This is a genomic window from Hymenobacter guriensis (assembly GCF_015773195.1).
GTDB classification, from domain to species: domain Bacteria; phylum Bacteroidota; class Bacteroidia; order Cytophagales; family Hymenobacteraceae; genus Hymenobacter; species Hymenobacter guriensis.
The window spans coordinates 1-114,067 of record NZ_JADWYK010000008.1; the positions used below are offsets into that span (position 1 = coordinate 1).

103 protein-coding genes, 1 tRNA gene and 3 pseudogenes (1 of these 107 cut by a window edge) are annotated in these 114,067 nt (G+C 59.7%); 66 read left to right on the forward strand and 41 right to left on the reverse strand.

Features of this window, described 5'->3' with window-relative positions; all coding sequences use genetic code 11:
• Nucleotides 1–484: 484 nt before the first annotated feature.
• The 4 genes from I5L79_RS13730 to I5L79_RS13745 form a co-directional block, all read right to left on the reverse strand.
• The gene (locus tag I5L79_RS13730) at nucleotides 485–1,597 is read right to left on the reverse strand and encodes a WD40/YVTN/BNR-like repeat-containing protein (protein ID WP_196955638.1); all 1,113 of its coding nucleotides are present in this window, start codon (nucleotides 1,595–1,597) and stop codon (nucleotides 485–487) included.
• A gap of 41 nt (nucleotides 1,598–1,638) precedes the next feature.
• Nucleotides 1,639–2,499: a carboxypeptidase-like regulatory domain-containing protein gene (locus I5L79_RS13735; RefSeq protein ID WP_196955639.1), complete on the reverse strand. Its 861-nt coding sequence runs from the start codon at nucleotides 2,497–2,499 to the stop codon at nucleotides 1,639–1,641.
• Nucleotides 2,500–2,662: 163 nt separating this feature from the next.
• Nucleotides 2,663–3,019, reverse strand: a complete 357-nt coding sequence (locus tag I5L79_RS13740) for a hypothetical protein (RefSeq protein ID WP_196955640.1) — start codon at nucleotides 3,017–3,019, stop codon at nucleotides 2,663–2,665.
• A 123-nt stretch (nucleotides 3,020–3,142) separates the two neighbouring features.
• On the reverse strand, nucleotides 3,143–3,991 hold the full coding sequence (locus tag I5L79_RS13745) for a hypothetical protein (RefSeq protein ID WP_196955641.1): 849 nt from the start codon (nucleotides 3,989–3,991) through the stop codon (nucleotides 3,143–3,145).
• Between the two features lie 132 nt (nucleotides 3,992–4,123).
• Here I5L79_RS13745 and lepA point away from each other — a divergent pair, with 132 nt between their 5' ends.
• The 8 genes from lepA (at nucleotide 4,124) to I5L79_RS13785 (ending at nucleotide 11,622) form a co-directional block, all read left to right on the forward strand.
• Nucleotides 4,124–5,911 (forward strand): translation elongation factor 4, encoded by a 1,788-nt coding sequence (gene lepA, locus I5L79_RS13750; RefSeq protein WP_196955642.1) that lies wholly within the window; start codon nucleotides 4,124–4,126, stop codon nucleotides 5,909–5,911.
• Between the two features lie 223 nt (nucleotides 5,912–6,134).
• A complete protein-coding gene (locus I5L79_RS13755) occupies nucleotides 6,135–6,383 on the forward strand; it encodes a hypothetical protein (protein WP_196955643.1) in 249 nt (82 codons plus the stop codon).
• 93 nt (nucleotides 6,384–6,476) lie between these two features.
• A complete protein-coding gene (locus I5L79_RS13760) occupies nucleotides 6,477–6,668 on the forward strand; it encodes a hypothetical protein (RefSeq protein ID WP_196955644.1) in 192 nt (63 codons plus the stop codon).
• A gap of 10 nt (nucleotides 6,669–6,678) precedes the next feature.
• Nucleotides 6,679–7,590: a bifunctional 5,10-methylenetetrahydrofolate dehydrogenase/5,10-methenyltetrahydrofolate cyclohydrolase gene (locus I5L79_RS13765; protein WP_196955645.1), complete on the forward strand. Its 912-nt coding sequence runs from the start codon at nucleotides 6,679–6,681 to the stop codon at nucleotides 7,588–7,590.
• A gap of 211 nt (nucleotides 7,591–7,801) precedes the next feature.
• On the forward strand, nucleotides 7,802–8,383 hold the full coding sequence (locus I5L79_RS13770) for a 7-carboxy-7-deazaguanine synthase QueE (protein WP_196955809.1): 582 nt from the start codon (nucleotides 7,802–7,804) through the stop codon (nucleotides 8,381–8,383).
• Nucleotides 8,384–8,399: 16 nt separating this feature from the next.
• Entirely contained in the window at nucleotides 8,400–10,334 is a 1,935-nt protein-coding gene (locus tag I5L79_RS13775; RefSeq protein ID WP_196955646.1) for an OmpA family protein, read from the forward strand.
• A 310-nt stretch (nucleotides 10,335–10,644) separates the two neighbouring features.
• Complete coding sequence (locus tag I5L79_RS13780) at nucleotides 10,645–11,028, forward strand: hypothetical protein (protein ID WP_196955647.1); 384 nt, start codon at nucleotides 10,645–10,647, stop codon at nucleotides 11,026–11,028.
• Between the two features lie 213 nt (nucleotides 11,029–11,241).
• Nucleotides 11,242–11,622, forward strand: coding sequence for a hypothetical protein (locus I5L79_RS13785; RefSeq protein WP_196955648.1), 381 nt, complete (start codon nucleotides 11,242–11,244; stop codon nucleotides 11,620–11,622).
• A 72-nt stretch (nucleotides 11,623–11,694) separates the two neighbouring features.
• On the opposite strand, the gene I5L79_RS13790 is transcribed toward I5L79_RS13785, so the two are convergent.
• The 5 genes from I5L79_RS13790 to I5L79_RS13810 all read right to left on the reverse strand — a co-directional run bounded on the left by I5L79_RS13790 (nucleotide 11,695) and on the right by I5L79_RS13810 (nucleotide 17,716).
• Nucleotides 11,695–12,981, reverse strand: coding sequence for a citrate synthase (locus I5L79_RS13790; RefSeq protein ID WP_196955649.1), 1,287 nt, complete (start codon nucleotides 12,979–12,981; stop codon nucleotides 11,695–11,697).
• A 203-nt stretch (nucleotides 12,982–13,184) separates the two neighbouring features.
• On the reverse strand, nucleotides 13,185–14,564 hold the full coding sequence (mnmE, locus tag I5L79_RS13795; protein WP_394368809.1) for a tRNA uridine-5-carboxymethylaminomethyl(34) synthesis GTPase MnmE: 1,380 nt from the start codon (nucleotides 14,562–14,564) through the stop codon (nucleotides 13,185–13,187).
• Nucleotides 14,565–14,679: 115 nt separating this feature from the next.
• Nucleotides 14,680–15,339, reverse strand: coding sequence for a metal-dependent transcriptional regulator (locus I5L79_RS13800; protein WP_196955650.1), 660 nt, complete (start codon nucleotides 15,337–15,339; stop codon nucleotides 14,680–14,682).
• 122 nt (nucleotides 15,340–15,461) lie between these two features.
• Nucleotides 15,462–16,472: a 3-oxoacyl-ACP synthase III family protein gene (locus I5L79_RS13805; protein WP_196955651.1), complete on the reverse strand. Its 1,011-nt coding sequence runs from the start codon at nucleotides 16,470–16,472 to the stop codon at nucleotides 15,462–15,464.
• Between the two features lie 98 nt (nucleotides 16,473–16,570).
• Nucleotides 16,571–17,716 carry a glycosyltransferase gene (locus I5L79_RS13810; RefSeq protein ID WP_196955652.1) on the reverse strand — a complete coding sequence of 382 codons (1,146 nt, stop codon included), beginning with the start codon at nucleotides 17,714–17,716 and terminating at the stop codon, nucleotides 16,571–16,573.
• A 241-nt stretch (nucleotides 17,717–17,957) separates the two neighbouring features.
• On the opposite strand from I5L79_RS13810, the gene I5L79_RS13815 reads away from it, so the two are divergent.
• Both I5L79_RS13815 and I5L79_RS13820 read left to right on the forward strand, forming a co-directional pair.
• A complete protein-coding gene (locus I5L79_RS13815; RefSeq protein ID WP_196955653.1) occupies nucleotides 17,958–18,773 on the forward strand; it encodes a 2,3,4,5-tetrahydropyridine-2,6-dicarboxylate N-succinyltransferase in 816 nt (271 codons plus the stop codon).
• An 11-nt stretch (nucleotides 18,774–18,784) separates the two neighbouring features.
• Nucleotides 18,785–19,327, forward strand: coding sequence for a hypothetical protein (locus tag I5L79_RS13820; protein WP_196955654.1), 543 nt, complete (start codon nucleotides 18,785–18,787; stop codon nucleotides 19,325–19,327).
• 37 nt (nucleotides 19,328–19,364) lie between these two features.
• Here the strand turns inward: I5L79_RS13820 and msrA are convergent, their stop codons facing one another.
• Both msrA and I5L79_RS13830 read right to left on the reverse strand, forming a co-directional pair.
• On the reverse strand, nucleotides 19,365–19,901 hold the full coding sequence (gene msrA / locus I5L79_RS13825; protein WP_196955655.1) for a peptide-methionine (S)-S-oxide reductase MsrA: 537 nt from the start codon (nucleotides 19,899–19,901) through the stop codon (nucleotides 19,365–19,367).
• Nucleotides 19,902–20,146: 245 nt separating this feature from the next.
• A complete protein-coding gene (locus I5L79_RS13830; RefSeq protein ID WP_196955656.1) occupies nucleotides 20,147–21,037 on the reverse strand; it encodes a 3-hydroxyacyl-CoA dehydrogenase family protein in 891 nt (296 codons plus the stop codon).
• Nucleotides 21,038–21,378: 341 nt separating this feature from the next.
• Between I5L79_RS13830 and I5L79_RS13835 the strand changes: the two genes are divergently transcribed.
• Nucleotides 21,379–21,546 carry a lmo0937 family membrane protein gene (locus I5L79_RS13835; RefSeq protein ID WP_196955657.1) on the forward strand — a complete coding sequence of 56 codons (168 nt, stop codon included), beginning with the start codon at nucleotides 21,379–21,381 and terminating at the stop codon, nucleotides 21,544–21,546.
• A gap of 75 nt (nucleotides 21,547–21,621) precedes the next feature.
• Here I5L79_RS13835 and I5L79_RS13840 read toward each other — a convergent pair whose 3' ends face one another.
• Together I5L79_RS13840 and I5L79_RS13845 are read right to left on the reverse strand one after the other, a co-directional pair.
• On the reverse strand, nucleotides 21,622–22,371 hold the full coding sequence (locus I5L79_RS13840; protein WP_196955658.1) for a hypothetical protein: 750 nt from the start codon (nucleotides 22,369–22,371) through the stop codon (nucleotides 21,622–21,624).
• An 18-nt stretch (nucleotides 22,372–22,389) separates the two neighbouring features.
• Nucleotides 22,390–24,012: an ABC-F family ATP-binding cassette domain-containing protein gene (locus I5L79_RS13845; protein WP_196955659.1), complete on the reverse strand. Its 1,623-nt coding sequence runs from the start codon at nucleotides 24,010–24,012 to the stop codon at nucleotides 22,390–22,392.
• Between the two features lie 276 nt (nucleotides 24,013–24,288).
• Between I5L79_RS13845 and I5L79_RS13850 the strand changes: the two genes are divergently transcribed.
• Nucleotides 24,289–24,759 carry a DUF4199 domain-containing protein gene (locus I5L79_RS13850; protein WP_196955660.1) on the forward strand — a complete coding sequence of 157 codons (471 nt, stop codon included), beginning with the start codon at nucleotides 24,289–24,291 and terminating at the stop codon, nucleotides 24,757–24,759.
• Between the two features lie 281 nt (nucleotides 24,760–25,040).
• Nucleotides 25,041–25,421 (forward strand): hypothetical protein, encoded by a 381-nt coding sequence (locus tag I5L79_RS13855; RefSeq protein WP_196955661.1) that lies wholly within the window; start codon nucleotides 25,041–25,043, stop codon nucleotides 25,419–25,421.
• 12 nt (nucleotides 25,422–25,433) lie between these two features.
• Here the strand turns inward: I5L79_RS13855 and I5L79_RS13860 are convergent, their stop codons facing one another.
• Entirely contained in the window at nucleotides 25,434–25,820 is a 387-nt protein-coding gene (locus I5L79_RS13860) for a hypothetical protein (protein WP_196955662.1), read from the reverse strand.
• 108 nt (nucleotides 25,821–25,928) lie between these two features.
• Here I5L79_RS13860 and I5L79_RS13865 point away from each other — a divergent pair, with 108 nt between their 5' ends.
• A complete protein-coding gene (locus tag I5L79_RS13865) occupies nucleotides 25,929–26,741 on the forward strand; it encodes a murein L,D-transpeptidase catalytic domain family protein (RefSeq protein ID WP_231403103.1) in 813 nt (270 codons plus the stop codon).
• A 124-nt stretch (nucleotides 26,742–26,865) separates the two neighbouring features.
• Here the strand turns inward: I5L79_RS13865 and I5L79_RS13870 are convergent, their stop codons facing one another.
• Nucleotides 26,866–27,060: a hypothetical protein gene (locus I5L79_RS13870; RefSeq protein ID WP_196955664.1), complete on the reverse strand. Its 195-nt coding sequence runs from the start codon at nucleotides 27,058–27,060 to the stop codon at nucleotides 26,866–26,868.
• Between the two features lie 213 nt (nucleotides 27,061–27,273).
• On the opposite strand from I5L79_RS13870, the gene I5L79_RS13875 reads away from it, so the two are divergent.
• Entirely contained in the window at nucleotides 27,274–28,086 is an 813-nt protein-coding gene (locus I5L79_RS13875; RefSeq protein ID WP_196955665.1) for a M48 family metallopeptidase, read from the forward strand.
• Nucleotides 28,087–28,177: 91 nt separating this feature from the next.
• Entirely contained in the window at nucleotides 28,178–29,098 is a 921-nt protein-coding gene (locus I5L79_RS13880; RefSeq protein WP_196955666.1) for a diacylglycerol/lipid kinase family protein, read from the forward strand.
• Here I5L79_RS13880 and I5L79_RS13885 read toward each other — a convergent pair.
• Complete coding sequence (locus tag I5L79_RS13885; RefSeq protein WP_317191384.1) at nucleotides 29,025–30,263, reverse strand: metallophosphoesterase; 1,239 nt, start codon at nucleotides 30,261–30,263, stop codon at nucleotides 29,025–29,027. The genes I5L79_RS13880 and I5L79_RS13885 overlap by 74 nt on opposite strands.
• Before the next feature lie 255 nt (nucleotides 30,264–30,518).
• On the opposite strand from I5L79_RS13885, the gene I5L79_RS13890 reads away from it, so the two are divergent.
• Complete coding sequence (locus tag I5L79_RS13890) at nucleotides 30,519–30,797, forward strand: helix-turn-helix domain-containing protein (RefSeq protein WP_231403105.1); 279 nt, start codon at nucleotides 30,519–30,521, stop codon at nucleotides 30,795–30,797.
• Nucleotides 30,798–30,897: 100 nt separating this feature from the next.
• On the opposite strand, the gene I5L79_RS13895 is transcribed toward I5L79_RS13890, so the two are convergent.
• Nucleotides 30,898–31,059: a hypothetical protein gene (locus tag I5L79_RS13895; RefSeq protein WP_196955667.1), complete on the reverse strand. Its 162-nt coding sequence runs from the start codon at nucleotides 31,057–31,059 to the stop codon at nucleotides 30,898–30,900.
• Here I5L79_RS13895 and I5L79_RS23795 point away from each other — a divergent pair.
• A complete protein-coding gene (locus I5L79_RS23795; protein WP_394368810.1) occupies nucleotides 31,033–31,194 on the forward strand; it encodes a hypothetical protein in 162 nt (53 codons plus the stop codon). The genes I5L79_RS13895 and I5L79_RS23795 overlap by 27 nt on opposite strands.
• Before the next feature lie 183 nt (nucleotides 31,195–31,377).
• Here the strand turns inward: I5L79_RS23795 and I5L79_RS13900 are convergent, their stop codons facing one another.
• Nucleotides 31,378–32,133: an IS5 family transposase gene (locus I5L79_RS13900; protein ID WP_196955668.1), complete on the reverse strand. Its 756-nt coding sequence runs from the start codon at nucleotides 32,131–32,133 to the stop codon at nucleotides 31,378–31,380.
• Between the two features lie 108 nt (nucleotides 32,134–32,241).
• Nucleotides 32,242–33,351: an acyltransferase family protein gene (locus I5L79_RS13905; protein WP_196955669.1), complete on the reverse strand. Its 1,110-nt coding sequence runs from the start codon at nucleotides 33,349–33,351 to the stop codon at nucleotides 32,242–32,244.
• 700 nt (nucleotides 33,352–34,051) lie between these two features.
• On the opposite strand from I5L79_RS13905, the pseudogene I5L79_RS13910 reads away from it, so the two are divergent.
• Nucleotides 34,052–34,792: pseudogene (locus I5L79_RS13910) on the forward strand (transposase).
• 53 nt (nucleotides 34,793–34,845) lie between these two features.
• Here I5L79_RS13910 and I5L79_RS13915 read toward each other — a convergent pair.
• The 3 genes from I5L79_RS13915 to I5L79_RS13925 form a co-directional block, all read right to left on the reverse strand.
• Nucleotides 34,846–35,154 carry a hypothetical protein gene (locus I5L79_RS13915; protein ID WP_231403106.1) on the reverse strand — a complete coding sequence of 103 codons (309 nt, stop codon included), beginning with the start codon at nucleotides 35,152–35,154 and terminating at the stop codon, nucleotides 34,846–34,848.
• A 111-nt stretch (nucleotides 35,155–35,265) separates the two neighbouring features.
• Nucleotides 35,266–35,691: a VOC family protein gene (locus I5L79_RS13920; RefSeq protein ID WP_196955671.1), complete on the reverse strand. Its 426-nt coding sequence runs from the start codon at nucleotides 35,689–35,691 to the stop codon at nucleotides 35,266–35,268.
• 47 nt (nucleotides 35,692–35,738) lie between these two features.
• Entirely contained in the window at nucleotides 35,739–36,371 is a 633-nt protein-coding gene (locus tag I5L79_RS13925; RefSeq protein ID WP_196955672.1) for an LON peptidase substrate-binding domain-containing protein, read from the reverse strand.
• A gap of 241 nt (nucleotides 36,372–36,612) precedes the next feature.
• Here I5L79_RS13925 and mtgA point away from each other — a divergent pair, with 241 nt between their 5' ends.
• Together mtgA and I5L79_RS13935 are read left to right on the forward strand one after the other, a co-directional pair.
• Nucleotides 36,613–37,353: a monofunctional biosynthetic peptidoglycan transglycosylase gene (gene mtgA / locus I5L79_RS13930; RefSeq protein WP_196955673.1), complete on the forward strand. Its 741-nt coding sequence runs from the start codon at nucleotides 36,613–36,615 to the stop codon at nucleotides 37,351–37,353.
• Between the two features lie 268 nt (nucleotides 37,354–37,621).
• Entirely contained in the window at nucleotides 37,622–38,059 is a 438-nt protein-coding gene (locus I5L79_RS13935) for a YybH family protein (protein WP_196955674.1), read from the forward strand.
• Here I5L79_RS13935 and I5L79_RS13940 read toward each other — a convergent pair.
• Complete coding sequence (locus I5L79_RS13940; protein ID WP_196955675.1) at nucleotides 38,019–39,251, reverse strand: App1 family protein; 1,233 nt, start codon at nucleotides 39,249–39,251, stop codon at nucleotides 38,019–38,021. The genes I5L79_RS13935 and I5L79_RS13940 overlap by 41 nt on opposite strands.
• A 136-nt stretch (nucleotides 39,252–39,387) precedes the next feature.
• Entirely contained in the window at nucleotides 39,388–40,203 is an 816-nt protein-coding gene (locus I5L79_RS13945; protein ID WP_196955676.1) for a M48 family metalloprotease, read from the reverse strand.
• A 282-nt stretch (nucleotides 40,204–40,485) separates the two neighbouring features.
• Between I5L79_RS13945 and I5L79_RS13950 the strand changes: the two genes are divergently transcribed.
• Nucleotides 40,486–41,604, forward strand: a complete 1,119-nt coding sequence (locus tag I5L79_RS13950; RefSeq protein ID WP_196955677.1) for a DNA topoisomerase IB — start codon at nucleotides 40,486–40,488, stop codon at nucleotides 41,602–41,604.
• Between the two features lie 236 nt (nucleotides 41,605–41,840).
• On the opposite strand, the gene I5L79_RS13955 is transcribed toward I5L79_RS13950, so the two are convergent.
• The gene (locus I5L79_RS13955; protein WP_196955678.1) at nucleotides 41,841–43,385 is read right to left on the reverse strand and encodes a hypothetical protein; all 1,545 of its coding nucleotides are present in this window, start codon (nucleotides 43,383–43,385) and stop codon (nucleotides 41,841–41,843) included.
• Nucleotides 43,386–43,612: 227 nt separating this feature from the next.
• Between I5L79_RS13955 and I5L79_RS13960 the strand changes: the two genes are divergently transcribed.
• A complete protein-coding gene (locus I5L79_RS13960; RefSeq protein WP_196955679.1) occupies nucleotides 43,613–45,172 on the forward strand; it encodes a hypothetical protein in 1,560 nt (519 codons plus the stop codon).
• A 244-nt stretch (nucleotides 45,173–45,416) separates the two neighbouring features.
• Here the strand turns inward: I5L79_RS13960 and I5L79_RS13965 are convergent, their stop codons facing one another.
• From I5L79_RS13965 to I5L79_RS13975, 3 genes are all read right to left on the reverse strand, one after another.
• Nucleotides 45,417–46,952: an exonuclease domain-containing protein gene (locus I5L79_RS13965; protein WP_317191383.1), complete on the reverse strand. Its 1,536-nt coding sequence runs from the start codon at nucleotides 46,950–46,952 to the stop codon at nucleotides 45,417–45,419.
• A gap of 101 nt (nucleotides 46,953–47,053) precedes the next feature.
• Nucleotides 47,054–47,530: a ferritin-like domain-containing protein gene (locus tag I5L79_RS13970; protein ID WP_196955680.1), complete on the reverse strand. Its 477-nt coding sequence runs from the start codon at nucleotides 47,528–47,530 to the stop codon at nucleotides 47,054–47,056.
• Between the two features lie 100 nt (nucleotides 47,531–47,630).
• Nucleotides 47,631–48,818 carry an AI-2E family transporter gene (locus tag I5L79_RS13975; protein ID WP_196955681.1) on the reverse strand — a complete coding sequence of 396 codons (1,188 nt, stop codon included), beginning with the start codon at nucleotides 48,816–48,818 and terminating at the stop codon, nucleotides 47,631–47,633.
• A gap of 193 nt (nucleotides 48,819–49,011) precedes the next feature.
• Here I5L79_RS13975 and I5L79_RS13980 point away from each other — a divergent pair, with 193 nt between their 5' ends.
• The 3 genes from I5L79_RS13980 (at nucleotide 49,012) to I5L79_RS13990 (ending at nucleotide 53,501) form a co-directional block, all read left to right on the forward strand.
• Complete coding sequence (locus tag I5L79_RS13980; protein ID WP_196955682.1) at nucleotides 49,012–50,931, forward strand: DNA topoisomerase IV subunit B; 1,920 nt, start codon at nucleotides 49,012–49,014, stop codon at nucleotides 50,929–50,931.
• Between the two features lie 158 nt (nucleotides 50,932–51,089).
• Nucleotides 51,090–51,548 carry a BLUF domain-containing protein gene (locus tag I5L79_RS13985; protein ID WP_196955683.1) on the forward strand — a complete coding sequence of 153 codons (459 nt, stop codon included), beginning with the start codon at nucleotides 51,090–51,092 and terminating at the stop codon, nucleotides 51,546–51,548.
• Between the two features lie 102 nt (nucleotides 51,549–51,650).
• A complete protein-coding gene (locus I5L79_RS13990) occupies nucleotides 51,651–53,501 on the forward strand; it encodes a PAS domain-containing sensor histidine kinase (RefSeq protein WP_196955684.1) in 1,851 nt (616 codons plus the stop codon).
• Nucleotides 53,502–53,589: 88 nt separating this feature from the next.
• On the opposite strand, the gene I5L79_RS13995 is transcribed toward I5L79_RS13990, so the two are convergent.
• Nucleotides 53,590–54,279: a hypothetical protein gene (locus tag I5L79_RS13995; RefSeq protein WP_196955685.1), complete on the reverse strand. Its 690-nt coding sequence runs from the start codon at nucleotides 54,277–54,279 to the stop codon at nucleotides 53,590–53,592.
• A 409-nt stretch (nucleotides 54,280–54,688) separates the two neighbouring features.
• Between I5L79_RS13995 and I5L79_RS14000 the strand changes: the two genes are divergently transcribed.
• Nucleotides 54,689–55,882, forward strand: coding sequence for an AAA family ATPase (locus I5L79_RS14000; RefSeq protein ID WP_196955686.1), 1,194 nt, complete (start codon nucleotides 54,689–54,691; stop codon nucleotides 55,880–55,882).
• Complete coding sequence (locus tag I5L79_RS14005) at nucleotides 55,875–56,426, forward strand: hypothetical protein (RefSeq protein WP_196955687.1); 552 nt, start codon at nucleotides 55,875–55,877, stop codon at nucleotides 56,424–56,426. Before I5L79_RS14000 ends, I5L79_RS14005 begins: the two co-directional genes overlap by 8 nt.
• 11 nt (nucleotides 56,427–56,437) lie before the next feature.
• Here I5L79_RS14005 and I5L79_RS14010 read toward each other — a convergent pair whose 3' ends face one another.
• The gene (locus I5L79_RS14010) at nucleotides 56,438–57,562 is read right to left on the reverse strand and encodes a hypothetical protein (protein WP_196955688.1); all 1,125 of its coding nucleotides are present in this window, start codon (nucleotides 57,560–57,562) and stop codon (nucleotides 56,438–56,440) included.
• 144 nt (nucleotides 57,563–57,706) lie between these two features.
• On the opposite strand from I5L79_RS14010, the gene I5L79_RS14015 reads away from it, so the two are divergent.
• The 13 genes and pseudogenes from I5L79_RS14015 to rplT all read left to right on the forward strand — a co-directional run bounded on the left by I5L79_RS14015 (nucleotide 57,707) and on the right by rplT (nucleotide 74,288).
• A complete protein-coding gene (locus I5L79_RS14015; RefSeq protein WP_196955689.1) occupies nucleotides 57,707–60,250 on the forward strand; it encodes a PAS domain-containing sensor histidine kinase in 2,544 nt (847 codons plus the stop codon).
• A gap of 61 nt (nucleotides 60,251–60,311) precedes the next feature.
• A complete protein-coding gene (locus I5L79_RS14020; protein ID WP_196955690.1) occupies nucleotides 60,312–60,719 on the forward strand; it encodes a response regulator in 408 nt (135 codons plus the stop codon).
• A 236-nt stretch (nucleotides 60,720–60,955) separates the two neighbouring features.
• Nucleotides 60,956–62,689 carry a circadian clock protein KaiC gene (gene kaiC, locus I5L79_RS14025; RefSeq protein WP_196955691.1) on the forward strand — a complete coding sequence of 578 codons (1,734 nt, stop codon included), beginning with the start codon at nucleotides 60,956–60,958 and terminating at the stop codon, nucleotides 62,687–62,689.
• Nucleotides 62,690–62,698: 9 nt separating this feature from the next.
• A complete protein-coding gene (locus I5L79_RS14030) occupies nucleotides 62,699–63,022 on the forward strand; it encodes a circadian clock KaiB family protein (RefSeq protein ID WP_231403107.1) in 324 nt (107 codons plus the stop codon).
• A 9-nt stretch (nucleotides 63,023–63,031) separates the two neighbouring features.
• Nucleotides 63,032–63,361 carry a circadian clock KaiB family protein gene (locus I5L79_RS14035; RefSeq protein WP_196955692.1) on the forward strand — a complete coding sequence of 110 codons (330 nt, stop codon included), beginning with the start codon at nucleotides 63,032–63,034 and terminating at the stop codon, nucleotides 63,359–63,361.
• Nucleotides 63,354–65,069, forward strand: a complete 1,716-nt coding sequence (locus I5L79_RS14040; protein WP_196955693.1) for an ATP-binding protein — start codon at nucleotides 63,354–63,356, stop codon at nucleotides 65,067–65,069. The genes I5L79_RS14035 and I5L79_RS14040 overlap by 8 nt, the downstream gene beginning before the upstream one ends.
• 617 nt (nucleotides 65,070–65,686) lie before the next feature.
• Complete coding sequence (locus I5L79_RS14045) at nucleotides 65,687–68,338, forward strand: DNA gyrase/topoisomerase IV subunit A (RefSeq protein WP_231403118.1); 2,652 nt, start codon at nucleotides 65,687–65,689, stop codon at nucleotides 68,336–68,338.
• A gap of 354 nt (nucleotides 68,339–68,692) precedes the next feature.
• A complete protein-coding gene (locus I5L79_RS14050) occupies nucleotides 68,693–69,421 on the forward strand; it encodes a tetratricopeptide repeat protein (RefSeq protein ID WP_196955694.1) in 729 nt (242 codons plus the stop codon).
• 39 nt (nucleotides 69,422–69,460) lie between these two features.
• The gene (locus tag I5L79_RS14055) at nucleotides 69,461–70,603 is read left to right on the forward strand and encodes a tetratricopeptide repeat protein (RefSeq protein ID WP_196955695.1); all 1,143 of its coding nucleotides are present in this window, start codon (nucleotides 69,461–69,463) and stop codon (nucleotides 70,601–70,603) included.
• Between the two features lie 160 nt (nucleotides 70,604–70,763).
• Nucleotides 70,764–72,707: a threonine--tRNA ligase gene (thrS, locus tag I5L79_RS14060; protein WP_196955696.1), complete on the forward strand. Its 1,944-nt coding sequence runs from the start codon at nucleotides 70,764–70,766 to the stop codon at nucleotides 72,705–72,707.
• 155 nt (nucleotides 72,708–72,862) lie between these two features.
• Nucleotides 72,863–73,420: pseudogene (infC, locus tag I5L79_RS14065) on the forward strand (translation initiation factor IF-3); the annotation flags it as partial.
• A 177-nt stretch (nucleotides 73,421–73,597) separates the two neighbouring features.
• On the forward strand, nucleotides 73,598–73,792 hold the full coding sequence (rpmI, locus tag I5L79_RS14070) for a 50S ribosomal protein L35 (RefSeq protein WP_196955697.1): 195 nt from the start codon (nucleotides 73,598–73,600) through the stop codon (nucleotides 73,790–73,792).
• Nucleotides 73,793–73,943: 151 nt separating this feature from the next.
• A complete protein-coding gene (gene rplT / locus I5L79_RS14075) occupies nucleotides 73,944–74,288 on the forward strand; it encodes a 50S ribosomal protein L20 (RefSeq protein ID WP_196955698.1) in 345 nt (114 codons plus the stop codon).
• Between the two features lie 99 nt (nucleotides 74,289–74,387).
• Here the strand turns inward: rplT and I5L79_RS14080 are convergent, their stop codons facing one another.
• Together I5L79_RS14080 and I5L79_RS14085 are read right to left on the reverse strand one after the other, a co-directional pair.
• Nucleotides 74,388–74,804 carry a hypothetical protein gene (locus I5L79_RS14080; RefSeq protein WP_196955699.1) on the reverse strand — a complete coding sequence of 139 codons (417 nt, stop codon included), beginning with the start codon at nucleotides 74,802–74,804 and terminating at the stop codon, nucleotides 74,388–74,390.
• A gap of 87 nt (nucleotides 74,805–74,891) precedes the next feature.
• A tRNA-Met gene (locus tag I5L79_RS14085) sits at nucleotides 74,892–74,965 on the reverse strand.
• Nucleotides 74,966–75,102: 137 nt separating this feature from the next.
• Between I5L79_RS14085 and I5L79_RS14090 the strand changes: the two genes are divergently transcribed.
• The 8 genes from I5L79_RS14090 (at nucleotide 75,103) to bshB1 (ending at nucleotide 84,107) form a co-directional block, all read left to right on the forward strand.
• Nucleotides 75,103–75,516 carry an START-like domain-containing protein gene (locus I5L79_RS14090; RefSeq protein ID WP_196955700.1) on the forward strand — a complete coding sequence of 138 codons (414 nt, stop codon included), beginning with the start codon at nucleotides 75,103–75,105 and terminating at the stop codon, nucleotides 75,514–75,516.
• Nucleotides 75,517–75,626: 110 nt separating this feature from the next.
• Entirely contained in the window at nucleotides 75,627–77,057 is a 1,431-nt protein-coding gene (locus tag I5L79_RS14095; RefSeq protein ID WP_196955701.1) for an LptF/LptG family permease, read from the forward strand.
• 179 nt (nucleotides 77,058–77,236) lie between these two features.
• Entirely contained in the window at nucleotides 77,237–77,512 is a 276-nt protein-coding gene (gene rpsO / locus I5L79_RS14100; RefSeq protein WP_149072523.1) for a 30S ribosomal protein S15, read from the forward strand.
• Nucleotides 77,513–77,703: 191 nt separating this feature from the next.
• A complete protein-coding gene (pnp, locus tag I5L79_RS14105) occupies nucleotides 77,704–79,863 on the forward strand; it encodes a polyribonucleotide nucleotidyltransferase (protein WP_196955702.1) in 2,160 nt (719 codons plus the stop codon).
• Between the two features lie 135 nt (nucleotides 79,864–79,998).
• Entirely contained in the window at nucleotides 79,999–80,862 is an 864-nt protein-coding gene (locus tag I5L79_RS14110) for a sigma-70 family RNA polymerase sigma factor (protein ID WP_044513580.1), read from the forward strand.
• Between the two features lie 164 nt (nucleotides 80,863–81,026).
• Entirely contained in the window at nucleotides 81,027–81,974 is a 948-nt protein-coding gene (gene trxB, locus I5L79_RS14115; RefSeq protein WP_196955703.1) for a thioredoxin-disulfide reductase, read from the forward strand.
• Between the two features lie 154 nt (nucleotides 81,975–82,128).
• Complete coding sequence (locus tag I5L79_RS14120; protein WP_231403108.1) at nucleotides 82,129–83,238, forward strand: peptidoglycan DD-metalloendopeptidase family protein; 1,110 nt, start codon at nucleotides 82,129–82,131, stop codon at nucleotides 83,236–83,238.
• Nucleotides 83,239–83,387: 149 nt separating this feature from the next.
• Nucleotides 83,388–84,107, forward strand: a complete 720-nt coding sequence (bshB1, locus tag I5L79_RS14125) for a bacillithiol biosynthesis deacetylase BshB1 (RefSeq protein WP_196955704.1) — start codon at nucleotides 83,388–83,390, stop codon at nucleotides 84,105–84,107.
• 203 nt (nucleotides 84,108–84,310) lie between these two features.
• On the opposite strand, the gene I5L79_RS14130 is transcribed toward bshB1, so the two are convergent.
• Nucleotides 84,311–84,715, reverse strand: coding sequence for a helix-turn-helix domain-containing protein (locus I5L79_RS14130; RefSeq protein ID WP_196955705.1), 405 nt, complete (start codon nucleotides 84,713–84,715; stop codon nucleotides 84,311–84,313).
• Between the two features lie 291 nt (nucleotides 84,716–85,006).
• On the opposite strand from I5L79_RS14130, the gene I5L79_RS14135 reads away from it, so the two are divergent.
• Nucleotides 85,007–85,432: a hypothetical protein gene (locus I5L79_RS14135; protein ID WP_196955706.1), complete on the forward strand. Its 426-nt coding sequence runs from the start codon at nucleotides 85,007–85,009 to the stop codon at nucleotides 85,430–85,432.
• Nucleotides 85,433–85,785: 353 nt separating this feature from the next.
• Nucleotides 85,786–86,226 (forward strand): hypothetical protein, encoded by a 441-nt coding sequence (locus I5L79_RS14140; protein ID WP_196955707.1) that lies wholly within the window; start codon nucleotides 85,786–85,788, stop codon nucleotides 86,224–86,226.
• A 147-nt stretch (nucleotides 86,227–86,373) separates the two neighbouring features.
• Here I5L79_RS14140 and accC read toward each other — a convergent pair whose 3' ends face one another.
• On the reverse strand, nucleotides 86,374–87,885 hold the full coding sequence (gene accC / locus I5L79_RS14145; protein ID WP_196955708.1) for an acetyl-CoA carboxylase biotin carboxylase subunit: 1,512 nt from the start codon (nucleotides 87,883–87,885) through the stop codon (nucleotides 86,374–86,376).
• 380 nt (nucleotides 87,886–88,265) lie between these two features.
• Here accC and I5L79_RS14150 point away from each other — a divergent pair, with 380 nt between their 5' ends.
• Together I5L79_RS14150 and I5L79_RS23665 are read left to right on the forward strand one after the other, a co-directional pair.
• Nucleotides 88,266–89,516 carry an aminotransferase class I/II-fold pyridoxal phosphate-dependent enzyme gene (locus I5L79_RS14150; RefSeq protein ID WP_196955709.1) on the forward strand — a complete coding sequence of 417 codons (1,251 nt, stop codon included), beginning with the start codon at nucleotides 88,266–88,268 and terminating at the stop codon, nucleotides 89,514–89,516.
• A gap of 240 nt (nucleotides 89,517–89,756) precedes the next feature.
• Nucleotides 89,757–89,927 (forward strand): annotated as a pseudogene (locus tag I5L79_RS23665) (histone H1); the annotation flags it as partial.
• Nucleotides 89,928–90,226: 299 nt separating this feature from the next.
• Here I5L79_RS23665 and tyrS read toward each other — a convergent pair.
• Entirely contained in the window at nucleotides 90,227–91,525 is a 1,299-nt protein-coding gene (gene tyrS, locus I5L79_RS14160; protein WP_196955711.1) for a tyrosine--tRNA ligase, read from the reverse strand.
• Nucleotides 91,526–91,748: 223 nt separating this feature from the next.
• On the opposite strand from tyrS, the gene holA reads away from it, so the two are divergent.
• Both holA and I5L79_RS14170 read left to right on the forward strand, forming a co-directional pair.
• Nucleotides 91,749–92,825 (forward strand): DNA polymerase III subunit delta, encoded by a 1,077-nt coding sequence (gene holA / locus I5L79_RS14165; protein WP_196955712.1) that lies wholly within the window; start codon nucleotides 91,749–91,751, stop codon nucleotides 92,823–92,825.
• Nucleotides 92,826–92,854: 29 nt separating this feature from the next.
• Nucleotides 92,855–93,364: a GyrI-like domain-containing protein gene (locus I5L79_RS14170; RefSeq protein WP_196955713.1), complete on the forward strand. Its 510-nt coding sequence runs from the start codon at nucleotides 92,855–92,857 to the stop codon at nucleotides 93,362–93,364.
• A gap of 190 nt (nucleotides 93,365–93,554) precedes the next feature.
• Here the strand turns inward: I5L79_RS14170 and I5L79_RS14175 are convergent, their stop codons facing one another.
• The 4 genes from I5L79_RS14175 to I5L79_RS14190 all read right to left on the reverse strand — a co-directional run bounded on the left by I5L79_RS14175 (nucleotide 93,555) and on the right by I5L79_RS14190 (nucleotide 98,990).
• Nucleotides 93,555–95,060, reverse strand: a complete 1,506-nt coding sequence (locus tag I5L79_RS14175; protein ID WP_196955714.1) for a TolC family protein — start codon at nucleotides 95,058–95,060, stop codon at nucleotides 93,555–93,557.
• Entirely contained in the window at nucleotides 95,057–96,457 is a 1,401-nt protein-coding gene (locus tag I5L79_RS14180) for an HlyD family secretion protein (protein WP_196955715.1), read from the reverse strand. Before I5L79_RS14180 ends, I5L79_RS14175 begins: the two co-directional genes overlap by 4 nt.
• Before the next feature lie 51 nt (nucleotides 96,458–96,508).
• On the reverse strand, nucleotides 96,509–98,239 hold the full coding sequence (locus I5L79_RS14185; RefSeq protein ID WP_196955716.1) for a peptidase domain-containing ABC transporter: 1,731 nt from the start codon (nucleotides 98,237–98,239) through the stop codon (nucleotides 96,509–96,511).
• An 85-nt stretch (nucleotides 98,240–98,324) separates the two neighbouring features.
• Nucleotides 98,325–98,990: a TetR/AcrR family transcriptional regulator gene (locus tag I5L79_RS14190; protein ID WP_196955717.1), complete on the reverse strand. Its 666-nt coding sequence runs from the start codon at nucleotides 98,988–98,990 to the stop codon at nucleotides 98,325–98,327.
• Between the two features lie 414 nt (nucleotides 98,991–99,404).
• Here I5L79_RS14190 and parS point away from each other — a divergent pair, with 414 nt between their 5' ends.
• The 3 genes from parS (at nucleotide 99,405) to I5L79_RS14205 (ending at nucleotide 100,978) form a co-directional block, all read left to right on the forward strand.
• Nucleotides 99,405–99,866 (forward strand): type II RES/Xre toxin-antitoxin system antitoxin, encoded by a 462-nt coding sequence (gene parS / locus I5L79_RS14195; RefSeq protein ID WP_231403109.1) that lies wholly within the window; start codon nucleotides 99,405–99,407, stop codon nucleotides 99,864–99,866.
• 3 nt (nucleotides 99,867–99,869) lie between these two features.
• Nucleotides 99,870–100,328, forward strand: coding sequence for an RES family NAD+ phosphorylase (locus I5L79_RS14200; RefSeq protein WP_196955718.1), 459 nt, complete (start codon nucleotides 99,870–99,872; stop codon nucleotides 100,326–100,328).
• A gap of 386 nt (nucleotides 100,329–100,714) precedes the next feature.
• Entirely contained in the window at nucleotides 100,715–100,978 is a 264-nt protein-coding gene (locus I5L79_RS14205) for a hypothetical protein (RefSeq protein WP_196955719.1), read from the forward strand.
• 12 nt (nucleotides 100,979–100,990) lie between these two features.
• On the opposite strand, the gene I5L79_RS14210 is transcribed toward I5L79_RS14205, so the two are convergent.
• A complete protein-coding gene (locus I5L79_RS14210) occupies nucleotides 100,991–102,694 on the reverse strand; it encodes an alpha/beta fold hydrolase (RefSeq protein WP_196955720.1) in 1,704 nt (567 codons plus the stop codon).
• A 214-nt stretch (nucleotides 102,695–102,908) separates the two neighbouring features.
• A complete protein-coding gene (locus I5L79_RS14215; RefSeq protein WP_196955721.1) occupies nucleotides 102,909–103,736 on the reverse strand; it encodes a hypothetical protein in 828 nt (275 codons plus the stop codon).
• 184 nt (nucleotides 103,737–103,920) lie between these two features.
• Here I5L79_RS14215 and I5L79_RS14220 point away from each other — a divergent pair, with 184 nt between their 5' ends.
• The 8 genes from I5L79_RS14220 to trmB form a co-directional block, all read left to right on the forward strand.
• Entirely contained in the window at nucleotides 103,921–107,136 is a 3,216-nt protein-coding gene (locus I5L79_RS14220; RefSeq protein WP_196955722.1) for a tetratricopeptide repeat protein, read from the forward strand.
• Between the two features lie 101 nt (nucleotides 107,137–107,237).
• Nucleotides 107,238–108,947 (forward strand): TonB-dependent receptor, encoded by a 1,710-nt coding sequence (locus I5L79_RS14225; protein ID WP_196955723.1) that lies wholly within the window; start codon nucleotides 107,238–107,240, stop codon nucleotides 108,945–108,947.
• 34 nt (nucleotides 108,948–108,981) lie between these two features.
• Nucleotides 108,982–110,094: an HU domain-containing protein gene (locus tag I5L79_RS14230; RefSeq protein WP_196955724.1), complete on the forward strand. Its 1,113-nt coding sequence runs from the start codon at nucleotides 108,982–108,984 to the stop codon at nucleotides 110,092–110,094.
• A 1-nt stretch (nucleotide 110,095) separates the two neighbouring features.
• Nucleotides 110,096–110,803 (forward strand): MotA/TolQ/ExbB proton channel family protein, encoded by a 708-nt coding sequence (locus I5L79_RS14235; RefSeq protein ID WP_196955725.1) that lies wholly within the window; start codon nucleotides 110,096–110,098, stop codon nucleotides 110,801–110,803.
• Between the two features lie 107 nt (nucleotides 110,804–110,910).
• On the forward strand, nucleotides 110,911–111,312 hold the full coding sequence (locus I5L79_RS14240; RefSeq protein ID WP_196955726.1) for an ExbD/TolR family protein: 402 nt from the start codon (nucleotides 110,911–110,913) through the stop codon (nucleotides 111,310–111,312).
• A gap of 106 nt (nucleotides 111,313–111,418) precedes the next feature.
• A complete protein-coding gene (locus I5L79_RS14245; protein ID WP_196955727.1) occupies nucleotides 111,419–112,294 on the forward strand; it encodes a hypothetical protein in 876 nt (291 codons plus the stop codon).
• A gap of 65 nt (nucleotides 112,295–112,359) precedes the next feature.
• Nucleotides 112,360–113,661, forward strand: a complete 1,302-nt coding sequence (locus I5L79_RS14250) for a bifunctional folylpolyglutamate synthase/dihydrofolate synthase (protein ID WP_196955728.1) — start codon at nucleotides 112,360–112,362, stop codon at nucleotides 113,659–113,661.
• A gap of 122 nt (nucleotides 113,662–113,783) precedes the next feature.
• Nucleotides 113,784–114,067: the 5' end (the start) of a tRNA (guanosine(46)-N7)-methyltransferase TrmB gene (trmB, locus tag I5L79_RS14255; RefSeq protein ID WP_196955729.1), read on the forward strand. It continues 379 nt past the right edge of the window; 284 of the gene's 663 nt are visible here — the first part of the coding sequence; it begins with the start codon at nucleotides 113,784–113,786; its stop codon lies off the right edge, out of view.

Sequence of the window (114,067 nt, forward strand, 5' to 3'; positions counted from 1 at the left end):
TTGGATGCGCATTTTCTGGCCTTCGTTCATATTGCCGCAACTATACTCTGGTTGCGCGACTGTTAACACTTCCTAGTGAGCATATTACAGACAATGTCAGCCGTGCGGCGAGTTCTGTCAGTTGCGCAATGGGCATTGTCAGACCCGCAGAAGACATTGTCAATGGCGCGGAAGCCTTTGTCACTCGCGCGGAAGGCATTGACCAGCGCGCAATAACCAATGTCAGTCGCGCATTAGACGTTGTTAGGGGCGCGGAAGGCTTTGTCAGACCCGCAACAGCCAATGGCAGAGGTGCGGGAGGACTTTGTCAGCGGCGCAGAAGGCAATGTTAGGCATGCAGGCCGTGACTCAACGGCGGAACGAGGAAGCCTAGGCTGCGGGAGTGTCACGAACTGCTACTGAGGCAGCAAGGGTGTTAACTCAAGGAAGTAGATACTCAGTCTGGGGCATTAGGCATTCAACTCTGCGGATTCCCTTTTTCTGCCTACTTCCTGGCGGGGAAGCACACTTGAAACGTATTGCCGCCGGCAAATAGCCAGGCCTTTTCCGGGCCGGTAAAGGCAGCAGGGGAGACTTTAGAGGCTATGGGTAGTTCTTCTTCCTGCCAACTGCGTCCGGTATCCGTGCTGTGGTAGGCATGGTAGGTATTCAGGGCTACCGTGGTATCGGAGTAGGAAGCCAGCAAGGTGATGCTGCAACCGGAAACGTGGAGGGCTTCTGCTAACAACGGCTGGCCCTGGGAGAGGCCGAAGCTATGGATGCGGCTATAGCGTCCGGTGTGCTGGTCGCGGCGCAGGAGCTGAATGGTTCCGGCAGGGTCGTCGCTGGCCAGCCAGAGGTTGCCGGCCGAGTCGGAAGCCACCGCTTTGTCGACGCGCCCTTGCGGAATAACTTCTACCGTGGCGGCGGATGTTGCCCAATTGATTTTGGCTAGATGCGTGCTGTAGTAGGGCGAGCCAGGGGAAGTGAGCAGCAGCCAAGAAGTGCCATCCGGCGTGTGTAGGCCCCAGGAAGCTCTGTCCGACAAGGGTAGTGCTGCCCGCTGCCATTGCCGCCCGCCGTCCGTCGTATGGTATATGAGTCGAAGGCCGTGCTCATAATGATTGGTAAGGGCAAAGCCCTGGGTTGAGTCGGCGAAGGAAAGGCTGGTAATCTGGTGAGGGAGTACGCCTATCGGTTGCCAGCTCCGGCCCTGGTCCACAGAGCGCAGGAGCCGGGAAGAATCCCGCTGAGCGTCGGACTCCTGGAGCTGAACCGCGAATACTACGGGCCCGGCCTTGGTAGTCAGCACAAACCGGCTCCCGGAGTCGCCGGTGGTTTTCTGCCAGTTGCGCCCTCCGTTAGTGGTCCGAAACAAGGTGGCAACCTGACCAGCACGGAAATCTGAACCCAAGCCACCCGCATCAGGAAGGATACTGCCCAGTACCAAGCCAGTGGAGTCGTTTATGAACAGCGTGGCCTCTGCATGAAAGCCAGTAAGTGGCAGGCCTTCTCCAGTTACCAGCTGCCAGGAAGAAGAATTGGAGGAGCAAGCCGCCGCGCCAACAAACGTCAGGCAATATAACAGGAGGCGGTAACAAGGATGGTTGCGGTTCATGAGCAGCAAGGTAACAACGCCTGCTTATCATTCGGGTACCGCTACTTCTCCTCCGTCAGCACGGTGAAGTAGAAGCTGGGGAGCAGGTTATGGACAGTCCAGACGGCTTGGCCGTTTTCGCGCTCTACCATGCCGGGCTGCTTCTGGCGCACCACGGGAATGGAAAAATACTTGTTTTCGGGGGCTTGCTTTTCGCTTTGCAGCCACTGCAGGGTGGCGGCCACGGGCTGACCGTTGAGCACGAGGTGGTAAGGCCGCAAATCCAACTTCAGCCAGCCGGTGCGGGAAGGTGGGCAGAGGAGCTGCACATCCTGGGTGCTGATCAGCTGGTCGGGGTGGTTGCCGCGCACCGTGTACAGGTTGAGACGAAAACGCAACCGCTCGTACTTGTTGTCGGTGAAATAGACGTAGAGCTCTTCGAGGTAGGAGCGCCGCCCAGGAGTAAGCAACGTTCCCAGCTCCCAGCCCCATTCATCATCGACGGTGGTTTTGCCCGAGCTGCCGGCCATCCAGCGTACATCAGCCTTTTCGGCGGTGCGGCCCAGCTTAGCCGGCTGCACCTTGCGGCTTTGAATGGTAACGCCTTCGAGCACTTGGTGCAGGGGCTGGAGCTGAAACACCCGCTGCCCGGCCTGCCATTGAGTTGGCGCCACCACATAGGGCATAAAGCCCACGCAGGAAACGAGCAGGGTGTCGTGTACATCGGGTGGGAGGCGCAATACGTAACGGCCCTGCTCATCGGCAGCGGTACCAATAGCTTTGCCCGGCACGCCCAGAATGGCAAACGGCACCGGCTCCTTGGTTTGGGCATTGAGCACCTGGCCAGTGGCTGTTACCATTTGGGCCTGGCTGGTAAAACTAGCCAAGCTCACCAGCAGGAACAGGCAAAGCTTATCAACCATAACAAAGCGAATACGGAAAGTTAATAGCTGGTTACAGACAATGTAAAGAAAGAAACAAAGTAAAGGGGCATTTCCGAAGGAGGGAGGCAGTCGGTAAGCCACCAAAAAACGCCAGCCTGCCCGTAGGCCCGCTGGCGTTTTTATAACCCCGGCAATGGTTGGTTTATGAGTGAGCGGCCTTCTTTTCCAGGGCCTGCAACAGCTCATCGGCCGCCTTTTCAATGTCTTGGTAGCCTTGCTGAGCCGCCCGCTCCTTGGCCGCAATCAGCCCGTCGCGGTGCACAGTTTTGAAGTCGCCGTAGGGGAAGTGGTAGCGGCCCTTGGTGTCTTCGCCCTTGGTTTCGTCGAGGCCCAGGTGCCACTGGCCGTATTCGGCTATTTCGTGCTTTTCCAGAAACTTGTTTTCCTGGGTCGTGTCGGGGTTGTGCTGGCCCCAGTGGCCTTGGTCGTTTTTGAGTTTGCCGTCCGCAATTAGCTGTTTGGCAAACTTCACGGCGGCAGTATTCAGGTGCAGGCTCATAGGAAGGGAGGTTGAGTTAGAGAACGGCCAGTCACCGGTGGTTGGCCTTGCCAGCGTGTACGCAGGAGTTGGCAGGCCGTTGGTGCCCGGCAGGCTCCTGGCAACTGACAACGGAGCCATAGATTAAAGCCAATTGATGCCGGTACTGAGTGCCAGCCGCCAGAGCAGAGCCAGCAGCAGCGTAAGCAACACGAAGCCCGAGGCAACAACTGTCTTCTGCGGGTACGGCACGGTTTCCTCAAAAAGCTCGTTGCGGCTGGCTACGCTGAGCGGCAACACGAGCAGACCCATCGTGAGAAACAATAGGCCCTCGTGACGCGTCAGGTCGGGTAACTTCAGCAAAGCCAGAAAGGCGCTGCCCCCCAGCCAGGGCACCAGCAGCCCGCTGAAAATCAGCTGCCCCCGGTTCTTGTAAAGCATCATCGTGCGCGAGTCGTGACTCTGCAGAAAGGCCACCGCCGACAGGTAGCCGACCGCCACCGCTACCAGGCCACCTACTACTGCCAGCACGATGGGCAGCGTCTGGCCCCCCGAAATAAACAGCCAGCGCGGCACGTACCAGAAGCCTTTGTGGGTAAAGCAGCCGGCAATGAGCCCGCCTACCACCAGGTTGAAGAAGTGCAGGGCCAGCCAGAAGTAGAGCAGCTTGAGCCGGCCCTTGCGGCCCCGGCCGCGAAACCAGAACAGTGCCCCAAACGTCAGGGCCAGCAGTAGGCACAGCAGTGGCCCCGCCCCGTACACTGCAACGACGGCAATGCGCCACCACTGCTGGTTGGAAATCAGAAACTGAATGTGGCTCACGTGCACCGTGAGCGGTATGCCCAGCCGGTGAGCCATGGCCGCCGTAGCCAGCTGGTGTACCCCGTAGGCCAGCAGGTAGGCCAGCACGTAGAGAGCGGTGGAGTTGAGGGCCGTAATAGTGGCTTTGCTGGACTCCAGGCGGGAAACAGGACGGGTAAGCTCGACATTCATAGCAGGAAAAAAGCAGTTCGCAGCCCAAGATACTGAATGCCCCGCAGGCGGCCATATGCACCGGCCAACTCGGGTAAACTAGCTTTTCCGGGCCGTTTTGCCTACCTTCGCAGCTAGAAAAAACTGTCTCTAGTGAAGAACATCCGCAATTTCTGCATCATCGCCCACATCGACCACGGCAAAAGTACGCTGGCCGACCGCCTGCTGGAATTTACCAGCACCGTGGCCAAGCGCGATATGCAAGCCCAGCTGCTCGACAACATGGACTTGGAGCGGGAGCGGGGCATCACCATCAAGAGCCACGCCATCCAGATGCAGTATCAGTACAAGGGCGAGCAGTACACGCTCAACCTGATTGATACGCCCGGCCACGTCGATTTCAGCTACGAAGTTTCCCGCTCCATTGCCGCATGCGAAGGCGCTCTGCTGATTGTGGATTCCTCGCAGGGGATTGAGGCCCAGACGATTTCCAACCTGTACTTGGCTATTGGTTCCGACCTGACCATCATCCCGGTGCTCAACAAAATCGACCTGCCCCACTCCATGCCGGAGGAGGTATCAGATGAAATTGTGGACCTGATCGGCTGCGACCGGGACGAAATCATCCATGCCTCGGGCAAGGCCGGTATTGGTATCGAAAATATCCTTAACGCCATCTGTGAGCGGATTCCCGCGCCCCAGGGCGACCCGGAGGCCCCGCTACAGGCCCTCATCTTCGACTCGGTTTTCAACTCTTACCGGGGTATCGAAGTCCTGTTTCGTATCAAGAACGGCACCATGCGCAAGGGCGACAAGCTCCGCTTCATGGCTACCGGCAAGGAATACGGCGCCGACGAAATCGGCATTCTGGGCCTCAACCAGGAGCCACGCCAGGAAGTGGCGGCCGGCAACGTAGGCTACCTCATTTCCGGCATCAAGGAAGCGCGCGAAGTAAAAGTAGGCGACACCATCACCCACGTAGCGCGCCCCACGGCCGAGGCTATTCAGGGCTTTGAGGACGTGAAACCCATGGTATTCGCCGGCATTTACCCTGTGGATACCACCGAGTACGAAGAACTCCGCTCCTGCATGGAAAAGCTGCAGCTCAACGACGCCTCCCTCGTGTGGGAGCCTGAAACCTCGGTGGCCCTGGGCTTCGGCTTCCGCTGCGGCTTCCTGGGCATGCTCCACATGGAGATTGTGCAGGAGCGTCTGGAGCGCGAGTTCAACATGACGGTGATTACCACCGTGCCCTCGGTGCAGTTTCACGCCACCGGCACCAAAGACCAGCGGCTGACCATCAATGCCCCGAGCGAAATGCCCGAGCCGAACATGATCAAGCTGATTGAGGAGCCCTACATCAAGGCCCAGATTATTACGGCGGCCGATTACGTGGGTTCCATCATCACGCTGTGCATGGAGAAGCGCGGCATCATCAAGGGCCAGAGCTACCTGACGAGTGAGCGGGTGGAAATGACGTTTGAGCTGCCCCTGTCGGAAATCGTGTTCGACTTCTTCGACAAGCTCAAAACCATTTCGCGCGGCTACGCTTCCCTCGACTACGAGCTGATCGGCTTCCGCGAGTCGGATATGGTAAAGCTGGACGTGATGCTGAACGGGGAGAAGGTGGATGCCTTGTCGGCCATTGTGCACCGCAGCAAGAGCTACGACTGGGGCCGCCGCCTCTGCGAAAAGCTGCGCGAGCTGCTGCCCCGCCAGCAGTTCGAAATTGCCATTCAGGCCAGCATCGGCCAGAAAATTATTGCCCGCGAAACCGTAAAGGCCCTGCGCAAAAACGTAATTGCCAAATGCTACGGCGGCGACATCAGCCGCAAGCGCAAGCTGCTCGAAAAGCAGAAGGAAGGCAAGAAGCGGATGCGCCAGGTAGGGTCCGTTGAGATTCCGCAGGAGGCCTTCCTGGCCGTATTGAAAATTGACTAATGCTGAAACGCGGCTCCGAAAGGGCCGCGTTTCTTTTATGTTGCGAAAGGTAAAGATGGGACGCAGAATTCTACTGATGCTAGCGTTTGGAATTGCCTTCGGGCTCGGCTACCTGCTTCGGGGACTCCAGCCACCTGCAATTGACAAAGCATATGAAGTAGTTATGCAATCCGGGCATTATATACAGGGTCGAAACGCTCTGCTGCCTCCTTACCCTAGTGAATTGAACAACGCCATAATATTCCAACGGGCTGCCCAAAAAGCCAACTGGCAGTTACCGGGCCTCACTTATTCAAGTGGAGTAAACAATGATGCCATGCGAAACTGTATCCGCGTTGTCAGGCAGGACGGTAAGCGGTTTGAAGCGCTATCAGTACCTAAGGAAATATTGGGCGGTACGTATTACCTGATAAGCAATGATTTACTTTATGAGCTGTTGCCGATACCCATAAAAATTACGCACGAGAAATAGGATATACCCTCACCAGCCAAATTTCAAGACAACTCTTTCTTTCACCTCATACACTTCCCCTGACACGGCGAGGTATGATTACCACCTCACCCCATGTCGAATACCCTTCTCAAGAACTGCACGAGCCCGGAACAGCTAGAAAAAATCATCAAAGGCCAGGAGCGTAAGTTCCGCTGGCGCGACGACTGGCCCGCTATGGAAGCCGCTTTGCAGGCTGCCGGCGCCGCCGCCATTGCCGCCCACGCCAGCAAGCCCAAGCCCGAACAACCACAGGACATAGCCTAACTCTCGCATCATGACCACAGCCCCCGACGCCCCCACCTACCGCCTTATCGACGGCAAGCAGACCGCCGAGGCCATTAAAGAAGAAATTGCCGCCGAAGTAGCCCAGCGCCGCGCCGCCGGTCAGAAAGTGCCCCACCTGGCCGCCGTGCTGGTAGGCCACGATGGCGGCTCCGAAACCTACGTGCGCAACAAAGTGCTGGCCTGCGAGCGGGTAGGATTCGAAAGCACCCTGCTCCGCTACGAAGACACCATGACGGAAGCCGAGCTGCTGGCCAAAGTAGCGGAGCTGAACGAAGACGACAACATTGACGGCTTCATCGTGCAGCTGCCCTTGCCGCGTCACATTTCCTCCGAAAAGGTGATTGAGGCCATCCGCCCCGAAAAGGACGTGGACGGTTTCCACCCCATGAACATCGGCCGGATGGTGGCCGGGCTGCCCGCCCTGTTGCCCGCTACGCCCTCGGGCATTGTGGAACTGCTGCGCCGCTATAAGCTGCCTACCGATGGCAAGCACTGCGTGGTTATCGGCCGAAGCAACATCGTGGGCACGCCGGTTAGCATCCTGCTGGCGAAGAACTTGGAGCCTGGCAACTGCACGGTTACTTTATGCCACTCGCGTACTCAGAACCTGGCCGAAATTACTCGCACCGCCGATATCCTGGTGGCTGCCCTGGGTCGCCCGGAGTTCGTGACGGCCGATATGGTGAAGCCTGGTGCTGTGGTTATCGACGTAGGCACTACCCGGGTGGAAGATGCTAGCCGGAAAGCCGGCTGGGCGCTGAAGGGCGACGTGAAGTTCGATGAAGTAGCTCCGTTCACTTCCTACATCACGCCCGTGCCCGGTGGCGTAGGGCCCATGACCATTGCCATGCTACTGCTTAATACCCTGCGGGCAGCGAAAGGCGAGGTGTACGCCCGGTAGAATCCTATTTTTCCGGTATCTTTGGCTTTCATTTGCCGCCGGATTCTGTTACTTTTCAGGTCGGACGTCTGGGGCGGAACTATGCTGCGAGGTAGCTGGTTCCGCCCCGGAAACCGGCCTTTTTGATTTTGCTTGCGCTTTGACTGACTTACTTACTTCTCTGCCCGTCCTTTCCTCCCTCATACCGGATACTACGGCGGCTCTGCCGCTGATGGAACAGTTTTATACTATTCAGGGTGAGGGGTATAACGCCGGGCGCGCGGCCTACTTCCTGCGCCTGGGCGGCTGCGACGTAGGCTGCGTGTGGTGCGACGTGAAGGAATCCTGGGATGCCGGGCAGCACCCGCGCGTGGCTCTGGCCGATATGGTGCAGGCCGCCACCGCACACCCCGGCCGCAACGTGGTCATCACCGGGGGCGAGCCGCTGATGTACAATCTTACGGACCTCACCAAGGCTCTGAAAGAAGCCGGTTGCCAGACCTGGCTGGAAACCTCGGGCGCGTATCCACTTACCGGCACCTGGGACTGGGTGTGCGTGTCGCCCAAGAAGTTCAAGGCGCCGCGGCCCGACGTGGTGGCACAGGCGCACGAACTCAAGGTAGTGGTGTTCAACAAGAGCGACTTTGCCTGGGCCGAGCAGCATGCCGCCCTGGCCGGACCCCACACGCGCCTTTACCTGCAGCCGGAGTGGAGCAAAGCCGCCGCCATTACGCCCCTGCTCATCGACTACGTGAAGGAGCACCCGCAGTGGCAGGTGTCCCTGCAAACGCATAAGTACCTCGATATTCCCTAAGCTCCCACCACCGTGTATGCGTCGTTTCTTCGTTGTTGCCTTGTTCGCGCTGGCCTTGCTGGCCGGGCCGCCGCTATACGCACAGCAAAAGCTGTCGACTACCAATACCAAAGCACGCAACCTGTTTGAGAAGGCCCAAAGCCAGGCCAAAAACCGGGAGTTCGACAAGGCCATTGAAACGCTGCAGGTGCTGAACGCGAAGTTTCCTTCGCTGGGCGAGCCATATCTGGTGAAAGGCTCCTTGCTGAAAGCCACCGGCAACACCCGCGCGGCTTACGAGGCCTATGAGCAGGGACTGAAGCTGCTGCCTTTCGACCCGGCCCGGTTTCTGGATTATTTTACGCTGGGCGAACTGGCCATGAGCTTCGGGGAGTACCCAGTGGCGGGGGAAAGCTACAGCCGCTTCCTGAAATCGGCTCCGAAAGGCCACCGTAGCATTCCCAAGGCGCATCAGCAATTACTAAACTGTGAGTTTGCGGTGAAAGCCGTAGCCGCGCCTACCGGCCCGGCACCCCAGCGCGTGGCCGAGCCGCTCAATACGTTCCGCTACCAGTACTTTCCTTCCATCACCGCCGATAACCGCTTTCTGCTGTATACGGCCCGGCCTACGGCCCAGAGCGACGAAGACCTGTACCTAAGTCGTCAAAACAAGGATGGCACTCTGGGCACGCCGCAACCCATTTCGGCCGCTATTAACACGCAGTTGAATGAAGGCGCCGGCTCGATTTCCGGCGACGGCAAGACCCTGGTGTTTGCCTCCTGCGACCGGCCCGGCTCGGTGGGCAACTGCGACCTGTACATTTCGCGGCGCACCGGCAACAACTGGAGCAAGCCCCGCAACCTGGGCAAGCTGGTCAACTCCGTGGCCTGGGACTCCCAGCCTTCGTTGTCGGCCGATGGACGTACGCTGTACTTCACCTCCGACCGGCGCGGCGGGCAGGGCCTGGAAGATATCTACGTGACGACGCTGCAGGAAGACGGAACCTGGAGCCCTGCTCGCAACCTGGGCACGCCCGTCAATACCGCGGGCAAGGATATGGCGCCCTTCATCCATGCCAGCGGCACCACGCTGTACTACGTCACGGATGGGCTGGTAGGTATGGGCGGGCTCGACGTGTATAAGTGTAATCTGACCGGAACTGCCTGGTCGCAGCCTGAAAACCTAGGCTACCCGCTCAACACCCACGAAAACGAAGCTTCGCTCTTTATTGCCTCCGATAACAGCCGGGGGTACTGCTCACGTACCCGCCCCAACGAACCCGGCGTTATGGAACGGGACCGGCCGGTGGAGCTGTTTTCGTTCGACGTTCCCAAAGCTGTTCGTTCGCGCGAAACCAGTACCTACACCCAGGGCCGCGTGTTCGACGCCACTACCAAGAAGCCCCTCAAAGCCGATGTGCAGCTCTACGATCTGCAAACCAACGAACTGGTCCAGTACGTGACGTCAGACCCCTTGGATGGCGACTATACCGTGGTGCTGAACGAAGGGCGGCAGTATGCTATGTATGCCTCGGCCGATGGCTATCTGCTCAAAAGCATGAGCTTCGACTACACCGACAAACACGCCTTCGACCCGCTCACGCTGGACTTGTACCTGGACCCGTTGCGCGCCGGCCGCACGATGGTGCTCAACAACCTGTTTTTCGAAACCAACGAGTTCAAGCTCAAGCCTACCTCCCGCACGGAGCTTAACCGGCTGATTGCTTTTATGCGCCAGTACAAGGACGTGCAGGTGGAAATAGCCGGCCATACCGATGATATCGGGGCTGATAATGACAACGAAAAACTTTCCCTGAACCGGGCCCGCTCCGTCTATGATTATCTGGCGGGGAACGGCATTTCTGCCAACCGGCTGCGATTCAGAGGCTACGGCGAAACCAAGCCGCTGGTACCAAATGATTCGGACAGCAACCGGCAGCAAAACCGTCGGATTGAGTTTCGGATTCTGTAGGCTACTTGCACTTTGAAAGGCTTGGCAGCCCTGTTCTTCACTGAACAGGGCTTTTTTTATGCTCGGATGGCGCTGAGTTTACTTATAGTTGGAGTTTTTCTTAAGCCAATTAATGGCCTGGTAATCTATATTATAGGTATTTGGCCTAAAAGCTTTAAATTAGAATAGTAATAATTTTTCTTTTTTAAATCAAAACTTCCTGTATCTTTGCTAGCAAGGGGCCAGGTTCTATTTTCCCTAGAAGCCAGGCGCCGTGTTTTCGCTTTTCCTTCTTCTTTTTCTCACTCTCTTACCTCACTTTCTTTTACGTATGAAAAAGCTCTGCTTACTCATTGGAATGCTACTGGCACTGGGCACGGCCAGCCAGGCGGGTTCCGGCGTCACCACCATCACTACCGACCACGGCGCGGCCATTGCGGCCCGTGCAACCAAACTTTCGCGCTCTATGGCCAGCGCCATGCAGTTGGACGAAGGGCAGTATCTCAAAATCAAAAAGCTCAACACCCGGATGCTCATTGCCGTGGATGATCTGAAGTCGCGCTACGCTGCCGACCCTGAGATACTCGACCAGCAGCTGGCGGATGCCCAACAGCAGTACGAGCAGGCCCTGGCCGATTTGCTGCGCCCCCGTCAGCTAGCCATGTACCACGAAGCCCAAACGAACATGACGGCCCTGAGCATCATGGCAAATTAGAATGAGCCAATCGGCCATCCTCCAAAAGCACCTGCGCAAGTAGGTGCTTTTGCATTTTTATAACATTTGCAAAATAAAGTTTAACTATTCGCTGTTAGAAAGGCTGGTTATTATTATCTTTGGTCAAGATAAAGTAGGGGAATTTGAATAGTGCGGTTTACCCTCTTTTTCCGGGTTCAGTTTACCTGACTACACCTATAGCTCTTGCTGCCCATGCGTACTTCTACTCCTGCCATTTGTGCCGTGCTGCTTTTTTGCAGCGGCAGCCTCCTGTCTGGCTGTATGAATACGGCCGGCGACACGCCCATCAGCCGGCAGGCTACTTCTATCAGCCGCTCTTTCGCGGATGAAGGCCAGCTAAATGAGGGGCAGTACAAGCGCGTACGTAGCCTGAGCATTCGGATGATGCGGGAAGTAGCGCGGGTACAGATGCATGCCAACTCACCGCAGGAAAATGAAACTCAACTCGCCCGGATTCAGGCCGGCTACGAAGCGCAGCTGGCATCCATCCTGATGCCCGACCAAATGGCCCGCGTACAGCCGTTGATGCCTCAGCTGGCGGTACTACACAGCCAGACCGTAGCCGCCCGCTAGCGCCCATCCATACGTTTTAAGCCAAAAAAGGCCGCCCGGTACCGGGCGGCCTTTTTTGGCTGGCAGCAACGCTTAGCGCTGCTCAATGGGCGTATAGTCGCGGTCCAGCTCGCCGGTGTATACCTGGCGCGGGCGACCAATAGGCTCCTTGTTTTCGCGCATTTCCTTCCACTGGGCAATCCAGCCGGGCAGGCGGCCCAGGGCAAACATTACCGTAAACATTTCGGTGGGAATGCCGATGGCTTTGTAGATGATGCCGGAGTAGAAGTCAACGTTCGGATACAGCTTACGCTCAACGAAGTAAGGGTCGGTGAGGGCTGCCTGCTCCAGCTCCTGCGCAATCTTCAGCAGCGGGTCGCTGATGCCCAAGGCAGTCAGAACTTCGTCGGCAGCCTTCTTGATGATTTTGGCGCGCGGGTCGAAGTTTTTGTAGACGCGGTGCCCGAAGCCCATCAAACGGAACGGGTCGTTCTTGTCTTTGGCTTTTGCAATGAACTTGCTCGTGTCGCCACCGTCGCGCTGGATAGCTTCCAGCATTTCCACCACTTCCTGGTTGGCACCGCCGTGCAGCGGGCCCCACAGGGCGTTGATGCCGGCCGAAACCGAGCCGTAGAGCGAGGCGTTGGCCGAGCCCACCAGGCGCACCGTGGAGGTGGAGCAGTTTTGCTCGTGGTCGGCGTGCAGGATCAGCAGCTTGTTGATGGCGCGCACCACTACCGGATTGATTTCATACTTCTCCGTGGGGAAGCTGAACATCATATACAGGAAGTTGGCAGCATAGTCGAGGTCGTTCCGCGGGTAGTTCAGCGGGTGCCCCATGTTGTTTTTGTAGGTCCAGGCGGCAATAGTAGGCAGCTTGGCCATCAGACGAATCACGTTCAGGTCGATGTTCTCCTTGCTCAGATCCGGCGATACGCTCTCAGGGTAGAATGCGGTAAGCGCGCAGATCAGGCTGCTCAGGATAGCCATGGGGTGGGCCGCCGAGGGAAAACCGTCGAAAATCTTGCGCACGTCTTCGTGCACCAGCGTGTGCTTGGTTATCTGGTTGCTGAACTCGTCGAGCTCCGCCTGCGTAGGCAGCGTGCCGTAGATCAGCAGATAGGCCACTTCCAGAAAGCTGGACTGCTCAGCCAGCTGCTCAATAGGGTAGCCCCGGTAGCGCAGAATGCCCTCTTCACCGTCGAGGAAGGTGATGGCGCTTTTGGTGGCGCCGGTGTTTTTGTAGCCCGAGTCGATGGTTATATAACCAGTCTGGTCGCGCAGCTTGGCAATATCAATTGCCTTTTCGTGCTCGGTGCCTTCGATGACGGGGAAGGAGTACGATTTCCCATCAAGGATAATCTCAGCAGACTCTGCCATAAGCGTGTATTAGGGTGGATGCGGGGCGAAAGTAAAGAATTACCAGCAGGCCGGAAAGCCCGGCCCGAAAGCCGGACATTATACTACCGCCAACCGGGGGTAGAAGTTCGGCTTGAAGCGCAAAATTATTCGCTATGCCGACAATTAAGCGAAACCCCCGAAAGTTGTTGCTAAAAACCTATAGCTCACGCTGGCGGACCCGGCTATTTCCCGATACAGAACTGGGTGAAAATGCTGGTCAGCAGGTCGTCGGTGGATATTTCGCCGGTGATTTCACCCAGGGAGGCCAGGGCCCGGCGCAGGTCGGCGGCCAGCAGTTCCGTGCCGTGGTGGACGCTCAGGCCCAGCAGTACGGCATCCAGGGCTTCGAGGGCAGCTTCCAGACTGCGGGCGTGGCGCACATTCGTTACGATGGTGGCCGAGCCGGTGCGGTCGAGTCCTGAGCCGCGTACCTGTTGCAGGAGCGCCTGCTGCAGCTCGGGCAGCCCCTGGCCGGTGGCAGCCGAAATCAGCAGGGTGTCGGGTTGGGCAAAAGCGGCTGCTTCCGCCGTATCTATCTGGTCGAGCTTGTTGCCTACGGCCAGCGTGGGAATGCGGCCCTCGGGGTTCAGCTCGGCCAGCTCGGTGGCTACTTCGGCGGGCGTGGTGGCCGTCAGGTCGAACAGATACAGGAGCAGCGCCGCCTGCCGCACCCGCTGCCGGGTACGCTCTACGCCAATAGACTCTACCACGTCGGTGGTTTCGCGCAGGCCGGCCGTGTCCACAAACCGGAACCGGATGCCTTCGATGCTTACTTCATCCTCGATAAAGTCGCGGGTGGTGCCGGGCACCGCCGATACGATGGCGCGTTCCTCGTTCAGCAAAGCATTCAGCAGGGTTGATTTGCCCGCATTGGGCTTGCCGGCAATGACGGTTGTTACGCCGTTTTTGATGACGTTGCCCAGCTCAAAGGAGCGCAGCAGCTGCCGGATAACGGTTTGCAGCTCCTGCAGCAGACTGGTGAGGCCGGTGCGGTCAGCAAACTCTACATCTTCTTCCCCAAAATCCAACTCAAGCTCCAGCAACGACGCAAACTGCACCAGCCGGGCGCGCAGGTCCTTCAGTTCCCGGGAAAAGCCGCCGCGCATCTGCTGCATGGCCACCTGGTGCGAGAGGGCCGAATCGGCGGCAATGAGGTCGGCCACGGCTTCGGCCTGGGCAAGGTCGAAGGCCCCGTGCAGGAAGGCTCGCTTGGTGAATTCGCCGGCCTCGGCCAGGCGGGCTCCGCGGCGCACCAGCGCGGCCAGCACTTGCTGCACAATGTAGTCGGAGCCGTGGCAGCTGATTTCCACCACATCCTCCCGAGTATAGGAGTGCGGCCCCCGAAACAGGGAAACCACCACCTCATCCAGAATGCGGCCCTCGTCGCGCAGGGTGCCATAGTGCAGCGTGTGACCCGGCTGCTCGTGCAGGCGCTTGCCTGCAAATAGCTCATCCGTGAGCTGAATGGCCTGCGGACCCGAGAGGCGCAGCACCGCAATAGCGCCCGCGCCGGGCGGCGTGGACAAAGCCACGATGGTGTCGGAAAGAGCGGGAGGCAGCAACGGGGAAGTGGTGAAGTGGTGAGCTGGTGAAATGGTGGGTTTGATGTTCTTCCTGCGCCGCTTGCCCTAATTGCGCTAGTAGAACGTCAAACGCACTATTCCACCTGCTCAATGTTTAAAGCGAGACGAAAAGGTTACGGGAAACTTCGGCAGAAATATGCTGGCGACGAGAGTGGTCGATTTTGACTTCCAGTGAATTATCGAACTCCGTCTTATTCAGCACTTCAAGCCGGGAGCCCAGTCGTAAGCCTACCTTGTCGAGGTACTGCAGGAAGGGCACAGCCGTGTTGCGCACAGCCACCACGGTGCCGGCTTCGCCCAGGGCCAGGTCGGCCACGAGGCGGTGGCGGGTGCGGTGTACGGAACCATCGGCGGCGGGGATAGGGTCACCGTGGGGGTCGGTCTGCGGAAACCCCAGAAACTCGTCGAGGCGCTGCACCAGAAGCGGCGACTGAATGTGCTCCAGCTCCTCGGCTACCTCATGCACCTCGTCCCAGGTGAAGCCCAGCTGCTGCACCAGAAACACTTCCCACAGCCTATGCTTGCGGATAGTGAGCAGGGCCACCCGCCGGCCTTCCGGCGTGAGCGACACGCCTCGGTAGCGCTGGTAGTTAAGCAAGCCTTTTTCGCTTAGCCGACGCAGCATATCCGTTACCGAGGCGGGCCGCGTCTTCAGAACCTCCGAGATGCTGTTGGTCGTCACGTCGGCGCCCGGCGTGGCTTCCGCCAGCTTATAAATGGCTTTCAGGTAGTTTTCCTCGGTGTAGCTGGGCATGTATGGGAATTAATAATTAAGAATTAGTAAGTAAGAATTGCAGGTGACGGTGTGCTTCTACCTGCAAAATGAGCCTCGAAGGCACATTCTTACTTACTAATTCTTAATTCTTAATTAAAAATCTACCACTTCACCAGCGCCGAGGCCCAGGTGAAGCCCGAGCCGAAGGCAGCCAGGCACACCAGGTCGCCGCGCTTGATGCGGCCTTCCTGCACGGCTTCGCTCAAGGCAATGGGTACGGAGGCGGCCGTGGTGTTGCCGTAGCGCTGGATGTTGCTGAACACCTTGTCTTCGCTCAAGCCCAGCTTCTGACCTACATACTGGGTGATGCGTAGGTTGGCCTGATGCGGAATCAGCATGTCGATGTCCTGGGCCTGGTAGCCGTTCTGGTCGAGGGCTTCCTTGATAACCTCAGGAAAGCGCGTAACGGCGTGCTTGAACACCTGCTGGCCGTTCATATACGGGTACATGTCCTCGGGCTTGTCGAGCACCACCTGCACGCGGTTGTCGCGGTTGGAGCCCGGCTCCCGGGTAATCAGCTCCTCGGCAAACTCGCCCTGGGAGTGCAGGTGCGTGCTCAGGATACCGCGGTTTTCGTCGGTGCTGCGGCGCAGGAGCACGGCCCCGGCGCCATCCCCGAAAATCACCGATACGGCCCGGCCACGGGTGCTTTTATCGAGGCCCGATGAGTGGATTTCGGAGCCTACCACCAACGCCGTTTCGTACATGCCGGTTTTAATGAACTGGTCGGCCATGCTCAGCGCATAGATAAAGCCCGAACACTGGTTGCGCACGTCGAATGCCGGAATAGGGGCCTTTATGCCCAGCTCGCGCTGCAGCAGAACCCCGGAGCCAGGGAACAGGTAATCGGGCGAGAGCGTGGCGAAAACAATAAGCTGCACGTCATCAGGCTGCAGGCCGGCCATTTCCAGGGCCTTGCGGGCCGCATTGGCGCCCATGTTGGCGGTGGTGTCCTTGCCTTCTTCAAACCAGCGCCGCTCCCGGATGCCGGTGCGTTCCTGAATCCACGCGTCGGTGGTTTCCATGAGCTGTTCGAGGTCGGCGTTGGGCACCACGCGGTCGGGCACATAATGGCCGACGCCGGCAATTTCGGTGCGGTGAAGAGTAGACATAAAAGGAGAGGGGGGATTTAGCGGGAAAAAGAGCGCGAAAGGGCGGAAGTTAGAAAACTTTCCGCCTTGGCGCATAAACGGGCCACGAAGGTCGGCAGTTACCGAATAAAATCCAGTAGGGCCAAAAGCTTTTGCTCCTCGCTGTGCCAAAAAACTTCCGCCGGAACACCCTGGAGGTAGAAACCGTGCCGCACCAAGTCGCGTTTCATCTGCGCAACAGCAGCCGATGAAGTGTCAGCGAAATCTACCGCCAGCCCGGCCTGATGCGGGGCAATAAACTGCTGCCAAAGTGGGTTCCGCGGAACGAGCACTGGCAGGGCGTGGGCCATGTATTCAAAGAGCTTAGTGGGTACACAGCGCCAGAAACTAGGATGCTCCTGGTAGGGCAGCAGCCCCAGGTGGCTGCGCCGAATGGCTTCAATAATGCGCATATGCGGCACCGGCTCGGCCCCGCCTACCAGTTCCACCGCCCCGCCCGATTCGGCGGCTAGCACCTGAAGCCGGGGCAGCAAGGCCGGGTGCTGGCAAAACCCGATGATGGTGAGCCGGCTGCCCGGCCAAACCTGGCGCAGGGCCCGGGCAAACTCCACGGCCGCCAGCACCCCGTTCAGCTCCGAAATGGTGCCAGAGTACAGCAGCTCCAGCGGCTGGTTCGGCGACAGGTGTACGGGCGTAGGGCGCGGCAACTCGGGGCCGGGCGGCTGGTACTTGTTTTCCAGCACAAGGGTGCGGGCCGGGGTGGCGAAAGGCAGCTCGTCGGCATAGCTTTTCTCCGCCAGAATCACCTTCTCGGCGGCAGCGGCGGCCAGGGTTTCCAGCCCACGCACGGCGGCGGCCAGCAGCCCGCGCACCACGGCCGGGTACACGTGCTGGGTGCGGATGTTGAGGGCAAAATTCTCCTGCACATCATACACGAAGCGCCGCCCCCGGCCCAGCCAGTGCCACAGCAGCGTGAGCGGCAGCAGCTCAGGGGCATGCACCACTACCAGCTCTGGCCGCAGGCGCCGCAGCAGGTGCCAGTAGCGGGCCTGGGCCCGCAGCCGCGCCCAGCTCAGGCGGGTGCCGGCCAGCAGGTTGTGCGTATGCAGATTGGCCGGCCCCATCGGGGGCGGTGCCTGCCGCCCGGCCGCGTGCACCTGCACCTGGGGAAGCCGGGCCAGGGTGCGGCCAAACTTCTCGTACATGCGCGTGTCGTCCAGCGGCTTGAGCACGGAGGCCAGCAAAATCGTGCGGGGTGGCTGCATAGTGGCCGCGAAGATGGTAAGTTTGGGGCGAAATGGCTGTTGTCATGGCGAGCAAAGCCATCCGTCCTGAACAGCGCCACACGCCCGGAGAAATAACAAGCCCTTGTATGAGCCAGTCATCGGGGACTTGCTGGGTAAAGTTTATGTCTGGTTTTGCTCAGGACGGATGGCTTTGCTTTGCTCGCCATGACAGTCACTTAACCAGTCAGCCATCCAGCCATATAAACCATTCAAACCAACCATGACCGACCTGCAAGCTACCATAGAAGCTGCCTGGAACGACCGAAGCCAGCTCCAGCAACCTGCTACCGTTGAGGCTATCAACACCATCATTGAGGAGCTGGACAAGGGCCGCCTGCGCGTGGCCGAGCCCCGCGGCGACGACTGGCAGGTGAACGACTGGGTGAAGAAAGCCGTCATCCTTTACTTCCCTATCCGCCAGATGGAAACCCTTGAAGTAGGCCCCTTTGAGTTTCGCGACAAAATGCTGCTCAAAACTGACTACGCCGGCCAAGGGGTGCGCGTGGTGCCGCCCGCCGTGGCCCGCTACGGCGCCTATCTAGCTTCCGGCGTTATCCTGATGCCCAGCTACGTGAACATTGGCGCCTGGGTGGGCGAGGGTACGATGGTAGATACCTGGGCCACCGTGGGCTCCTGCGCCCAGATTGGAGCCGGCGTACACCTGAGCGGGGGCGTGGGCATCGGGGGCGTGCTGGAGCCGGTGCAGGCCGCCCCGGTTATCATCGAGGATGGGGCCTTCATCGGTTCCCGCAGCATTCTGGTAGAGGGCTGCCGCGTGGGCCGTGAGGCCGTTATCGGGGCGGGCGTCACCATCACGGGCAGCACCAAGATTATCGACGTGACGGGTGCCGAGCCCAAGGAGTACAAAGGCTACGTGCCGGCCCGCTCGGTGGTCATTCCGGGTTCCTATGCCAAGCAGTTTGCCGCCGGCGAGTACCACGTGCCCTGCGCCCTCATCATCGGCCAGCGCAAGCCCAGTACCGATCTGAAAACCAGCCTGAATGACGCACTGCGGGACTTCGGCGTGTCGGTATAAGCTGGTCCGCGATGAGCAATTGCTATTTCGATGACTCTGAGGAAGGGTTGGCGCGGGAAACCAGCCACCCGTTCTTTGTGGAGCATGCGTCAGCCGATTTCTACTACGACTGCACGGACGACTTTTCGCCATTTGGCAATGACTCTGGGGCCGATACGCTACTTAATCTGGAAGACTGGTACCGGGAGCGTGGCGCCGGCGAAAAAGTTGCCCGCTTTCTTCGGCGTCAAATCGAGGAATGGGACTTCAATGCGGAGTATCTAAAACTGGTCGATCTGACTCAGCTGGATACAATTGATCGGGAGGAGCAGAGTTTGAATAATGAGCTTGACCGAGCGGTTATTGCTACAGTATTCGGACAATACAAGATTGCGGGCAAGGCCGATAAAACAATGTTAGCTATGGCCGAACTTGCTTTTCGACGCCAGCGGTACGTAGCTGAAAAGGCTTTAATCAGGGTTGGGGACCCTTGGGAGTACGCCACTGAGTACCTGAACCGCCTTACCATCATGGAAGCCGACTTGGCCGCTATGAGCACAAAAAAAGCCCGCTGATTAAGCGGGCTTTTTTGTTGTCAAAAGGAGAGTTGGCTTATACCGCCTCCCGCAGCTTCTCCCCGAACACGGCCTTCACCTTGTCTACCTTGCTTTTCACCACAAACTGGCAGTAGGGCTGGGAGCCGTTCAGGTTGTAGTAGTTCTGGTGGTAGTTCTCGGCGGGGTAGAACGCCTTCAGGGGCAGGATTTCGGTGGTAATAGGGCCATTGAAAGCGTTGGCGGCCGTGAGCTTCTGCTTGTAGGCTTCGGCCAGGTGCTGCTGCTCCTCATTGTGGGTGTAGATGCCCGAGCGGTACTGGGTACCTACGTCGTTGCCCTGCTGGTTGAGGGTGGTAGGGTCGTGAGTTTTCCAGAAGATTTCCAGCAGCTCCTCGTAGCTGATAACGGCCGGGTCGAAGGTGATTTGAATAACCTCGTTGTGGCCCGTGAGACCGCTGCACACTTCCTTATAGGTAGGGTTGGCAATGCGCCCGCCGGTGTAGCCCGATACAACTTTCTGCACGCCCTTAAGATTCTGAAATACGGCTTCGGTGCACCAAAAGCAGCCGCCGCCAAACGTGGCTTGTTCCATGTAGTTAGGAAAGAGAATTACACTGAAAAAGGATACTCTATAAGCGTATTCAACCTCCGAAGGTTTCACCGGAAAGCTACGCACCGGCTAGCTGCCTGCGCTTACATACCGGCGGCAGACCGTATCGGCTAGTCGGCCAGTAGCTTCCAGGAACGCGAAAGTGCCTGCCGACTACTCGGCAGGCACTTCATGATTTGCTACAAGTCCCGCCTAATAGCCGTGAGGGCCAGTGGGTGGATAGCTGCTTACCGGCGAAACCGTTCGGCCACTACCAGGTCCTTGGAACCGGGCGTCCAGGTGTAGAAGCCTTCACCTGATTTCACGCCCAGGCGGCCGGCCATTACCATGTTCACTAGCAGCGGGCAAGGGGCGTACTTGGGGTTGCCGAGGCCCTCGTGCAGCACCCGCAGAATAGCTAGGCACACGTCCAGCCCAATGAAATCGGCCAGCTGCAGGGGGCCCATGGGGTGGGCCATGCCCAGCTTCATGACCGTATCGATTTCCTCTACGCCGGCCACACCCTCAAACAGGGTAATGATAGCCTCGTTGATCATGGGCATCAGAATGCGGTTGGCCACGAAGCCGGGGTAGTCGTTTACCTCCGTGGGCGTTTTGCCCAGCTGCCGCGAGAGGTCCATTACCTGCGCCGTTACCTCGTCGGACGTAGCGTAGCCCCGAATGACCTCCACCAGCTTCATCACCGGTACGGGGTTCATAAAGTGCATGCCAATCACCTGGGTGGGCCGCTTGGTGACGGCCGCAATTTTGGTGATGGAAATAGACGACGTGTTGGAGGCCAGAATGGCGCCGGCCGGGGCGTGCTGGTCCAACTCCCGGAAGATGTTGAGCTTCAGCTCCACGTTTTCGGTGGCAGCTTCTACCACCACATCGGCCTGGGCTACGCCCTCGGCCAGGTTGGTATAGGCCGTGATGCGGCCCAGCGTAGCACTCTTGTCGGCCTCTGAAAGAGTGCCTTTGGCTACCTGCCGGTCCAGGTTTTTGCCGATGGTAGTGAGGGCCCGGTCCAGGGCCGATTGGTTGATGTCGATAAGCGCCACGGGAAATCCGTGTTGGGCAAAAACGTGGGCAATGCCATTGCCCATGGTGCCCGAGCCAATAACGGCTACGTGTTGCATACTAAAAACAGGTTGGGTGGGAAGCGCGGGCCACTCACGGCCCGCGCCCGCAAAGCTAGCCGGAAATCCGGCGGGGCCAACAGCCATCCTGCGCCCGGGTCACGCCTGGAGGGCAAGCCAGGGGAAAGAAAAAACCGTCGTCAGCACTGGCAAAGCCAACCAGCTTCTGGCGTGCGCCGGCCGGCCAACTAAGAATTTTCCTATCGATTTATATCCTTTTCTAAATACCCGCGTACAAAACCGCAAATCACCTTACCAGCGTTTTTGTTTAAACAAAATCAGGCAGTAGGGTGGTGGTTTCTCTCCTCTCCAATTTCCAACCACATTTCACCTTCACCACCATGGGTAATCTGCTGTATATCATTGCCGTCATCCTGATCATCATCTGGGCCCTCGGCTTCTTCGGCATTCTGGGCACGGGCATTCAGGGCAACAACCTGATTCACATTCTGCTGGTTATTGCCATCATCGCCGTAGTGCTGCGCCTGATTCGCGGCGGGCGGGTGTAGGTATTCCTGCTGCCAATAAAGACAAAAAGGGCTGCTCCATTCCGGAGCAGCCCTTTTTATTGTTTCTAAGGAGCTTTATTTCAGGTCGAACAGAAAGCAGAAACGAATGACAGGCTGGCCGTAAACTTTGTATAGCCCATCGTTGAAGTTATAGAGCAGCAGAATGTCGCCGGCGGCCCTATCACCAAACTGCTGGCGGTAGCCAGCGCCCAGCAACGGGGTGGAAACCGTGTGTTTCTCTGTGTAGGGACCACCCAGATAGATAGTCTCAGGAGTAGTTTCGGCAAATGTAACCTCATACTCGCCGTGCGCAAAAAACTGGTCAATGACCCGATATTGCGCGAAGACTTTCACGCCGTAGCTATTGGTACTGATGTTTTTCGGGAAGCCTTGCTGTACATAGCCACGCTCCAAGCCGTAGTTATTGTAAGCATAGCTAACCCCAGGGCCAATGGCAAACCTATCGGAAACCCGGTAGCCAATGGCCGGCGACAGGCTGAAGTTAAACTGGCTGCCGAAGCCGCCAGAGTTACTATAGCCTAGCCCGAAGTTGGAGTACAGGAAAAACTTACGGGCTACCTGCGGAGCCTGTGCCTCGGGCCGTGTGCCGGGCTGTGGAGCCGGTATGTCCTCGGCCGAACGCGGCGTGGGCTCGGCAGGCGTATACACCGGCGCAGGAGTAGCCGGCTGCCGAGCCGGGGCGGGTGGGGCCGTGTTCAGCTCGGGCTTGGCCGTTTGGGTGCTGTCGGTGGTTTGGGCGCGCACGGCCGGGGCCAGCCACAGGCTGGCCCCTCCGAGGGAAAGCAAAAGCAGGAGTTGTTTCATAGCGGGGCTACAACGCGCCTACGATACCAGTTGGTACATGCGCTGGCGCTGGGTTTTGATGTTCTCGTCGGCCAGATACTCCTCGTAGTGCATGCGCCGGTCAATGATGCCGGTGGGCGTAAGCTCGATGATGCGGTTGGCCACGGTTTCCACCACCTGTAAGTCGTGGGAGGCAAAAATGAGCGTGCCGTTGAACTCCTGCAGGGAGTTGTTGAGGGCCGTAATGCTTTCCAGGTCGAGGTGGTTCGTGGGGTCGTCGAGCACCAGCACGTTGCCGCTTTCCATCATCATCTTGGAAAGCATGCAGCGCACTTTTTCGCCCCCGCTCAGCACGTTGCTTTTCTTCTGCGACTCCTCGCCCGAGAACAGCATGCGGCCCAGGAAGCCCCGGATAAACGACTCATCCTTCTCGGTGCTGTACTGGCGCAGCCAGTCCACCAGGTTCAGATCAGTATCGAAGAACACCTCATTTTCCTTGGGGAAGTAGCTGGGCGTGATGGTGGTGCCCCACTTGAACGAGCCCGACTCGGGCTTGGCCTGCTCAAACAGGATGTCGAACAGCAGGGAAGCAGCCCGGTCGTCGCGGCTGATGATGGCCACCTTGTCCTTCTTATCGAGGGCAAACGACACGTTCTTGAAAATCACCTGCCCATCTACCGAGGCGCTCAGGTTGTCTACCGCCAGCAGCTGGTTGCCGGCTTCGCGCTCGGGCTTGAAGGCAATGTAGGGGTACTTGCGCGAGCTGGGCTTGATTTCCTCCAGCGTGAGCTTCTGGAGCAGCTTCTGGCGCGAGGTAGCCTGCTTGGATTTGGAGGCGTTGGCCGAGAAACGGCGCACAAATTCTTCCAGCTCCTTGCGCTTGTCTTCGGTTTTCTTGTTCACTTCCTGCCGCTGGCGCAAAGCGAGTTGGCTGCTCTCGTACCAGAACGAGTAGTTGCCGGGGTACATCGTGATTTTGGAGAAGTCCAGGTCGGCCATGTAGTTACACACCGCGTCCAGAAAGTGCCGGTCGTGGCTGACCACAATCACCGTGTTCTGGAACGAGTCGAGGAAGTTCTCCAGCCACAGCACAGTTTCGGCGTCGAGGCCGTTGGTGGGTTCGTCCAGCAGCAGCACGTCGGGGTTGCCAAACAGGGCCTGGGCCAGCAGCACCCGCACTTTGTCGGAGGTGCCCAGGTCGCTCATCAGGGTGTGGTGCTTGTCTTCGCCAATGCCCAGGCCGGACAGCAGCTCGGCGGCTTCATACTCAGCATTCCAGCCTTCAAGGTCGGCAAACTCGCCTTCCAGCTCGGCGGCCCGCTCCCCGTCGGCATCGGTGAAATCGGCCTTGGCGTAGATGGCGTCTTTTTCCTCCATCACCTTCCACAGGCGTGTGTGGCCCATAATTACGGTCTGGAGCACGGGGTAGGCGTCGTAGGCAAACTGGTTCTGCTTGAGCACCGAGAGGCGGGCACCCTTGGGCATGTCCACCGCACCGGTGTTGGGCTCAATCTCGCCCGAGAGAATCTTCAGGAACGTGGACTTCCCGGCGCCATTGGCCCCGATAAGGCCGTACACGTTGCCGGGCATAAACTTAATGGTGACGTCTTCGAACAGGATGCGCTTGCCGTAGCGCAAGCTAACGTTGGTGGTGCTGATCATAAAAAGGCAAGAAGGTCGAATGCGCAGGAAAGCCTAACGGCCTAGCGGCGCGCAAAAGTAAGGAAAAATGCCTGGGCCTCCGTGCTCTAAGGGCCATTTAGCCGGCCGGGCAGCGCCCTGGCTGGGCTGCCTGCAGAAAACTGCCGGCCGGCACAACAACCCAGGTAGCGGGCTGCGTATAGCCTTGGAGCAGACTGGCAACCCGCTGGTACTGAACAAGACAGTGGCCGCTGGGAGTTCCGGCAGACCTATTTTCACTTTTTCCTTCGCTGTGTTATGACTGATTCCCACATTACCCCCGAAAACAACGGCGTCCGCTATGGCTTGCTGACGGCCGCTGGCATGGTTCTCTATTTTCTGGTGGCTGGCCTGTTAGGCCTAACAGGCCGCGTGGAACTGAGCTACCTCAACGTCGTAATTCTGGCCGTGGGCATCTGCCTGGCCATTGCCCGCTACCGGCGCTACCGCCACGACCGGATGCCCTACCTGCATGGCTTCGGCACGGGCATCATCACGGCCATTGTGGCTTCGGTGGCATTTGGCTTCTTTTTCCTGGTCTACGCTGTTCTCAACCCCGGCTTGGTAGAGCAGTTGCGCGCCACGGACCTGTTTGGGGCCGATCTGTCGATAACTATCTGCTTTCTGGCCATTCTGCTGCAGGGCGCCATGGCGGGCGTTATCATCTCCCTGGTAGCTATGCAGTACTTCAAAAGCCCCGACCACATGCCCATGCAGGGAGTGGAGTAGTCAGGCGAAGAAGATAAATAGGCAAGCCCGTTCCAAAAGCCAGTGGCGTATGGAGCGGGCTTTTGTACGACCACCGTTTTATAGAATTAGGCACGAGCGGACGTAACAGCTATATATTTTAATAGTATTTTATCTTCTATTTATTGAAAATAAGTTATAACTTGAAGGAACGAAACCCGAGTAACGGCCGGTTTCTATAGTATTCATAAACCAGTCTGCGCATCCTGCAGCTTCTTTGTATACACTACCCGGCTATGACACGCACTTTACTAACGCTTCTGTTGAGCTTTGTTTCACTGGCTCCCGTAGCGGCCCAGGCCGGCGACCAAGTGGTGGAACTACCTTGCCCGCTGGCTTCCGTGCGCACGGCCGTACGCAGCCGCGTCATCACCCGCGACCTAAGCCAGAGCCTCCATCTCACGCAAGCCCAGCAGGTGCGCATGCGTGTGCTTTACCTCACCATGGTAGCCCGCCAGGATGAGCTGCAATGGCACTACGGGGGCGACCCGGAGCAACTGCGCCTCCAGAGCCAGGCCCTGGACACATATTATGAGCAGGAATGCCGCAAGATTCTGCGGCCCGCCCAGGTAGAGCAGCTGCTGCAGGCAAGTTATCCGGCTTCCGGAGAGCCCGCCACCATCAGCGAGGATAGCCGGGGCTAGCCTCCGCGGACTTTACTGATGTCCTACCGGCAGCAGCACTTCTGAAACCAACCCCAGCGGGTCGAAGCGCAAGCTCAGTTTGGACGCCTGCGACCGGGGGTGCCCGGCCTCACACTGCGCGCCCGGCCGCAGATAATAGATATATACCTTCTCCGTCTGGGCCGAAAGCTCTACCTCATCGGGCCGACCCAGGAGCTTGTCGATAGCATCGGTGTGGACGCCGTACAGCGCTTCGCGGTTTTTCTGGAGCACTGGCAGCTGGCTGGCCCGCGTGTCGTTGCAGGCATAGGGGTCTGAGCGCCAGGTGGCGGCCTCGAAGCCCGGCAGGGAGGCCGCCTGGTGGCTGCAGCCAGCTAACAGCAAAGCCGAAGCAAAAAAAACGGCGCGACAAACTTGCATAGGGAACCAGGATAAAGGGCAGGGCGTTGGGAGCACGCCGTAAAACTACTAAATTGGCGGTAGTGCCGGTCTTGTAGGGCCGGTGGCAGTAGCTGAGTAACAACCAGAATGAAGCATATGAAAGGATTGTTGCGCAGGGTTAGTGGGTTGATGCTGGGAGTGATAAGTGTGCTGGGAGCAGATGCCGCCGTGGCTGCTTCACCCCGGCCGGCGGGCAATCCGCGCACCGTGCAGCTCAGCGAAGTGCAACGAGCGTTCTACCAGACGGCGTTTGAGCAGGAAGTATTGCGCACCTACACGGCCGCCCGCCTGTCCCTTACCGGCCTGCGGCCCGATGTATACCGCCAGGCGCTACTGGGCTACTACAACCTGCAGCAGCACGGCTCCGCTGCTGCCGGCGCGCCCCTCACCATTATCGATTTCAACCTGCCCAGCCGCCAGAAGCGCTTGTGGGTGATAGACGTACGCCAGAACCGGCTGCTGCACCATACGCTGGTAGCGCACGGCAAAAACACCGGTGAAGATCTGGCCCGCACGTTCTCCAACCGAAATGGCTCCGAAATGAGCAGCCTGGGCTTTTATGTAACGGGCCAGCCGTACACCGGCAAGCACGGCCTCTCGCTGAAGCTGCATGGCATGGACGACGACTACAACTCTCACGCCGCTGACCGGGCCGTGGTAGTCCACGGTGCCGACTATGTGAGTGAAGCCTTTGTACGCCAGCATGGTCGGCTGGGGCGCAGCCAAGGCTGCCCGGCTCTGCCCGTCACCGAGGCCCCGCGGATTATTCGTGCCATTCAGGCGGGCTCGGTGGTGTTTGCGCATGCCCCGCAAAACGTTTCTTATGCTTCGGCCTGGCTGACGCTGGACTCGGCACTATACGGCTTCGCGCGGGCAAAAGGCCTGCAGGGAGTAGGCTGATTCCGGCACTAAAACCAACCGTATTAACACAAAAAGGCCCTTCGGATATTGAATCCGAAGGGCCTTTTTGCTATGGTAAATGTAATGCGGACGATAGGCTAACAGGCTTGAGCCGGCTACTTCATCAGGACCTGTCCCCGGTAGCTTTTACCAGGTTGATGCCGGCAAAGAAGAAAATCAGCCCGACTACGAAGGGTACGATGGAGTTCATCTTGCCCAGTACTACCCCGGCAACCTGCATGAAGCCCAGCGCCCCGTAAATGATGCCCACAATGCCAAGAATAGTGAGAATGGCGCCAAAAGTGCGTTTCTGATTCATATGTTCGGAAGAAGAAAGGGAAGAGAAGGAGAGGAGTACAACGTGGTTTGCCCCCAGGGGCGTCCCGCGCCCTCTACGCAAAACGCGGCCGTAAGGTGACAAGCGGCCGGCCCACAGCCACTGCAACCCTGCTTACGCCTTCGCGTTACACTGCAAACCCTGGCCTGCGGGCCAGCGGCGCTTCTCTCTCCCACGCCTTTTTCTCCCTCCATAATGCGCGGCAACCTACGCTACCTCATCGCCCTGATTGTCGGGGGCTTTTCGCTGATTACCTACTACTGCAACCGCCAGACCAACCCCGTCACCGGCGAAACGCAGCACGTGAACATGACCACCGACCAGGAAATTGCCCTGGGTTTGCAGGCGGCTCCCGAAATGGCCCAGCAGTACGGCGGTTTATATCCCGACCAGGAAGCCCAGAACACTATCGACCGGATTGGCAATGCCATTATCCAGGGTTCCCCGGCCGTTCGTTCCCCCTACAAGTTCGACTTTCATCTATTGGCTGACGACCAGACCATCAATGCCTTTGCGCTGCCCGGCGGGCAGGTGTTCGTGACGGCGGGGCTGGTAAAACAGCTTAAGTCCGAAGGCCAGGTGGCCGGTGTACTGGCCCACGAAATCGGCCACGTTATCCAACGGCACTCGGCCGAGCAGCTAGCCAAGTCGCAGCTCACGCAGGGGCTGGCCGGTGCTGCAGGTATTGCCGCTTACGACCCCGACCGACCCGGCGGCTCCATTGCCAATGCCGCTATTGCTGCCGCCGTAGCCAAAGTAGTGTCGTTGCGCTTCAGCCGCGAAGATGAGCTGGAAGCCGACCGGGTGGGCGTCGACTATGTATCCGATGCCGGCTACGACCCCCGCGCCCTGCTGCAGGTGATGCAGGTGCTGGAGCAAAGCGGCGGTGGCGGCGGTGGCCCCGAGTTTCTGCAGACGCACCCGAACCCCGGCAACCGTACCCAGGAAATTCAGCAGGAAATTCAGACCCGCTTTCCCAATGGTGTACCGGCCGGCCTGAAGCCCTAACGATTCGCCCAAGCGCTGGTATTACTGCTGGCTGGCACACTGCCGGCCAGCAGTTTTTGTATCCTCAACTTTCGTTACTTCAATCTCCCGCATGGCTTTTCCCAAGTCGCTTTTGCTGCGTAATCTGCTCTTCGTGCTCAACCCCATTTCGGGCGACATCGACAAGGAAGGGCTGGAAGAACGTATCCAGGAATACTGCCGGGAGCATGGCCGCACCGCCACGTTTTTCCATACTACCGGCAAGGATGACCTGACCCGGTTGCGTCAGCACCTGCATCAAGAGCCCGCCGAGGCCGTATTTGCGGCGGGCGGCGACGGCACCGTGAACCTTGTAGGGGAAGCATTGACAGGCACCGAAACGCCGCTGGGCATTCTGCCGCTGGGCTCGGGCAATGGCTTGTCGAAAGATCTGGGCATCGGGCAGAGCCTGGAGGAGGCGCTGCCGCTTATCTGGCGGCACACGGTACGCAGCATCGACACGCTGCGGGTAGGCGGGCACTTTTCGGCCCACCTGGCCGATCTGGGCTTCAACGCATTGATTGTGGAGAGATTTGCCGCAGGGGACACAAGAGGGCCGGGGGCCTACGTGCGCATCGCCATGCAGGAATACCTGGACTACGAGTCCGCCGTGTACCACATCGAAACCGACCGGGAAACCTTCGAAGGGACGGCCTTTATGCTCACCGTGGCCAACGCCAACACCTTTGGCAGCAATGTGGTCATCAACCCCGCCGGCCAGCTGGACGACGGCGAGTTTGAGCTGTGTCTGATTGAGCCATTTCCGGGCACGGCCGCGCCGGGCATTCTGTATCGGCTCTACACCGAAGGGTTCGACGAGTCTCTTTACACCCGCCGCCTGTGCTGCCGGCACGCCCGCATTCATATTCAGGGGCAGGAGCAAGCGTTGGTACAGGTGGACGGGGAGCCGCTGAAGCTGCCTATGCCCCTCGAAATTCAGATGCTGCCTGCGAGCCTGCGGGTGCTGGTGCCGCTGCCCGTCCCGGCCGAATAAGTTGCCAACGGAATACGTCGGTGCCGGGCGGGGTGCCGGGCTCCAGCACCCGCAGCCATACCTCGGCGTTCTGGTAGAATTCCAGCACGAAAAAGCCCTTGTGCTCGTGCACGAAAGCAGCCCGCCCGCCGTGTTGCACAAAGGCTGTTTTGCTGCCCGCCCCGCTAACCAGGTAATGGCTGCCCTGGCGCTGGAAATACTGCAGGTTGTGGTCGTGGCCGGCGGCGTAGATAAGGTTGGGGAACTGGTGCAGTACGCGCAGCAGGCGGCGCCGCAGGTGACGGTAGCGGGGGTGAGCCATGTCCTCGGCTGCTCCCACCAGCTTGCGATACACGGGCAGCAGGGAGCCTATAAGGGGCAGCGGCAAATACGCTTTTTTATGCACCGTGGTAAGCGGAAACATGTGTTGCCGGGCTGTGAACTTGCCGCCGTGGATGGCATTGGAATACAGGGGATGATGCCCGGCCACAATGATCTGCTGGTGCTGGTTGGCCCGCAAAATCTGCAGCAAGTCCTGAAAAGGCCTGCCACCGGCCGTAGCCGAAGGGCGCTGTCCCTGCTGCACCCACCACTGGGTGTTCAGGACCACCAGCAGAATGCCGGGGGCCAGCTGCAGCGTCACGGGGCCAGGAAGGCCGTTGGCGGGCAGGAAGTGGGCGGCGGGCAGATGCTCGTGTACCAGCTGCTGCTGACGCAGCACGTACTCCAGCCCATTGGGGCGCCCCTTGTTCCAGTCGTGGTTGCCGCTGAGGAAGATGACCTGGCCGGCATAGCTCTCAAAAGACTGCAGCTGCGTGAGCAGGCGCCGCTCGGCATCTGGCCGGCCGGGTGCACTCTGCGGTGGAATACCGGTCGGATATACATTATCCCCGAGCAAGACGGTAGCACTGGCTTCTCCGGCAGCCTGCTGCCACTCCTGCAGCAGCCTCAGCACCGAGTCGGGGCCGGTGGTAGCCACGGCACCAGTGTCGCCGATGAGGGCCAGCTGGTAGCGACGCGCAGCGGCTGGCGGGGGCGTCGCCTCGGGCCAGTGGCCGTAGGCGGGAGCCACCCATACGCGCCGCCGCCAGCGGCGCTCCTGCGTGTGCCGCACCAGGAGCCACACGCTCAGCAGCGCTACCACGGCAGCGGCCACGTACCCGATAAGTAAGAGCCCCGAAGTCACGCGCAAAACCAGCTAAGCATACCGGTGCGTATACGGGCTTCTGAGGCTGATAGCTGGGAACCAAGCACGCTTAGCCGATGAAGTTGTATATGGATCTTAGCGATATTATAGCAGATTCGAGAACAGTGTAGCTGCTAATGGGCGGCATCCGTAGACAGGTGTATGCAAGCGTATTCCTTGGATTTGCGCTAGCGCGTGGCGTAGGCGCTGGCCGAGCCGGGTGCCTGGCAGGCGCAGGTGGCGGCCCGTTTCTGCGTGAGCGTGGCCTTCGTGGGCAAGCTCGTGCGCCGGCAGCGGCAAACGGGTTCGCTGGCGGCGCTGCCCGGGCGGGGCGGGCCGCCGCGGTGCCTGGACGCGGCGGCGCAGGCGTGGCTGGTGGCCCAGGTCGGGCGGCAGCCGGACGCGACACTGGCCGAGTTGCGCGAGGCGCTGCAGGCCCACACCGGGCAGCGCGTGAGCGTGGGCTCGGTCTGGCGCGTGCTCGACGAGCACGGGCTGCGCCGCAAAAAAAAGCCTGTACGCCACCGAGCGTGACACCGAACGCGTGCACGAATTGCGCTGCCAACATGTCGAAGCCGTGGCCGGCCTTTTACTTCCTCGACGAGACCGCACTGCGGCTGGATTACACGCGCCGCTACGGGCGGGCTGTGGGCGGCAGGCGTGTAGGCGGGGCCGTGCCGTGCCGCTGAAGCGTGGCAAGAGCCTGCCGTTGCTTGGTGCGCTGGGCGTGCGCGGGCTGAAAGCTGTGCAGGTGCTCGATAACCTGCCGGTGCACAAGCTCGGCGGGCTGCAGCAAAGACTAGCTCGATGCGGCGTCGAGGTCCTGTTTCTGCCGCCGTACTCGCCCGACTTCCCCCGGTCGAGCAGGGCTGGAGCAAGCTCAAAGCGAAACTGCGCCAAGCGCAAGCCCGCACCCGCGAGGCGCTGCTGACCGCCACCCAAGACGCACTGCAGTGGGTTACCAGCCAGGACGCCAAAGCCCGGTTCAATTACGGCGGCTACCACGTACACCGTTCATGAACCTGCTATAGGAAGGCGTTTGATTAATCCCATACACTCACAGAATCGATTCTGCTGATGACGCTTCTTTATTCCTAAGAGCGTGTTTGGGGATTCAAGCGCGATTGAGGGCCATGGTGATGTTGGCCAGCAAGAGCCAGGCGGCATGGCTAGCGGGGGTGAATTCATAATCAACGACGACCCAGCGCCGGGCCAGCCAGGCGAAGGTGCACTCGACGACCCAGCGCCGGGCCAGCGGTACGAAACCGCGCTGCGTGGGTGGCCGGCTGCTGATCTGCTGAGCCACACCCAAGCTCAGCAGATGGCGGGTGAAGCGCCCGCGGTAGGCGGCATCGGTGAGCACCCGCTGCAGGCGCCGCGCCCACCAGGGGCGCTGCGGCAGCAAAGCCAGCGCGCCGGTGCTGTCATGGCGGTGGGCCGCGTGCACATGGGCCGCCCAGATGCGCCCGCCCGAATCAACCAGCAGCTGGCGTTTGCGGCCGTTGACGAGTTTATGCGCGTCCAGGACGCGGTGTTCGTAAATGCGCGGGGCCAGCTTCACGCTTTGGCTGTCCACACACGCCAACGCTGGGGTAGGTTCGCGGCCGTGTGCCACCCGATCCAGGGCGTTGACCAGCGTGTTGAGCTGCTGCCACAGGCCCAGACGCTGCCAGCGGTAGAAATAGTAGTACACCGCCGTCCAGGGCGGAAACTGCGGGGGCAGCGCCCGCCATTGGCAGCCCGTGCGACACACGTCGAGCAACGCATCGAAGACGTGACGCAAACACAAGCGGCGGCGCCGTTGCACAGGCAACAGCAACTCGATAACTTGCCATTGCGAGTCAGTAAGGGGTTGATAGCACTCAACCATAAGCCAGAAGGAACCTAGGAACTCCCCCGGCAACTTGCTGACTCGCTTTTATTTGCCCCCTGCCCAATTCCCAAACACGCTCTAAGTACAATTGTCACCGTCAATTCTTTAATGTATACCTGTTGCGCTGCTGTTAATAATCATATACTTAGTTTTTATTTTCAAGAAAGGTCTTTCAAAATATCTATAAGACAAATGAGCTACTAATGTCGTAATAATCATAACGCTAATATATGCTAAGGCAAAGCGCATTATATAATTCATGTCAAATGCATGAATTATTCGAGATAATATAATAATTAAAATTGGATGAATAACGTATATTCCATACGATATTTTCCCAAAAAAATTAAATAAGGGTTTATTTAAATTTACTATGCGATTTCTGGGATCTACTTGTCCTAATATGAGGGCAATTGATAAAATCCCGACAATTTCGTTGTCTATGAAAGAGGCAATGTGAAACTTATTAAATAGCATAAATATAATGCTTGTGAAAACAATAATTTGAGTGACTATATGTTGGCAAATTGCCAAAAACCACTTGATATTTTTATAGTACATAATGCTTGCAGCAGCACCCATTGCCATACAGTGAAATCTGGTGATATGTAAAGATATGTAGAATATATTTTCATCAAAATTTTTGATAGTTAATCTTAATGCTAATTTAGCCATTAATGCAATGACGATTATAACTATCGAAGCAATGAATAATTGATTGATTTTAAGCTTCCCTAGCCAAGGCCAAAAAAGATAAAATTGCTCTTCAACACCTAATGACCAATAATGGGCAAATAACAAAATGGCATGTCCTGTAATAACTGGTATATTGGCACTTAAAAATATATAAAAGGGTAATTGATTAGCATTGTCAATAAAACCGTTAGTGATATACATGTATAAACTACCGAGTAAAAGAAATGAATAATATAATGGCCAAATGCGGAGTGCGCGGCGAATATAAAATTGCTTAATTTCTATTGTGCCAGTTGTGCTTTTTTCGTGTAATAGCAAAAAAGTTATTAAAAAACCACTTAAACAAAAAAACATTGTCACACCATAGCCGGCAAGAGTTATGCCAGAAGTTAGAAAACCTAAGTTTGTAGTATTTATCCCAAAATCTCCCAAAGCATGGGAAGTATGTGATAAAACAACAGCAATACAAGCTATGGCTCTAATGCCATTCAAACCAGGAAGGTGTATAGTTGACTTCATGTTTACTTTTTTGGTTACAAAGCTACTATATTAAAGTGTCTTTTGGAATGATATAGAGAACATAAGAGTGTGTTTGGGAAATGGGTATAAGCTAAACAAAAACGAATCAGTAAGTTGCGGACGGAGTTTCTCGACTCTGGCTCGCGTTCTGATTGACGTCTATCAAATCTTTACTGACTTACATTGGTAAGGTTACTCGGCTACAGCTGCCTGTGCAAAAGCAATGGTACTTGTGTTTAACTCCTTACTATATGCCTGCCACACTGTCAAACTTTGGTGCGCCTTCCGCCGAGATTTCGGATTGTACCTTAGTGTATTATGACTTCTACTACTGGCAGAAAAGGCCTTTGTGTACACGTGAATAGATCCTTCTTCAGGGAATACCAATTAAGCGAAGGGCTCGAGGTGTTGTGCTCCCTAACCTGTGTCGACAACCAAAGCATTAAGTTAGGTCTTTGTTTATGCGAACATGGGGTTGGACGGCGGCAAATGCGTCTATGGCCGCAAACGATATACCCTCACCGATTCAAGTGGCGCAACTAGGCCCCCAGATGACGTCGCTAACGAGTACGTCAGCGGCGTCATCCTGGGGGAACTGCCCCACCTTCCCTAGAGGCTATTATGGACTGGTGAACTAAATTGGGGTAGGGCACGTCCATTTGGTTACCCGAGTGATGTAACGGATGCGGAATAGGCCTTTGTGGCACCCTATCTGACCTTGGTGCGAGAAGATGCGTCGCAACGTCAGCACGCGTTGCGGGGCTTGTTCAACGCCGTATGTTACCTGGCCAAGGCATGCGGCTGGCGCTACCGGCCGCATGCCTTGGCCAGCCGTGTAGCAGCAGTGGCCCGCTGGCGCGACAACCGCTGTTTTGAGCACCTGCTGGCTGATTTGCGCGAACTGGGCCGCCTGCTGGCCGGCCGCCAGGCTGAGCCCAGGGCCGTGATTCTGGATTCGCGCACGCTGCAAAGCATGCCCGAAAGTGGGGCCCGCGCGGGCTACGACGGTACCAAACGGCGCAAAAGCAGCCAGGTGCACGTGGCTGTGGATAGGTTAGGCCATCTGCTGGCTGCGGTGGTCACGCCGGTCAACGAGCCGGACCGCGGGCCCGTGGCTGCCTTGTGTGAGCAGGTGCAGCAGGTCACGGGCCAGCAAGTCGAAGTGGCGTATGTCGACTAGGGTTACATGGGGGAAGAAGTGCAATACGCCGCAGCGGTTCACGCCATTGACCTAAAAGCCATTGCCAGGCCCGCGGGCCAGACCGGATTCGTGGTGCTGCCGCGCCGCTGGGTCGTGGAACGCAGCTTTGGTTGGGCCGCCCGCTTGCGTCGCCTGGCCCGCGACCACGAACGCCTGGCCTTGACCATGCAGCAATTCAATTTCCTCGTCTTCGTCGGCCTATTGCTAGCCAAAGGCATTTTTCAGCCTATTAGTCCATAACAGGTTCTAGCCTAGTGGGCGAGGCGCAAGCAACTCGTGCTAAAGGATGAGGCCTATAGGGGGACGCGTCGAGTAGCACTGGCTTCTCCAGCAGCCTGCTGCCACTCCTGCAGCAGCCTCAGCACCGAGTCGGGGCCGGTGGTAGCCACGGCACCAGTGTCGCCGATGAGGGCCAGCTGGTAGCGACGCGCAGCGGCTGGCGGGGGCGTCGCCTCGGGCCAGTGGCCGTAGGCGGGAGCCACCCATACGCGCCGCCGCCAGCGGCGCTCCTGCGTGTGCCGCACCAGGAGCCACACGCTCAGCAGCGCTACCACGGCAGCGGCCACGTACCCGATAAGTAAGAGCCCCGAAGTCACGCGCAAAACCAGCTAAGCATACCGGTGCGTATACGGGCTTCTGAGGCTGATAGCTGGGAACCAGGCGCGCTTAGCCGATGCGTTTGGTTGGATCCAGCCGAATTCGGGCTGTTATTGTCAGCTGGGTTCCCACAGCTCCAGCTTGTTGCCTTCGGGGTCCAGGATATGGACGAATTTTCCATAGTCGAAACTCGCAATGTCGTCGAGGATGGTTACGCCGTTTTCTTTAAGCTTATCGACCAGTCCTTCGATATTCTGAACCCGGTAGTTAATCATAAACTCCTTTGTTGAAGGAGAGAAATAGTCACTTCCCATCTTGAAAGGACTCCATTGCAGAGAAGTTACCTCCTCTGGACGGTCAGCATTCCGGGATTCGAAGCTGGCACCCCAGTCATTGACCTCAAATCCAAGGTTATTGGCGTACCACTCCCTTATTGCCTGCGGATTGTCTGACAAAAAGAAAATGCCTCCCACGCCCGTCACTTTTGGCGTTACGCCGACGGGTAATGGGGCGTTTGTTGATTCGTCGTTTTGCTCTTCCATCTTTCAGCGGTTTTGGTTGGGCATTGTAGCATACAGAGAATCTGCCCTCAAAAATTCGGGGGTGTGAGGTTCTTGAAGTGGCCGTTGAGGCGGGAGCGGTCCTTGAGCCGCTCGGTTTCCAGCAGCACGGGCAGCACCTGTTCCAGGTGTTCGGCAATGAGCTCCTGGCGCTCTAGCTCACTGGTGGCGCTCAGCAACTGGTATTCCTGCTCGGTGCTCAGGCCCAGGTGGTGGCCCAGGTCGTAGGTGCGGTAGTCGGCGGGGAGCTTTTGCAGCAGCTGGCGCAAACCCAGCACGTCGTAGAGCTGCCGGAGGTAGCCCTGGATGCGGCGGTGCAGGTCGGCATCGGGGGCGGGGTCGTCGATGATGGGTTCGATGGTGCCGGCGGCGTAGAGCTTGCCCGGGGCCTGCCGGAAAAACTCCCGAATGCGGAATACACCCAGCGCCTCGGTGCGGATGTCCATTTCGCCGGTGGGGTAGGTTTTCTCGATGCTCAGCAGGCGCATTTCCGTGCCCAGTTCCCGCACTTGGTCGGTATACAGCGGAATACCGAAAGTCAGGCTTTCTCCCAGGCAGTCTTGCACCAGCTGGCGGTAGCGGGGCTCGAAGATGTGCAGGTTGAGCTTTTCGCCCGGAAATACGACCAGATTAAGCGGAAACAGCGGCAGCAGGCGGGGCATAGGGCAACGGGAGAAGGCGCAGACGGCGGAAAAGTAAGCAAATCCCCGGCGCAGGCCCACAAAACCCGTAATTTCGCCCGCTTGCCGATATTCTATGTAGCAGAACGTCATGCAGAGCAGAGCGAAGCATCTCGCTAGGGTAGTAACCTGATTACTACCCCAACATCAGCACGCGAGATTCCTCGACTTCGCTCGGAATGACGTTCTTTTAAACTTCACTCAATCACTCATTCACTTTCCCGTGGCTGATTTTAAACTGTACTGGCGGCGCGGCTGGCAGCTGCTGCTGCAGGTAGGCGCTTCCCTGCTGCTCACCACCATGGTGTGGGTGCTGCTGTACCGCTGGGTGTCGCCGCCGGCTACCTGGCTGATGCTGGAGCGCCGCTCGCACCGACCCGCTGGCTACGAGCACCTGGAAAACGAGCGGCAGATTCACTACAGCTTCGTAGGGCTGGAGGAGGTGTCGGCGCAGCTGCCGCTGGCGCTGGTAGCGGCCGAGGATCAGCGCTTTCTCATGCATCACGGCTTCGATGTGGAGGCCCTCAAGAAAGCGGCCCAGCGCAACCGCGACGCCAAGAGCAAGCAGCTGGTTGGTGGCAGCACCATCAGCCAGCAGGTAGCTAAAAACGTGTTTCTCTGGAATGGGCGCAGCTACCTGCGCAAGGCCGCCGAAGCGTACTTTACGGTGCTCATTGAGCTGCTCTGGGACAAGCAGCGCATCCTGGAAATGTACCTGAACGTGGCCGAAATGGGCGACTGTACTTTCGGGGCGGAGGCCGCTGCCCAGCGCTACTTCCACAAGCCCGCCGCCAGGCTCACCGCCTCCGACGCAGCTCTGCTGGCGGCCATTCTGCCCAACCCGCTCAAGTTCCGGGCGGCCAGCCCCGGCCCGCAAACCCGCGCCAAGCAGCGACGGGTACTGCGCAACATGCGCCGCCTGGGCGGCACCCGCTTCGTGCAGCAGGTACTGACGGCGGAGTAGCCAGCGGGCAGCCTCCCGCGAATATGGGAGAGCCGTGCGACAGAAAACGAGCCCTCCCGCATTCGCGGGAGGGCTCTGAGGAAGAAAACGAGGCTTCACGCGAATGCGGGAAGGTAGTGTGGCAGAAAATCTGCTTTCCCGCATTCGCGGGAGGGCTCTGAGGAAGGAAACGGGCCTTCCCGCGAATGCGGGAAGGTTGTTAGGAAATCAACGGGCGGCAGTACGGGCGGGGCGGTTATCTTGCGGGGCTTTCCTTTGGTTTACTCCTATGCGTATTTTCTGCTGGGCGCTGGTGCCCCTGCTGCTACTCACCTCAGCCTGCGCCACTACGCGCCCCACGCCGGCCCGACAGGATATTCTGCAGGTGCTTACCTCTCAAACCGCTGCCTGGAACCGGGGTGATGTAGCCGGGTTTATGCAGGGCTACTGGGCTTCCGACTCGCTGGTGTTCATCGGCCAGAAAGGCCTTACCTACGGCTGGCAGCCTACCCTCGACAACTACCGCCGCAGCTACCCCAATGCCGAGGCCATGGGCCAGCTCACGTTTTCCAACCTGCGGGTGGAGCCACTCAGTGCCACGGCCGCGCACGTAGTAGGGCGCTGGCACCTGGCCCGCCCCGCCGTGGGCGACGTAGGCGGACATTTCCTATTGGTGTTTCGCAAGGTTAACGGCCGCTGGGTGATTGTGGCGGACCACTCGAGCTAGCTGTTGGCGGCAGCGCGTGGGTACCGCCCTGGTCGCGGGCGGTGGTGGGGTCATCGGACGTAGCCTGGTCTTTGGCTTTTTCCTGCTCTACGGCTGGCACGGCTGCCGTGAACACAAGGCCCCGCTCGGCGGCGTGCTTGGCGGCCTGCACGGTGTCCTTCACCAGCAGCATTTCCACCTTGTCCCCGCGCAGTTCTTCGGAAACTTTTTCCACCATAGCTGAGCGGGCGGGCAGGTTCACGTCGCGGATGTAAATGGCCAGGATTCGGCCGGGGTGGCGGCGTACCACCTCGCGGTAGATGTTGGCGTCTTCCTGCCCGCTGTCCCCGATGAGCACGAACGGCAGCGTGGGGTAGGTGAGCAGCACGTTGTCGATTTCCTTGAGCTTGTGGCCGTGGTGGGCCGAGGCCTCGCCCGAGGATTTGCTTTTGAGGGCCATGTCGCGCAGCAGAATGGGGCCGGCCGGTATGTCGTTCAGGTGCAGGAAGTCCTCCAGCAAGTCAAACAGATTCCAGGGCGAGCTGCTCACGTAGAAGAAGGGGTTGTTGCGCTTGCCGTTGCGGCCCAGCTGCAGCTGCCGGTAGAACTCGGCTACCCCCTCGAAGGGCAGGCGGGAGCGGGCATTGCGCAGCAGCACAATGCGCGCCATGCGCAAGATGTCCGTAGCCGAGGTCTGAATAACGGTATCGTCCAGGTCGCTGATGATGCCGTATTCCGCATCAGCAGGCGGGATGAGCACGCGGGCCGTAGCCAGGAGCGGGGCCGGCGGAGCGGGCACGCGCTGGGGCGGGGCTACCAGGCGCACATCCACCGGGTACCACATAAAGTCTTCGGGTGTCTGCAGCTTCTGCGGGGCCAGGTTCAGAGTGAAGTAGCCTTCCTCGTCGGTGGTGATAGGGTGCTGGCTACCGTCGCCGGGCTCGATGCTAAGCCGGGCACCCGGAATTTCGGTGCTTTCGAAGCGACGATACATGTTCAGCATGTTGCGCAGTACTGAGTCCTCGTCGGCTGGCTCGCCAATGCCCCGGTCGGTGAGCAGGCGGCCCTTCACGTAAAGCCGCTCAGGCGTGCCGTAGCTGCGGTAGGGCACCAGCTGCAGCGGGTGCAGCAGCCCCAGGCGCAGGCGGGCGCGCAAAGCCAGATCATCCAGGTTTTCGCCCCAGTCGCTGAGTCGTTGTGAGAAAGAAGCCATAAGCGGAAATGCGGAGAAAGGAATGGTAGGAGTACGGGCTACTGCGGCTCCAATGTTACGACCGGCCCCGAAAACACAGCGGCCCGGACGGCAAGGGAATTGCCAACCGGGCCGCAACTAGCAGGATAGAGCCTGCTTATAAAATGCGCTTCAGTTCCTCGAAGCTGGTGTTGCTGACGGTGCGACCCGCGCATTTCAGCTCCGCCGCTTTGGCCTCAATAGCCTCAACGCGGCTGCCGGGGTCGGGGTGGGTACTCAGGAACTCGGGGTCGGTTCCGCCCTCGGCCTGCGCCTGGGCTTTGATGAAGAAGCCAGCGGCGCCGTCGCAGGAATACTGCGTGGGGTTGAGGTACACCACCGAAAAATCGTCGGCCTCTTTCTCGTAGTCGCGGCTGAACTTGAGCTGGCCCAGGTTGGCGGCCACCACGGCCAGCTGGTTGGGGTTTTCGCCCAGCACCAAACTCAGCAGCACCGAAATGCCATACTGCTGCTGTAGGGCTTTGGAGGTGTGGCGGCGGTCGGCGTGGGCAATTTCGTGGCCCAGCACGCCGGCCAGCTGGCTTTCATCGTCGAGGAACTTGATGAGGCCGGTAAACACATAGATGTGGCCGCCCGGCGTGGCAAACGCGTTCTGGATCTGGTCGTCCTTGATGATTTTGACGTCCCAGGGAAACTCGTTGCGGTAGGTGAGCTGGCCCGAGTTTAGGACTTTGTTTACTACCCCGTCGAGCAGCTGATAGGCGCGGGTGTTTTTGCTGTCGGTGCGCTCCAGCAGCTGGCCTTTTTGGCGGTAGAGGGAGTCGGTTTCGTGGGCTACTTTCTCACCCAGGGCTTTGTCATCGTCCACGGAAAACAGCAGCCGGTCGCCGTTTTCGTCTTTGGCGCAGGAAGAGGCTCCGAGCGTAACGACCAGGGCCAGCAGGAGGGAGGGTTTGAACAACAGGCGGAGCATGGGCAGAAGCGGATAAGTGAACAACGGAGCCGGCAAGAGAAAAAGTGTGCCAGAAAGCTCCGCAGGCCGATACGACTGCTATGCGGCCGGTGTTGCCCGCTCCCGCGGATTTGTGATAGAGGGCAGGAAATCAACGGCAAAAAAATCATTCGACACCAGCCCGGCGAAGGGTGGGCGCCCGGCGGGAAGCCGAAAGGCCTCGAGCTGCTACTTTCCGCTGGTTTCTGCGTACAGCAGGGCCGTGCTTTCACTGCCGAAGGCCGCGTACTGTTCCTCCCGCTTATGGCTACTGCTGCCCCGGCCACCCCCCGGCCCAAAGTCAAGAAAAAACACCTGGTGCCCCAGGAAGAAGCCCACGAGCTGTATAAGGACCCCGCCCGCCAGGCCGAGCTGGCCGGCCTGCGCTACTACTCCGATACCCGCCCCGGCCTCACGCGCCAGCCCGGCCCCGACGGCACCTTCCACTACCTCGATGCCAAAGGTCAGCCCGTGACGGACGAAAAGACCCTGGCCCGCATCAGCTCCTTCGTGATTCCGCCAGCCTGGACGGATGTGTGGATTGCGCCCACCGCCACCGCCCACCTGCAGGTAACGGGCCGCGACGCCAAGGGCCGCAAGCAGTACCTCTACCACGCGGCCTGGGGCGAGGTGCGCAGCCTCACCAAGTTCAGCCGGCTGCGGGCCTTCGGCGAAAAGCTAGCCGATCTGCGCCAGCAGCTGCAGCAGGATCTGAAGCGCCCCCAGCTGGACAAGCAGAAGGTAGTAGCCCTGGTGCTCACGCTCATGGACCAGTCCTTTATCCGCGTCGGCAACAAAGAGTACGCTAAGAAGAACAAGAGCTACGGCCTCACCACCCTGCGCGACAAGCACGTGCAGGTAGCCGGGGCCGATGTGCGCCTGAGCTTTGTGGGCAAGAAAGGGGTGGCCCACGACGTGACCCTGCACGACCGGAAGCTGGCCCGCCTGGTGCAGAAGTGCAAGGAAATTCCCGGCCAGCACCTGTTTCAGTACTACGACGCCGAAGGCCACCGGCAGGAGCTCGAATCGGGCGACGTGAACGACTACCTGCACCGCGTGACAGGCATTAGCCTTTCGGCCAAGGACTTTCGCACCTGGGGTGGCACCGTGAAAATGGTGGAGTGCCTGGAAAGCATTCTGAATGACAACCCGGAGCTGCCCAAGGAAAAAGTGCTGAAGCTGGCCGTGAAGGACGTAGCCAAAGGCCTGGGCAACACGCCTACGGTATGCAGCAAATACTACATCCACCCGCAGGTAGCCCAGCTCTTCGAGTCCGATAAACTCATCGACTACCTGCGTCGCCACGACGCCGACCCCGCCGAAAACGACCAGCTCACCCCCACCGAACACATGGTACTGGATATGCTGGCGGAGGTAAAATAGTGGAATTGCGATTTAGTGAGATGGTGATTTAGCGAATTGTCATTGCGAGCGTAGCGAAGCAATCCGCCCTGTACAACGCCAGACCCGTTCTTCCACCAGAAAGCCCTTTCCCGCACACGGCCGGAAAGGGCTTTTCAGTTATTCAAGCTTATCATGCTGCCTAGCACAGATGGCTTCGCTACGCTCGCAATAACACGTCTGCCAACTCACTGAATCACTAACTCACCATCTCACCGTTACCGCCCCGAGCCGTCCCGGTCGAAGGCATGGGTGGCCACGCCTTTGCTCGTGCGGTTCTTGGTTTCGCCGGTGCTGGTGAGGGTGTTGTTGCGGCGCGTGTCGAAAAAACGGGTTTTGCGACGCAGGCCGGCCACCCGGGAGCTATCCTGCACGGTATCCTCGCCGGGGCCGCCATAGATGTCCACGAAAGGCGAGGAGCGCACGTGGCCACTTACTTCGAACCGGTCTTTGCCTTCCAGGCCGTGCAGCACGATGGTGTGGGTTTCGCGCGGGTGAAACGTGCGCTGGTAGAGGGGCTGGGCTGTTTTCTTGCCGCCCAACGGGTACACCGATACCACCGTGGTGCTGTCGGTGCGGCGCTCCACCACAAACCGCTCGTCCTCGTCGGTGCCGGCTACCACCACGCGGTGAGCCTTGAGGCGGTAAAACTCGGCAGCGGCCTGGGGCAGGGCGGCCCGGCGGGCGCGCAGTCCGGCCGCCAGGCGGGCACCTTCGAGCCGGTAGATGGCGGGCGGCAGGCGGCGCACGGCTGAGTCGATAACGGCATCGGTGAGGCGGCGCTGCAACTCGGCGGCCGTGGCTAGGTAGCGCCGGCGCGGCTGCTCGCTCAGGGCGCGCTCATCGATGTAGTGGGCGTTGCGGGTGTAGCCCTCTACACTTTCGAATTTCGGCCCGAACGTGCGGAACTTGGCTACGGCTTTGCTCACCAGCCAGGACATCAGGCCGTCATCAAACCGGAAAAACACCTGGTCGCGGTCCTGGGGCACGGGCCGCCAGAGGGTACGGCCATCCGGCTGCTTGAAGGCAGCCCAGCTCCACTGCCCTTCGTGCCGGTCCCAGTCGCCCAGCCACAGATCCAGCAGGCGGGCGCGCAGAAATGCCGCTTCATCCAAGGCAACTTTCGGCGAGGCGTAGCGCTCCGCCAGCACGTCGTCGGACTCTTCCAGGTCGAGGGCGCCGGCCAGGGGGCCGTAGATGTTTTCCTTGCCTTCCCACTTTTCTTCCAGCATCACCACTTTGCCGCGCAGCCGCTCCGAGGTCGGGCCCAGTCCGTTTTCGGTGGCCGACACGTAATACAGGCGCGGATTGGTGTGGTACACGCCGGCAGCCTGGGCCAGTGGGGGCACTACCAAGGAGCCGTACGGCATGCCGGCCGAGGTAGCGTCGCGCACAATGCTGAGAATGACCGTGGGGCGCAGAAATTTGGGCAACGCTTTGGTAGGGTCTTTATCCACGCTGCGCAGGGCGTAGGCGCGGCCGTCGGCCCCAAGCACTGTCATACTAGTCGTTTGAAAGCCGCCGCCTACTTTGCCGGGCTTCAGGCCGCCGGGTACGGCCGTAGCCAGGTTTAGCACGGGTAGCGTGACGGGCTCGACCCAGGCGTGGCGGTAGTGCTGGCCCAGCAGAAACCGCCCGATGGGCCCACGCTGGTAGTGCCGTCCGGCCGTTACCACGGCGCTGTCGGGCGCCGCAGTGCGGCCGCTGATCTGGGCATCGGGCTGAAAAAAATGAGAGCTGGCACAGCCGGTGGCCGTCAGCAAAAGTGGAAAAAAACAGGGGAGAGGTAGACGCATGCACAAAGCCAGCGTTTCGGCCGGTGCGTCCTTCAACGCAGTCGAGCTCAAAAAGTAAACGCCCGCCGCAACAACCGGTACCGCCCGGATTGCGCTATAAGGGGCCACAGCTATTGTGCAGCTTCTTTCGCGGGCCCGCTTTTCGTTTTCTCCCTGTGCATTTTTCTTTCCTTTTGCGGCTTCGGCCTTCCGTAATGCTGCTAATAGGCGCTCTGTCGTGTTCCTGCACCGAGCCGACAACGGCCTACCCACCCCGCCCGGTTATTCCGCCCGACTCGGTGGTAACGATAGCCGCCGGCCCGCAGTACATGCGCGGGGCCATGCATCGGTTTTTCTGGGGCAAGCACTACCGCACCGTCTGGCACCAGCCCGTGCGTGTGCCGGTGGTGAGCCTGCGTAAGCTCGTGCCCGGTGGCCTGAGGCCTACCGAGGCCGGCGGCAGCTTCCAAACCAAAAACCTGCGGCTAGTTGATACAAACGGCCGGGAGTTTGTGCTGCGAAGCGTAGATAAGGACCCTACTAAAGCCTTGCCTGAAAACCTCCGGGAAGGCTTCGTAGGCCGTCTGATGCAGGACCAGACCAGCGTCATTCAGCCCTACGGTGCCTACATTGTGCCCCCGCTGGCCCAGGCGGCCGGCGTGTATCATACCAATCCGCGCCTGGTGTATATCGGCGACGACCCGGCCCTGGGCAAGTTTCAAAAAGACTACGCCAACGCCCTGTACCTGCTGGAAGAGCGGCCCGAGGGCGACCAAAGCACGGTAGCGAGCTTCGGCCGCTCGGCCAAAGTAGAAAGCTCCCGCAAGGTCTTTACCAACCTGGTGCTCAAGGCTGATTTCCGGGTAAATGCTCCGCAGTACCTGCGGGCACGGCTGTTTGATATGTTTCTGGGCGACTGGAGCCGGCGCGAAGACCAGTGGCGCTGGGCTTCCTTTGTTACACCCGCCGGTGGGGTGCGCTACGAGGCTATTCCGCGCGACCGGGACCACGCCTTTTTCAAGTTCGACGACGGGCTGCTTACCCACATCATTGGCTGGGTGAAAAGCAACTACCAGAGTTTCCACGAGGAAATCCGGCTGGCCGACGTGGAAGGCCTCAACCGTGCCGCCCGCCCCATGGACAAGTCGTTGCTGGTCTACCTTTCCCGGGCTCAGGTACAGCAGGTAGCCGATTCGCTGAAAAAACGCTTATCGGATCAGGTGATTGACGAAGCCCTGGCCGCCTGGCCCCCCGAAATCCGGGAGCTGTCGGAGGCGGAGTTCCGGCGCAAGCTGCGCAGCCGCCGCAACCAGCTACCCGCCGTGGCCGACAAGTTCTACGAGCTGCTGGCCCGCGACGTGGAGGTGCCCGGCACCGACCAGGCCGAGCGGTTTGTGCTGGAAAGTGCCGGCCCCGCGCAGGTGCGCCTGAGCGTGTACCGGCGCGGCACCGTCTTGGCCGACAGCCTCATCGGGCAGCGCACGTTTCTCACGACCGAAACCAGGACTCTCAAGCTCTTCGGCCTGGGCGGCAACGACCAGTTCGACCTGCTCGACCTACCCGAAACCAACCTCACTATCAGCATCTACGATGGCGCCGGGCAGGATGGTGTACGGGTAGTAGGTAAGCTGCCCGCCCGGCCCGGTGTCACGGTCTACAACAGCGGCGACGGCAACGTTATCAACCTGCCCAAAAGTATCAAAGTGGAAGCCTACCAGCCTAAAGCCGAAGAGTTTGATGCCGCCGGCTGGCTCCTGCGCCACCGGTTGTATTGAAATGGTGAGGCGTGAAGAGGTAACACGTGACAGGTAACAAGTAACATGCTGTCATTGCGAGTGTAGCGAAGCAATCCGTCCTTTTCAAAATCAGACACATTTTTTTACCAGAAAGCCTTGACGTATGCTTACGCCAGGGGCTTTTTACATTTCAAGGGTTGGTGCGTTGCTCAGGACGGATTGCTTCGCTACACTCGCAATGACAGCATGTTACTTGTTACCTGTCACGTGTTACCTGTCACCTTCACTTAAAAATCTTCACTTTGTCTTTGTGCTTGGTGCGCAGGTACTGGCGGATGATCTGCTGCACGTCCTTGTTGTCGTTGTAGCGCTTGATGGCGTCCTTGAAATCGACGAAGCGACGGGCGGAAAATGACTCATCCACGTAGCCGAAACCCAGGTAGCGGCCGTTTTCTACCACCACCAGCGTCTTCTCATCTTCGCGCCGGCCCTGCCCCAGTACCACAAACGAGCCGTGCTCGTAGGTGAAGCTCTCCACGGCTTCCTCCACGCGCTTGTTGTACTCCTCGGCGGGTTCCAGGCCCAGGCAAGCGCCTTTACAACGGTGCACCTGGTAGTCGAAGCAGGAGCCCGGGGTTTTGTACAGGTCGCAGAGCTTCTGGCAAAGGTTGAACTTCGAGACTTTGTGGAACAGGAAGGCCTTGGCTTTGTACTGGTTGGCCAGCGCAATCAGCGGGTGCGACTGGGCATGGTCGTCGGCCTTGCCGTAGTAAAGGTGCTTGTAGCCCTGGTCATCGGTGCGCAGGAAAATACCCGCCGGAAACACCGAGCGGCGCTGGGCGCGATTGTAGAGCGGTTTCAGCCGCTTGATTTCGTGCGACTCATAGAGCAGCGCCACCAGCTCCGAGCCCGTCAGTTCCCAGGTAATGTCGGAAATCGAGTTCTTGAACTCAATGCTCTTGCGCGACTTGTAATCGACGGCGAAATGCTGCTGAATGCGCTTGTAGATGTTGATGCTCTTGCCCACGTAGATAACCTCGCCGGCCTCGTTGTGGAAGTAGTATACACCCGCTTCCTGGGGCAGGCTGGCTACTTTCTCGGGCGTGATGTTGGGCGGCAGCAGCGCCGTGCGGATGGCCTCACGCACGGCCTCTACTTTGCGGGCGGAAGGCTGCTTGGATGGTTTCTTCCCGCCCGGCGCCAGTGCATCCACGGCCGCCAGGGTATCGGCTGGGCTTACGGTGGGGTTGCGCAGGGCCTCATCCTGCTGGCTGATTTTCAGGAGCCGGTCGAACAGAATGGCGGTGGCGCCCGCGTCGCCGGCAGCGCGGTGGCGGCCGTTCAGCGGAATCCCAATGTTCTGGCAGAGCTTGCCCAAGCTGTAGCTGGGCTGCCCCGGCATCAGGGAGCGGCTCAGGCGCACGGTACATAGGGTTTTGCGCGAGTAGTTGTAGCCCAGGTCGGCAAATTCCTTTTTCAGGAAAGAATAGTCGAAGCGCACGTTGTGGGCCACAAACACGCAGCCTTCCGTCATTTCCACCACTTTGCGCGCTACCTCGTGAAACTTGGGTGCGTCGCGCACCATATCGTCGGTGATGCCCGTGAGCTGGGTGATGAAGAAGGGAATGGGCCGGCCGGGGTTCAGCAGGGTGTCGTACTGGTCCACCACCTTTTCGCCATCGTGAATGAAGATGGCAATTTCGGTGATGCGGTCCTGGGCAGGCTGCCCCCCAGTGGTTTCAAGGTCGATAATGGCGTACAAATGCGGCGGATTCTGAAGCGGAAACTTGCTAACGTGCTTGGTAACAAAGATAGCCACTGAGAAGGTTGCAAACGCCCCGCCAGCTCGCTTCAGGCCCCAAATAAAAAGCGCCCACCAGCAGGAGCTGGCAGGCGCTTTTTCTAAAGCAGGCGAAGCAGTTAGCTTACGCGGCCTTTCTGCTGGGTAACCCAGTTCTTGGCCGACAGAATGTCGCCGTGCTGCTGCTGAATCACGTTACGCGTTTCTACGGGCAGCTCGCTGGAGCGCAAAGCAGTTTCATACGCCTGCAGCGCCACGGCGTCGCCGGTTTCGCACTCGCCCAGGATGGCCGAGTCGTCCTGGCCCGTAATGGCCGATTTGATGTTGATCCAGCCGCGGTGCAGGGCCGCAGCAGCGTCGGTGAGGGCGCCTTCAACGGTGCTTTCCTGGCTGGGAGACTCCACGCCAATGCGGCGGGCGGCCTGCTCCAGATCGGCGGCAAACTGGGCACGCTGCTGGCTGAACTTGCTTAGCTCGGCGCGCAGATCAGGGCTGGTTACGCCTTCAGCGGCCTGCTGGTAGCCTTTGGTGGCGGTTCTATTGATTTCGACGAGGTCGTTGAAGGCGCGGGCGGTATTATCGGTGATGGCAGCCATCGGAAGAGTATGTTAAGGTGGTTGAAAAGGATTTCAGGCGAATCAAAGCCAAGATGTATAGCCGATTCTGTCCGTGTATACTATGCATGTATGGTCGGGGTTACGAGCCCTGGCCCGTGATGCGCCCCCAGAGCCGCTTGAAAAAGCCTGGCTCCCCGCCCGCCACACTTTGTATATTGTCTTCGCCCTCGGCCGTGTCGCCCAGCAGAAAGCCCCAGGGCTCGGTGGCTTTGCTGGCGTCCAGTACCACCTTAATCACCGCAATCAGCGGGATGCTCAGAATCATGCCCGGAGTGCCCCACAGCTCGGCGCCCAGCACCAGCGCCACAATGGCCGCCATGGGGTTGATGCTCACCTGCGAGCCGGTAATCATGGGCGTAATGAAGTTGCCTTCCAGAAACTGCACGAAGGCAAACACCCCGATAACGCCCGCCGCGTGCAGGGGGGAGCCGGTTTCCACCAGGGTAATAATGGCCGGAATGCTGGCTCCCAGCATAATGCCGATGTAGGGAATGACGGCCAGCACCGAGGCAAAAATGGCAAAGAAGATGGCAAACTTCACGTGCAGGGCCAGCAGCCCGATGGCGTTGAGCACGGCCACAATCACAATGACCTTGAACAAACCCGAAATGTAAGCCTGCACCACCGTCTGGATGTTGTCGAGCGTGTTGAGGGCGGCCGTGCGCTTGTCGGGGCTCACGAAGCGGAACAGGAACTGGCGCAGATGGTCGCGGTAGTACAGAAAGCAGAAGATGTAGATAGGCACCTGCAGCAGGTTGCCCACTACGGCCGAGGTCATATTCAGCGTGGTGTTGAGGTAGTTGCCGCTTTCCTTCTTGAGGGATTTTATGGTGGACGCCTTTAGCTCCTCCTCCGAAATAGGGTCGATGCCGAAGCGGTTGGCCGCCCAGGCCTGAATGTCGTGGAAGAAACCCAGCAGCTTGTCCTGCAGCTTCGGCAGCTCATTCTTGAACTGACCCAGCTGGGAGCCAAACCCGAAAATAATTCCCGCAAACACCACCACTATCACCAGCAGGCACAGAATAATGGCCAGCACCCGGGGCACGCCTCTCAGCTCCAGCCAGCGGCTGAGCGGCAGCAGCAGCAAGGCAAAAAGCGCCGAGAACAGCAGCGGCAGCAGCACGTCGTCGAGAACTTTGAGCGAGTACACCAGCAGTACGCCCGACAGCAGCAGGAACGCAAACTGGATGACGGGCGTCTGGCGCACCTCCGCGTTGGGCTTGTGGCCCGAGGGGGGCAAATGATGTTGGGTAGAGGGAGGAAACATTTGGCTAATACAATTAGGAAACAGGGGAGAGAGAAAGAGCTGTTGGTGAAGCGGCAAGAGAAAAATGTGAAACTATTTTTCGCGTTTTGCCGGTTAGGAGAGGAGTTTTTGCTAATTTTACTAGCGCAAGCCCGACGCGGAAAAGGCCAATTTTCTGCGTTATTTTACCTCGCATACGTTTACCGGATTCCTCATGGCTGAACCTCAAGTACAACCCGCCCAACACGCCTACACCGAAGACAGCATCCGCTCCCTCGACTGGCGCGAGCATATCCGGCTGCGCCCCGGCATGTACATCGGCAAGCTCGGCGACGGCTCCAGCTACGACGACGGCATCTACGTGCTGGTAAAGGAGGTTATCGACAACTCCATTGATGAGCACGTGATGGGCCACGGCCGCACCATCGACATCAAAATCTCCGACCAGCGCGTGCAGGTGCGCGACTACGGCCGCGGTATTCCGCTGGGCAAGGTGGTGGAGGTCGTCAGCAAAATCAATACGGGCGGCAAGTACGACAGCAAGGTCTTTCAGAAATCTGTGGGTTTGAACGGCGTGGGCACCAAGGCGGTTAATGCCCTCAGCAATTATTTTCTGGTGCAGAGCGTGCGCGACGGGCAAATGAAGGCCGCCGAGTTTGAGCAGGGCGTGCTCAAAACCGACGCCAAGCCCCAGCCGACTTCCCAGCGCAACGGTACGCTGATGGTATTTCAGCCCGACGACACCATCTTCAAAAACTACCGCTTCATTCCGGAGTACCTCGAAAATCAGGTCTGGAACTACGTGTACCTGAACGCGGGCCTCACCATCAACTTCAACGGGCAGAAGTACTTTTCTGAGAACGGCCTAAAGGATCTGCTGGCCCGCAAAGCCGACCCCGAGAGCCTGCGCTACGACATCATCCACCTCAAGGCCCCGGATATTGAGCTGGCCCTCACCCACGGCAATGAGTACGGCGAGGAGTACTACTCCTTCGTGAACGGGCAGTATACCACCCAGGGCGGTACCCACCTGGCTGCCTTCCGCGAGGCTGTGGTGAAAACCGTGCGCGAGTTCTACAAAAAAGAGTACGATGCGGCCGACATCCGCGGCTCTATCATTGCCGCCATTTCGGTGCGGGTGCAGGAGCCGGTGTTTGAGTCGCAAACCAAAACCAAGCTCGGCTCCATCAACATGGGGGAGGATGGCCCCACCGTGCGCGGCTTCATTCTGGATTTCCTTAAGGAGCACCTCGATAACTATCTGCACAAGAACCCCGCCGTAGCCGAGGCCCTCAAAAAGCGCATCGAGCAGAGCGAGCGGGAGCGGAAGGACATGGCCGGGGTGAAAAAGCTGGCCAACCAGCGCGCCAAGAAAGCCAACCTGCACAACCGCAAGCTCCGGGATTGTCGCTTCCACCTGGGCGAAACCAAAGAGCCCGAAAAGGCCCTGCTCACCACCCTGTTCATCACCGAGGGCGACTCAGCCTCCGGCTCCATCACCAAGAGCCGCAATGTGGAGACGGAAGCCGTATTCAGTTTGCGCGGCAAGCCGCTCAACTGCTTTGGGCTCAAGAAGAAGATTGTGTACGAAAACGAGGAGCTGAACCTGCTGCAGCACGCCCTCAACATCGAGGAAGGCATTGAGCACCTGCGCTACAACCGCGTGGTTATTGCCACCGATGCTGACGTTGACGGCATGCACATTCGCCTGCTGCTGCTCACTTTCTTCCTGCAGTTCTTCCCCGATTTGGTGCGCAACGGCCACGTGTTCATCCTGGAAACCCCGCTGTTCCGCGTCCGCAACAAGAAAACCACCATCTACTGCTACAACGAGCAGGAAAAGCAGAATGCCATGCGCCAGTTGGGCCGCAACCCCGAGGTTACCCGCTTCAAGGGCCTGGGCGAAATCAGCCCCGACGAGTTCGGCAAGTTCATCGGCGACAACATCAAGCTGGAGCCCGTGATTCTGCAGTCAGACCGCTCCATTCAGCAGGTGCTCACGTACTACATGGGCAAGAACACGCCGGCCCGCCAGGAATTCATCATCGACAACCTGCGCCAGGAAAAAGACCTCATCACCTCCGACGTGCTGCCCGTAAGCGAAGTTGCCGAAGAAGATATGGCCTTTGCGTAACCATACTACCGAGCCTGTTTAATCAAAATGCCCCACTTGGCTCCGGCCCGGTGGGGCATTTTGATTAAACAGGCAACAGGCGCCTAAACACCCGGAAAGCCCGGAACGGGAGGCGCCGCCGCCGGGCGCACTTAGCAAATGCGTTGTATTTTCGCAGGATGAAGCATATAGTGTATCTAAGTCGGGCTGTACATGCGTTGACCGACCACGACCTGCAGCACCTGCTCGACCAGAGCCGCCACGATAATGAGCAGCAGGGTATTACCGGGGTGTTATTTTATAGTCACGGCAACATTGCCCAGTTGTTTGAGGGAGAAGATGAAATTGCCGATGCCTTGTTTGCGCGCATTGCCCAGGACGGCCGGCACTCCCACGTGCGCAAGCTCGTAGACAAACCCATTGCGGCGCGCAGCTTTTCCAACTGGTCCATGGCCTTCCATCCGCTGGTGACGGAGGGCTTCGAGGCCTTGCAGGGGTTTCTGCTTCCGCATCATATGCCGCCCGCCCCGGACTCACTGCCCATTGCCGATGCCCTGGTAGTTGAGCTGGTACGGCTGGCCGTCTTTGGTCCCGACCCCTCGCAGCCTTACCACCACGCGCTGCCCCTGGCTCCCTGACAGGCGGCAGCCGTTTTAACGGCCTTTGCCGGATCCGCCCCGCTTTATTTCTTATGAGTCTGCACCAGCCCGGGCGCCGTCGCGGGCATTTACGACCCGTCCGTGAAACCTTCTTCTCCTTTTGAGCAGATGCTGCGCCAGCTGCCGGCCGGCGTGGCCACCCTGGAGGGCCCCGACCTGCGCTATGGCTTCATCAACGACCGGATGCGCGAGTTGGTGGGCGAAGGGCAGCCCGGCCAGCGGGTAACTGATTTTCCGGGAAACCTACCCTCGGTTTTCCTGGAGATGCTGCCGCGCATCTACACCGACGGCAGTGAGCATACGGCCAAGGCCTGTGCCTGCGGCCCCCACCACTGCTACGACCTCTCCGTGCAGCCTTACCACGACGAGCAAGGGCAAATAGCTGGCTTGCTTTTGCTGGCGGTAGATGTGAGCGAGCAGGAAGCAGCCCGGCAGCGGGCCCACGAGCTGGCCCTCACCACGCGCCACCTCGATGCCCGCCTGCGGGTGCTCACCGAAACCGCCCCGCTCATGACCTACACCGTGGACGCGGCCGGCGCCGTTACCTACGTGAGTCCGCAGTGGTACCGCTTTACCGGCCAGCCGCCCACGGCCGACCTGACCGCCATCTGGCCTCTGCTGGTGCACCCCGACGACCGGCTGCGGGTGCTCTACGAATCCGCCGCGGGGCGGCGCACGGGCACGGGCTGGAACTTCGAGTATCGTTTGCGCCGCTACGATGGCGTGTACCGCTGGATGCTGAGCCGTGCCCTGCCCGAGGTGCATCCGCCCGAAGCGCCTTTTTTCTGGCACGGGGCGCTAACGGAGGTACACCTGGAGCGGGAGCTGAGCGAGGCCCGCCGCCGGGGAGAAGCCGAGCTGCGGTTCCTGGCCGACAGCATTCCCGAGCTGGTGTGGACCGCCTCCGCCGAAGGCTTGGTGGACTACTACAACCAGTTCACCATGGAGTATACCGGCCTGACCAAGGAAGAACTGGGGCCCACGGGCTGGGTGGGCCTGCTGTACCTGCAGGAGCAGGCGGCTGCCGCCCGCCGCTGGGTGCAGAGCGTAGCCAGTGGGGAGCCGTTTGAGGGCGAGTACCGGCTGCGGCGCCACGATGGGGTGTACCGCTGGCACACCATCCGGGCCCGGCAGCTAAGCGACGAAAGCGGCCCACGCTGGTTTGGCACCTGCTCCGATGTGGAGGAGCAGTACCGGCTGCGGCAGGTGCTGCAAACGCAGTACGATGAGCTTTCCCGGGCTCACCACAACCTGGATACGTTCGTGTACGCGGCCTCACACGACCTGCGGCAGCCCACCAACAACCTGCGCGGCCTGTTCGAGGAGCTGCGCCGCTCCGCTTCCTTTGCCGACCCCGAGCAGGCCGTGATGCTGGGCATGGTGGATACCGCCCTGGCGGAGCTGGATAGCACCCTCATCGACCTGGCTACCACCGTGCGCACGCAGCGGCAGCAGCAGGAGCCCGTAGAGGTGCTGGATATGAGCCTGGTGCTGGAAGAAATCCTGCTGGGCTTGCGCCCCGAGATTATGCAGCGCGGGGCGCGCATCGACGTGCAGGTAGGCGAGGCCCCGGGCCTGCGCTACAGCCGGGCCAACCTGCGCTCCGTGGTGCACAACCTGGTGAGCAATGCCCTGAAATTCAGCCACCCCAACCGCCCCCCGCTCATCGTCCTGCGCAGCTACCTCACCCCGGACGGGCAGCCCGTGCTGGAAGTGCGCGACAACGGCCTGGGCATGCACATCGACGATCCGGCCCACCCGATATTCCAGCTCTTTGCCCGCCAGCACACCCACGTAGATGGCACGGGCGTGGGCTTGTACCTGGTGCAGCGCATCGTGAGCAGCCAGGGCGGGCACCTGGCAGTCACCAGCGTTATCGGGGAGGGAACCACCTTCACCATCCACTGGCACACCCCCAGCAGTAGCAGCTAACGTCCCGCGGAGCCTCACGTGGCCCAACGCCCCACCTGGCCGGAGCCGGGTGGGGCGTTGGGTTGGTTAGCGCACCGGGACAGGAGCATCAGGCCGAAGCTGCGGGCGTGGTGGGCGCGGGCACCGGCGCGTCGTAAATCACGTAGTCTTCGTGCTTGCTCACATCGGTCTGCACGAAGGCGGCTTTGCCGGCCTCACACAGCTCTACCAGCTCCTCATAGAGGGCATTACCGGCCGTGAGGCGCTGCTGGGTGGCCGCTGCCGCCCCCGATTCCGCGTCGTGCTGCTCGCCTATGGCGGCCAGCAGGGCCGCATTCTGGGTTTCGAGCAGGGTGAGGTCGGCGGCTTTCAGACCTTTGGACGCGTAGGCCGCCAGGTTGGCGCGGCCCACGCGCACGGCGCGTACCAGCCCCAGGTACAGGTCGCCTTCGGAAGCCGAGTTCAGGCCGCTGGTGCCAAAGGCCTTGTACTGCGGGGTGCGGTTGTCGTGCACCAGGCCCACCATACCCATCACGCGCTGCATAGTGCCCAGGGCGGTGGTGCGAGCGGCTTCTTTGGCCTGGGTGGCAGTAGCGGCGGCCTGCACGCCCTCGCCCTCGGTGGGCAGGGCCACGAAGGCGGTGAGCAGGGCTTGTAGCTCGGTGATGCGGGCCGACGTGACGCCGTACCCGGCCAGGGCCGCCTGGTCGCGGCGCAGGTAGCCAAGCTTCTCGGTGGTGGTAGTCACCAGAGCGGCCTGGGACATGCTGTACTGGGGGAGTTCGGGTTTCTTTTTCATAGATAGAGGAAGGAAGTATTGGAATAGCTGCCAGCCCGGTGCGCTCCGCCAGCGGCTCGATAAGCTGCACAATTTCAATGGCTTTTGCAAGCCTGCTACCTCTGCGGCCGGTGGCCGGTCAGGAACTTCTGCGCGGGCCTCCTAGGGGTGTGGCCGCTCACCCAGGAAGTGGGCGCGCGCCTCCCGGGACTTGCCGCACTTGTCCTGAGCTACCGCCGCTGCTTTCGATACGCCGACGCGGGCGTCCTACACCTCAGCGCGAGCGTCCTAGACGTCAGCGCGAGCAATGGCGGGTGCCCAAAAGGCCGTTTGGAAGGCGTAGAAGGAGATTAGGCGAAAACAGGAGGGAAGCCCGCCCGCTTTCCGGGCACTTGCGCTGAACCCCTATCTTTGAGCACACGCCTCCGCCATGCAAAACGATATCAAGACCCTGCGCATCCAGAATTTCAAGTCCATCAAGGACGTGACGATGACACCCCGCCGCGTCAACCTCATCATCGGCCCGCCCAACGTAGGCAAGTCGAATATTCTGGAGGCTATGAGTTTGTTGGGGGCAGGGCTTTATGATGATAGAAAAACATTCATGGGTGAAGTTTTAAGATATGAATGCTTTTCAAACTTGTTTTATGACAATGATAATAGTATCCCTGTTGTAGTTGAGTCATCTAAATATATAACTGTAATTTCTTCATATGGAATTAGCAGAGAAAATTACAAAGTTACAGGAGTGGATAAAAACTTATTTAATGAATATAAAAATATCGTTCAAAAAGATATGCTTGATTATAGGGTAGATTATAATGTGGAAAAAGAAGATGTTTCAAAGCTAGTTACAGAAATGGATTCAGAAAGAGCTAATGGGCAGGATGCTATAAGTAACGTTAAAAGAGAAGGATATATTTATGATTTTCATGCTTTTTCAGTTCAGGAAAGTGGTTCTTTCAATAGATTGAATGGTAGCTACTACATTGGTAGCCCCCTGCTATCTAGGTATTATGTGTTTAAGCATAAGCAGCCTTACGAACAAAGAAGTGAATATAAATTTCTTTCTCCTCCATACGGTGCTAATCTACTGGAAATTGTTAAACGTAATAAAGTATTGAGAAAAGATATAGTTACCTTGTTTAAGCCATATGGACTAAATCTAGTGCTGCGTGTTAATGATAGAAAGTTTGAAATTCAAAAGAACATAGATGATTTTGTTTATAATTACCCTTATTCCAGCATTGCCGATACGCTCCAACGCATCATCTTCTACCTCGCTGCTATCGAAAGCAATGACGACGCAGTGATACTGTTTGAAGAACCGGAGGCACATTCGTACCCGCAATACGTGTCAATGCTGGGTAAACGCATTGCCCAGAGCCGTAACAATCAGTTTTTCGTGGCTACGCACAGCCCGTATCTGCTGACGGAAATTCTGGAACAGATGCTGCCCGATGAGGAGCAGGCCCGGGAGCTGGCTATTTTCGTGACGTACTACGAGGACTACCAAACCAAGGTAAAGCAGCTCAGCGACGAGGAAGTGCGCGCCATCCGCGGCGACTCGGTGGATGTGTTCTATAATATGAACCGCTACATCCCGCGCCCCGCCAATGGCTGAGTACGCGCTGTTCGTGCCCGAGTGCAACGTAGATACCTCCCTCACCTTGTCGTTGGTGGCCTATCGTTACCCGTTTGTCAGCCACCGGCAGGGCATTGGGCAGGTGGCCCGCGTGCTGGTGCAGCAGCAGGCTGCCTGCCGGGCCGGGCGCGTGGTGGTGGGCATGGTAGACCGCGACAAGAAATTTACCGAGGCCCCCGAGCTGGCGAAGTTCCGGCCCCTGGCCCGGCCCCGGCGCGGGCAGGAGCAGTTTCATGAAATCCTGAAGCACCCCGAGGTGCCCAACCAGTACCTTATCGTGCTGAACCCGGCCTGTGACTCCTGGCTGTACCGGGCCGCCGAGGCAGCCAGCATCAGCTTGCCCGCGCTGGGTTTGCCCACCGCGCTGCCGGCTTTCATTGACTTCTGTAAGCAGGAAAACGTGGAGGAAAACCCGCAGATGCAGCGGCTGCTACGCGACATTCAGCGTGCCCAGCCCATTGCCTACCGCGACTTGGCCGACTTTGTAGCCGAGGTGATGCACCTGCCCGGGGCGCACCCGTAACCGGGGGCGGCTCAGAAGTCCAGGTTCTCGGGCTCGCCTAGCTGGCGGCGGCCTTTGAGGATGCGCTTTTTCTGCTCGTTGAAGAACTCATCGGGGTGGGGGCTGTGGGGCGCGTCATCGTCGGGGGTAGGGTGGGCAATGCCCAGGGTTTCGCGCTGCCTATAGGCCTCGTACACCTGGGGCAGCGCGGCGCGCAGCTGGTCGAGGTAGTGGCGGTTAGCGGCCTGAATAATAGCCTGGCGCCAGTCGGCGTGGGCCTGAATGGGCACCAGACCGGGGCCGGCATTCTGGAGGCGCTCTAGGGCCAGGGGCAGTGTAAGGCTATCCTCAGCGGCGTCGTAAGCTGTCAGCTGCTGGCGGGCTTCAAACTGCCGTAGCAGGCGGGCGGGCTCGTAGCGGCGCAGCAGCTCGCGCACCAGTTGGTTGTACTCGGGGCCATAGGTGGGCACCTGGGGGCGCGGGTCGGGCGGAGCAGGGGCGGGGGTAGCCTTGGCGGGCTTGCGACTGGCCTTTTCGTAGTGGAACTCCAGGTCGCCGCGCACATCGGGCAAGGAGCGCAGGTAGCCGGTGCCGCGGTGCAGGTCCCAGAACTGGGTCCACTCGGTCAGGTCATCCGCCTCGTCGGGGTCTTGGGCCCGCGTCCGCAGGCTGCGGTAGCGCCGGTGAAGCCAAAAGTCGCTGGAGAGGTGGCTGTCGCTGAGCTCATCCGGGTCGGTGAGCTGGGCCAGAAAGGCATCGAACAAAGCCAGCTCTTCGGGGCTGATGGGCGTAAGCACGGGGCAGGCCCTGATGTGGTCGTGCCAGTCTTCGAAGTTGGACGTAAGCTGAGCGCCGGGCACAGTTACCAGTCCGGCCCGCCATTGGCACTCCAGGTCGAACAGCTTCTGATGCTGGATAAGCCATAGGTGCTCGGCCGCCGGCTCCTCGTGCTGGTGAAGGAGGTATTCCAGGTCTTTTTCGTACTGCTTCCCATGCGTGTGCAGCTGCTGGAGCAGGGTGGCATAGTTTCGCAGAAACAGCTCGTGAAACAGGGGCTGGTAGCTGGCCAGCCACTCGCGCAGGCGTGGGTCAGCCAGAATATCGGCTTCGGAGCGGGGGCCGGGTGGCTCTTGGGACAGGTCGGGGGAATCAGTCATCAGGAAAAGAGAAAAAAGCCACGGGAAATAAGCCAAAAAGTACGGGTTTCGGCTACGTCAGGCAAGTTCGCGGCGCGTCGGAGCGCCACGCCCCCGGCCGCATGCGGCTGCCCGTCGTATATTTCCGAACCCAACCGTGCCCGTATGCCCGCCTTCCCGGCCTCCCTGCCTCCGCTCGACGACCTGACCCTGACGCTGCTCAACGTGTCGTTGACGGGCGTAATCCTGTTTCGCCCGGTGATGGCAGGGGCTGGCTCCCACGACATCGTGGACTTGGCCTACGAGTTTCTCAACCCCGCGGCCCGGCGGATGCTGCAGCTGCCCCAGCAGCCCGCCGAAACGTTTCTCACGCTCTATCCCAACGCCATTGGGGCCGGCATCTTCGATTTCTACCGCAATACTTACAACTCGGGAGAGCCGGGCCGCTACGACGTAAACTACCAGCACGACGGCCTGGACAACTTTTTTCACCTCTCGGCCCAGCGCAGCGGGGAGCTACTGGTCGTAAGCTTTACCGATACGGCCGATCAGAACCGCACGGCCGCTGAGCAGTCCCTGCGCGAAAGCCAGGCCCGGGAACAGGCCGCCCGCGCCACCGCCGAGCGGGAACGGAACCTGCTGAACGCCCTGCTCACGCAGGCGCCCGTGGCCATGGGCGTGTTGCAGGGCGATGAGCATGTGGTGGTGGCCGTAAATGAGCAGATGAGCGCCATCTGGGGCTATAGCGCCAGTGAGCTGCTGGGCCAGCCGCTGCTGGAAGCCGTGCCCGAGCTGCAGGGGCAGGGCTTCACGGAGCTGATGGCGGAGGTAGCCCGCACGGGTGTGCCCTTCGTGGGCACTGAGGTGGCGGCCCAGCTGCGGCAAAACGGCCGCCTTGATACCCACTACTTCAACTTTGTCTACCAGCCCCTGTATGATGCGGACGGCGCCCTGCTGGGCGTACTCGATCTGGCCGTGGACGTGACGGCGCAGGTGCTCAGCCGCCACGAAGCGCAGAACCTGAATGAGGAGTTGGCCGCCACCAACGAAGAGCTGCACGCCGCCAACGAGGAGTTTCTGCAAAACAATGCTGAGCTGTTTCTGGCCCAGCAGGAGCTGCGCCTGCTGAATGAGGAGCTGGAAGCCCGCGTTCAGGACCGCACTACCGATGCCCGGCGGGCTTACGCCACGGCTGAAAGGCACCGCGCCCGCCTGGAGCGCCTGTTTATGCAGGCCCCGGCCGCCATCTGTATTCTTAATGGCCCGGACTTGGTGTATGAGCTGGTGAACCCCGGCTATCAGCAGCTGTTTCCGGGCCGGCAGCTGCAGGGCAAACCCATCCTGGAAGCCCTGCCCGAAATAGCCGGTCATGAGGTGCACCGTACGTTTCGGCAGGTCTACGAAACCGGCTATACCCATACGGAGCAGGGGCTGCTGATACCTATTGCCCGGCCCGAAGACGGACAGCTGGAGGACCGGTATTTCAACTACATTCAGCAGCCTCGCTTCAACGAGCAGGGCCACATTGATGGTGTACTGGTGTTTGCCTTTGAAGTAACTCAGCAGGTAGAGGCCAGCCAAGCCCGCGAAGCCAGCGCCCAGCAATTGCGACTGATTACTGATGCGCTGCCAGTACTCATTAGTTACCTCGATGCTGATGAAGTATACCGATTCACCAATAAGGCCTACGAGGCTTGGTTCGAAATTCCTGCCGAGTCGTTGCTAGGGCGACCTGTGCGTGAGGTGTTAGGCGAAGCCGCCTACCAAGCCGTGAAAGGGTACATCGACCGGGCACTAGCTGGCGAGCGGCTGGATTTTGAGGCACGTATGCCGTACCGTGAGGGCTTCATTAGATATATCCACACCAGCTACATTCCCGATCTGCGCGGGGGCAAGGTGCAGGGCTTCTACGCCCTTGTTACGGATGTGACCGAGCAGGTGGAGGCACGCCAGCAGGTAGACGCCGTCAACGAGCAGCTCCGGAGCCGCAACACCGACCTGGCTGCCCTCAACCAGCAGCTTACCCGCACCAACATCGACTTGGACAACTTTATCTATACCGCCTCTCACGACCTCAAAGCCCCCATCACCAACATCGAGGGCCTGCTGCACGTGCTGCAGAGTATGCTCACAACCTCCACCGCGGCCCCGGAAGTAGGGCCGGTGCTGGGCATGATGTACGAGTCGGTGGCCCGCTTCAAGCGCACTATTCACCACCTGGCCGACGTGACCAAGCTCCAGAAGGAGCACACCCAGCCCACCACCGAAGTAGCCCTGGCACCCGTGCTGCGCGACGTGCAGCTGGACCTGGCCCCGCTGCTCTCCGAAACCGGCGCCCGGCTTACCATTGATGTGGAAGCCTGCCCCAGCGTGCGGTTTTCGGTGAAAAACCTGCGCTCCGTGCTCTTCAACCTGCTTAGCAACGCCCTCAAATACCGCCGCCCCGACCGCCTGCCCGAAATCCGCGTGGCCTGCCATCCCGATGGCGACTACACGGTACTCACGGTGCAGGACAACGGCCTGGGCCTGGCCCCCGAGCAGCTGCCCGAGCTGTTTACTATGTTCCGGCGCCTGCATAGCCACGTGGAGGGCACGGGGCTGGGCTTGTACATGGTGAAGCGCAGCGTGGAAAACGCCGGGGGCCGCGTGTCCGTAACCAGCGAGCCGGGCGTAGGCTCCGTTTTCTCGGTGTATTTCCGTCGTTCCTAGCTGTCTTCTTACCGTTCCGATACCTCCCCAGCCGTCCTGGCTGGCCGATGCCGCTCTATTCATGACTCCGCTGCCGTCTGTTTTGCTGATCGATGATGACCCGATCAATAATTTCCTCAATAAAAGCCTGCTCACCCGTCTGGGCATAGCCCAGCACCTTACCGTGGTTGAAAGCGGCCACGCGGCCCTGGATTTCCTGCGCCAGCACTGCCAGCAGCCCACGCCGGTCTGCCCGGTACTTATTCTGCTTGATATCAACATGCCCGGCATGAACGGCCTCCAGTTTCTGGAAGCTTACCAGCAGTTGCTGCCCGAGCAGCGCCAAGGCGTGGTCATCGTTATTCTCACCACCTCCCTGCATCCGCGCGACGTGCGCCAGGTGGAGCAGCTAGGCATCATTGATGAGTTTCTGAGCAAGCCGTTGACTGCCGATAAAGTCAGTGCCCTACTGCATAAGTATTTTCCCTAGGCAAGGGCGCAGGGCTGATCTTGCCGCAGGCCTGAATGCTTAGCCCCGGTTTACCTGGCGGGGTGCCTGTTCCCGCAACGTTTCCTGACGCGGATGGGCGAATCATAAAATAGTGCGACCTTCGTTTTCCGGCACAGGCAAACGCCTGCGCAGGTCCGTGGCCACGATTTATGCTTGCCGAACGCAGGGTGGCGGCCGCTATCCGCCGGATTATTGCTGTTTCCTGCCGTGTTTCTATGACTGCTGCTTCTCCTGTGCTGCCCCAATTGCCCAAGGCCCCCACGGGCATTGAGGGCCTCGACGACGTAACCGACGGCGGCCTGCCCCGCGGGCGCCCCACGCTTATCTGCGGCTCGGCTGGCTGCGGCAAAACCCTGCTGAGCGTGGAGTTTCTGGTGCGCGGCATTCAGGAGTTTGACGAGCCCGGGGTGCTGATGGCCTTCGAGGAAACCGCCGACGAGCTGGCTGCCAACGTCACGTCCCTGGGCTTCGACCTCAAGCAGCTGCAAGCTGACAAGAAGCTGCGCGTAGACCACATCCACGTAGACCGCTCCGAGATTGAGGAAACCGGCGAGTACGACCTCGAAGGGCTGTTCATTCGCCTGGGCTACGCCATCGACAGCATCGGGGCCAAGCGCGTGGTGCTCGATACCATCGAGAGCCTGTTCTCGGGTTTCAGCAACCAAGCCATCCTGCGCTCGGAAATCCGCCGGCTGTTTCGCTGGCTCAAGGACAAGGGCGTTACCACCATCATCACCGCGGAGCGGGGCGAGGGAAACCTCACGCGCCAGGGCCTGGAAGAGTACGTGTCGGACTGCGTGATTCTGCTCGACAACCGCGTCATCAACCAGATTACCACCCGCCGCCTGCGCATTGTAAAGTACCGCGGCAGCACCCACGGCACCAACGAATACCCGTACCTGATAACGGAACAGGGCATTTCGGTACTGCCCGTTACCTCGCTCAAGCTGGCTCACGCCGTGTCCGACGAAATCGTGTCGACGGGCGTTTCGGGGCTGGACGAGATGTTCAAGCGGCGGGGCCTGTACCGGGGCAGCAGCACGCTTATCACAGGCACGGCCGGCACGGCCAAAACCACCCTGGGCGCGGCTTTTGCGCTGGAAGCCTGCCGCCGGGGCGAGCAGTGCCTGTACTTCGCCTTCGAGGAGTCGCCGCAGCAGCTGATCCGTAACATGCGCTCCGTGGGAATGGATCTGCAACCTTATGTAGAACAAGGGTTGCTGAGGATTGAAGCCTCACGGCCCACGCTCAACGGTCTGGAGCAGCACCTGGTCACCATTCACAAGCTCATTGGCGAGTTTAAGCCGGCGTGCGTGGTCATCGACCCCATCAGCAACCTGGTTTCAGTAGGCAGCATCACGGAAGTGCGCGGCATGCTCACCCGCCTTATCGACTACCTGAAGGTGCAGGGCATCACGGCCTTGTTCACGGCCCTGATGAGCGGCAGCAAGGCCAACCAGGAAATGACCGAGGAAGGCATATCGTCGTTGGTGGATACCTGGCTGCACGTGCGCGACCTAGAAGGTATTGGCGAGCGGAACCGGGGTATCAGCATTCTCAAAGCCCGGGGCATGGCTCACTCCAATCAGGTGCGGGAGTTTCTGGTAACCGACGAGGGCATCCGCCTGCTGGACGTAGTTATCGGGCCGGCGGGCATTGTGACGGGGGCCGGGCGCCACACCCAGTTTCTGCAGGAGCAGGCCCTGGCCCTGGCTGCCCAGCAGGAGGTGGAGCGCCGCGAGCGGGAAGTGGAGCGCAAGCGCCGCGTGCTGGAAGCCACCATTGCCAACCTGCGCACCGAGTTCGAGTCGGTGGAGGAGGAGCTGCGCCACGTGGGCCAGGAGGAGCAGCAGCGCCAGCAGGACCAGCGCCAGGCCCGCCAGCAGGTGGCCCAAGGCCTGGCGCCCCGCCCGGGCGGCACTTCAGCCGCCGAGCCTACTAATTCGTAATACCCCGGCATGGAAACGTCGTTAGCTTCGGCACCCTTACTTATGGACGAGGAAATTTGGGAACTGCGCCTGTACGTAGCCGGGCACACCGTCAAGTCCGTCACAGCCCTGGCCAACCTGAAAAAATACTGCGAGGAGCACCTAGCTGGCCGCTACCGCCTGGAAGTTATCGACCTACTGCAGAACCCGCAGCTGGCCGAGGGCGACCAGATTCTGGCTATTCCCACGCTGGTGCGCAAAGTGCCCTCGCCCATCCGCAAAATCATTGGTGACCTCTCCAACCAGGAGCGGGTGCTGGTGGGGCTGGATATCCGGCCCCTCGACCCTAAGTAGCCCTGCGGTATGGAATCAGAGGAGGGCCAGGCGGTGGCCGGAGCCGAGTACGTATTGCACCTGTACATCACCGGCGCCACGCCCAACTCGGCGCGGGCCGTGCAGAACATCAAGGAAATCTGTGAGCGGTACCTGGCTGGCCGCTACGAGCTGCAGATCGTGGACATCTATCAGCAGCCGGAGCTGGCCCGGGAAGCCCGCATCATTGCGGCACCTACGCTGGTGAAGCGCAGCCCCGGCCTTATCCGCTGGCTGGTAGGCGACCTGTCGGAGCGGCGCCGGGTGCTTACCCTGCTTGGCATTGAGCCCGACCCCAACGACCCATACCTGCATGGCTGAGCGCGCACTTTCCCCGACTGAGGCCCTGGCGTTGGAAAATGAGCTGCTGCGCCAGCAACTGCAGGAGGCCGAAGACCTGCTCACGGCCATCCGGACCGGCACCATCGACGCACTGGCCGTGCAGGCCCCCGACGGCCCCCGCATCTTCACCCTCGCCGGCGCCGACCAGAGCTACCGCACCCTCATTGAGCAGATGAACGAAGGGGCCCTGCTGCTGAGCGAAACCGGCACAGTGCTGTACTGCAACGCCTGCCTGGCAGGCTGGCTGCGGCTGCCGCTGACAGAAGTTATGGGCAGCACCTTCGCCGATTTTGTGCCGCTGGGCTTCTGGCAGGCGTGGGAGACGCTGCTGGCCCAGGGCTGGCAGGGCAAAGCTAAGGGCGAAATCCCGCTGGAAGCCACCGACGGTCTGCTATTGCCGTTTGCCTTGTCGATGAACGTGCTGCAGTTCGGCGAAACACCGGTGCTGGCCGTTATCGTGACTGACCTGGCCGCCGAGCGCGAAATAAGTGGCATCCGGGCCCGGGTAACGGAGCAGAACGCCTTGCTTAGCCGCCAGCACGAGGAACTCAAAAGCCAGGAAACGGCGCGCCAGGCCGTGGAGAAGGCCGCTGCTGAAGCCCACCGCATGCTGGAAGGAATTCCGCAGATTGCCTGGACGGCTGATGTGCGGGGCGAAAACACTTTTCTGAATCAGCGCTGGTTTGATTACGCGGGCCCGCAGGCCGGCCAGCCGCTGGCCGAGTGGCTGACGGATAGCCTGCACCCCGAGGACATCCGGGCCGCTGAAACCAAGTGGGAGCAGAGCCTGCGGACCGAGCAGCCGCTGGAAGTGGAGTGCCGCATCCGCAACGCCGCCGGCGAGTACCGCTGGATGCTGGGCCGGGCGCTGCCTTCCCGCAACGAGCAGGGCGAGATTATTCAGTGGATTGGTACCTATACCGATATTCACGAGCACAAGCTGGCTCAGCAGCGAATTGCCCAGGCCCAGCAGCAGCTGCACCGCAACAATGAGGAGCTGGTGCGCGCCAACGTGGACCTGGACAACTTCATCTACACCGCCTCCCACGACCTCAAGCAGCCCATCAACAACATTGAAGGCCTGCTGCAGGCCCTGCTGACGGAGCTGCCCGCCGGGGTAGGGAGCAGCCCGGAGGTGGAGCCGCTGCTGAGCATGATGCAAACCTCCGTGGACCGCTTTAAGCGCACTATTGAATACCTGACGGAAGTTACCAAGCTGCAGAAGGAGCATGAGCCCCAGCCGGCTTTTGTGCAGCTGGCGCCGGTGGTGGAAGAAGTGCTGCTGGACCTGGGGCCGCTGCTGCAGGCTGCCGATGCCAGGCTGGATGTAGAGGTAGCCAACTGTCCCAGCATCCCATTCTCCGAAAAAAACCTGCGGAGCGTGGTGTATAACCTGCTTAGCAACGCGGTGAAATACCGGTCCCCGGAGCGGCCCCTGCTCATTCGGGTGCAGTACCGGGCCGAGGGTGGCTACCTGGTGCTCACGGTGCAGGACAATGGCCTGGGCTTTCCGATGGCCAGTTCCCATAAGCTCTTCGGTATGTTTCAGCGCTTTCACGGCCACGTCGATGGTTCGGGTATCGGCCTCTACATGGTCAAGCGCATTCTGGACAATGCCGGCGGGCGCATTGAAGTAAACAGCACAGTAGGCGAGGGGTCCACGTTTTCGGTCTGGTTCCCCTACTAGCCAGCCTACCCAACGTTGCCGCAAAGGCTGTTCCTGGCGGGGTTCCGAAATAGGACCGCGTCCGTTTCACCCTGCCAAAATGCCGGCTCATCAGGTTAGCTGAAAACACTGGAATTGGCTATTGAAATTAGTTTGATTTTTTCGGGTAAAATGCCGTAATTTGGTCTTAATGTCATTTTGTAACTGAAATGACGAATGCTTCATGGTAGGGTATTAGCTAAATATTTTGGGAACTTTGCCGGCCGCCTTTGCCTTGAAGCGTATTGCGTTCTGCGCAGCTAACGGTACTTTTGATGACAACCCGCATTCCCTTTGCCGACCAACCCCCTGTTTCGATGGTCAACCCCGACTCTCCGATGGATGATGCTGCGCAGCCCCTGCTTTTCGGGGCCGGTGACACGATGAGCTTTGAACCCACGGCTGCCGCGCCCGCCGCGGCCGAAATGGCCCTCGACGGAGAGCAGCCCGAAACACCCGCCGAAACCGAACAGCTGCTGCAGGAAATGGCTGCCGCCGAAGACGAGGCCTCGGTGGAAGAAGCCCCGGAGCCTGTGACGGAGGAAGAGCCCAAGTTTGCCCCCGGCGAAACCATTCACGACGTAGCCACCGTGAACGGCATGTACCAGAACTGGTTTCTGGACTATGCTTCCTACGTGATTCTGGAGCGTGCCGTGCCCGCCATCGAAGACGGCCTCAAGCCCGTGCAGCGCCGCATTCTGCACGCAATGAAGGAAATGGACGACGGCCGCTTCAACAAAGTAGCCAACGTCATCGGGCAAACCATGCAGTACCATCCCCACGGCGACGCCAGCATCGGCGACGCTATGGTGAACCTGGGCCAGAAGGATTTGCTCATCGAAACCCAGGGCAACTGGGGTGACATTCGCACCGGCGACGGCGCCGCGGCCCCGCGCTACATTGAGGCCCGCCTGAGCAAGTTTGCCCTGGATGTGGTGTTCAACCCCGACATCACGGAGTGGCAGATGAGCTACGACGGCCGCAAGCGCGAGCCGACCACGCTGCCCGTGAAGTTCCCTTTGCTGCTGGCCCAGGGCGTGGAAGGCATTGCCGTGGGCCTGAGCACCAAGATCATGCCCCACAACTTCCGCGAGCTGTGCAAGGCCAGCATCGACGTGCTGCGGGGCCGGGAAATCCAGCTGTTTCCAGACTTCCCAACCGGCGGACTCTGCGACGTGACCAACTACAATGGGGGCCTGCGCGGGGCCAAAATCCGCCTGCGCGCCACCATCGAGAAGGCCGACAAGACCCTGCTTGTTATTCGCGACATTCCGTACGGCACCACCACCACGGCGCTCATGGAAAGCATCGTGAAGGCCTCGGAAGCCAACAAAATCAAGATCAAGAAAGTCGTGGACAACACGGCCGCTGAAGTCGAAATTCAGGTGCACCTGCCGACGGGTATTTCCCCTGACCTGACGATGGACGCGCTGTATGCCTTCACCGACTGCGAAATCAGCATCTCGCCCAACACCTGCGTCATCATCGAAGACAAGCCGCGCTTCGTGGGCGTGGAGGACATGCTGCGGCTGAGCACCCAGAAAACGGTGCGGCTGCTGGAGCGGGAGCTGGAAATCCGCCAGGATGAGCTCAACGAGAAGTGGCATTCGGCCTCGCTGGAAAAGATCTTCATCGAAAACCGCATCTACCGCAAAATTGAGGAGTGCGAAACCTGGCAGGACATTCTCGACACGATTGAGAAAGGCCTGAGCAAGTTTGTGCGCGTGCAGGGCTCCAAAGCCAAGGCCGACGACCAGCGTATTGTGCTGCGCCGTGCCATCACGGAGGACGACCTTACGCGCCTGACCGAAATCCGCATCAAGCGCATCAGCAAGTTCGACGGCTTCAAGGCCGATGAGTACATCCAGAAGCTGGAAACCGAGCTGGCCGAAGTAGCCGACCACCTGGCCAACCTCACGCGCTACGCCATTCACTACTTCGAGGGGCTGCTGAAAAAGTACGGCGCCGGCCGGGAGCGGAAAACCCAGCTGCGCACCTTTGACGTGGTAACGGCCCAGAAAGTGGCCGTGGCCAACCAGAAGCTCTACGTGAACCGCAAAGACGGTTTTGTGGGCTACGGCCTGAAAAAGGACGAAAGCGTGGATTACCTCTGCGACTGCTCGGACCTGGACGACATCATTGCCATCAAGCGTGACGGCACGTTTGTGGTGACCCGGATTGCCGAAAAAACCTTCGTGGGCAAGGATATTCTGCACGCCGGCGTGTACAACAAGAACGACGACCGGCTGGTGTACAATATGGTGTACCAGGATGGCGCCTCGGGCATCGCCTTTGCCAAGCGCTTCCTCGTTTCGGGCATCACCCGCGACAAAGCCTACGACCTCACAAAGGGTACCAAGGGCACCAAAACGCTTTATCTCACGGCAAACCCCAACTCCGAGTCGGAAGTGGTGAGCGTGCAGCTTTCCGACAAAGCCCCGGCCCGCGTCAAGCAGTTTGACTTCGATTTTGCCGAGCTGGCCATCAAAGGCAAAGGCTCGATGGGCAACATCGTGACCAAGCAGCCGATCAAGAAAATCACCCAGAAAAGCCTTGGCGACTCCACCCTGGGTGGGCGCGAAATGTTCTTCGACAGCGTGGTGGGCCGCCTCAACACCGCCGGCCACGGCCGCTACCTGGGCACCTTCGACACCGACAATACTATTCTGGTGGTGTACAAGGATGGCTCCTACGAGCTGAAGTCACCCAACCCAACCTACCACTTCGATGTACCCAACATCGTGCTGCTGCGCAAGCTGGAGCCCGATACGGTCATTAGTGCTGTGTACCTGGATGCGGAGACGAAAACGCACTACGTTAAGCGCTTTAAGATTGAAACCAGCACGCTCGAAAAGCGGTTTGTCTTCATTTCCGAAGCGCCAGGCTCGAAGCTGCTGTGCGCTACCTGCTTTGCCGAGCCGCAGGTGGAAGTGAAGCTGCAGCGCGACAAGAAGGCCGACAAGGAAACCGAGAAAATCCAGCTCCACGAGTTCATCGACGTGAAAGGCTGGAAGGCGCTGGGCAACAAGCTCAACTACTTCAAGGTCCACGCTGTGACGTTGCTGACGGACGAAGGCCCCGAGCCGGAGCGCCGGGCGGCCAAAAAGAAAGCTGCGCCGTCGCCCCAGGCCCAGCCCAACGACGCACCGGCGCCGGCCGAGACGCACGGTCACGTGGATATATCGGCCGCCGAAGTAGCCCAGGCCCAGGCCGTGCTCAAAACGCCCAAGTCGCAGCTCAAGCTATTTTAGCCGCCACATTCGTATAACTCTCCCGAAAGCCTCGCCTACCAGCGGGGCTTTTTTCTGCCCAATAAGTAGAGGTAGAGCGGCTGAATAACTGCTTTGCGAACGGCCAAAGACCGGTAGCCACCTGCAAGGTAAATCGGTTTCGACTATTCGGTTAAGTGTAAAAAAACGCCAGCTACTTTCCGTTAACCCCGATAAAAACCGCAGCTTTGCGGGAAACGCAGTTCAGTGGCAGGCAACGCGCAATGGCATTTTCGATGGGTAAGCTTAGTGCTGCTGGCATTGCTCAGTGCAGGCCCGGGGCCCGCCGTTGCCCAGGAAAAAGCACCTGCTAACGCCGTCGTTCCCAAACCTCCCGTGCGCAAGCTGCTGGCCGAGGCCCGGGCCCTCCAGCGCCAGTACCGCGACTCCGAAGCTCTGGATAAGTATGAGCAGGTGCTGCGTCAGGACGATAAAAATTACGAGGCCTTGTGGCAGGCTGCCTTGCTCAACCTTAGCATCGGCCGGCGCTACACCGATGAAACCCGCAAAAGTGCCTACTACACTATGGCCCGCGGCTACGCCGAACGGAGCTGGGCACTCAAGCAGGAGGGACCCGAATCGAACTACGCTGTGGCCCTCACGCTCTACAACCAGGCTACGCTGCTGCGCGCCAAAGACCGCCTGCGCGCCTACCGCGACATGAAGGCCTATGTGTTTATGGCCGTAGCCCGCCGCCCCGATTGGTCGGAAGCCTGGCAGCTGCTGGGCCGCTGGCACTACCGCGTCGACCACTACAACCTGCTGGAGCGGGCCTTCAGCGGCTTGTTTCTGGGTGGCCGGCCGGGCGGCGCCAGCTCCCGCAAAGCCATTGACGCCCTGCAGCGGGCACAGGAGCTGAATCCCCAGCGCATCGAAGTGTATTATGATCTGGCCCGGGTGTTCGAAAACCAGGACCGCCGCGCCCAGGCCCTTGACATTCTGCGCCGGGCTGCCACGCTCACGCCTTTCACCACGGAGGAGTTGGAAATCAGCCGCCGCTGCCGCAATCTGCGCGAAAAGCTGGAGCGCAAAGTCGGCCGCCAGACCTCGGGCAAACAACCCTAGAGTCCTAATTAGCCCGGCCGGAGTTCCTATCTTTGCGGGATGAAACCACGGCGCCGGACGACGTTTTTGCGGGTAACGAGCAGTGTTGGGGTCTGGCTGCTTGCCCTGCTGCTGGCGGGCTGTAGCTCCGGGGCCAGTGAGGTGCCCGAGCTGATGGTGCCGCTCAGTACGGTGCAGAGCGGGCCCGCCATCCAGGCCGAAGAACTGAATGGCGCCATTGCCCGCCAGCCCCGCAATGCCAGCCTGTACGCGCACCGGGCCGAGTTCCGGCTGGCGGCCGGGCAGGTAGAGGCCGCCCTGCGCGACCTGAACCAAGCGCTGGAGCTGGATGATGCCCCCGGCGAGTTCTACTACCTGAAGGCCCGTGCCCTGCGCGCCCAGGGCCAGCTGGCGGGCACGCTGGCAGCAGCGGCCGAGGCTTCCCGGCACGGCTACGCTTCGCCGGCTCTCAGTCTGCTGGTAGGAGAGGCCCACCTAGCCGCCCGCCACTACTCCGACGCCCTCGACCACCTCGACCGCGCCCTGCGTCAGGAGCCCGCCAACGCCGGTGCCCTGTTCTACAAGGGCCTGGCCTACTCGGGCCTGCGCGACACTGCCCAGGCACTCGCCATGCTGCAAGCCAGCGTGCGGCTGGATCCGCGCCAGCCGGAAAGCCTGCATCAGCTGGCCTTTCTGGCCAACGCCAACCATCAGCCCTTGCTGGCCGCGCCCTACGCCGCCCGGGGCCTGCGCCTGGCGCCAACCTACGGCCCGCTGCACTACGATTATGGCCGGCAGTTCGACCTGCTGGGCCTGCCCGACAGCGCCCAGCGTCACTTCCAACGCGCCCTGCGCTACGATACCACCCTCTACCGCGCCGATTACCGCGTAGCCCTGGCCTTGTTTCGGCAGCGGCAGTACCAGGCGGCTATTCCCCACCTGCGGCGGGCGCTGCGCCGCTCCGTGCTGCTGCCCAACGCCCGCCAGATGCTGGCCGAAAGCTACGAGGCTCAGGGTCAGCACGACCTGGCGCTGGTAGAGTACCAGCGGCTGGTACAGGAAAACCCCGGCAACCGGCACTGGACCTACAAAGTGTGGAAGGGCCGGGCCAGGGCCCAGGGCCAGCCCACGGAAACGCCGCGCCGCGCGGCCGTAGAGCCGGTGGCCCCGCTCAACATTTCGCGTCCGTCTTCGGGGCTCTAAAATGGGGAGGTGGTGAAATAGTGAGTTTGATGTTCTAACCGCACATTCTGTGCGGCGCCAATAGAACGTCAACTCACCGTTTCACCACTTCACAATTTCACCACTTGTGTAACTTGCGGGCTCACGGCTGTTTGTATAGCCATTAGCAACCCTCATTTTCATGCTCAACATCACCCTCCCCGACGGCTCGGTGCGCCAGTTTGTAGATGGCGCCACGGGCTACGATGTAGCCGCCAGCATCAGCGAAGGCCTGGCCCGCAATGCTTTGGGCGTGCGCGTCGACGGCGAAGTGCGCGACCTGCACCGCCCCATCACCCAGGATGCCGACGTGGCCATCCTCACCTGGAACGACCCGGAAGGCAAGTCGACCTTCTGGCATTCCTCGGCTCACCTGATGGCCGAAGCCCTCGAAGCGCTGTATCCCGGCGTAAAGCTTGGCATCGGCCCCAGCATCGAGAACGGGTTCTACTACGACATCGACCTGGGCGAAGGCCGCACGATTTCAACCGACGATTTGCCGGAGGTTGAAAAGAAGATGCTGGAATTGGCCAAAAAGAAAAGCCAGTTTGAGCGCCGTGAGATAAGCAAAGCCGACGCCATTGCCTTTTTCACCGAAAAGCAGGACCCCTACAAGCTGGACTTGCTGGAGCGCCTCGAAGATGGCACCATCACGTTCTACCAGCAGGGCGACTTCACCGACCTTTGCCGCGGACCGCACATCCCCGATACTTCGCCCATCAAGGCTGTGAAGCTGCTCAACGTGGCCGGGGCCTACTGGCGCGGCGACGAAAAGAACAAGCAGCTCACGCGCATCTACGGCATCACCTTCCCCAAAGCCAAGGAGCTGACGGAGTACCTGGAGCGGCTGGAAGAAGCCAAGCGCCGCGACCACCGCAAGCTGGGCAAGGAACTGGAGCTGTTTACGTTCTCGGAGAAAGTAGGTGCCGGGCTGCCGCTGTGGCTGCCCAAAGGCACGGCCCTGCGCGAGCGGCTGGAGCAGTTTCTGCGCAAAGCCCAACTGAAAGCCGGCTACTCGCCCGTGGTAACGCCCCACATCGGGTCGAAAGAGCTGTACGTGACCAGCGGCCACTACGAAAAGTACGGGGCCGACTCGTTTCAGCCTATCAAGACGCCAAACCCGGGCGAGGAGTTTTTCCTCAAGCCCATGAACTGCCCCCACCACTGCGAAATCTATAAGAGCAAGCCTCGCTCGTACCGCGACCTGCCGGTGCGCTTGGCCGAGTTCGGCACGGTGTACCGCTACGAGCAGAGCGGGGAGCTGCACGGCCTCACGCGGGTGCGTGGCTTCACCCAGGACGACGCGCACATCTTCTGCCGCCCCGACCAGGTGAAGGAGGAGTTCCTCAAGGTTATTGACATCGTGCTTTACGTGCTACGGGCGCTGGATTTTCCGGAGTTTACGGCCCAGATCAGCCTGCGCGACCCTGAAAATAAAACCAAGTACATCGGCTCTGACGAGAACTGGGAAAAGGCGGAGCGGGCCATCATTGAAGCGGCTGCCGAGAAAGGCCTGAGCACGGTGACGGAGCTGGGCGAGGCGGCTTTCTACGGCCCCAAGCTCGACTTTATGGTGCGCGACGCACTAGGCCGCAAGTGGCAGCTGGGCACTATTCAGGTCGACTACAACCTGCCCGAGCGGTTTGAGCTGGAATACGTGGCCTCCGACAACTCCCGCCAGCGGCCGGTCATGATTCACCGCGCCCCGTTTGGCTCCCTGGAACGCTTCGTGGCCGTGCTGATTGAGCATTGCGGCGGCAACTTTCCGCTGTGGCTTTCGCCCGAGCAGTTTGCCATTCTGCCTATTTCGGAGAAATACCAGGACTACGCCCAGCAGGTGTACGACCGCCTCACGCAGGCAGACCTACGCGGGACGATTGATGCGCGCGACGAGAAAATAGGCCGTAAAATCCGGGATGCCGAAATTTCCAAAGTGCCCTACATGCTCATTGTGGGGGAGAAGGAGCAGGAAAACGGCATCGTGTCGGTCCGCCGCCACGGCGAGGGCGACCTGGGCTCCATGCCCATCGAGGCATTCGTGCGCAACTTCGAAGAGCAGGTGGCCGAGTTGATGCGCGGGGCCTGACCTAGCGGTATTCTTCGGCGTATTTGCGGCCGCAGGTTGTTGCAATTGAAAAAAAAGCGGATATTTGCCCACTGATACGCCCGCCCGGCTTGCCGTGACGGGCGTATCAGTGCCAGATAGCCATATCTCTCACCTTTCAGTAGGAGGACTTTCCCATAGCTACCCCGAATCGTCGTTACGTACCCCGCCAGCAGGTGGAGGAGCCGTTCAAAATCAACCAGAAAATTACCGCCCGCGAAATTCGCCTTGTCGGCGAAAACGTGCAGGTGGGTATTTACCCCGTTGAGCAGGCCCGCCGCATGGCCCAGGAGCAAAACCTGGACCTGGTGGAAATTTCGCCCACGGCGGTTCCGCCCGTGTGCCGCATCATCGACTACTCGAAATTCAAGTACGAGCAGAAGAAGCGTACCCGCGAGCTGAAAGCCAAGGCCACGAAGGTGGTAGTAAAGGAAATCCGTTTCGGCCCCAACACCGACGACCACGATTTCGCCTTTAAGCTCAAGCACGCCCAGGAATTCCTGAAGGAAGGTGCCAAGATCAAGGCGTACGTGCACTTTGTGGGCCGTAGCATCGTCTTCAAGGAGCGGGGCGAAATCCTGCTGCTCAAGTTTGCCCAGGCGCTGGAAGAGCTGGCCAAAGTGGAGCAGTTGCCCAAGCTCGAAGGCAAGCGCATGTTCCTGTACCTGGCGCCCAAAGTGGTAGTGAAGCCCAAGCCCGCTGCCCCGGCTCCCGCCACCAAGCCCGCCGGCGGCAAAGAAGGAGCCCCGGCTCCTAAAGCTGCCCCCGCCGAGACGGAGGAATAGGCCGGCGCCTTACACCCGTTTTTTCCAGGCGAACCGGCCCTAGGCAGCCGGCCGCCGCAGTTGTTTTACCCACTTACTTTCCTCACAATGCCGAAAATGAAAACCAAGTCCGGCGCCAAGAAGCGTTTCACGCTCACCGGCACCGGCAAGATCAAGCGCAAGCACGCCTTTAAGTCGCACATCCTGACCAAGAAATCCATCAAGCAGAAGCGTAACCTGACGCACGCTACGCTGGTGAGCTCGGCCGATATGAACCGCGTTAAAGACATGCTGAATCTGTAATTAGGAATGCTGGATTAAGAATGCTGACTTAGCCTGTGCTGAAGTAGCCAATTCTTAATTATCAATTCTTAATTCTTAATTTTTTCACCAGGCGCCCGGCTTAAACACAAGACGCCCCATTGCGCCGCCGGCCGCCAAAAACAAGTAGGTTATGCCAAGAAGTGTCAACCACGTGGCCTCGCGCCACCGTCGGAAAAAAGTAATGCGGCTTGCGAAAGGCTATTATGGCCGTCGCAAGAATGTATGGACCGTAGCGAAGAACGCCGTAGAGAAAGGCTTGCTCTACGCTTTCCGCGACCGTCGGGTAAAGAAGCGCGACTTCCGCGCCCTCTGGATTCAGCGTATCAACGCCGGTGCCCGTCAGCACGGTTTGTCGTACTCGCAGTTCATGGGCGGCCTGAAAAAGGCTGGCATTGAGCTCAACCGCAAGGTTCTGGCCGACCTGGCCCTGAATCATCCCGAAGCCTTCAAAGGCATCATCGAGAAGATCAAGTAAGCCAGTCAGCCGCTTGCCTGAAAAAAGGCCCAGTCTCTTCCCGAGGCTGGGCCTTTTTTCAGGCTATTCTAACGGCTCTACCTACTGCGTACGAAGATACTAAACTACTTGTACCTGAGCGAGCTGCAGCCAGTTCTGAGCAGCTTCGATGTCCTGGAACAGGCGCATTTCAAAGCGGTTGCCTACGCGCTGGTGCATGGCTTCGGCCGAGGCCTGCCCAAAGATGCCCGGGGCTACTACGTGCGCAAACCGGGTGAGGCCGGCTGCCAGGGCCTGGGGCATCCACTGCTGCTCAATCCAGTCGTTGGCCTGGTTCCAGGAGCCGATTACGGCCCGGTTGTCGTTGAGCATATAGGGGCACTTGGTGGCATGCAGCACCTGCAGCACCCCCTGGCAGCCCTGAATGACGGCATCTGTAGAAAGCAGCCCCTGCCAGTTGTTGTAGATCCACTGGTTGGCGGCATCGTGCTGCACGGTCAGGTACACGTTGCCAAAGGAGTTGGTATACTGCGTCATAGGGGAGAGGCCAGGGCTGGGAAGGTAGGGGAAATGCCCGGAAATAAAAAACCGCATAGAACGGTGGTTCTATGCGGTTTTCAGTAGTAGCGGGGACGAGAGTTGAACTCGTGACCTCAGGGTTATGAATCCTGTGCTCTAACCAACTGAGCTACCCCGCCGGGTTTTTGGTGGCGCAAAGGTAGCTACAAGATTTGTAGCGGCGCAAGCGTAGACGCAAAAAAAAACCCATTAACTTGCCGCAAACCAACAGTACCACCTGGTGCTGACTGCGCTCCGCTTTGTTTTCCTCTTGCCTATGCCGCTCTCCGCTACACGTTCCAAACACCGGTTTACGGTGGAGTACCCTATCAATGCGTCCCCTAAAATTCTGTATCCGTATCTGGCAACTGCCTCGGGCCTGAGCCACTGGTTTTGCCAGCAAGTACGTACCGATCCGCAGCACCATTTTATCTTTACCTGGGATGGGCAGGACCATCATGCCGAGCTGACGTCGCAGCGTACCAACCGCTCGGCCCGGTTTGTGTTTCTCGATAAAAACCACCGCCACGCGCCCGATGCCAACTACCTGGACTTTACCATTGAGTCGTCGGAGCTCACCCAGGAAGTATTTCTGCGCGTGATTGACTACTCCGAGGAGACGGACGATATTGAGCTGCAGGAAATGTGGGATAATCTGGTACAGAATCTGCGGGAGCAGGTGGGCGGCTAGTAGCCGCCGCCGTGTTCCGGTGCCGAGCGTAAGTTAAACGAGCCGTACTTTCGTTTTGCTTACGCTTTGTTGTTGATGCCCGGGACGCATTTTATTCCCCGGCCGTACCCATGAAAAAACTCGATAAACTTATTCTGAAGGCCTTTGCCGGCCCGTTCGTGCTCACGTTTGCGGTGGTGCAGTTCATTCTGCTCACCCAGTACATGCTCAAGTACATGGACGACATCATCGGCAAGGACCTGGGCGCGGGCGTGCTGGTGCAGCTGCTGGGCTTTTTCAGCGTGCTCATCGTGCCCGTGTCGCTGCCGCTGGCCGTGCTGCTGTCTTCCCTGATGACTTACGGCACGCTGGGCGAGCACCAGGAGCTGACGGCCATCAAAACCTCTGGCATTTCGCTGCCGCGCATTCTGCGGCCAGTGCTGCTGGTAAGCACCGTGCTGGCGGTGGGCGCCTTCTGGTTCAACAACACCATCGTGCCCAAAGCCAACCTGAAAGCCTACAGCCTGCTCTGGGACGTGCGCCAGCAAAAGCTGGCTCTCGATATCCGGGAAGGCATTTTCTACAATGGCATCCCGGGCTACACCATCAAAGTGGAGAAAAAGCTGGGCGAAAACGGCGACCGGCTGCACGGCGTGATGATCTACGACCACTCACGCAGCACCGGCAACTCCGCCGTGATTCTGGCCGACTCGGGCCGCATGTTCACGCGCTTAGGCGGGCAGTACCTGAGCCTGGAACTGTTCAACGGCACCAGCTACGTGGAGCAGCCCGAAGGAAACAACCGCACCGAAACCGGCTTCTGGCGCCAGAACTTCAAGCGCAACCTCATCACCTTCTCCCTGGCTTCCTTCAGCCTCGACCGCACCAAGGAGGAGTTGTTTTCGCAAAATAAGATGATGCAGAATCTAAGCCAACTGCAGCACTACACTGATTCGCTAACCCAACAGGTAAGCAAAGAACGGCGACGCACCAGCCTCGAGCTGAATTCCTACTACACGCATATGCGCGTGGATACCCTGGGGCAAGCCCAGCGCCGCCGCCTCGCGCACTGGCAGCGCATTCCGCTGAGCCGCCTTGCCCCGCTCTCCGAAAGCTTGGTGCAGAACGCCACCGACCGCGCCCGCAACGTGCGCGCCTCCATTACCAGCGCCCAGGTACGCCTGACCGAACTGTCCCGCGACACGAACAACTACCGCATCGAAATCTTCCGCAAGTACACGCAGTCGGCGGCCATTCTCATCATGTTTTTCATCGGGGCTCCACTGGGCGCTATCATCAAGAAGGGAGGTCTGGGCGTGCCGGTGCTGATTTCAATTCTGTTCTTTATCGTATTTTACGTGCTCAGCATCATCGGCGAGAAGTATGGGCGCGAAGGGGTGATGCCCGTGGGCCTGGGTATGTGGATGGCCAACCTGATTCTGCTGCCCATCGGCCTGTTCTTTCTCAACCAGGCCCGCCGCGACTCCGGCCTGCTCGACTGGGACCTGAGCCGGTTGTTTCCCACTGGCCTGCGCTGGCCCTTCCGGGGCTATAAAGTTTAATGGTTGGAATGTGCTGATGTGCGGAAATGGCCATGAACTATCTATTCCCCTCATTAGCACATCAGCACATTCCTCACATTAGCACTTCTCACATTAAGTAGCTACCTTTGCGGCCACCCCGAAATGCGGGGTGGCTCTTTTTTTCATTTTTAATCCAGGACGGGGAAACCTATCTGCCGATGAAACTCACTACCGAAGCAAAACAGGCTATTTTCGAGAAAAGCAGCCTGCAGAAGTCCACCACCGATACCGGTTCGGCCGAATCGCAAATTGCGCTGTTCACGCACCGCATCAACCACCTGACGGAGCACCTGAAGGTAAACAAGAAGGACTTCTCAACCCGCCTGGGTCTGCTGAAGCTCGTAGGTAAGCGTCGTCGTCTGCTGGATTACCTGCAGCACCGCGAAATCAACCGCTACCGCGCTATTATCAAAGAGCTGGGTATCCGCAAGTAACCCGCCTCGCCGGAGCAGGGAGCCTTTTCACGAAGGTTCCCTGCTCTTTTTTTGTGCTAAGCCGGCACGCCTTTCTGGCACCGGCGCCTGCCTATTCCCAGAACAAATTTCCTCAGAGCAAAACGTGGCTTTTCCCGGCGCGTTTTTTCGGCTGCTCGCCCGCTGCACGCTTTCCCAAGCAACCCTCTCAGATGCCCAACTACAACGCGGTTACCAAACACATTACGCTGCCCGACGGGCGGCAGATTTCCATTGAAACCGGCAAGCTGGCCAAATTTGCCGACGGCGCCGTAGTGGTACGCCTCGGCGACGCCATGCTGCTGGCCACCGTCGTTTCGCAGCCCAGCTCGCGCGGCGATGTGGATTTCCTGCCTTTGTCGGTTGATTACCAGGAGAAATTCGGTGGTGCCGGCAACATTCCCGGCTCGTTCCAGCGCCGCGAAGGCCGCCTCTCGGATTACGAAATCCTGGTTTGCCGTATCGTAGACCGTATCCTGCGCCCGATGTTCCCCAAGGACTATCACTACGAGGTGCAGGTGATGATTACCCTGATTTCGGCCGATAAAACCGTGCAGCCCGACGCCCTGGCTGCCCTGGCCGCCTCGGCTGCCCTCTCGATTTCGGATATCCCCTTCGCCGGCCCCATCTCGGAGGTTCGCGTAGCCCGCATCGACGGCAAGCTGCAGATCAACCCCCTCACCGCCGACATTGCCCGCGCCGACATCGACCTGATTGTAGGAGCCACGGCTGACTCGGTAGCCATGGTAGAAGGCGAAATGAACGAAGTAAGCGAAGAGGAAATGGTGGAAGCCATTGCCTTCGCACACGAAGCCATCAAGGAGCAGGTGCGCGTGCAGCTGGAGCTGGCGGCCGAAGTGGAGAAGTCCCACGTGAAGCGCGAGTATCCCAAGTACGAGGAAAACGACGACTTGAAAAAACGCATTCAGGAAGGCGTGTACGAGCAGGCCTACCAGATTGCCAAATCGGGCAACCCCAGCAAAGCCGGCCGCAAGGAAGGTTTTGGGGCCATCAAAAAGTCGCTGACGGAGAAACTACTGGAAGAGCAGCCCGAGCTGGACATGAAGATGTTCGGCCGCTACTACTCGTCGGCCGAGAAAAAGGCTATTCGCGACATGATGATCAAGGAGCGCACCCGCCTCGATGGTCGTCAGCTCACGGAAATCCGCCCCATCTGGAGCGAGGTGAACTACCTGCCTGGTGCCCACGGCTCGGCTTTGTTCACCCGCGGCGAAACCCAGTCCCTGACCACGGTAGCCCTCGGCACCAAGCTCGATGAGCAGATCATCGACACGGCCATGACCTCTGGTTACAGCAAGTTCATGCTGCACTACAACTTCCCGGCCTTCTCGACCGGCGAGGTGAAGCCCAACCGCGGCCCCGGCCGCCGCGAAATCGGCCACGGCAACTTGGCCCAACGTTCTCTGAAGAAGGTAATGCCATCCGACGACGAGAACCCCTACACCGTGCGCATCGTGTCGGACATCCTGGAGTCGAATGGCTCCAGCTCGATGGCCACGGTTTGCGCCGGCTCAATGGCGTTGATGGACGCTGGTATTCCGGTGCGCGCTGCCGTTTCGGGTATTGCCATGGGCCTCGTGCAGGACAAGGAAACCGGCGAATATGCCGTGTTGTCCGACATTCTGGGCGATGAGGACCACCTCGGCGACATGGACTTCAAAGTTACCGGCACCGAGAAAGGTATCGTGGCTTGCCAGATGGATATCAAAATCCAGGGCTTGAGCGCCGAAATCATGACGGCTGCCCTGCACCAGGCCCGCGAAGGTCGCCTGCACATCCTGCGTGAAATGGCCAAGACCATTGCTGCGCCGGCTGCCGAGTTGAAGCCTCATACGCCCCGCTCGCACAAAATGCTGATCGACAAAGAGTTTATTGGTGCCATCATCGGGCCCGGCGGTAAAGTCATTCAGCAAATCCAGAAAGACACCAACGCCACGGTTATCATCGAGGAGAAGGACGAGAAAGGCCACGTAAGCATCTACGCTTCCAACCAGGAAGACATGCAGGCCGCCATCGACCGGATCCGCGCCATTGCAGCCGTACCCGAGATTGGCGAAACCTACAAAGGTAAAGTACGCAGCATCCAGCCCTACGGCGCCTTCGTGGAAATCATGCCGGGCAAAGATGGCTTGTTGCACATTTCCGAGGTGGCCCACGAGCGGCTGGCCTCGCTGGAAGGCGTGCTGGAAGTAGGACAGGAGATTGACGTGAAACTGCTGGACATCGACAAGAAAACGGGCAAGTACCGTCTCTCGCGCAAAGTGCTGCTTGCCAAACCCGAGCGCACAGCTGACTCCAACGGCGCCGCTTAACTGCCGCCGGCCGAACTTTCGCGGGTACCGGGGTGTTGCACACAGTCAAGCCCGGTACCCGCGTTTGGGTACTTTCCGTATACCGGATCAACACGACGTCATCCGCATCAATAACTCAACTCTCTCGCGCCCGCAATGAGACAGCTAAAAATCAGCAAGCAGATCACCAACCGCGAAAGCCAGTCGCTGGATAAATACCTCCAGGAGATTGGCAAGGTGGATCTGCTAACCCCCGACGAGGAGGTAACGCTGGCGCAACGCATCAAAGAAGGTGACCAGCAAGCGCTGGAAAAACTCACCAAGGCCAACCTGCGCTTCGTGGTGTCGGTAGCCAAGCAGTACCAGAACCAGGGCCTGAGCCTGGGCGACCTGATCAACGAGGGCAACCTCGGTCTGATTAAAGCCGCCAAGCGCTTCGACGAAACCCGGGGCTTTAAATTCATTTCCTACGCCGTTTGGTGGATTCGCCAGTCGATTCTGCAGGCTCTGGCCGAGCAGTCGCGCATCGTGCGTCTGCCCCTGAACCGGGTTGGCTCGCTGAACAAAATCAGCAAGTCTTTCTCGGAACTGGAGCAGAAGTTTGAGCGCGAGCCTTCGCCCGAAGAAATTGCTGAAGTACTGGAGCTGACGACCTCAGAAGTGGTCGACACGCTCAAGATTTCGGGTCGCCACGTATCGGTGGATGCTCCGTTTGTGCAGGGCGAGGAAAACCGTCTGCTCGACGTGCTCGAAAACGAGGACGAGGAAAGCCCCGACATGGGTCTGATGAACGACTCGCTCCGCAAGGAAGTGCAGCGCGCCCTGAGCACGCTCACCAAGCGCGAAGCCGACGTTATTACCCTCTACTTCGGCCTGAATGGGGAACACTCGCTCACGCTGGAGGAAATCGGGGAGAAGTTCAACCTTACCCGCGAGCGGGTGCGCCAGATCAAAGAAAAAGCTATTCGCCGCCTGCGTCATACTTCGCGCAGCAAGGCCCTGAAGCCTTACCTCGGGTAATAAGTTTTACCCTCTAACAAAAAACCCCGGCCTGATAGTTGGGGTTTTTTGTTGTAGCCATGGGCCTCCCGTCACTGTGGAGGTAAGCCCGCCGGTCCTGTTACCTTTGTACTTCTCACCTTCACGCTACATACCGCTCGGGTCAGTCCTGGAGCTTTTTTCTCATGGAGAATACCACCCCAGAACACGTAAAGTGTCTGATTATCGGTTCGGGCCCAGCAGGCTATACCGCAGCTATTTATGCGGCCCGAGCCAACATGCAACCTGTGATGTACCAGGGCCTGCAGCCCGGCGGTCAGCTCACCATCACCAACGACGTAGAGAACTTCCCCGGCTACCCCGATGGCATCATGGGACCGGAAATGATGGAGGACCTGAAAAAGCAGGCCGCCCGTTTTGGTACCGATATCCGCTACGGGCTGGCTACCAGCGTCGACTTCTCGGGCCAGCCGCACCGCGTCACGATTGATGAGAAGATTGAGCTGACGGCCGATGCCGTGATTCTGGCTACCGGAGCTTCGGCCAAGTGGCTTGGCATTCCGTCGGAGCAGCGACTCAATGGCTCGGGCGTATCGGCCTGCGCCGTGTGCGACGGGTTCTTCTACCGGGGCAAGGACGTGGCCATTGTGGGCGCCGGCGACACGGCCGCCGAAGAAGCTACCTACCTGGCCAACCTCTGCAACAAGGTGTACATGCTGGTGCGGAAAGGGGAGATGCGCGCTTCGCGCATCATGCAGAAGCGCGTGGAGGACAACCCCAAGATTGAAATCCTCTGGAATACCGTGACGGATGAAATCCTGGGTGAGCACGCTGTGGAGGGGGTACGGGTGAAAAACGTACTGACCCACGAAACCCGCGAAATTGCCATTCATGGGTTCTTCGTGGCCATCGGGCACGAGCCGAACTCCAAGATTTTCCAGCCCTACCTGCACCACGACGAGCAGGGCTACCTGAAGACTATTCCCGGCACCAGCAAAACCAACGTGGACGGCGTATTTGCCTGCGGCGACGTGCAGGACTACACCTACCGTCAGGCCGTGACGGCGGCCGGCACCGGCTGCATGGCTGCCCTGGACGCGGAGCGCTACCTGGCTGCCAAAGACCTACACTAAGCGTAGCTTCTGGCCGTTAGCGGTTGGCTGTTAGCTTTGCCTGATAAAAATGGCTAAGCGCAAACAGTTAGGAGCTGTTAGCACATGTTTTGCCCGGAGAAAGGCTGGCCCGTTGCTATCAGTTCGTAGCTCAATCTTTTAAATCCTGTTGCATTTGCCGACTAAAGTAATTTCCTGGCTTGGGCTGCTCGTGTGCCTGCTGCTGCTCCTGGCCCGCCCCGATGAGGCGCAGGCTCAGCGCCGCCGCACCACGCAGCCCCGTGCCAAGAGCGGATCCTCCGGGAAGCGCAAGGACTTCTTCAAGTTCAAGTCGCCCACCATCCGCTACGTGCGCCCCGACACCACCGTGCTCATCAAGACGGAAGATCTGCCCGATGATGATTCGGAGGCTTCGAAGTCCATCTACTTCAACCCGGCCAAGCAGCTGTCCATCGTGAGCGAGGATACGACCACGCTGGACGAGGGCGAGCAGCAGATTGTGGAGGTATCGGATGAGGTGCTGATTGACTCTTCCTGGATCAAGGTGGCCGGCTACTATGCCATCTGGGATACGCGCAACATCAACCCCTACCGGGTAGACGGGCGCCGCATCAAGGACACGCTGAACCTGCGCTTGGTGGAGCCCGAAAAGCAGCGCTTCAGCAAAATGCCCCTGACGGAAACCCCGCTGACTTCCGACTTCGGCTTCCGGGGCTACCGCTGGCACTACGGCGTGGATCTGGACCTGGAGACCGGCGACTCGGTGAAGGCCGTGTTTGACGGGGTGGTGCGCATCGTGAAGTGGGACGGCTCGGGCTACGGCAACTACATTCTGGTGCGCCACTACAACGGCGTGGAAACGCTCTACGGCCATTTGCAGAAGTCTCTGGTGACGCCGGGTACCTTTGTAAAGGCCGGGCAGCTGATCGGGCGGGGGGGCAGCACGGGCCGCAGCACCGGCTCCCACCTGCACTTTGAGGTGCGCTACGAGGGTAACCCCATCGACCCGGAGCAGATGTACAACTTCCCCGACTACAAGCTGCGCGGCGACAATTTCCAGATTACCTCGGCCCTGTTCAATTACTACAACAAGGCTCTGCGTGCCCGCGCCGCGGCCAAGCGGCACGCACCCACGGCCGCCCGCCGCACCGTCACGCACCGCATCCGCTCCGGCGACACGGTGTCGGGCATAGCCCAAAAGTACGGGGTGTCGCAGGCCCAGATCCGCCGCCTCAACAGTGGCCTGAGTACCCTGCGAATCGGCCGCACCATTCGAATAAAATAGGGTCTTGGGGACTTAGGAGCTTAGGCACTTGGTTTCCGTTCAACGACGTCTCAGTAGGGGCTTGGGGACTTGGTTTCCGTGCAATGAAGCGTTGCTTTCAGGAACATAAACTAAGCCCCCAAGCCCCCAAGTCCCCAAGTCCCCAAAATATGAAACTCGATATACTGGTATTGGCCTCACACCCCGACGACGCCGAGCTGTGCTGCGGCGGTACCATTGCGGCCGCTATTGCCCAAGGTAAAAAAGTAGGTATTGTAGACCTCACGCGCGGGGAGCTGGGCACCCGCGGCACGGCCGCCACCCGCGCCCAGGAAGCTGCCGACGCGGCCCTGATACTCGGCATACAGGCCCGCGAGAACCTGGGCCTGCCCGACGGTTTTTTTCGCAACGACCGGGAACACCAGCTGCCTATCGTGGCTGCCGTGCGTCGCTACCAGCCCGATATCGTGCTCTGCAACGCCGTACACGACCGACACCCCGACCATGGCCGGGGCGCCCAGCTGGCCTCCGACGCCTGCTTTCTGTCCGGCCTGAAGATGATTGAAACCCTCGGCGACGACGGCCAGCCTCAGGAAGCCTGGCGCCCGAAGCAGGTGTACCACTTCATCCAGGACCGCTACATCAAGCCCGATTTCGTGGTGGATATTTCCGCGCACTGGCAAACGAAGCGCGATTCCGTGGCCGCCTATGCCTCCCAGTTCAATGTAGCCGCCGACGGGCAGCCGCACACCCATATTTCTTCCCCCGAGTTCTGGCACTTCATGGAAGGCCGGGCCCGCGAGTTCGGCCACGCCGTGGGCGTGGAGTTTGGTGAAGGCTTCACCGTGGAGCGGCCCATCGGCGTGCGCGACGTAGCAACGCTGTTTTAGTAGGGTGCGGGGCTTGTCCCCGCCCGGCGTTGCATGAAACCTGGTGCGGCTAAGGCTCCAGTAACCCCCCCAGGGCTGCGGCCTCTGCTTCGAGGGCCGTGATACGGGCCTGCAGCAAGTGCCAGCGCGTAACATCCGCGGCTGGCAGGGTGCGGGCCTTCCGCTGCAGCCAGTCCCGCAGCCACGTCCGCCGCTCCGCTGTCTCAGCATCGGCGTCGGCAGGGGGGGGCAGGGTAGGTGGCCAGGAGGGTGGGCAGGGCCTGCGCCCACCGTGCGGCGGCCCGGGCTTGCCGGGTTAGCTTATCGGCCTCCTGGCGCAGGCCTGCGGCTTGCTGCAGGCAGGTGCGCCGCCGAAAATCAAGCTCCACCGCCTCGGGGCCCGGCAGGCCGGCCGGTAGGGCCAGAACGGGCGTGGTGACTTCGGCGGTGGAGCTATAGTCGGCCGGCAGAAGCTGTAGCAGCGGTAGGAGCGCCTGCGTTACCCCACTGGTGAGCCGGCGCCGACCGCTTTCTATGCCCTGCACCAGGGACGGACTCACGCCCAGATACACGGCCAGCTGATCCTGACGCAGGCCAAACCACGCCCGCACCCGGGCTAGCGGATTCATAGAAACACGCGAACGACGGGGCATAGGCAAAAAGTTGTCATCTATTTCTGATAAGATAAAAATAGATGACAACTCTTTCGTTGAATGTGTAATCTATTTTTGTAAAACTAAAAATAGATTACACATTCTGACCGCATACCTGATGCTACTTGCCTTTCCCTTAGCCGCAAACAGGTTGGTTGAGCACCCGGTCAGCGGAAGGGAAATCTGCTGGGAGTGTACCTGCCAAGGCTGGTTTTGTGTAGCTAAGAGCCTCTGACGGCTGGTTTACCAACGTGTAGCGTCTGACCCATGACTTCATCTGACTCCCTTACTACCGCGCCAGAGCCGGCCCCTGCTGCGCCTCATTTCTCCTTGAAGCCCGCCAAACGCCTCCGCCTTAAAGCGGCTGCAGCCACCACGGCCACCCAACTGCTGCCCCTGCTCAAACTCCTCGACACCATCCAGCCCCAGGTGGCCAGCGACTCTGTGTTTCACCTCCGGCGCCTGAAAATTCAGGCCCACTTTGCGGAGGTGCGCCAGGAAATCCGGGCCGAGCGGCCCCGGCGGCAGAAGCTGCAGTTTGCCTTTCAGGCCCTCTCGGAGCTGGTGCGCGAAGAAGCCCGCGACATCAGCCGCGACGAGCTGCAGCAAGCCGCCAAGGAAGTAGTGCTAGCTACACTCAAGAACGCCCCGGCCCTGATTAATGCAGCGCATCAGGCCAGGCTGCTGGCGTAACGGAAGGAGTAGATGGCTACGGACAAGCAAATCCTCCTCGCTTTTTTCCTAGCCTACCAGATTTATAGCTGTTAGATGCCCTAGAGCCATTTTTGCTTCACGCCTAGATGATGTATAAATATTTTTTCTATACCCATACCGTCTTCTAAATAATATTAGGTTTGTACACTTATTGTTGAACCAGTAAGTGCTGTTAGTAGCATGCTGTCCCCTCGTTTTCATGCTCTACTAGCTCAGGATGCGAAGAGACCATCCTAGAGTAATGGCCCCACTTACTATCGATAAGCATTCCGTAAACGATGGCATCGTCTAGCTTTAGGCTGCCAATTTTTCATCCTATACTTTTTTCTCGTATGAAACGATTCTTATCCATCACCCTAATGAGTCTGCTTGTTTTGGTCATGGCTTGCTCAAAGAAGCAAGAAGCGGAACCAGCCCCTGTCTTTGAGGGGACCTGGAAGCAAACGCACCAACGGACACTCATTCAAGATGATAAAGGGCTGGTACTCTCTGATAAAGACGATACCCCCGCCACCCGCCAGGTCTATACCTTTTCAGGGGATACCTGTACGCTAACCCTTGACCCTGCTCCGACTTATGAATTCCGGTATCCGTTTACCTACACCTACTCAGGCGATGTGCTTAAGCTGGTGCCAGCCTTTCCGGGTGGTACGGGATATGACAAGTATCAGGTCCTGGAATTCACAAAGACTGCACTGACCCTGAAAACCAATACAATGATTTTGCAGAACGTAGGGACCGTTACGTACACCTTTTATTTCGCCCGACAATAACCCACTCGGGCTGTGGTTTGCCTTCCAGATGCAACTTCTTTCAGAGCTAGAAATGGCTTTCGCGGTGCTGAAGTAACTTATATGTTATTTTGAAAGCAAAAACGCCCGGCTATTTAGCCGGGCGTTTTGTGTTTCTTAAAAGAACTTTTACCGCACGCCCAGTCGGTTCCGCTTCCAGGCTGAGGCGGTAGCAACCGGAGCTTCCGTAGCGGCAGGAGTAGCGCCGGGTTTCTTTTCTGCGAGCAGCATGGCCGTGAGCACGGCGGCGAGCTTGGCGGTGGTTTCGTCGGGGGCGGCAGGCTTCAGGCTCTCGGGGGTGAAGTGGTCCTTGATGAAGTTGGTGTCGAAGTTGCCGCTCACGAAGGCCGGGTGCCGGAGCACGTAGCGCCCAAAGTCCAGCGTGGTTTGGATGCCCGTAATCTGGTACTCGTCAATGGCGCGTAGCATCCGGGCAATGGCCTCCTCGCGCGTAGCCCCGAAGGTGACGAGCTTGGCAATCATGGGGTCGTAGTGAATCGGAATTTCCATGCCCTGCTCGAAGCCGTCGTCCACGCGTACGCCGGGGCCCTGGGGGCGCACGTAGGTAGTGAGTGTGCCGATGTCGGGCAGGAAGTTGTTCTGCGGGTCTTCGGCGTACACGCGCAGCTCCAGGGCGTGCCCGTTGATGTGCAGGTCCTCCTGGCGGAAGGCGAGGGGCAAACCCTGGGCTACCTTGATCTGCTCCTTCACCAGGTCGAGGCCGGTAATCTGCTCCGTGACGGGGTGCTCCACCTGCAGGCGGGTGTTCATCTCCAGGAAGTAGAAGTTGCGCTGGTCGTCGAGCAGGAACTCTACCGTGCCGGCCCCGGTGTAGTCGCAGGCGCGGGCCACGTCCACGGCGCAGCGGCCCATTTCGGCGCGCAGCTCGGGCGTGAGTACCGCCGACGGAGCTTCCTCAATCACCTTCTGGTGGCGGCGCTGAATGCTGCACTCGCGCTCAAACAAGTGCACAATGTTGCCGTGCTCGTCGCCCAACACCTGGATTTCGATGTGGCGTGGGCCGGTTACAAACTTCTCAATAAACACCGAGCCGTCGCCGAAGGCCGAGGTCGCCTCATTGATGGCCAACTGCATCTGCTCCTCAAACTCACTTTCGGCGTTGACGATGCGCATGCCCTTGCCGCCGCCCCCGGCCGAGGCCTTGATCAGGATGGGAAAACCCACCGTTGCGGCAATCCGCTTGGCTTCCTCCACGTCCGAAATGGCTTCGTCGGTGCCCGGCACCAGCGGAATGTTGTAGGCCTTCACGGCCTGCTTGGCCGAGAGCTTATCGCCCATCACGTTCATGGCCTCCGGCGAAGGACCCACGAAGATGATACCGGCCTCCTTCACCATGCGGGCAAACTCGGCGTTTTCGCTCAGGAAGCCGTAGCCCGGGTGAATGGCGTCGACGCCCAGCTGGCGGCAGACTTCCAGAATCTTGTCGCCGCGCAGGTAGCTGTCTTTGCTGGCGGGCGGGCCCACGCACACGGCCTCATCGGCGTAGCGCACGTGCAGGGCGTTGCGGTCGGCCTCGGAGTAGATGGCCACGGTCTGCAGGCCCATTTCTTTGGCCGAGCGCAGCACGCGCAGCGCAATTTCGCCGCGGTTGGCCACGAGCAGCTTGGTAATTTTCTTCATGGAGAGAGAGTAAGGGGCGGGTGGGAGAGAGGTCGGTAGAAAGAGAAAACGAACGTCATTCCGAGCATGTGGCGCATCAAGCCAGGGACAGAGGAATCTTGCTAGTGTGGTAAAATCAGTTACCACCGCCACTATCAGCACGCGAGATTCCTCGGCTGGGCTCGGAATGACGTTCTATATTAAAAGCAACTAAGTCATTTAGCACCCAAAGAAACACCATTCCATCGGCACCTTCAACCCCGGCAGGCAAAATCCCGGAAGGTTGGAAGCCTGCCGGGCAACGGTTACCTTTGCGGATTGCCATAACTTTGCACATTCCCCGGCGGTTGGGGTTTCGGTCGTAGCCGCTCGTTTTCGTTTCACATTCAACCCGTTCCTTCGTGGATCTATTTGAGAAGATTGCCGCCAACCGCGGCCCGCTGGGCAGCCACTCGCACTATGCGCACGGCTATTTTACCTTCCCCAAGCTGGAAGGCGAGATTAAGCCCCGCATGATTTTCCGCGGCAAAGAGGTGCTCACCTGGAGCCTGAACAACTACCTGGGCCTAGCCAACCACCCCGAGGTGCGCAAAGCCGACGCCGACGCGGCTGCTGAGTACGGCATGGCCCTGCCCATGGGCGCCCGCATGATGAGCGGCAACTCCAACCTGCACGAGCAGCTGGAAAGCGAGCTGGCTGAGTTTGTGATGAAGCCCGACTGCATGCTCCTCAACTTCGGCTACCAGGGCGTGGTGAGCATCATCGATGCTATGGTGAACCGCCACGACGTGATTGTGTACGACGCCGAGTCGCACGCCTGCATCATCGATGGGGTGCGCCTGCACGCGGGCAAACGCTTCGTGTACGTGCATAACGACATGCAGAGCCTGGAAAAGCAGCTGGAGCGCGCCCAGCGCATCATCGATGAAACCGGCGGCGGCATTCTGGTGATTACCGAAGGCGTATTTGGCATGTCGGGCAACCAGGGCAACCTGCGCGGCGTGGTGGCGCTGAAGGAGAAATATCAGTTCCGCCTGTTCGTGGATGATGCCCACGGCTTCGGTACACAGGGCGCAACGGGGGCCGGCACGGGCGAAGAACAGGGCGTACAGGACGGTATAGACCTTTATTTTTCGACGTTTGCCAAGTCCATGGCCAGTATTGGCGCCTTTGTAGCGGGCCCCGAGAACGTAATTGAATATTTGCGCTACAACATGCGCAGCCAGATTTTCGCCAAAAGCCTGCCCATGCCGCTCGTAGTGGGGGCTTTGAAGCGCCTGGAGCTGCTGCGCACCCGCCCCGAGCTCAAGGAAAACCTCTGGACCATCGTGCGGGCCCTGCAAAGCGGCCTGCGCGAAAAAGGCTTCAACATCGGCACTACCACCTCCTGCGTGACGCCGGTGCTGCTGAGCGCGCAAATTTCCGACGCGGCCCAGATTACCTTCGATCTGCGTGAGAATCACGGTATTTTCTGCTCAATCGTGGTGTATCCGGTGGTTCCTAAGGGCGTAATCATGCTGCGCCTCATCCCCACGGCCTCGCATAGCTTAGATGACGTAGCCGTGACCATTAAGGTCTTTGAAGCGGTGCAGGAAAAGCTTTCCAAAGGGCTGTACTCGAAAGCCGAAATTCCGGCGGGTTTGCAGGACTAATCTGACTGCCCGCACTTACAAAGCCGGCCGCTACCCAGCGGCCGGCTTTCTTGTTTTGTATTATTCGGTTATTATTGGCCAGCATAGCGCAGGCTGCGTACAGCAATTGCAGCATAAAAAAGGCCCTGTACGGCTCCTAATGGGGTTTAATAAAAAAAGTTGACAACTTGCTTGTATTTGAAATCCCTGTATATTAGAGCCGATTAACCACTTTCTCCACACCCACTAACCCCCTCTCCAATGAGCAATTTTGGCCAATTGAAAGACCTCGTGATGTCCCTGGAAGGCGACTTCGAGAAGTTCTACGACAAGGGCAACTCGGCCGCTGGTACCCGCGTGCGCAAAGGCATGCAGGAACTGAAGAACATGGCGCAGACCATCCGCACCGAGGTACAGAACGCTAAGAACACCGCCGCTGCTCCCGCTGCTGGTGCTGCCAAAGCGGCTCCTGCTGCTAAAAAGGCCGCTCCTGCCGCCAAGAAAGCTGCTCCTGCCAAGAAGAAGTAGTCTGAACCACGGATTCGCGCGGATTTATCGGATTTCGCGGATTTTGTGGACGATTAAAAAGGGCTTGCCTTCTGGCAAGCCCTTTTGTTTTCTGCTTCAGGCGGATTCAGGTGGAACGGTGCCGGCTACAAAATCCGTGCAAACCGATAAATCCGCGCGAAACGAAGTGCGGCGTAGCCAATCCGTGGTTCTGCCAGTTGAGCTCAGACGAGCTTGATGAGGAAGTAGTTCTTTTTGCCTTTCTGAGCGACAAAGTACTTATCCAGCAGTAGCGGTATATCCAGGGCTACTTGCTCGGGCTGCACTTTCACGCGGTTCAGGCTCACGCCGCCGCTTTGCATCATTTTGCGGGCCTCACCCCGGGAAGAAAAGATGGCGCCGTTGGTGGCGTCGCTCAGCAGGTTCACCACGTTTAGCTCTGCGAGCAGCGCGTGCGAAACCTCCAGGCGGGGCACGCCGGCAAACACGTCCAGCAGCGTGGCTTCATCAAGGCTGCTTAGCTCACCGCCACCGAACAGCACTTCGGAAGCCGACAGGGCCGCCTCAAACGCGGCCTCGCCGTGCACGCGGATGGTTACGTCTTTGGCCAGGGCCTTCTGCAGCACCCGCAGGTGCGGTGCCTGGGCGTGCTCGGCCTCCAGCGCCTCAATCTCCTCCTGGCTCAGCAGCGTGAACACCCGGATTAGGCGAGGCACATCGGCGTCGGCGGCATTGAGGAAAAACTGGTAGAACTGGTAGGGCGAGGTCATGGAGGCATCAAGCCACACGGTGCCGGTTTCACTCTTGCCGTACTTGGTGCCGTCGGCCTTGGTGATAAGCTGGCCGGTGAGGGCGTAGGCTTTGCCCTCGCCGCCCGACATGCGCCGGATCAGCTCCGTGCCGGTGGTGATGTTGCCCCACTGGTCGCTGGCGCCCATCTGCAGGGTGGTGCCAAGTTCCTTATAGAGGTGAAAGAAGTCGTAGCCCTGCAGGAGCTGGTAGCTGAACTCCGTGTAGCTGATGCCCTCGGCGCCCGAGTCCTCGTTGCCGCCGATGCGGCGCTTTACCGAGTCCTTGGCCATCATGTAGTTCACGGTGAGGTGCTTGCCTACTTCGCGCAGGAACTGCAGAAACCCGAACTCCTTGAACCAGTCGTAGTTGTTGACCACGCGGGCCCCGGTGGGCGAGTCGTCGAACACCAGAAACTTCTCCAGCTGCGCCCGGATGCCGGCCTGGTTGCGGCGCAGGGCCTCCTCATCCAGCAGGTTCCGCTCGGCCGACTTGCCCGACGGGTCGCCAATCATGCCGGTAGCGCCGCCTACCAGCGCCAGGGGGCGGTGGCCGGCGCGCTGCAGGTGCACCAGCAGCATAATGGTGGCCAGGTTGCCGATGTGCAGGGAAGGCGCCGTGGGGTCGAAGCCGATGTAGCCGGTGATGGGCGCGTTCTGCCGCAGGTGCTCCTCAGTGCCGGGCATCATGTCGTGAAACATGCCCCGCCAGCGCAGTTCATCTATTAGGTTCAAAGTGGAATTAGTAATTAAGAATTAGTAATTAAGAATCAGGCCGGCGGAGTAAACAAGTAGTCTGGTGCGTACCCTGAAGAAGCGATGCAGCCGGCTAATTCTCACAAAGCAGTCCGCAAAGGTAAGAGGCAGGCCGTACCTTTGGGTAGGAAGAGTTGCGAAGGTTCCAGTTGGTTAGCCAAGGTCAATTCTTAATTACTAATTCTTAATTACTAATTCAAACTTGACGCTCACGCCCGACGAAATCCTGAAGCAGCTCCAGCAGCGGCAGTTTGCGCCCGTGTACTTTCTGCAGGGCGAGGAGCCGTACTATATTGATCTGGTGGCCGATTTGCTGGAGAAGCACGTGCTGCCTGAGCACGAGAAAGGCTTCAATCAGGTAGTCATCTACGGCAAGGATACCGATGTGACGGGCATTCTGGGCCAGGCCAAGCGCTTCCCCATGATGGCCGAGCGTTCCGTCGTGCTTGTGAAGGAAGCCCAGGCCGTGGCCGATCTGGAAGCCGAAAAATCGTGGCCATTTCTGGAGGCGTATCTGAAGAACCCGCTGCAAAGCACCGTGCTGGTGTTCTGCTACAAGCACAAAACCCTGGATGCACGCCGCAAGCTGGGCAAGCTGCTTTCTGGCGATAAAAAGGAGCCTGCGCCGGCCGGCACGGTGCTCATGACCAGCAAGAAGCTCTACGACAACCAGGTGGCGCCCTGGCTAAGCCAGTATGTACGCTCCAAAAACCAGCAGATTACGCCCCAGGCCACCATTATGCTCTCCGAGTACATCGGAGCCGAGCTGGGCCGCCTCACGAATGAGGTCGACAAGATGCTGCTCAACCTGCTGCCCGGCCAGGCCATCGACGAGGACCTGGTGCAGCGGATGGTGGGCATCAGCAAGGAGTACAACATCTTCGAGCTGCAGAGCGCCCTGGTGCGCCGCGACGTGCTCAAGGCCAACCGCATCCTGCTGTACTTCGAGGCCAACCCCAAAAACAATCCGCTGATTCCTAACCTCACGCTGCTGTTCAACTTCTTCGCCCGCCTGCTGGCGCTGCACCAGAGCCCCAACCCCTCGGAGGCCGACTGGCTGAAGATGGGCTTGCGTTTTCCCATTCAGCGCAAGGACTACCAGACCGGCCTGAAGGTGTTCGACTTCCACCGCACCCGCGACATCGTGCACCTGATCCGCCGCGCCGACGCCCAAAGCAAAGGCATCGACTCGGGCTCCATGACCGACGGGGAAATCCTGCGCGAGCTGATCTGGCTGATCCTGCACCCGGTGCCGCTGCACGCGGTGCTGGGAGAGTAGACCACTAATTTTCCCGGAGCTTTCTTTCTATGAGTTCTTTTCCCGCTTTGCAGCCCCGCCTGCTGGAAGCCCCCGCCCGTCAGCTGCTAGGCTGCAGTCTGGCTATGTCGCGGGCCGAAGACCAAACAGCCCTGCTCTGGCGCACCTTTATGCCGCGCCGGCGGGAAATTGCCTCGCCCGCCAGTCCCGACCTGTTCTCGGTGACCCAGTACCCGCCCGGCTATTTCGCAGGGTATGATGTCCACGCCAGGTTCTGCAAATGGGCTGCGGTGGCCGTGGATGGCGACGCGCCCGTGCCGTTGGGCATGGAGACCTTAACGGTGCCGGCCGGCCAGTATGCGGTATTCGACTACCGCGGGTCGAGCCTGGATACGCGGGTGTTTCAGTATATCCTGCTGGAGTGGCTGCCGGCCTCCGGGTTTGTCGTCGATGACCGGCCGCACCTGGAAGTGCTGGGCCCCGGCTACCGCAACGCCGACCCTGCGTCCGAGGAAGAAATCTGGCTACCCGTGCGGCCCCGCCCGGCTACGGGCAACTGACTGTTTACCGGGGGCTGACGTGCTAAACCACAAGTAGCAGCGGGCCAGAGGCGCCCGCCGGAAAAGAGAATTTTCAGGCAAAGGAAGGGGCATGGTTTTCCCGGTTGGGAAGTACCCCCGCTGGAAAGCGGGGCGTAGGAGCGGGCTTCATCCCGGGAGCGGGGGATGACAGCCACCGCTTGTGGGTGGCTTACTGCTCGGGGCCGCCAGCGGCCCAGCGGAGGCTAGCCTGGGTTTGGGCGTACTTGGCCTGGAGCTCCGCCAGCTTCAGGCGGGCATTCACCAGGCTGGCTTCACGGGCGTTGAGCAGGAACACCGAGCTTTCCCCGTTTTCAAAGCGAGTTTGCTCGCCCCGGCGCAGCTGCTCGCCGTTTTGCACCACCTGGGCCTGCAGAGTTAGCTGCGCCCGCAGGGCTTCCCAGTCGTTGGCCACCGTGCGCAGCCCGGCCTGAATTTCGCGGGTGCTTTGCTGCAGGTCCAGTTCGGTTTCACGCAGCTTCAGGCGGTTGAGTTGGAGCTTGGCGCGCTCCTGGCGCAGCAGCACGGGGTAGGCAAAGCGCACTCCCAGCTTGTAGTTGTTTTGCAGGTAGCTGCCGCTGAGTTGGGCTCCGGTTTCGGGGCTGAAGGGGGCGCCCGCCTGCAGCAGGTTGTAATCGACGTTGAGCTTGGGCAGCAGCTTATTGGCCAGTAGACGGCGCTCCACGCCCAATTGGAGGAGCTTGGCCCGGCTTTTCTGCAGCTCGGGGTGCACCTGCTGGGCTTGCTCCGCGAGCAGGGTTAGCGAGTCGGTGGGGAGGGGGCGCCAGCCGGCGGGGTCTACCAGGGGCTGGGGCCGTACGTCGGCGGGCAGGTCCCTGGGCTGCTGCTGCTCGTCCCAGAGGTAGGTGCTCAGCTGCAGGGTGGCGTTCTGCCACTGCACCTGGGCCTGCACCAGGGCCGCCTGCCGGTTTTGCAGCTCGGTCAGGGCCTCCACCGAGTCGATGGCGGCTAGGTCGCCGAGGCGCACCCGCTCCCGAATGGCCCGGAGACGTACATCGGCCAGCTCCGTATTCTGGCGCAGCAATTCCCGGCGCTGGTAGCTCAGCGTCCAGTCCCAGTAGTCCTTGGCGGCTTGCAGCAGTAGCTTGTTGAGGGCTCCGCGGCGCTGGGCTTCGGCCAAGCCCTGCAGGGCCTGGGCCTGGCGTACGGCGGCCCGGCGTTCATCCACCAGCAGTCCCTGGGCCAGCGCCACCGAAATGCCCAGGTAGCTTAGGCCGGCCGGAGCCGTGTAGTTTTCGGGGTTGATGTAGGTGCCGGTGCCGCGCTCAAAGCCAGCTTTCACGTCGGCGCCAAACCAGAGCGGCACCCGCAACTGGGAGTCCCAGTCGTGGAAGTATTCCTTGCCGCCCAGAGTTTTGCCGTAGTATTTGCTGGTCGCAGCCGGGTCGAACTGCCCGCGGGCAAAGCGTACCTCCTGTAGGGCCCGCTCGGGCAGCAGCCCCGCCTGCCGGGCCACGGGGTGGCGCAACGTGACGTAGGCGAGCAGGTCGCTGAGGCCAAACACGCGGCTGGAGTCGGGCAGGTCCACGGGCCGGCCCACCGGGTCGGGGGTGGCCATAACCCGTCCTGCAGGGCGGGCGGTTTGGGCCTCCGCGCTTCCCAGGCCAGCTTCCAGTAGCAGGCCCGTCGCCAGGGCAAAAGTGCGCAGCTGCTTCATTTGCTTTCTTCTTCGGTTGAGTAACCGGCCTTCTTCTCGCTCTTAACAGCTTTGCCTTCTTTCCCGTCCTTGCCGGCAGGGGCGCCCACAAAGTCGGGCGGGAAGCCGTTCACCTGCCGCCACAGCTCGTACCAGATGGTCACGTCGTCGAGCAGGGCCCAGCCGTACACCCCGCTGCCTACGCGCAAAGGCTTGGGCCAAGGTTCTTGGTCGGGGTCCGGGGTGACCAGTACCCGGTACTGGCCCTGGGAGTCGATGTTGTCGATGACGGCCACCACGCCGCCGAATGTGCCGAAGCTGGTGCCGGGCCAGCCACTGAATACCAGGGCCGGCCAGCCGTCGAACTGCAGCCGTACCTTGCGGCCCACGCTCAGCAGGGGAATGTCCATGGGCTGCACGTACAGCTCGGCGGCCAGGGCCGGAGCATCGGGCATTACCGTAACGATAGGCTCACCTTCCTTCACGATTTCACCCAGACCCTCTTTCAGGGCCCGGACTACGTAGCCATCCTGGGGGGCCGTAATCTGGTAGTAGCCCGAGCGGATGTTAAGGTTGGCCAGCTCGTTACGCATTTTGGCAATCTGGCCTTCGGTGTCGAATTGGTAGGCCGTCACGGAGCGCCGGTCCGACTCCGACTTGGCCAACTTGTCCTGGTACTCGGCCGAAAGGGAGGAAAGCTCCAGTTGGGCGTTGCGCAGGGCCTGGCGGCTGGCGGCCAGCTTGTTTTCGGCGGACTGTAGCTTGGCTGTAGTTTCCTGAAACTTCAGGCGGCGTTGCTCCAGCTCGGTCAAAGACTTCAGCCCCTGCTTGTAGAGCTCTTCCTGCCGTTCCTGCTGGCGTTGGGCAATAGTGTAGTCGTTGCGCACGGCCACGAGGTCGGCCTCGTCAGAGTTTACTTTAAGGCGGCTTTGCTCCACGTAGTTGCGGGCCTTACTGAGGCTCACCTGCAAGCCCGTACGCAAAGCCACTTGCTGGTCGCTGAGGGCCGCGTTCTTGGCTTTGTTTTCACTGAGGGCGGCAATTTTGGCTTCTAGCTGCTCCCGGGTGCGCTGCACCAGTTGAGGGTCAAAGTACTTTTCCTTGACTTCCACTAGCTCCACCAGCGTGTCGCCCCGGCGCACGTGCTGACCCTCGCGCACCCGCCAGCGCGCAATGCGGCCGGCAATGGTGCTGGGTACCGTTTGGGGGCGGTCCTGGGGGCGTAGGGTGGTGAGGGTGCCAGTGGAGCGTATGTTCTGCGTCCAGGGCAGGAAGCCCGCCGCTAGGGCCAGCAGCCCCAGCGCAGCCGCCCACCGGGCCAGGGTACGGCCCGTGGTTGGCGTCTGCACCCGTGCAAACGAGCGGAAGCGCCCAGTCAGGGGGTTGGATTCGGCCAATGGATGTTCAGCAAACGGCATTAGGGCAAAAAGTAAGGAAGTAGAGAGAAACGCGGCAGGGCTTCGTGAGTACTAGGCTAGCAGATCGTGCATCCCAGGCTGCTGGGATACTTCGGCAAAAGAGCCATCAACCACCAGCCTACCGGCCCGGAGCACGGCCAGGCGCGGGCACAAGGCCAGCACCCGCCGGTCGTTGGAGGCTACGACTACCGTCCAGCCCTGCTCAGGAGCCAGCACCCGTCGCAGAATGCGTAGCCGCTCGGCGGGCTCTACGCCAGGCAGGAAGGTATCGAGCAGAAGCAGGCGGGGGCGGCGCACCAGAGCGCGGGCTAACAGCAGCTTCTGGCGGGTGCTTTCCGCCAGGGGTGTGCCAATGCCGAGGGGAGTGTTCAGCCCTAGCGGGCGGGCATATAGTTCGTCGCGCAGGCCTACCAGCTCCAGGGCCCAGGCCACGTCTTCGGCCCCGATGCTCGCCTGCCCCAGGGTCAGGTTGTCGAGCACGGTGCCATCGAAAAGATGCTGGTGGGCAATGTTGTCGCCTACATGCTCGCCCAGGGAGGTGGGCTCCACATCCTGCAGGGCAATGCCGTCGTAGGCCACCACGCCCGTATAGCCCGTCAGCAAGCCCGCCAGAATGCGCAGCAGGGTGGTTTTGCCCGAGCCGTCGTAACCCGCCAGCCCCAGGTGCTCCCCGGCCCCGATGCTGAGCGTGAGCTGGTCGAGGGGGGCGCGGGTTCCACCGGGGTAGGTGTAGCTAAGCTGGCGCAGCTCGGCCCGCAGCCCGCTTCGGCCGGCCGGCAGTGGCAGGGTGGTAGTGCCCCCGCCCGGCACCAGGGGCAGGTCCAGCACATGGCCGATTTTATCAAGGGAGGTCAGCGCATCATACACCACATCGAGCTTGAGCAGCACTTTTTCTACCGCCGAAATGGTGAGAATGATGATGATTTCGGCCGCCACAAACTGGCCAATGTTCAGTTGGCGGTTGATCAGCAGCCAGCAGCCGATGATGAGCAGTGCCGCCGTAATCAGCGTTTTAAACGTCACGAACCCCCAGTACTGCACCAGCAGAATCCGGAAATGGCTTTGACGGGCACTCAGGTAGCCTTCCACCAGCGCATCGGTGCGCTCCAGGGGCAGCTCTTGCCGCGGCGGGTGGCGGAACGTCTGTACCGTGCGGGCTACATCTTCCAGCCAAGCCACCACGCGGTACTTGTACTTGGATTCGAGCAGGCTGGTGCGCAGGCCCTGGGGGCCGGTTACGCGAATCATCAGCGCCAGCAGGGCCACCAGTAGCACCCCGAAGGCAATAAAAATGGGGTGGTAGAAGGAGAGCAGCAGCAGGCCGAAGAGAATTTGCAGGGCGGCGGCCGAAAACTCCACTAGAATAGTGGCCATGCCCTTTTGCAGGGTGGGCACGTCGAGCAGGCGGTTCATCAGCTCGGGCAGGTATTGCCCGTTGAGAGCTTCGCTGCGCACGCGCGGCAGGCGCAGGGCAAAGTCCAGGCTTAGGCGGGCAAACAGGCGCTGCTGAATAAACTCCACCAAGTATACCTGCATCACCTGCAGACCGCCTACTAGCAGGGTACCCAGCACGATAAAGGCAATGAGCACGATCAGCGAAGTACTCACGGCCCCGCTGCTTACAAAGCCAATAACCGACTGCACGCCCAGGGGCAGCGACAGGCTGATAAGCCCCGTCAGGGCCGCGTACACGTAGAGGTAGGCAATGTCGCGCCGCTCCGAGGTGAGCAGACGCCACAAGCGCTGGCCGGGGGTGAGCGAGGAGGCGTGCGAGTCCGCCATAGCATGCAAGAGGTTGGAGTGGGTAATGTGGGGCCGGAGCCTTTTCGAGCTGGGCTATTTTTCTCAGTTCGTTTAGCCGCGGCCCCTAGCCCAGGGCCGCAAAGGCCAGGCGGGTAAGAAAGTCGTAGATGGATTTGTTTTCCGCTGTCGGGGCGCCCGCATCGGTGAGCGAGGGCAGGTGCTGGGCAAAGAAATACTGCTTGCGGGCCGATTCGAGCAGGGTGCTTACTAAGGCATGGGGGTAGAGGTAGGCCGGGTTGATTTCGCGGACCACCTCGGTAATGCCCGCCGCCAGCTGCTTGTACTCCCGAAAGAGCCCGGCTTTGTTGTCCTCGTCCACTTCCTTGGTGAGGTAGGCCTTGGACGCTTCACTCACCACAATGCGGTAGAGCGCGGCCTCATCAAGCTGCGTGGTGGCCGGGTCGTCCTGGTGGGCCTGGGTGAGAATGCCCAGAATCAGGCGCAGGCGCTGGCGGGCGTCGGGCACGTTGTGGGTATGAAACCGGATCTGGTAGCGCAGCCAGGCCCAATGCCAGCTCACCAGGTACACCAGCAGCTTGTGCTTGTTTTCGAAGTAGCGGTACAAAGAGGCCTCCGTGGACTCGATGCGCTGGGCCAGCTTCTTGAAGGTGAACTGCTCGAAGCCGATTTCGTCAATCAGGCGGATGCTTTCGGCCACCAGGCGGCGGCCCAGGTCGGTGTCCTGGGGGTCGCGCAGGTAAAGATTTGCGTTGAGGTCGATGCGAAGCATAGCGTACGCAATAAGTCCGGCGGGCGTAGGTGGAAAGAAAACTTATTGTTAGGCACTGTTATTCCAGCATTCCAGCGTAGGCCGCGGGGAACTGGCACGTTCAGCGTGGCCACTAGCAGCACCCACGCTGATGGGTACTCTAGGCGGCAGACCTAAAAGGAAGTCAAGGTTCTGTTTAACGCTGCAAACTTATCAATTCTTACGATGATAATAGCTTTACTATTATAAAAGATAGCATTAATTCATTTTAATGCGGTAAAGTTATTTTTTTAATTAAGCGGCAATCCATCTGCGTCGGCAGGGGCGGCTAATCCGTTGCGTCACCAAAAAGCAAGCAACATCAACCTTTGGAAAAATTTCCTCGTTAACAGGAAAAATTTCTTTAGATTCGACCTGTCAAATCGCACCCCGCTTATGACTGCTATTCCACACCAACCCAAGCTCGCGGCCACCATGCCGGCCGCTTTGCGCAAGAAATGGGCGGCCTGGGGCCGGGCCGGGCAGGATTCCTTTGCTCTGGTGATGGAGGCCCGCAAGGGCGTGCCCGCCGCCACGGCCTTCGAGGTGGGCGAGGCCTTTCAGCTGCAGGCCAATGAGCTCGAGGCCATCTACGAGCTTTCGACCAAGACGCTGCGTACCTACTCCCAGGAGAAAAAGCCCCTGAGCCCCGCCAGCAGCGAGAAAACCCTCAAGATCATCAGCCTCTACAACCTGGGCGTGGAAGTATTTGGCGAGGCGGCCGCGTTTCTGCGCTGGCTCGACAAGCCCGCCCACGGCCTCGACAGCGAGGTGCCCCTGAAGCTGCTGGAAACCAGCGGCGGCATCGACCTGGTGAGCGAGGAGCTGGCCCGCATAGCCTACGGCGACCTGTCGTAGCCCATGCTGGTTTACCGCATCTGCCTGGCCAAGTACGCCGACGACCTGTTTGCCTCGGGCTACCGGGCGCGCTGGAATTTCAAGGATCAGTTCGTTATCTACACCGCTGCCAGCCGCGCCCTGGCCTGCCTCGAAAACGTGGTGCACCGCAGCGGCGAGGGCCTCAACGACCAGTTCCGTGTGCTCGTCATCGACGTGCCGGATGAGTTGCTGGTCGAAGAAATACCGCTGGTCGAGCTGCCGCCGGAGTGGGAGCGGGCCAGCCGCTACGCCCTGTGCCAGCCCCTCGGCGACGCCTGGTACCGTCGCCGCTCCTCGGCCGTGCTGCGCGTGCCCTCGTCCATCGTGCCCCAGGAGTTCAACTATGTGCTGCACAGCCGCCACCCCGACTTTAAGCGCATCCAGATTGTGGCCCGGGAAGAGTTCCGGTTCGATTCGCGGATCAAGGCCGGGGAGGTGTAAGGTATGGTAGATGCCGCTTTACAGTTAATTAACTTCAGCTTCTGGAAATCCTTTGGAACGAACAGTGAACAGCCGTCTAGCCTAGACTCGGCCACCAAGCTTACCGTTCTTTATATGTATGTGTTCTTGTTACACTGCTTCGTGCAGGTAGGCAGTTGGTTGTTCGTAAATGTATTTTATGCCCCAGTGTTTTTTGCGTTTAGTATAGGGGTTGGTTTGGCACTAGCCTATTATATAGACAAGCTGCAGCGCCATCATTTTCGGAAATACAACCAGTACAGCTTTGCAGTAAAGCTGACTTTAGTATTGGGAGTGTGGTTAAGTTTAGGTGGAATGCTGATTTCGTTCTTTTCTACTGATAGAGGTTTTGTTCTTAAATAATATAAATGCGCGTCCTCGACATCATTCAGATCAGCCCCCAGGAAGTATTCATTGTGGGGTACCCGGAAGGGCCGGTAGTGCCGGGCCCTTGGACGCTGCAGTTGAATGGCGAAACCATAGTCGTGCTGGAAGCTACCGGCGAGGCCCAACTGGAAGCCCAGGCCAAAGGCAAGCTGGCGCTGCCCCGGGCCGTGGTGTGCCGTGGGCAGGTGGAGCGCAAGCGCTTCGATTTCACCCGGGACGAGGTGACGCTGGAACGGGTCAACTAACCTTATTTGGCTTCAGGGCTTCCGCAGAAACGTTAGTAGGGCTTCATTAAACTGCTCTGGCACCTCCTGGGGGGCGTAGTGAGTCGCACCCGGGAAAATGCGCAGCTGGCCCTGGTGCAGGCTGCGGGCCAGGGCGCGGGTGTGCTTTTCCAGCACTACGTCTTTCTCTCCGGCCATGACGAGTACTGGCACTTTGATGGCAGCCATAGCCTGAAAGGCAAGCTGTGGCTCCTGCAGCAGCAACCGAATAAGCCGTGCCCGGTGCGGCTGACTGGCTTCGGGGTGCTGCTCGGCTTCGCGCAGCTGGCGGCGGAGCAAGGCCAGGAAATCGGGGGCGATGGCCTCGGCCGTGGGAAATAGGTTGGCGCCCATGATGGCCAGGCGCCGGACGCGGCTGGGGTGTGCCAAAGCCAGCTTCAGGGCCGTGTTGCCCCCGTCGCTCCAGCCTAGCACATCCACCCGTGGCAGGTGCAGAGAGTCGAGCAGCAGGCGCACGTCTTCGGCAAACAAGTCGTAGGTGAGGGGCGCGGTGGTGTAGTCCGGACTGTGGCCGTGGGCGCGGGTGTCCACGGCAATAACCTCGAAGTGCCGGGCCAGCTCACCAATCTGTTTTTGGAACGCCGCTATGGACTGGCCGTTGCCGTGCAGCAGCAAAAGCGGGTTGCCACGGCCGTACCGCTCGTAGTAAAGCTGCCCGCCCGGCACTGCTATTGTATTGCCAATGGCAGTGTTGCTGCCGTAATGTTCGGGGTTATCCAGCTCTGCCAGCGCCGGGCCCTGAAGCTGCTGCAGGTAGCGCAGGGAATCGGGCAGCACGTAGTCGGCCGGGGCAGGCTGGTCGGGTTTGGCGGGGCGGTACACGTCGGCGGTGAGGTAGAGGCTGAGGTAGCCGGGCTTGGTTTCCTGCCACTGGGCCTGGCTTTTGTCGCGGGTAAGGATGCTGTGGCTGGGCTGAGGCACGGCGGCAATACCAAAGGCTTTGGCCTGGCCTTCGGCCGCTTCGCTGTGCAGCCACTGCACCGTTACGGCCACTTCGCGGTGGCCCCGCAGGTAAAGCTGATAGGGTTCCAGGTCCACCTTTACCCAGCCACGGGGCTGCTCCACGGTAAAGCGCACGTCCTGGGTGAGCAGGGGTTGGTCGGGCAGGTTGTTTTTTACCGAGTACAGATTCAGTCGAAACGTGACGCTTTTAAACCGGTTGAAGGCCACCAGCATATGAAAGTCGCGCAGGTGGCAGTCGGGGGCCAGGGGCACAAGGGTACCCTGTTCTTTGGCCAGCTCGTCGCTCACGAGGCCGGGCTCGGTGTAGAGGCGGGACGTCATGAACGTGGAGCCGGCCGTGCGCCCGAACGTTTGCACGCGCTGCTTGCCGGCCCGCACCGTCACGGAAGCCAGTTGCCGGACCAGGGGCGCCAGCCGCACCACCGGCGCGGCCGCCTGCAAGGCGCTCAGCGGTAGGTCCGCCGTTTGATACCCCACGCACGACACTAAGACCCGCGGCATCCGGGCCGCCACGGAGTCGGGCACGCGAAACTGGAAGCGCCCTTCGGCATCGGCCACGGTGCCCAGCGCCTGCCGCGGCACGCCCACGGACGCAAACGGTACCGGGGCATTGCTTTGCCCATCGAGCACGGCGCCGCGCAGCAGGGTGGTTTGGGCACTTGTGTGCAAAGCCAGCAGCAGTCCGGCCAGCATCAGCGGTAAGCGAAGAAACATGCAGAAGATAGGGGAGAGAACAGCCCAAGGAGGCAAGGCGGATGGCAAAGGTTGCCAGCGCCAGGGCTTTTCGCTCTCCAGCTTCGATTATCCCCAGTATTCCAATCTGAAAGAGTATAAGCGTGTAGAGACGCGTATTCGCGTCTCGCCATTGAACGAAGGTCCCACACGGCGCGGCCGGCAAGACGCGAATACGCGACTCTACGAACCCTCCCTAATACCGCTCCTCTTTCCGCACCGAGCTTAACTCAATCAGATATTCGCAGGCTTTACGGAAGCCATCCGTCTCATCGGGGCTGTGGCGGAATACCATGTGGTAGCCGTCGGCTTGGTGAGCTTCCAGAATCCAGTAGGCTCCGTCAAGTACCTCATTGATTTCACAAGAAGATAAAGTTTGAAAGTGACACTGAGTTAATAGTTGCTGAAAGTGCTGCCATTGTTCACTGGATAATACCAGGCTGGTTTCTGCTTGTTTGACCTGCATCGGGGGCTTTTTGCTTTCGGCCAGGTATTCCTGATACTCAACGTCAGCCAACAGTTGCGCCTGTCTCTTGCGCCACCATTCTTTGCTCTTAGGCGAGGTATACAGTGGCGCGGGGGGCGGTGGAGGATTAGTGAAAGGGTGCTTGGTCAGCAATTGCGTACGCAAAATACCCGTGCCCTGCCGAAGCGTCAGCGTGAGCAGCACCGGCCGATGAAAAGAACGTAGCCATGTAAAACGGTAGATAGGGGTACCCAAATAATAGTTAGAAAGTATGGGGGCCTGAAAGAGAGTTAAAGTGCGTGAGGTAAAGTGCAATTCACCAGCGCAACTTTCCAACGGTTCACCGAAGGACTGTGCCTCAACGGAGTCCTTTGCTGTTCTGAGGGTAGTCACCGAATCAACCGCCGGGAAGTAGAATGTGGTGGAATCCCGCGGGTGCCCCTGCGCATCCGAAATAGCCGGATTTTGCGGATAAGGGCCAGTTGAAGCAGAAGGGGTAGAGCAGCCGGAAGCCAGCACTGCTAAGAAGCTCAGATAGAGAAAGCGCGGGTATAGCATAGGAGTTGCGGAAATAGAAAAAAGATAAACTCCAACGCGCCAACGCCGGCAAGCTATACACCAAGTACCCATAATTCACGTTACAACCACCCAAAAGTCTAATTCTGCCGCAACCCAACGGCATTTTTAACTACTTTTGGCCGTATCCGCCCTCTCGTGGGGCTGTTTCCCGTAACGCCGAGCAATGAAGTTATTTCCCCGGATTGCCCTGGCTGCGGCCCTGGGCACCACGGCTCCCCTCGCCGCCCAGGCCCAGCAGACGCAGGTGTTTGCCAACGATGAACGGTTTTTTCAGGAAGGACTGGAGCTCTTCGACCGCGCCAAGTACGGGGCGGCCCAGCAGGCGTTTCAGCAGTACCTGGAGCTAACCCAGCGCCGCACCGGCGACCTGCAGGACCGCACTACCGACGCCGAGTACTACTACGCCGTTTCGGGCCTGTACCTGCAGCACCCCGACGCCGAAGGGCGCATCCTGGCCTTCGCGGCCCACAACCCGGCCCACCCCAAGGCGGCCGTGGCGTTTTTTGAACTAGGCAAGTTTTACTTCGACAAGAAAAGCTACCCCAAGGCCATTGAGTACCTGCAGCGTGTGGCCCCCGACAACCTCTCGGCCGAGCAGCGTGCCGAGTCGGAGTTCAAGCTTGGCTACAGCTACTTTGCCCAGAAGGATTTCGACAAGGCCCGCCTGCAGTTCGACCGCAACAAGCAGGGCCAGCACCAGTACCGCTACGCCAGCTCCTACTACGCCGGCTACCTGGCGTACCTGAGCGGCGACTTTGCCGGGGCCCGCAAGGACCTGGCCGTGGCCGAGCAGAACGACGCCTACCGCCCCGTGGTGCCGGCCGTGATGACGCAGATATACTACAAGGAAGGCGACCTGGACGGCCTCATCAGCTACGGCACCAAGGCCCTGGCCCAGACCCCGCCCCCGCAGTCGGCCGACGAGATACAGTTGCTGGTGGGCGACGCCTTCTATCAGAAGCAGGATTACAAGCAGGCCACCGAGTACTTCGATAAGTACGCCAATGGCCGCAAGAAAATCGACCCCTCGGTGCAGTACAAGGTGGGCTACGCCAACTACAAGATGGGCGACTACAAGGGCGCCATCGGCAGCCTGAAAGGTGTGGCAGCCCGCCGCGACTCCCTGGGTCAGAACGCAGCTTACCACCTGGGCCTGAGCTACCTGCAGACCCAGCAGAAGCAGCTGGCTTTGAACTCTTTCGACGCGGCCCGCAAGCTTACCTTCGATAAGAATATCACCGAAAACGCCACTGTTAAGTACGCGCAGATCAACTATGAACAGGGCAATACCCAGGAGGTTATTGCCGCCCTGCGTGACTTCGACCGCAAGTACCCGCGCTCCAAGAACGCGGCCGTGGTGGACGACATTCTGAGCGAGAGTTTCCTGAACTCAGCCGACTACGCCCAGGCCCTGAACTACCTCGAAGGCCTCGACAACCGCAGCGCCAAGCTCAACGCCACTTACCAGCGCGTGGCTTACTACCAGGCCGCCACGCTCTACAACGCCAGCCGCTTCCAGGAAGCCCTGCCGGTGGTGGAGAAGTCGTTGAAATACCCGCAGGACGACGCCCTGCAGGCTGCCGCCGAAGTGCTGCGCGGGGACCTGTACAGCCAGGGCCAGCAGTACCAGCCGGCTATTACGAGCTACACGGCTGCCCTGCGCACCGCCGCCAGCGGCCCCGCTGCCCAAACCAACTACGACCAGCAGGCCCGCTACGGCCTGGGCTACGCCTACTACAACACCCAGCAGTATGAGAAGGCCCGGCCCCAGTTTCAGGCTTACCTGAAAGACGCCCAGGCTGCCAAAGACCCCAACTATTACGACGTAACCCTGCGCCTGGCCGACATTAACTACGTGGCCAAAAGCTACCAGACCGCGCTGGAAGGCTACAACCGCGTGATTGAGGCCAACGCCGCCGACAAGGACTACGCCTACTACCAGAAAAGCGTGGTGCTGGGTTTGCTGGGCCGCCGCGACGAAGCCGCCAGCACCCTGGCCACTCTGCTCAAGACTGCGCCCAGTTCACGCTACGCCGATGATGCCGTGTATCAGCAGGCCCAGCTGGAGTTTGAGGGCGGCAACTACGAGGCGGCCGTAGCCGGCTTCACGCGCCTGCTCGACAACCGGCCCAACTCCCCGCTGGTGCCCACCACGCTGCAAAAGCGCGGGGTGGCCTACGCCAACCTGGGCCAGCACGACAAAGCCGCCGCCGACTTCAAGCGTGTGCTCGACCAATACCCGCGCAGCAAGGCCGCCAGCTCTTCTATCTACTCCCTGCAGCAGTCGCTCACGGCCCTGGGGCAGACGGACGAGTTTGATGCCTACCTGGCCCGCTTCAAGCAGCAGAACCCCAACGACGCGGCCGTGGAAAGCGTGGAGTTTGAGGCGGCCAAGTCCCTGTACTCGGCGGAGAAGTACGAGCAGGCCATTCCGCGCCTCGAAGCCTACCTCAAGCAGTACCCCAACAACGCCCTGGCCATTGACGGCCGCTACTTCTTGGCCGATGCGTACTTGAAAACCGGTAAGAAAGCCGAGGCCCTGACGCGCATGAAGGCCGTGGTGGCCGAAGGCAAGTCGGAGTTTGTGAACCGGGCGGTGGGCCGGGTGGCTGACCTGGAGTTCGAGAACAAGAACTACGCTGAGGCCATCAAATACTATGGCCGCCTGCAAAGCACCTCCCAGAACCGCCGCGAAATTGCCACGGCGGGCGTGGGGCTGATGAAAAGCTACTACGAAAGTGGCGACTACCCCGCTACCCGCCGGGTGGCCGAGGAAGTGAAAGGGCTGGGCAGTACTTCGCTTAGCGCTGCCAACCAGGCCTTGCTCTATCTGGGCAAAGCCAGCTACCGCGCCGGCTCTCTCGACCAGGCCGTACCGGAGCTAACAGCGGCTGCGGCGGCCGCCACCGACGAATCGGGGGCGGAGGCACAGTACCTGCTGGCAGAAGTGCTCTTCAAGCAGCAGAAGTACGAAGCGGCGCTGGATGCGGCCTACAAGAGCAACTCCAGCTTCAGCAGCTACGAGTTGTGGCTGGGCCGAGCGTTCTTGCTCATTGCCGACATCTACACGGCCCAGGGCGAAACCTTCCAGGCCAAGGCCACGCTGAACTCCATCATCGATAACAAATTCCCGGTGGCGGAAGTGGTGGAAGGTGCCAAGCAGCGCCTGGCCAACCTCGACAGCGGCACGCCCGCTCCGGCCAAGCCCACGCCCACCAAAACTGGCACCACTACGAAGCCAGCTACCGGCAAAGCACCCGCCAAGCCCGCGCCCAAAGGCCGCACAGCGCCGCGCACTTCTTTACAAGCGGCGCCCACCGACAGCACCGCCACGCCGGCTGAAACTCCGGCAGAAGCACCTGTTGAGGGCAAGCAATAAGAGCAAGCTGTAAAAATTGATAGAAAAATAACCTTCTGATTAACAGGCTAGAAATTCAGTTTGTGTAAAGCATTAACTGAATAAAGCCCTTTCCTGCTAGTATGACGCTTCGTTCCTCCCATACCGCCGCGGCCCTGGTGCTACTGGCGGCCAGCGCCGCTCCGCAGCTGGCCCAGGCCCAGCGTACCCGCGGCAAGATTGAAGACGCCGAAATTGAGATTGTGAAGGAGCGCGTGAACCAGCTGCCCGAGGCCACGCGCAACTACGAGAAGGTTCAGATTGCGCCCCCCACCAAAACGGCCAAGCCGTTGCAGTACTCCTTCCCCGACTTCCGCCTGCCCTCCGATAACCTGAACCCCTCGGTGCGGGTGCTCACCATCAAGCAGGAAGAGCTGGCCCCACTGCTGGGTAACTACGTGAAGGCCGGCTTGGGCAACTACGGTACTATCTACGGCAAGGCATACCTGCACAACACCCGTGATAACGCGGCTTCCTACGGCGTCAACCTCAGCCACATTTCCTCGGCCAAAGGTCCCGTGGACGGTAAAAATTCCGGCGTGGCCCAAAGTAGTCTGGGTTTGCACGGCGAAACGTTCAGTGGCCCGCTCACCCTGGGCGCCCGCCTCGACCTGGGTCGGGAGCGGTACAACTTTTACGGCTATACCCCGCAGGAGCCGCGCCCCGACGCCGACACGCTCAAGCAGGTATTCAACCGCGCCGCCGCCAAAGTATACCTGCGCAACCGCGCCGCCGACGCCCAGTTTCAGTACGACCTGAGCGCGGGCTTCCGCTATTGGAAAGACAACTTCGAGGCCCGGGAAAGTGACTTCCAGCTGGGCTTGCAGTCGAAATACTACCTCACGGAGAAAACCCGCGTGGCCATCAACGGCGAGGGTTCCTTTATCTCGCACAAAGACTCAGTGAGCGTGAGCCGGCCGTTTGTGCAGGTGACGCCCGCCCTGGAAGTAGATTTTGACCGCCTCGATGTGTCCATCGGGGCCACGTTTGGCTACACCGGCGACACCATTGGCACGGCCAAGCAATTCAACGTGTACCCGGCCGTGCGCCTGGGCTATACTGTGGCCGAAGACCGGTTTGTAGTGTACGGCGGCCTGGGCGGCAGCCTGCAGCGCGTGACGATGTACGACCTAACAACCGAAAACCCCTGGCTCGGGCCGCAGCAGCGCGTGGCTGATACTCACCGCGGGCCCACGGTGTTCTTTGGCTTCTCGGCCACCCCAGCGCGGGCCCTGGAGTTGAACGCCAAAGTGACGCTGGCCAACGACCAGAACCTGTACTTCTACAACAACAGCCGGCGCGACTCTACCCGTTTCGATTTGGTGTATGACCGCAAGACTACGCAGTTCATGAACGTGCATGGCGAGGCGCTCTACAACGCCGCCGAGCGGTTCCGCCTGGGCTTCAAGGCCGACTACAACGCCTACAAAACCAAAACCCTGGCCGAGGCTTTCCACCGGCCTACTTTCCAGGGCACGTTCTTCGGCTCCTACAACTTCATGGACAAACTGCTGGTAGGCGCCGAGCTGTACACGTTGTCATCGAGCTATGGGGCCGTAACCCGCTTTGTGCCCGACAATAGCGTGCCCCCAACCACCTCCGGCACCTACGTGCAAACGGTGCGCCCTACCGACAGCGTGGTGGACCTGAACCTGCGGGCTGATTATCGTTTCTCGGATAATCTATCCATCTTTGCTATGGGTAACAACCTGCTAGGCCGCAAATACGAGCGTTTTCTTCTCTATCCAGTGAAGGGCGTGAATGTGCTGGCAGGGGTTACCTATCAGTTCTAGCTCCGCGTAAACAACCGAAAAACCCGGCCCGACCTTGCAGCTATCCGACCATATCAGCGCCCTGTTGCGCGACCATGACTGTGTTATCATCCCCGAGTTTGGGGGGCTGATTGCCGACTATTCGCCGGCGCATATTCACCCGGTACGCCACACGCTGGCTCCACCGGCCAAGCGCGTCGCCTTCAATCAGGCCCTGACGCGCAATGACGGCCTGCTGGTAGACGCCCTGAGCCGGACGCTCAATATCCCGGCCGCCCAGGCCCGGCAACTGGTGCGCGACGCGGTAGTGCGGATGCAAAGTGAGCTAACAACGGCCCAGCGCACAGAACTTCCCGGTATTGGCATCTTCCGGCATGCCGCGGGCCGCGGCCTCGACTTTGAATACACCGGCACGCACAACCTGCTCACGGCTTCCTTTGGTTTGCCCGAGCTGCTTTCACGCCCCGTGCGGGCCACCGACGCCATGCAGGCCCGGGAGCGGGGTACTGAGTTGCCGGAACCGGTTTTGCGCGCCTCACGCAGCCGCCTGGGCCGCCGCGTACTCACGGGCGTGGCCAGCGTCTTGATTGGTGGCCTGGTGCTGTCGGCCAACTACTTGTTCGCGCTACGTATGGGCTATCTGCCCGAAAACCTGCGTAGCGCCACCGAATGGGTAGCTAGTTCAACAGAGGTTCCTGCAGCTCCCGTTATTGAGCGGCAGCAGGCTGCTTTGGCCCAACCAGGCTGGAATGAGCCGGAAGCCGCGAAGCCAGCGCCGGTAGCTGCTGTTGCTGCGCCTGCTCCACCACCTGCAGTTGCCCCCGAAAAGAAAGCGGCTGCAACGCTAGCGCCTAAAGCGGTGTCAGTAGCCAAGAAAGTAGCGGAACCTGTAACAACAGGGGCTACAATTTCCGGCATTACCAATCGTTGGTACGTGGCGGTAGTTGCTGTCAACAATGAGGCTTCGGCTCGTAAGCTGCAGAAAGCCTACGCCAGCAAAGGCAAAGCTACCCAGTTACTGCTGCCGCGCCGGGGCAACCGCTTCATCAAGGGTACCCGATTCTACCGTCTTTCCGCCGCCGATTTCGCTGACCAGGCCTCGGCTAAGCGCCACGAGGCTGCTGTAAGAAAGCAGTTTGGCGTGCAAACCGAAGTCATTAACTATTAGCATGACGCCATTTCTGCTGCAGGTTACTGCCGCCGCCCCCGACACTACGGCTGCTGCCGCTACCACCGTTCCTACCGCCGACGCTGCTGCCGGTACCGGCCTTTCGCTGATTGACCTGATTCTGGCCGGTGGCTGGATTATGGTGCCGCTGTTTCTGTTGCTGTTCGTTTCGATTTACATCATTTTCGAGCGGTACCTCACCATCCGCAAGGCCGGCGCCGTGCCCGACTCGTTTATGCCCGGCATCCGCAACCTGATGGTGAAGGGCGACCTGCAGGGCGCCAAAATGCTCTGCGCGCAGAACGCCTCCCCGCTGGCCCGCATGATTGACAAGGGTATCCGCCGCATTGGGCAGCCGCTCAAGGACATCGAAACCAGCGTGGAAAACGTGGGCAAGATTGAAATTGCCCGCCTCGAAAAGAATATCAACGTGCTGGGCATCGTGGCCGGCATTGCGCCCATGCTGGGCTTCGTGGGCACCATCGTGGGGGTTATCAAAATCTTCTACGCCATCAGTTCCACCGGCGACTTCGGCATTGCTCAGATTTCGGGTGGTCTGTACACCAAGATGGTGACCTCGGCCGCCGGCCTCATCGTCGGTATCGTGGCCCACATTGGTTACCACTGGCTTAGCATCATGGTTGAGCGGATGGTGTTCCGCATGGAGAACTCGGCCCTCGAGTTCATGGACATTCTGCAGGACAATTAGCGAATGTGGTGGAAGGTAAAAATGAGGTAGATGTGCCCAGCCATTCTCGGCGGTACTTCATTTCTCACATTTTTACCTTCAACCACATTACTCATATTTCATAAGTAATGGATTTAAGCCGGCGCCGTAAAGTTTCTTCCCACGTCGAGACCAGCTCGATGAACGACATCATGTTCTTCCTGATGCTGTTCTTCCTGATTGTATCGACGATGGTGAACCCGAACGTTATCAAGCTGATGCTGCCTAATGCCCGCTCGGGCAAGCAGGCCGTAAAGCAGCCCATTACGATTTCGGTGGATGGGCAGGGCCAGTACTTCCTGGACCGTACACCCGTGACGGCTGCTACCCTGGAAACCTCCCTGGCTCAGCGTGTGGCCGGTCTGGAGCAGCCCACCGCCGTGCTGCGCGTAGATGCTTCGCTGAACGTACAGAAGCTGGTGGATATTCTCGAAATCGGGAACCGGCTGAAGATAAAAATGGTCATGGCCACCCAGGCCCAGCAAAAGTAGCTGATCGGGTAGTGGCATGATTTTGTTAGCGCGGCACGCGGAACTTGCTGAAGCCTGACCGCTTACAAAATCCAACAACCCACAACAAGCAACGTAATACCAACTCATGGAATACCGCGAGGAACATAGGCGCGAGGCGCTGATTGGCACGGTGGTGTTTCACGTGCTGCTGGGGCTGCTGTTCTGGTTCACCGTCTTCAAAGGCCCCGATCCGCCGCTCCTGGAACTGGGCGGTGGCGGCGTAGAGCTCAACTACGGCATCGATGAGGCTGGCTCCGGCGATGTGCAGAGCACGGCTCCAGCCAACGAGTCGCCCAACCGCGAGGACTCGCGCCCGCCGGCTTCCCAGCCCAACCCCGATCCGCAACCTGCCCGGGAACAGTCGCAGCCCGACCCGCAGCCGGCTGAGGAAGCCAAAGTGGTAACTAGCGAAGCCGAGGAAAGCCCCGTAACGGTGCCACCCACGGAAAAGCCGGCTCCGCCCCGCGAAGAGCCCGTGCGCGAAGCTCCTAAGCTCAAAGTCGACCAGCGGGCAGTATTCACGCCCCGCGGCAGCCAGAACGGCGGGGGCAACGGTGAAAACGGCACCAGTAACCGGCCCACCGGCAACAACAACGGTGACCGGCCCGGCGCAGTAGGCGACCAGGGTGACCCCAACGGTTCCCTCGACGCCAAGGCCCTGTACGGCACGCCCGGCAGTGGCGGTGGCAGCGGAGGCGGCAATGGCCTGGAAATGGCTGGTTGGGCTTTCGAAGACCGACCAACTGCCCCAGCCATCGACAATAACTCGGGCTACGTGCGCTTTAAAATCAAAATCAACGCCGACGGTGAAGTAGAGGCCGTAACGAAAGTATCCGGCAACGTGTCGCCGGCTCAGGAAAAGGTCTGCAGCGACGCCTTGTACAAATCGGCCTTCCGTCGCACGACGGCGGTGGCCGGTGGAGCCACGGGGTTCTACACCTTCCGCATCACGGTTCGATAACAGCGGTAGTTGATATTTACAGAGCCGTCGGCGGGAAATTCCGGCCGGCGGCTTTTTCTTTGCGCATGAATTACGAAGAAACCCTGGCTTACCTCTACACCCAGCTGCCCATGTTTCAGCGGGTAGGGGCGGCGGCCCACACCAAGAGCCTGGCCAACATCGAGGCACTGATGCAGGCCATGGGCAACCCCGAACGGCAGTTTCGGAGCGTGCACGTGGCGGGCACCAACGGCAAAGGCAGCTCCTCGCACTGGCTGGCAGCGGTACTGCAGGCGGCTGGCTACCGGGTAGGATTGTACACCTCACCCCACCTACGCGAGTTTACGGAGCGCGTGAAGCTCAACGGCCAGGAACTGCCGGCCGACTACCTGGTGGAGTGGGTAGCCCGCTGGCGGCCGCTGTTTGAAGAGCTGCAGCCTTCATTCTTTGAAATGACGGTTGCCCTGGCGTTCCAGTATTTCGACGAGCAGCAGGTAGATATAGCCATCATCGAAGTAGGCCTGGGCGGGCGGCTGGATTCCACCAATATCATCCGGCCACTGGTGTCGCTCATCACCAACATCAGCTTCGACCACATGGCGCTGCTGGGTAACACGCTGCCCGAAATTGCTGCCGAAAAAGCCGGTATCATTAAGCCCGGCGTACCCGTCGTTATCAGCCAGTACCAGCCCGAGGTGGCTGACGTATTCCGCCGCAAAGCCTCCGAAGTAGGCGCGCCCATCGTCTTTGCCGCCGATGACTACGCGGTAGAACTGGTGCGCGAGCCAGCCTTTGATGAGGAAGAGCAGCAGGTACGCATAGTGCGCGGCGCCGATGGGAGCAGCGTCGGGTACACGCTGGGTTTGGTGGGCGACTACCAGCGCCTGAACCTGCCCGGCGTGCTGGCGACGGTGGAGAAGCTGCGCCGCCAGGGCCTTGCCATTTCCGACGAGGCGCTGCAAACCGGCCTGCGCAATGTGCGGGAGCTAACCGGCCTGCGCGGGCGCTGGACTATTCTGGGCCGCCGCCCACTCATCATCTGCGACACGGGCCACAACGAGGCCGGCCTGAGTTTGGTCATGGCCCAGCTGGCCCGCGTACCGCGCCGCCGGCTGCATCTGGTGCTGGGTACCGTCAACGACAAGGACGTGCCCCACATGCTGGCCCAGCTACCCACCGAGGCAACCTACTACTTCTGCCAGGCGAGTATTCCGCGCGCTTTGCCGGCCCCGGAGCTGGCAAAGCAAGCTATGGACGCTGGGCTGCGCGGTGGCACCTACTTTACGGTAGCCGAAGCCGTGCAGGCTGCCCGCGCCGCCGCGCAGACTGATGACGTCATCTTCATTGGCGGCAGTACCTTCGTCGTAGCTGAAATTCCCGAGCTATAGATGGAGTTGCTGGTTTCTAGTTTCTGGTTGTTCTTGAATGAAAATCAACACATTATCATATCAGTACATTTTTCACATTAGCGCAGCGGAGCACATTTTCATCACATTAACACATTCCCTTCGTGAGTCGAATTAAACTTGTTCGTTTTGCCGAAAACGCGGCCCGCCCCGAGATTGTAGAGCCGGGCAAGGACACGTATCAGCAGCTGGCCGGGCGTTGGAACGAAGCCTTCTTTCCGGCAGCGCAGCCGATTACCCTGGAAATGGGCTGCGGCAAGGGCGAATACACCGTGGGGCTGGCCGCGCGCTACCCCGAGCGGAATTTCCTGGGGCTCGACATCAAGGGTGAAAGAATCTGGCGGGGCAGCACCCGCGCCCGGGAGCAGGAGCTTACCAACGTAGGTTT

Coding starts and splice junctions, on each gene's coding strand:
- I5L79_RS14250 (WP_196955728.1), top strand. CDS start 112,360: ATGAATTACGAAGAAACCCTGGCTTACCTCTACACCCAGCTGCCCATG.
- I5L79_RS13845 (WP_196955659.1), bottom strand. CDS start 24,012: ATGATCAGCACCACCAACGTTAGCTTGCGCTACGGCAAGCGCATCCTG.
- I5L79_RS13865 (WP_231403103.1), top strand. CDS start 25,929: ATGAAGCATATGAAAGGATTGTTGCGCAGGGTTAGTGGGTTGATGCTG.
- I5L79_RS13935 (WP_196955674.1), top strand. CDS start 37,622: ATGCGTATTTTCTGCTGGGCGCTGGTGCCCCTGCTGCTACTCACCTCA.
- I5L79_RS14205 (WP_196955719.1), top strand. CDS start 100,715: ATGCGCGTCCTCGACATCATTCAGATCAGCCCCCAGGAAGTATTCATT.
- I5L79_RS14130 (WP_196955705.1), bottom strand. CDS start 84,715: ATGAATCCGCTAGCCCGGGTGCGGGCGTGGTTTGGCCTGCGTCAGGAT.
- I5L79_RS13805 (WP_196955651.1), bottom strand. CDS start 16,472: ATGTCTACTCTTCACCGCACCGAAATTGCCGGCGTCGGCCATTATGTG.
- I5L79_RS13975 (WP_196955681.1), bottom strand. CDS start 48,818: ATGTTTCCTCCCTCTACCCAACATCATTTGCCCCCCTCGGGCCACAAG.
- I5L79_RS14225 (WP_196955723.1), top strand. CDS start 107,238: ATGACGCTTCGTTCCTCCCATACCGCCGCGGCCCTGGTGCTACTGGCG.
- I5L79_RS14010 (WP_196955688.1), bottom strand. CDS start 57,562: ATGACTGATTCCCCCGACCTGTCCCAAGAGCCACCCGGCCCCCGCTCC.
- I5L79_RS14240 (WP_196955726.1), top strand. CDS start 110,911: ATGGATTTAAGCCGGCGCCGTAAAGTTTCTTCCCACGTCGAGACCAGC.
- I5L79_RS14095 (WP_196955701.1), top strand. CDS start 75,627: ATGAAAAAACTCGATAAACTTATTCTGAAGGCCTTTGCCGGCCCGTTC.
- I5L79_RS14170 (WP_196955713.1), top strand. CDS start 92,855: ATGAGTTCTTTTCCCGCTTTGCAGCCCCGCCTGCTGGAAGCCCCCGCC.
- I5L79_RS13945 (WP_196955676.1), bottom strand. CDS start 40,203: ATGCTCCGCCTGTTGTTCAAACCCTCCCTCCTGCTGGCCCTGGTCGTT.
- I5L79_RS14015 (WP_196955689.1), top strand. CDS start 57,707: ATGCCCGCCTTCCCGGCCTCCCTGCCTCCGCTCGACGACCTGACCCTG.
- I5L79_RS14055 (WP_196955695.1), top strand. CDS start 69,461: ATGAAACCACGGCGCCGGACGACGTTTTTGCGGGTAACGAGCAGTGTT.
- I5L79_RS13875 (WP_196955665.1), top strand. CDS start 27,274: ATGCGCGGCAACCTACGCTACCTCATCGCCCTGATTGTCGGGGGCTTT.
- I5L79_RS14020 (WP_196955690.1), top strand. CDS start 60,312: ATGACTCCGCTGCCGTCTGTTTTGCTGATCGATGATGACCCGATCAAT.
- I5L79_RS14000 (WP_196955686.1), top strand. CDS start 54,689: ATGCAAAACGATATCAAGACCCTGCGCATCCAGAATTTCAAGTCCATC.
- I5L79_RS14080 (WP_196955699.1), bottom strand. CDS start 74,804: ATGACGCAGTATACCAACTCCTTTGGCAACGTGTACCTGACCGTGCAG.
- I5L79_RS14220 (WP_196955722.1), top strand. CDS start 103,921: ATGAAGTTATTTCCCCGGATTGCCCTGGCTGCGGCCCTGGGCACCACG.
- I5L79_RS14135 (WP_196955706.1), top strand. CDS start 85,007: ATGACTTCATCTGACTCCCTTACTACCGCGCCAGAGCCGGCCCCTGCT.
- rpmI (WP_196955697.1), top strand. CDS start 73,598: ATGCCGAAAATGAAAACCAAGTCCGGCGCCAAGAAGCGTTTCACGCTC.
- I5L79_RS14110 (WP_044513580.1), top strand. CDS start 79,999: ATGAGACAGCTAAAAATCAGCAAGCAGATCACCAACCGCGAAAGCCAG.
- I5L79_RS14180 (WP_196955715.1), bottom strand. CDS start 96,457: ATGCCGTTTGCTGAACATCCATTGGCCGAATCCAACCCCCTGACTGGG.
- I5L79_RS13770 (WP_196955809.1), top strand. CDS start 7,802: ATGGAACAGTTTTATACTATTCAGGGTGAGGGGTATAACGCCGGGCGC.
- I5L79_RS13740 (WP_196955640.1), bottom strand. CDS start 3,019: ATGAGCCTGCACCTGAATACTGCCGCCGTGAAGTTTGCCAAACAGCTA.
- I5L79_RS14215 (WP_196955721.1), bottom strand. CDS start 103,736: ATGCTATACCCGCGCTTTCTCTATCTGAGCTTCTTAGCAGTGCTGGCT.
- I5L79_RS14030 (WP_231403107.1), top strand. CDS start 62,699: ATGGAAACGTCGTTAGCTTCGGCACCCTTACTTATGGACGAGGAAATT.
- accC (WP_196955708.1), bottom strand. CDS start 87,885: ATGAAGAAAATTACCAAGCTGCTCGTGGCCAACCGCGGCGAAATTGCG.
- I5L79_RS14040 (WP_196955693.1), top strand. CDS start 63,354: ATGGCTGAGCGCGCACTTTCCCCGACTGAGGCCCTGGCGTTGGAAAAT.
- bshB1 (WP_196955704.1), top strand. CDS start 83,388: ATGAAACTCGATATACTGGTATTGGCCTCACACCCCGACGACGCCGAG.
- I5L79_RS13800 (WP_196955650.1), bottom strand. CDS start 15,339: ATGCCCAGCTACACCGAGGAAAACTACCTGAAAGCCATTTATAAGCTG.
- I5L79_RS13970 (WP_196955680.1), bottom strand. CDS start 47,530: ATGGCTGCCATCACCGATAATACCGCCCGCGCCTTCAACGACCTCGTC.
- I5L79_RS13745 (WP_196955641.1), bottom strand. CDS start 3,991: ATGAATGTCGAGCTTACCCGTCCTGTTTCCCGCCTGGAGTCCAGCAAA.
- I5L79_RS13735 (WP_196955639.1), bottom strand. CDS start 2,499: ATGGTTGATAAGCTTTGCCTGTTCCTGCTGGTGAGCTTGGCTAGTTTT.
- I5L79_RS14245 (WP_196955727.1), top strand. CDS start 111,419: ATGGAATACCGCGAGGAACATAGGCGCGAGGCGCTGATTGGCACGGTG.
- I5L79_RS13860 (WP_196955662.1), bottom strand. CDS start 25,820: ATGCAAGTTTGTCGCGCCGTTTTTTTTGCTTCGGCTTTGCTGTTAGCT.
- I5L79_RS13905 (WP_196955669.1), bottom strand. CDS start 33,351: ATGAAGTCAACTATACACCTTCCTGGTTTGAATGGCATTAGAGCCATA.
- I5L79_RS14035 (WP_196955692.1), top strand. CDS start 63,032: ATGGAATCAGAGGAGGGCCAGGCGGTGGCCGGAGCCGAGTACGTATTG.
- I5L79_RS13900 (WP_196955668.1), bottom strand. CDS start 32,133: ATGGTTGAGTGCTATCAACCCCTTACTGACTCGCAATGGCAAGTTATC.
- I5L79_RS14090 (WP_196955700.1), top strand. CDS start 75,103: ATGCCGCTCTCCGCTACACGTTCCAAACACCGGTTTACGGTGGAGTAC.
- I5L79_RS14005 (WP_196955687.1), top strand. CDS start 55,875: ATGGCTGAGTACGCGCTGTTCGTGCCCGAGTGCAACGTAGATACCTCC.
- I5L79_RS13940 (WP_196955675.1), bottom strand. CDS start 39,251: ATGGCTTCTTTCTCACAACGACTCAGCGACTGGGGCGAAAACCTGGAT.
- I5L79_RS13880 (WP_196955666.1), top strand. CDS start 28,178: ATGGCTTTTCCCAAGTCGCTTTTGCTGCGTAATCTGCTCTTCGTGCTC.
- I5L79_RS14185 (WP_196955716.1), bottom strand. CDS start 98,239: ATGGCGGACTCGCACGCCTCCTCGCTCACCCCCGGCCAGCGCTTGTGG.
- I5L79_RS13995 (WP_196955685.1), bottom strand. CDS start 54,279: ATGAAAAAGAAACCCGAACTCCCCCAGTACAGCATGTCCCAGGCCGCT.
- parS (WP_231403109.1), top strand. CDS start 99,405: ATGACTGCTATTCCACACCAACCCAAGCTCGCGGCCACCATGCCGGCC.
- I5L79_RS13810 (WP_196955652.1), bottom strand. CDS start 17,716: ATGCAGCCACCCCGCACGATTTTGCTGGCCTCCGTGCTCAAGCCGCTG.
- I5L79_RS13835 (WP_196955657.1), top strand. CDS start 21,379: ATGGGTAATCTGCTGTATATCATTGCCGTCATCCTGATCATCATCTGG.
- I5L79_RS13775 (WP_196955646.1), top strand. CDS start 8,400: ATGCGTCGTTTCTTCGTTGTTGCCTTGTTCGCGCTGGCCTTGCTGGCC.
- I5L79_RS14210 (WP_196955720.1), bottom strand. CDS start 102,694: ATGTTTCTTCGCTTACCGCTGATGCTGGCCGGACTGCTGCTGGCTTTG.
- I5L79_RS14045 (WP_231403118.1), top strand. CDS start 65,687: ATGTACCAGAACTGGTTTCTGGACTATGCTTCCTACGTGATTCTGGAG.
- I5L79_RS13960 (WP_196955679.1), top strand. CDS start 43,613: ATGCTGCTAATAGGCGCTCTGTCGTGTTCCTGCACCGAGCCGACAACG.
- I5L79_RS13830 (WP_196955656.1), bottom strand. CDS start 21,037: ATGCAACACGTAGCCGTTATTGGCTCGGGCACCATGGGCAATGGCATT.
- rplT (WP_196955698.1), top strand. CDS start 73,944: ATGCCAAGAAGTGTCAACCACGTGGCCTCGCGCCACCGTCGGAAAAAA.
- I5L79_RS13840 (WP_196955658.1), bottom strand. CDS start 22,371: ATGAAACAACTCCTGCTTTTGCTTTCCCTCGGAGGGGCCAGCCTGTGG.
- pnp (WP_196955702.1), top strand. CDS start 77,704: ATGCCCAACTACAACGCGGTTACCAAACACATTACGCTGCCCGACGGG.
- I5L79_RS13980 (WP_196955682.1), top strand. CDS start 49,012: ATGGCTGAACCTCAAGTACAACCCGCCCAACACGCCTACACCGAAGAC.
- I5L79_RS14175 (WP_196955714.1), bottom strand. CDS start 95,060: ATGAAGCAGCTGCGCACTTTTGCCCTGGCGACGGGCCTGCTACTGGAA.
- I5L79_RS13815 (WP_196955653.1), top strand. CDS start 17,958: ATGACCGACCTGCAAGCTACCATAGAAGCTGCCTGGAACGACCGAAGC.
- rpsO (WP_149072523.1), top strand. CDS start 77,237: ATGAAACTCACTACCGAAGCAAAACAGGCTATTTTCGAGAAAAGCAGC.
- I5L79_RS14140 (WP_196955707.1), top strand. CDS start 85,786: ATGAAACGATTCTTATCCATCACCCTAATGAGTCTGCTTGTTTTGGTC.
- I5L79_RS14190 (WP_196955717.1), bottom strand. CDS start 98,990: ATGCTTCGCATCGACCTCAACGCAAATCTTTACCTGCGCGACCCCCAG.
- I5L79_RS13790 (WP_196955649.1), bottom strand. CDS start 12,981: ATGGCAGAGTCTGCTGAGATTATCCTTGATGGGAAATCGTACTCCTTC.
- I5L79_RS14200 (WP_196955718.1), top strand. CDS start 99,870: ATGCTGGTTTACCGCATCTGCCTGGCCAAGTACGCCGACGACCTGTTT.
- I5L79_RS13730 (WP_196955638.1), bottom strand. CDS start 1,597: ATGAACCGCAACCATCCTTGTTACCGCCTCCTGTTATATTGCCTGACG.
- I5L79_RS13785 (WP_196955648.1), top strand. CDS start 11,242: ATGCGTACTTCTACTCCTGCCATTTGTGCCGTGCTGCTTTTTTGCAGC.
- I5L79_RS13925 (WP_196955672.1), bottom strand. CDS start 36,371: ATGCCCCGCCTGCTGCCGCTGTTTCCGCTTAATCTGGTCGTATTTCCG.
- trxB (WP_196955703.1), top strand. CDS start 81,027: ATGGAGAATACCACCCCAGAACACGTAAAGTGTCTGATTATCGGTTCG.
- I5L79_RS14235 (WP_196955725.1), top strand. CDS start 110,096: ATGACGCCATTTCTGCTGCAGGTTACTGCCGCCGCCCCCGACACTACG.
- I5L79_RS13920 (WP_196955671.1), bottom strand. CDS start 35,691: ATGGAAGAGCAAAACGACGAATCAACAAACGCCCCATTACCCGTCGGC.
- I5L79_RS13850 (WP_196955660.1), top strand. CDS start 24,289: ATGACTGATTCCCACATTACCCCCGAAAACAACGGCGTCCGCTATGGC.
- thrS (WP_196955696.1), top strand. CDS start 70,764: ATGCTCAACATCACCCTCCCCGACGGCTCGGTGCGCCAGTTTGTAGAT.
- I5L79_RS13765 (WP_196955645.1), top strand. CDS start 6,679: ATGACCACAGCCCCCGACGCCCCCACCTACCGCCTTATCGACGGCAAG.
- I5L79_RS13985 (WP_196955683.1), top strand. CDS start 51,090: ATGAAGCATATAGTGTATCTAAGTCGGGCTGTACATGCGTTGACCGAC.
- I5L79_RS13870 (WP_196955664.1), bottom strand. CDS start 27,060: ATGAATCAGAAACGCACTTTTGGCGCCATTCTCACTATTCTTGGCATT.
- I5L79_RS13780 (WP_196955647.1), top strand. CDS start 10,645: ATGAAAAAGCTCTGCTTACTCATTGGAATGCTACTGGCACTGGGCACG.
- I5L79_RS13760 (WP_196955644.1), top strand. CDS start 6,477: ATGTCGAATACCCTTCTCAAGAACTGCACGAGCCCGGAACAGCTAGAA.
- I5L79_RS13950 (WP_196955677.1), top strand. CDS start 40,486: ATGGCTACTGCTGCCCCGGCCACCCCCCGGCCCAAAGTCAAGAAAAAA.
- kaiC (WP_196955691.1), top strand. CDS start 60,956: ATGACTGCTGCTTCTCCTGTGCTGCCCCAATTGCCCAAGGCCCCCACG.
- msrA (WP_196955655.1), bottom strand. CDS start 19,901: ATGGAACAAGCCACGTTTGGCGGCGGCTGCTTTTGGTGCACCGAAGCC.
- I5L79_RS13820 (WP_196955654.1), top strand. CDS start 18,785: ATGAGCAATTGCTATTTCGATGACTCTGAGGAAGGGTTGGCGCGGGAA.